Origin of the sequence: Polaribacter sargassicola, from assembly GCF_021991835.1 — a bacterium.
Taxonomy (GTDB): domain Bacteria; phylum Bacteroidota; class Bacteroidia; order Flavobacteriales; family Flavobacteriaceae; genus Polaribacter; species Polaribacter sargassicola.
This window is the reverse complement of sequence record NZ_JAHDAU010000001.1, coordinates 576,713-692,055: the sequence shown is the minus strand read 5'-3', so window position 1 is coordinate 692,055 and position 115,343 is coordinate 576,713. Positions and strand designations below refer to the sequence as shown.

The following is a 115,343-nucleotide window of genomic DNA, read 5'->3' as shown; positions in this document are numbered from 1 at the left end:
GCTATTTTGGTTATAATTGGTATGTATATTCTTGTACCTAATTTCTCTTTAGAGAACACTTATTTAAAAGGCATTTTATTCGGAGTTTTATCGGCATTTTTTTACGCCCTTAGAAATCTTACCATTAAACAACACGTAAAAGATTATAATGCAAGTATGTTAATGTATTATCAAATGGTTATTATTGCAACCCTATTAATACCTACATTATTTTTTAGCGATTTTTCTAACCTTAAAAGCCAAATACCTCTTTTACTGTTAGTTGCTCTTCTTACAACTTCTGTAGGACATACAATGATGGTAAATGCTCTAAAACATTTTTCTGCATCTACTGCAAGTATTATTAGTAGTGTTCAACCAATATTCGGAATTATTATTGCCTACTTTTTTGTAAACGAAATTCCTTCTTTTAATACTTTTATTGGCGGAAGCTTAATTTTATCAACAGTTATTATTGAGAGTATCAGAAGTAAAAAATAGCTTATTATTTCCTTTTTCACTCAATAAAAACATTTTCTCACCTCCTTTTAAACAAAAACAAAACAACGCTCAATACAGAATAATTAATAATATCAACTATTTTCTTAATTATTATTAATTAGATTAATTATAAATTATTGTTAATTCATTAAAAAAGTTTAAAAATAATAATTCTTCAAATCGTTTATACTTATTTAGATTAATTACAAATAAAGTTATATTTGTCAAAAATAATAACTCATGCTTTTTGTAAGAATATTTATATTTTTCTTTTTATCCTCTTCTGTATTTGCTCAAACTGGCGATTTTTTTGGAAAAGTTAAACTTAGTAACAACGAACCCGCAATGGATGTATTTGTTATTGTAAAAGGAGACCACTTTTACAAAGAAGTAATTACAGACTTTAATGGAGAATTTTACATAAAATCTATTCCTTTTAATACATATAAAATTCAATTTCATTCATTAAATACTATAAAGAAAGAAATTACAGTTACATTAAATACTAAAAAGAAAGAAATAAACACTTCTCTAGAACTAACTAAAAATCAATTAGATGAAGTTAAAATCACTTCTAAAACAGCCGAAACAAAAAAGGAAACTGAAGGTTTTGCTGTAAATATTATAAAAACAAAAGAAGCAAGTATAAGAAACGTACAAACTAACGAATTATTAAACTCTACAGTTGGTGTAAAGCTAAGACAAAACGGAGGATTAGGCTCTAATGTAGAATATTCTTTAAATGGTTTATCTGGTAGATCTATTAGTATTTTTATAGATGGTATTCCTATTTCTGTATATGGATCTTCATTTAGTTTAAACAGTATTCCACCATCTATGATTGAAAACATAGAAGTCTATAAAGGTGTTGTACCAGGACATTTAGCAGATGATGCTTTAGGTGGCGCTATTAATATTGTTATGAAAAAGGGAGTAAAAACAAATTTAAATGCATCTGTTTCTTACGGTTCTTTCAACACTTTTCAGGCAAGTACTAACGGATTGTATCGTTATAAAAACTCAGGTTTTACAATTAAAGCTTCTGGTTTTTACAATTATTCTGATAACGATTACAAAATTAGCGGTAAAACAATTGTAGATAAAGGTTTAGGTGGAGTACAAACACTTATTACTGCCAGAAGGTTTAATGATGCTTATAGATCTACAGGTGGTATGCTACAATTTGGATACACAGATGTAAAATGGGCCGATCAATTTTTAGTTGGTATTACAGGTTCTGATGATTATAAAGAAGTACAACACGGTGCTTTTGTAAACACAACACCATACAAAGGCAGGTTTTTAGAATCTGATGCTTTGCTTACTAATTTAACTTATCTTAAAAAAGATTTCTTAGTTAAAGGCTTAGATATAAACGTAAATGGTTTATACGGAAAAAGAAATCGAGTTGTAAATGATACTACAGCTATTGCTTATAGTTGGACAGGAGAAAGAGCTATAGATTATAAAGGTGATGAGTTTGAATACATATGGGGTTCTCAAAGTGAAAATGGTCCTACTTTATTAAACATAGATAGAAAAGTAGCATCTATAAGATCTGGTATTTCTTATAATTTTAACAAACAACATAAACTATTATTAAATCATATTTATAGTGGTGTAGATAGAGAAGATACAGATGAAATGGTATCTCTATTAGAAAACACGTTTCAGCAAACAAGCGATTTATATAAAAATATTTTTTCTTTAAGTTATGAACTTAATGCGTTTAATAATAAACTTAAAGCAAATATTTTTGGTAAACACTACCGCCAAAAAGTATTAAATACATCACCAGAATGGAATGAATCTGAAACAGAAGTAATTGAAGCTATTTACGAAAGCAACAAAAACTACAACGGATATGGATTGGCTACATCTTATGCTATTTTACCAAATTTAACGGTTTTAGCTTCTACAGAAAAAGCGGTAAGACTACCAAGTGAAACAGAAGTTTTTGGAGATTTAGGAGATAACACAATTGCAAACCTAACCATAAAACCAGAAATAAGCCACAATTATAATTTAGGGGTTCGTTTTGGTAGATTTAATTTTAAAAAACATGGTTTAGTTATTTCTACCAATCTTTTTTCTAGAAACATAAAAGATTTAATTGGTTTTGATATAGATGGATGGGAAAATGATGAATTGGTACAATACGCTAATTTTGATAAAAAAAGTACCTCTAAAGGCTTAGAGGCTCAAATAGATTATACTTACAACAATAATTTAGGATTTAATTTCAACTTTTCTAAATTAAGTTTAGAGACTAAAAACACAGCAGGTATTACAGTAGATGTACCAAATACACCATTATTTACTTTAAATACCTCTTTACGTTATTCTATTAAAAATATCCTTCAAAAAAATAGTCGATTAAACTTATTTTACAACGCTTATTTTACAGATGAGTTCTCTTATATAGTACCACAAGGTACTAATACAGTGGGCCAAGAAAAGTTTTTAATACCTCAACAATTTATACAAGATTTTGGTTGTAGTTATACATTTCCTAAGAAAAAATTTGTTTTAAGTTTTGATGTCAAAAATATTTTTGACGAATCCGCTTATGATAATTTATCTGTACAAAAACCAGGACGTGCGTTTTACATAAAACTTAATTACTCAATCAATAAATTTTAACCTTAACCTTTAAATATTTAATAAAATGAAACAAACTATTCTAAACTATAAAGCATTAGCTTTTGTACTAGCATTTGGTTTACTAAACGCTTGTAGTGATGATGTTAATGATGATACTATTGATCCAGAAACACCTGTAGAAGACTCTAGATGGATAACTATTGCTGGTGCCAAAATGGGAGACGAACCTGGAGATGGTAATGGTGGTACGTTAATTTACGCTGTTACAAGTGAAGATGCAAAAGACCCAACTATATCTATAAATCCTTTTGAAAACGGATTTGTAGCCCCATCAAATAGAACAGCAAGATTACAAGCATCAGAAGATGGTAGTACTATCTTTAATATTAGTTATGCTGGAGATACTGGAGGAATCTATACAAAGTATACTGTAGAAGGTGGACAAACATTTACACAAACTGGTACAGAAGTTAGTATATCTGAATACGTAGGTACTGCACCTAGATGGATTAAATTATTTGACGGAGACCAAACTGGTTCTGCTGTTTATGTATCTACAGAACATCAAATTGATGACAACGACACACCAGATGACGCTACAGATGATACTTATTTACGTACTAGTGCTACAATAGGTATTGTTACTTTAGACTTGGTAAATTCGTCAATTAAAAACTTTCAAAGTTATGAAGTACCATTAAGTGATGAGGAAGAAGCGAATGGTTATTACATTTCTAGAATAGATATGCCTACTTTAAATGCTGCAGGAGATAAATTATATATTGGTGCACGTTTAAGTAAAGTAGACCCTGCAACGGTAGAAAGCGATAGCGATTATGAAATTTTAGGTTCTAAAACAATTGTTGTAGATTATCCTTCTTTATTAAATGCAACAGTAATTACATCTAGCGTAGGTCACGGAAACACTAATGGATACCGTAGTATTAATGCTTTTGAATATAACGGAAGTGTTTACCAAGCAAACCAAAGTGACCCAGAAGGTTCTTATATTTTAAAGATTGATGCAGACAACCAATATGATGATTCTTATGACTTTAATTTAGATGATGCTTTAGGTGTTACAGGTGCTTATATCTTAGCTTGGAGACCTGCTGCTAACGGAAAAGGAGTATTAGCTTACCGTCATGATGGTTCTCAAGAAGGTCTTGCTGGTAGAGGAGAAAGCTTTTTTGCCTTAGTAGATTTAAACGCTAAGACAGCTACAAAAATAGAAGAAATCCCTTATGATGTAGACATGGAAATGTTTCAATACCAAGGATTTGCTGTAGATGGTAACGAAATTTATTTCACTGCTGCTTCTGTAGGACAAAATGGAAACATTTATGTTATAGATACAGAAACTGGTGTAGTTACTAAGGGTGCAGAATTAGAAAATGCAGAAGGAAGCCACTTTATTGGTGCTTGGTAAGCCTAATAAACATTTAATAAAAAAGAGGTATAAGATTAATTCTTATACCTCTTTTTATTTATATAAAATTTTCATTAACAAAATTTTAACTTTGGCATCTTCTTTGATTTTAGAATCGTAAAGCTAATATTATGAAATCAAAATTTAAGATTACAATTCCTAAACCTTGTCATCAAGATTGGAATAAAATGACACAAAAAGAAAAAGGAAGGTTTTGCAGTTCTTGCTCTAAAACAGTAATTGATTTCACAAAAAAATCTGCCATAGAAATTACTGATTACTTAACTAAAAATAAAGATACCAGAGTTTGTGGTCATTTTTATAAAAAACAATTAGACAGTATTATAATTGAAATTCCTCAAGTTACTTTTAAACAAGAATTATCTTTTGAAAAGTTATTTATTTTAGCTTTATTTTTTGTGATGGGAACAACACTTTTTAGTTGCCAATATGCTGATGGAAAAAAGCAGAAAATACAAGAGGTTATTATTGTTGATACTATCAATAAAATAGAAAAAGAAATTGACTCTCTAAAAGAAGACATTAAACAAGATTCTATTATTGTACCTAAACTAAGAACTGTTCCACCGCCGCCTTCTACAGTAGGTTTGACAATTTGTAATACAAATAAAGAAGAATCTAGAGAAACTATTATTACAACTGGTCTTGTTGAAGAACTACAAACCGATGGAGAAATTGAACTTATTGAAATTGAAGAAGAAGAAATTATAATGGGACTTATTATTGAAGAACCTCCAAAATTTAAAGAGGCCAAAGAAAATACTCAAAAAGATTTCTCTGAAAATATTAAAGAGTTTTTTGCAGAAAATTTTAACAGTGAACTTGTAGAAAAGTTAGACCTAAAAGAAGGTAAACACAAAATTTATACTGAATTCTCAATAGATAAAAATGGATATATAACTGACATTAAAATTAGAACTCCGTACTCTATAATAAAAGAAGAAGTTCTTAAAACATTTAAAAAATTACCGCAATTTATCCCTGGTAAACAGGCTGGTAAAATTGTAAAAACAAAGTATAATTTACCAATTACTTTAATTATTGAATAACTTTATTATAAAAAAATTAGACGGCAAACAAGCTTAGCCCTGATTGAAACGACATCCTTTTTTTTATTTTCGAAAAAAAGATATAGTGGAAAGCAGGAAATAGCTTCTAAAACAAATCTTTATTACGAATATCTAAATAGTTTCGTTTTACAAAAGACAAAATGGTTTCTAATATTTCGCCCATATTATTACAGTCTTTAAATTTAACGTCTCCCACATATTTTATTAAATGCTTTTTTAAAAGCGCTACGTTTTCTGGATAAGAAATGGTATCGTTTTTCATGCATTTAATTAACCATTCTGTTCTTCTTGGCGTTGTAATCATACGTTTTGCCATAAAAGAACGTTCTTCTATTTTGTATTGATTAATAGAACTATTTTGTAATTTTTTACTTACCATTTCTACCATTTTAAAGTTTTCCTTCATAAATTGTAGGTTGTAAACTTTTAAATTTCCCTCAAAAGATTGCTGATCAAAATCGATAGCTCTTATCTTATAAATAATATGGTAAAAATCGTGTGTTGGTGTTACTACGTAATTATAAGAACGCATATCTCCTAGTAAACGAACCAAACAACGCTCTTTAAATTTTACAAATTCTTTGGCTATTTGAGATTTTTCTGATTCGGTACATTTTGGTAAAAAATTTTTAATGAAATCGTCTCCCGGAATACCGACAATATGCTCTTCTATTAACGTGTCTTTATAGACTAAAAAGTTAATGTTATGCGGAGATAATATGTGCTCTAACTCTAAACCGTAAACACGAGAAGCATCTGCTTTTTTCACATAGAAATAGGTGTAATTGTCGTTTAATATATTTCTTACTTTTATTCTAAATGGTTTAGAGTTACCAAAAGTGCAATAATCTATAGCATCTACATTTAAAAATGGTAAAGTTTCGTCACTTCCATCAGAAAGTAACATCATATATATTTTTTTTAAACTTTTATCTATTTCAATTCTATCCCACTCAGAATAATAAGTACGTATCCAAAGTGTATCTTCATCATTTTTATCGTAAACAGTTACAGAACCCTGAAAACGAAGTAAATCATCATAAAAAATAGGAATTTTTACATTCCTTTTATATTTTTTTAAATACTCACTCAACATTTCATTAACAGGAAATGATGGTTTCTTTTTGGACATTAATTTTTTATCTGACTTCATCATATTTTCAAAAATAAGAATTATTAAGCAAGCTCAAACATCTTTCCTGCTAAAGGTTTTAAAACACCTTTTAATTCCATTTGTAATAATATTGATGGTAATTGATAAATAGGTATGTTACATTCTAAAGAAATAACATCTAAAACTTGCTTACCTTTTAAATGAAGGTAATCGTTTATTTTTTGTTCTTCTTCATTTAATTCTACAAATAACTGTTTTTGTATTTGTACTTGCGGTTTTTCTTTTAAATCCCAATTTAACATTTTTACAATGTCTGATGCACTAGTTAATAAATGTGCTTTATTATTTTTAATTAAATTATTACAACCTTTACTGTATAAATCTACGGTTCTACCCGGAACAGCAAAAACATCTTTATTGTAAGAGTTTGCAATATCTGCAGTTACCAAAGAACCACCTTTTGCTGCAGATTCTATAATAATTGTAGCATTAGAAATACCAGCAACAATTCTATTTCTTTTTAAAAAGTTTTCTCTTAAGGGCTGTTCTTCACTCCAAAATTCAGTTAAAAACCCTCCATTTTCATTTACTTGATTAATATATTTTTTATGAACCTTCGGATAAATCTGTTCAAAACCATGTGCCAAAACTGCAATCGTTTGTAAATTATGTTCTATCGCAGCTTTGTGCGCACAAATGTCTACTCCGTAAGCAAAACCACTTACAATTATAGGGTTGTATTCTGCTAACTCTTTTATTATATTATTACAAAAATCTCTACCATAAGAACTCATATTTCTTGTACCTACAATAGAAATTATTTTTTTGTTGTTAAAGTTAAGATTGCCATCTTTAAAAAGTAGGATAGGAGAATCTATACAATTTTGAAGATTTAAAGGGTAATCTTTATCTAAAAAATAAGAATATGAAATGTTATTTTTTTTGATGTAAGCCAACTCTCTTTCTGCCAATTTGATGTTTTCTGTATCAAAAAGCGTTTTTAAAACATGAGCACCAATACCATTTATTTTTGATAAAATAGTAGGTTTTTCTTTAAAAACCTGCTCTATATCTCCCACATTTACAATAAGTTTCTTTGCTAAAATATCTCCAACTGCCCTACATTTTTGCATTCTTAAGATTGCAAGTAATTTTTCTTCTTTCAAATTGATAACTTTTTGAATACCAATATATAAAATAATTGTTGATAAAATTGTTAAGAAATTGTTTTACAAAACACCATAATATTTATATTTGCTACAATGAATTTAGCGACATACATAAACGATTTATTATACAGATACGATTGCGTAATTATACCTGATTTTGGTGGTTTTGTAACTACAAGAATTGGAGCTAAGATGGATAGAGATATGCAAACTTTTTATCCGCCTACAAAACAAATTACGTTTAACAGTCATTTAAAACATAATGATGGTTTATTAGCTAATTATATTGCTTCTGCAGAAAACACATCTTTTGATAAAGCTTCTTCTGCAATTTCTTTGTCTGTAATTAAATGGCAAAATCAATTACAATCTAAAGCGATAGAGATAGATAATTTGGGTGTTTTAATGCTAAATGAAAACAAACAAATTATTTTTGAACCAAATACTAACGTTAATTACTTAACAGAATCGTTTGGTTTAAGCACTGTTAAATCTACTGCAATTCCAAGATTAAAAGAACAGAATGTTGTAGTAAAACCATTAACACCTGTTACATCATCTACAAATGATGATAAAAAAGTAATACCTGCTTTTATAAAATATGCAGCATCTGCAGCAATTTTGTTAACTTTAGGTTTTGCTGGTTATAATGGTTATCAAAATAATCAACAGAAAGAAGTTTTAGCTAAAAAAGAAATAGCAATACAAAAGAAAATACAAGCTGCTACATTTGTAATTTCTAATCCTTTACCAACAATAGATTTAAATGTTGTTAAAGAAGTTTATAAACCTTACCATATAGTTGCTGGTGCATTTCAAGCTATAGAAAATGCAGAAACAAAAGTAAATCAACTAAAAGAAAAAGGTTTTAATGCTTCTATAATTGGTACCAATAAATGGGGATTAATACAAGTTGTGTTTAATAGCTATGTTAACCGTAACGATGCTATTAATAACCTTTACAAGATTCAAAAAACAATCTCTAAAGACGCTTGGTTATTAGATGAAACTTTAAATTAAATAAGTTTCTTTAACAGTTAAAGGTTTTCTTTAAATAAGCTATTCTTATATTTGCCAAAAATATTATATTATTTATGGAAGCAAAAACTCCACTAGAATCATTAACAGTACTTACAGATTTAGTTTTACCAGGTGAAACTAATTATTTAGATAATCTATTTGGTGGTGAGTTACTTGCTAGAATGGATAGAGCTTGTAGTATTGCAGCCAGAAGACACTCTAGAAGACTTGTTGTTACAGCATCTGTAAACCATGTTGCCTTTAGTAAAGCAATACCCGTTGCAAGTGTAGTAACTTTAGAAGCAAAAGTTTCTAGAGCTTTTAAATCTTCTATGGAAGTATATGTTGATGTTTGGATAGAAGATAGACAATCTGGCCAAAGAACTAAAGTTAACGAAGGTATTTATACTTTTGTTGCTGTAGATGAAACAGGAAAACCTGTACAAGTACCACAACTTATACCAGAAACAGAAATAGAGAAAACCCGCTTTGAAGACGCTTTAAGACGTAAAGAATTGAGTTTAGTGTTAGCAGGAAGATTAGACCCAAAAGAAGCAGGTGCACTAAAAAAAGTTTTTCTTTAAAATAAACCTTAGCTATGGAATTAGACAACTATAAAATAATAACATCTGTAACTATTTTTATAGTTGCTTTTTTTTTAAGAATATTAATTACCAATTCTCTTAAAAATATTCAAATAAAATTTGGATTTCAAGAAGCTAGAATTTTAGTTACCAACAAAATAATTAGTATACTTATTTATATAACAGTAATTGTTTTTATATCTTTTCTTTGGGGTGTAGATGAAAAACAGCTGCTTATATACGTTTCTTCTTTTTTAACCATTTTAGGGATTGCTTTTTTTGCTCAATGGTCTATACTTTCTAACATTACAGCTGGTATAATTTTATATATTAATTACCCTGTTAAAATAGGAGATTATATTACTGTTCTAGAAAAAGACAATAATATTACCGGAGAAATAAGAGATATTGGTGCTTTTTTTATCACCTTAAAAACACCAGAAAAAGATTTAATTACATTACCAAACTCTATTATACTTCAAAAAAATATTAGATATTATTCTGAATAAGGTTTTATCTTCTCAGAATCCAAGAAGCAGGGTTTAATCTTGTTGTATTTTTAAATAACACAAATATTAAAGTTGTTTTATTAGAAACTTTATCTGTAAAAATCTGACCAATTTTTTGCCCTGTACCTACTCTATCTCCTTTTTTCACATAAACAGATTCTAAATTATTATAAGAAGAAATATAGTTACCATGTTGTATTAAAACGTTTTTTCTACCTTCTTTACTTACCAATACATTTAAAACAGTTCCTTTAAAAATTGCATTAGCTGTGCTACCAGATGCGGTTACAATATGTAAACCTGTACCATTTATTGTAATTCCAGGAAAAGAAGGATGAGGCTGTGTACCAAATCTTCTTACAACAATACCTTCTCTTACTGGCCAAGGTAATTTTCCCTTATTCTGTTCAAAACTTGCAGCTAAGGCTTTTGCTTCTGGTGTTAAAACAAACTCGTTTTTCTTAACCGTTTTTGGCGTGGTTTTTAACTTTGTTTTTGTAACCTTATTAGCCTTTGCAATTTCATCTCTTATTAATTTATCTATACTTGCAGTAACTTTTTTCTCTTCTGCAACTTTTTTCTGCAAATCTCGCTTATACTTACTTCCTTTCTTTTTTATTAAAGAAATTAACCTTTCTTGATTTTTTTTATCATCTTCAATTTCTTGTTTTTGATTTTTCTGAAAAAGTATTAAAGTATCTTTTACTTGTTTTTGATAGAGTAAAGAGTCATTTAATTTCTCAACAACTTTTGCTTGCTTAGCAATACCTTCTCCTTGTTTTTTTCTATAAGAAGTATACTGTTTCATATACTCTAATCTTTTGTAAGCTTGATAAAAATCTTGAGAAGAAAGTAAAAACATTATTCTACTTTGTTGAGATTTACTTTTGTATGACTTTAAAATCATACTTGCATAATCTTCTTTTAACTTTTTAAGTTCTTTTTTTAATTTTTCTAATTCATTTTCATTTACTCTAATCTCTTTAGAAAGTGCATTAGCTTCTAAATTTATAGTAGCAATTAAACGTTCTCTTACCTCAATTTTTTTATTTAAATCTTTTAATTCTTCAAGAGCATTTTTTTCTTTTTTTTGCTCTTTAAACAACAAAGAATTTACTTGTTTAATTTCTTTATTTAATTTTATACGCTGTGCTTCTAGCTGTTTTCTTGTTTGGCTTTTAACAGAAAAAAAACTAAATAAAATTATTAAAATTGATATGTATAACTTTTTATTTATCACTACAATTTAATTTGTTTATACCCTTTTGGTATAGAAAAAGAAACATCAACATCTGTATTAAATTCTACAGATTTTAAAACAAAATCTATATTTGTAACCTTTTTTGGTTCTTTGGCAATTATTTTAATCTCTGAAGGAAAATATACATTATCTATAAAATTATACGAAGAATATAAAATATCTAATCGTTGTTCTTTTAAAGAATTTACTACAGATTGTTTATCTAACTTAAAATGAGAAGGGTTTATAAAAAAGAAAATATCAAATAATTGTTGTTGATTTTCTGGAGACAAAACATACGAATTATTTTCTATATCTATGTTTTGTTTATCTTCTTTTAAATTGATTAAAGACTGACCTAAAAATAAATTTTGTAGTTGATTAAAATTAATATCTACACCTAACAAATCTTTTAAAAGTTCAAAATTACCATCAAAATAAACCTTTGCAATTGGTGAATAAAATTTTACCGAAGTTGGTGTTATTTTAGCTTTAAATACATTTATAAACTTGGTACCCTTTAACCAAATTACCTCGTCTTTTATCATTTTTAAATTTACAGAAATATTTTGCTTTATTTTTCCGTCATTAAAATTTGCTTTCAATTTTGCGTCTACAGATTCTTTATCAAAATCTGAAGATATGTGTTTTCTTATTACTTTTTTTGCCGACATTTCTTTGGCTATATTATCTGTATCCATTAAATTCTTGTTTGATTTACAAGAAGTAAATATGATTAAAAACAGCGCAAAATACTTTAGACTTTTCATCTTTAACTTTTAATTTTTTTTATTTTTTCGGCTAACTTTTCTTCTTCTCTTGCGTTACCTAAACCTTTATAAGATTTTATCATTTCTTTATAAAACTCTACTTCTACATCATCTTCTATAACAAAATCAATACCATTCTGTAAAGTAGTTAACGCAACATTATATTCTTTCTTATAATTTAAAGCTTTTCCTTTCATTAAATACACAAAAGGTTGAGCGGGAAAAAGAGCGACTCCTTTACTACTATACTCAAGAATTTCAGAATTATCTTTAGACGTTTCTATAATTTTCTTTAAAATATCGTAAGATTTATTTGCTTTAAACTGCTCTTTTAAAGAAAGGTTCTGATTTGATTTGCTCTCTGAAATCACCTTTTTATTCGGTTTTTCTAGATTTAATTTTAACTTTTTTAAACTAGGAGAAAGCACTTTCTCTTTTTCCATCGTATTTAATAAAGCCAATGCTTTTGCAACTTCATTATTTTGTAAATATAACTTTACCAATAAATCTCTCTCATTAGAATTTAAAGCAACTACTTTTTCTTGAGTTAAAATACTTGCAGAAAAATCTTTTTCTTTTATTTTTATTTTAACCAAATGTTTTAGCATCCAAATGTTATTTGGATCTTTAATTAAAGCCCTGTTTATATACTCTTTTGCTAATAAAGTATTATTAAGTAAAAAATAATTTTTAGAAAACTCAAAAAATACAGCAACATTATTGGCTGTAATTTGATTACAGTTTTCTAAATTTTCAATAGCCTTTTTATAGTTTCCTATTGATTTTTCTGATAAAGCTTTAAAGAAAAACTTCTGAAATTCTAAATCCTTTTCTTCTGTTAAGTCTTTAGCAATTGGTATACTATCTTGTGACACAATATTTATAGAAAAAAGAATAAAAAATAAAGAAAAGAGAATTGATTTATAGGTATAAATATTCCTCTTCTCTTTTAATTTTTTTATTTTAATTCTATTCCTTAACATTTATATCAACTCGGTATAATCACCAATACTTATAGATGTAAATTTACCATTATATTTTGCATAATTACCAATCATTGCATTATCTAAATTTGCATTAGATATTTCTACATTCTCTTGTATAAGAGAATTTATAATAGTAGAATCATTAACCAAGCTATTTGCCCCAATAGAAACGTATGGGCCAATTTTAGTGTTTTTAAGAACTACATTTTTACCCACAAAACAAGGCTGAATAATTTCTGAATTTTCTAAAACTACATCATCCGAAACTAAATTATTACCTGCTTTGTGTTCAAAACCTAAAGTTTCTTTATTTGTATCTACGGTTGGGTCTTTTTTACCACAATCCATCCACGCATTTACAGTACCAGGAACAAATTTAGCGCCTTGTTCTTTTAAAGATTCTAAGACATTTGTAAGTTGATATTCGTTATTCTCTTTTAAATCGTTATCTATTAAATATTGAATTTCTTCTAGTAACTTATCACCATCTTTAAAATAGTAAATTCCAATAATTGCTAAATTAGAAACAAACTCTTTTGGTTTTTCTATAAAATCTGTAATAACACCATCATTTAATTTAACTACACCAAAAGCACTCGGGTTTGCTACTTTACTTACCCAAATTGCACCGTCTGCATTTACATCTAAAGTAAAATCTGCCTTAAACAATGTATCTGCATAAGCCACAACACATGGTCCACTTAAAGATTGCTTTGCACAGTAAATTGCATGTGCAGTACCTAAAGCTTCTTCTTGTACATACACAGAGCCTTTTGCCCCTAACTCTTTAGCTATTTTTAATAATTTTTCTTCTGTATTAGAAGGAAATCCTTTTGTTCTAGGCCCTATTACAAAAGCAATTTCTTCAATTTTTTCATCAATAACAGAAGCAATATCTTCTACTAAACGTTGTACTATTGGTTTACCTGCAATTACTGTTAAAGGTTTTGGTACTGTTAAAGTATGAGGTCTTAAACGAGAACCAATCCCCGCCATTGGTACGATTATTTTCATCTTTGTTTTTTTCTATTAAACAGTGCAAGATACCATTTATTAAGAGATTCTATAATATTTTTGAATTTAAAAAATTAATATCATTCTATATTCTCAACTCTTTTTAAGACAAAAAATGTTATAAATAAAACCTTAAAATTTACCTACTTGTAAGTAGTTATAAATACTACAAATTACAGTATATTTATACAATATATTTATATATCACTTCCCTCAAAATTCATTTTTTACAAATGTGCTTAAAAACTCAAGTTAATTCTTGGGTTTTTTTGTTTCTTTGCCAAACCTAAATATAACTTTGTGAATTATTTATCAGTTGAAAATATCTCTAAATCTTATGGAGAACGTATCTTATTTGAAGACATCTCTTTTGGAATTAACAAAGATCAAAAAGTTGCTTTTGTAGCTAAAAATGGTAGTGGTAAAACTTCTATCTTAAATATTATTGCTGGTTTAGATGTACCAGATTCTGGACAAGTAGTTAGTAGAAAAGGAATTTCTATTGCTTATTTGGCACAAAAAGATGATATAGACCCTAACTTAACTATAGAAGAAACTATTTTTGCAACTGATAACAAAATACTTTCTATTGTTAATCAGTATGAAAAAGCATTAAAAAACCCAGAAGATGCAGAAGCATATCAAACTGCATTTGATTTAATGGACCAATACAATGCTTGGGATTTTGAAACTCAATACAGACAAATTTTATCTAAATTAAAATTAGAAGATTTAACCTTAAAAGTTGGTGCTCTTTCTGGTGGACAAAGAAAACGTTTATCTTTAGCAATTGTTTTAATTAATAAACCCGATTTACTAATTCTTGATGAGCCTACAAATCATTTAGATTTAGAAATGATTGAGTGGCTAGAAGCTTTTTTTGCTAAAGAGAAAATTACTCTTTTTATGGTAACACACGATCGTTACTTTTTAGAACGTGTATGTAATGAGATTTTAGAGCTTGATGAAGGTAAAATATACAAATACAAAGGTAACTACTCTTACTATTTACAAAATAAAGAAGAACGCTTAGCGTTAGAAGCAACCAACTTAAGCAAAGCTAAAAGTTTATTTAAAAAAGAACTAGATTGGATGCGTAAGCAACCTAAAGCAAGAACTACAAAATCGAAATCTAGAACCGATGATTTTTATAAAATTAAAGAAAAAGCACATCAACGCAGAAAAGATCATCAAGTACAACTAGAAATAAATATGGAGCGTTTAGGAAGTAAAATTCTAGAACTGCATAAAATTTCTAAAGCTTTTGGCGATAAGAAGATTTTAGACAAATTTGATTATGTTTTTAAACGCGGAGAACGTGTTGGTATTATTGGTAAAAATGGTACTGGAAAATCTTCTTTTTTAAATGTAATTACAGAAACAATGCCCGTAGATTCTGGTAAAGTTATTTTGGGAGAAACTGTAAAATTTGGCTATTATACACAATCTGGTATTAAAATAAAAGAAGGCCAAAAAGTAATTGAAGTTATTAAAGAATTTGGAGAAGAAATTCCTTTAACAAAAGGACGAAGAATTTCTGCATCGCAATTACTAGAACGTTTTTTGTTTGATAAAAAGAAACAATACGATTTTGTAGAAAAGCTTTCTGGAGGAGAACAAAAACGTTTGTATTTATGTGCTGTTTTAATTCAGAATCCTAATTTTTTAATTCTTGATGAACCTACTAATGATTTAGATGTTGTTACTTTAAATGTATTAGAAAGCTTCTTATTAGATTATCCTGGTAACCTTTTAGTAGTTTCTCACGACCGTTATTTTATGGATAAAATTGTAGATGCTCTTTTTGTTTTTAGAGGAGAAGGTATTGTAGAAAATTTCCCTGGTAATTACTCAGATTTTAGAGCTTACGACAACTCTGAAACCAAAGAAGTAGTAGAAAAGAAAGTTGAAGTTAAAAAGGTAGAAAAAAAGAACACTAAAAATACTTTAAGCTTTAATGAAAAAAGAGAATTTGGTGCTTTAGAGGTAGAAATAGAAAGGCTACAAAAGAAAAAAACTACTATAGAAACTCAATTTTTAAATGTAGAAATTGCACCTGATGATATTGCTAAAAAGTCTGAAGAATTACAAGAAATTATTAATACTTTAGAAGAAAAAGAAGAACGTTGGTTAGAGCTTTCTATGAAATTAGAAGACTAAACTCTTATAATACTATCTTCTTTTAATAAGTTTTCGTTATTAAAACGAAGCAATATTTGTGCAATAGCAACGGTATCTTTTTCGCAATAAGTTACAATTCTTTGTATATTTTTTTCTTTGTAATATACATCTGCAACTTCGCTACCATCAATATCGTCTTTTGGTGACGGAACACCTAAAATTGAGGTTAATAATTTGAGTGATGTATAATGTTTATAGTCACCAAATTTCCAAAGCTCTAAAGTATCTATATGCGGAACTTCCCATGGTTTTTTGCCAAATAAATTCAATTTTTTAGGCAATTCTATTTGATGTACAATCATTCTTCTAGCAATAAACGGAAAATCGAATTCTTTACCATTATGAGCGCATAAAACATTCTCTTTTTTAGCAAAGTGTTTATCTAGTAAAACTTTAAAATCAGTTAAAACCTTATGCTCATCATCACCAAAAAAGGAAGTAACTCTTAATTGTCTGTCTTCTTTATTATCAACAAAATAAGCTACAGAAATACAAATTATTTTCCCGAATTCTGCCCAAATTCCTGCTCTATTATAAAACTCTTCTGTTGTAATATCTTCTTTTCTTTGATATTTTGTTTTTTTCTCAAATAATTCTTGCATCGTTTTAGAAACCGAACTCCAACTTTTTTCTTGTGGCACCGTTTCTATATCTAAAAACAAAATATTATTTAATTTGTAATTAAGATTCATAGCTATATTTTTTCTTTTCAAGCTAAATATACAAATAAAAAAAGCTCTAAAAATTAATTTAGAGCTTTATAAGTAAGAAACAATTTTATTATAAAATTGTTTTATTTAATTACCAATTTCTTAGTAGCTAATTTACTTCCTTCTGTTACTTTTAAAATGTAAACACCAGAGCTTAAATTAGAAACATCTAAATTTTTATTTAAACCAGAAAAAGAAGTAGAAAACACTTTTTTACCGATAACACTAAAAATAGCTACTTCTTTAACATCTGTACTGTTACTAGATACTGTAAAGCTTTTATTTGTAATTGGGTTAGGGTAAGTTTTAAAACCTTCTATTGTGTTATTAGCTAAAGAAGCTGTAGAATTTTTATAAGTTCCTATAGGAAAAGGAGTAGTAGCAGTTGCATTACTTGTACCACCTTCTAATCCATTTTCACCACTGTATGTCCAATTATCTATAGTAAAAGTTGTTCCTTCTGGCCCTGTATTAGATTTTCTATAAGCCCAACCATCTAAATAACCCCAAGTTATATCAGAATTATTATCAACCTCACCAAAAACATCTATAATTTGTCCTTTTTCATATAATTCTATAGAATCGTCTCCATTTATTGAAACAAAATTAGATTCATAAGTTGCTTCTTCTCCAAAAAATTCTAAAAACTCTTCAATGTGTGTTGTAACATAAATATATGTTCCTTCTGACACAGATACTTCTGGAAAAACAAATTCTATTTCACCTGCTGTAGAACCACCTCCATTTGAAACAGAACTAATACCGTATGAAGATAAATCTTCTATGTCATTTAAAACATATAATTCAACTCCTTTTGGTCTTCCACCAGTTAAAGGACCATCGTAAACCCCTGTTATTAACATACTCTTTGTTGTTTCTCCAAAAACATTTCCAATTACAGAAATTGTTTTACTTTCTAATCCAGCAGAAGCTAAAGTAATGTCTCCGCCATAACTATCTTCTTCTAAACCAGCTTTTAGCCTAACATAAATAGTTGTAGACTCTATTGCACCAGAAGAAGGTGTTATTGTAAGAGAACTATCAAACCCAGCTTCTGTTGTTAATGAAACTTCAAAACCTGTTGGTGTAGTAATTATAAGGTCATCATTTAAAAATAAACCTTCTACAGTAAAAGTATCTTCTACAGAAGGACCTCCATCAGCTAATAAGTAAGAAAAATCATCTAAATCTCCTGTAAAAGAAAATTGAGGATCTGCAGGGCTAATTTCTCCTGACAATGCAATAAGCACATCATCTAATCCTGTATAACTTACAGTTAAATCTTCAGAATAAGAACCTACTCCTAAATCTGCTTTTAATCTAACATATATTATTGTAGAACCAATAATTCCATCTGTTGGTGTAAGTACAATACTATTAGTAAATGTTCCTCCAGAAGTTAAAGATATTTCAAAGTTTGTTGGCGCTGCTACACTAATATCTGTAGTTAAATTTAATCCTCCTACAGTAAAAACACCTTCCATAGACGGACCGTATCCTTCAAAATAATCTAAACCAGTAATAGGGGCTCCAACAGATATTATAGGATCTGTAGAAGTACCTATCCAAGCACCAGGATCAAAAACACCGGCATCTGCATCTATTGGTCCATCTCCTCCTCCAGAATCGTTATCTATATTCCATTCGTTTGCATCCCATGTTGGGTTTCCTTGAGTAACAGTTGCTTTTCTTTCTGCTCTACCATCTTCAAATTCATGTGCAGTACCAGTACCATCTTCTCCTGGAACACCAAATTGATCAATTAGAACATTAGAAGAGTCATAAACCTCTAAATTATCATCTCCGTTTGAACCTGCAACATTATTTCCTCCTGTATCCCATTGGTTTGGTGAAAATCCCCAAATATCAAAAAACTCTGTATCTTCTGGCCCTGTTGCTATAATAAAAAACCCTTTAGATTCAATTAAACCTGTTAATGTAATTGATTGAGAAACTGTTTCACTAGCATTTGTATACTTATCAATTCTCCAACCCTCTAAATCAACAGAAGAATCTCCAGCATTGTACAATTCAATGTACCTAGCAGCTGAGTTATCATTGGGGTCTGCAAGTTCTGTAATAAATACTTGACCTAAAGAAGTTAGACCAAAACATAGAGTTAATAGTAAGGTTAAAAAGTAATTTTTTTTCATGTGTTATAAATTATTAATTATTAAATGTAAAAGTAAAAATTATTTAATAAAACTAACCTAATAGCAAATTAATTTACAGTTAATTTAAAGAATATTTAAAAATTGAGTTTTTTTATCAATTTCTTATGTTACATAAATGTTAATAGAAATACAACAGATTAAATGATTGTTAAGTAACACTTATTGTAATATAATTATTACTATTTTTGAGCTTGAATAAGTACTTTAGTTAGTTATATGAATAAAAACGATATTAAAATTTTATTAGTAGATGATGAACCTGATATTTTAGAAATTGTTGGTTACAATTTAAAAAATGAAGGTTATCAGGTTTTTACAGCTACAAATGGACAAGAAGCCATAAAATCTGCAAAAAAAAATATTCCTCATTTAATTTTATTAGATATAATGATGCCAGAAATGGACGGAATAGAAGCTTGTGAAAAAATTAGAAAAATAAAGTCTTTAGAAAATATTATTATTTCTTTCTTAACAGCAAGAGGAGAAGACTACTCTCAAGTTGCTGGTTTTGAAGCAGGTGCAGACGACTACATTACAAAACCTATAAAACCAAAAGTATTAATAAGTAAGGTAAAATCGCTTTTACGCAGACTTAAAAGTGAAAAAACTAACGAAGAAGTTTTTACTATTGGTGATATTATTATTGATAGGGATGAATATGTTGTTTATAAAGCTGGCAAAAAAATAGCACTTCCTAGAAAAGAGTTCGAACTTTTCTCTTTATTAACATCTAAACCTGGTAAAGTATTTAAAAGAGAGGTTATTTTAGATACCGTTTGGGGTAACGAAGTTGTTGTAGGAGGTAGAACAATTGATGTTCATATTAGAAAATTAAGAGAAAAAATTGGAGATAACCATTTTAAAACCGTAAAAGGTGTTGGTTATAAATTTGTTTTAGAAGGAGCCGATAAATAAATTTGCTCTTATGAAATTTAAAAAAACATACTCATACGCCCTTTGGTCGGCAATTTATTTAACTATAATATCTGTTGTTTTAGCTACAATAACATATTATTTTATAATAAATCACCTGGGTATTGGTGCTCTTATTTTTTCTATTATTTTACTTTTTTTACTCTCTTTCTTTATCATACAATACAGAGCAGAACATTTTATATATAGAAGACTAAAAAAAATATACCAAGATGTTTCTATTTTAGATGAAAAAGATTTAAGAAGAGATTCTGTTACAACAGACATAGACAAACTTTCTAAAAGAATGCAAAAATTTGTAGAAGGTAAAAGTCTAGAAATAAAAAGCTTAACAAAAAGAGATTCTTTTAGAAGAGACTTTTTAGGTAATGTTGCACACGAACTTAAAACACCTTTATTTACCGTACAAGGTTATATTTTAACCTTATTAGAAGGTGGTGCAATAGACGACAAACAAATTAGAACTAAATATCTAGAAAGAGCAAATAAAGGTGTAGAAAGATTGGTTGCTGTTATTAAAGACCTAGATATGATTGCCAAATTAGAAAATGACGGCATGAAGATAGATATGAAAGTCTTTAATATTTTAGAATTGATTCAAAATGTTTTTGATCTTTTTGAAATGAAAGCTAAAAAAAGAAACGTAACCTTAAAGTTTGACAAAATATACGAATTTCCAATTTTTGTAAAAGGTGATCTAGAAAAAATAGAGCAAGTTTTAATAAACTTAGTAGTAAACTCTATTAAGTATGGTAAACCAAATGGAATTACTACAGTTTCTGTTGATAGTTACAATCAAAAAAAGTTTATTATTAAGGTTAATGATAATGGTGAGGGAATAAAACAAGAACATCTTTCTCGTCTTTTTGAAAGATTTTACAGAGTAGACCAAAGTAGATCTAGAGAACAAGGTGGTAGTGGTTTAGGGCTATCTATTGTAAAACATATTATAGAAGCGCATAATGAAACTATTCTTCTAAAAAGTACTTACGGAGAAGGCTCTGAGTTTTCTTTTACTTTGCAAAAAGCGAACTAAATAAAGGTAAATTAACCTCTTTTCCTTTTATATCTAATCCTTTATAATTTTCTAACTTAGATAAATCTTCTTTACAAAAGTCTTTTAAACTAGAAAAAGGAGCATATTTTTTTTCTTCTAAAAACTGAGCTAAATATTCTTGTTCTGGTTGATTTTCTGTAGGAATAAAAAACACCTTTTTATCTAAAATAGCCAAATCCATAATAGAAGAGTAACCAGACCTACAAACAACTATTTTACTAGAATTAATTAAATCTTGAAGCTGATTAGATAGTAAGTAATTGTAAAATGTAGTATTTTCTGATGTCCATTTTTTAGGTTGATTTTCTAATTTACCCAACACAAAAACAATAGTTCTTTTATCGTTTTTAAACTCAGAAATTAATTTATTTTCTAAAAACGTTCTGTTAGGTTCTGGACCAGAAATAATTACTAAAACATCTATATTTTTAGCTAATTCTTCTTTTTTAAATCGGCTTAAAACGCCAATAAATTTTAAATTAATGTCTTTTTTTGTTGATGATAATTTTCCTGAAAACTCTGAATTATCGTTATCAGGAACCCAACATTCATCAAATTTTTTAATAATTTTTTGATGAAAATAAGACGTTAAAAAAGTAGTTTTACCAGACAACACGTTTATTTGATGTGTTAGGTAAATAGAGTGTACTAAATTACTTCTTACACCAAACCTATTATCAGAAATTACGCCAACAATTTCTTTGTTTTTAAGCAAAAAATTATTGATAATTTTGCGCTCTTCTTTAATAGCTTTAAAAACTCTCGGTACTTGAAAAAGTAATTTTATTTTTAAATTTTTTCCGTAAGAAATATTGTAAGATGGCAACTCTAAACTTTCTAAAGCAGGAAATTCTTGCTTTAAAAAAGACAAAGCAACTCCGTCTGATGCTATTATTGGTGTAAAATTATTTTTTAATAATGCATTGATTATTGGCACACAACGAGAGGCATGACCTAAACCCCAATTAAGTGGCGCAATAATTATTTTTTTTTGAATGGCATTCATTTTTACATCAACTTAAAGCTACAATTTTTATAAAAAAGCAGTTAAAAATTTAGACTTAAATTAGATTGCAAACAAGTGCGTTAAGGATTGTAATGGCATCCTTTTTTTTCTTTTTCTGAAAAAAAAGATAGAATGGAAAGCCTGTTAAAACGCCCAAAAAAATTATTTACACTAAATCGAAACCGATATCTTTTCTGTAATTTATTTTATCAAAATAAATTTTATCGATGCTTTTGTAACTTTTTTCTAAAGCTTCTTCAATGGTATTACCAAAAGAAGTTACCGCAATAACTCTACCTCCGCTTGTTACAACTTTATTTTCTTTAATTGTTGTACCTGCATGAAAAACGATAGATTCTTTTACAGTATCGAAACCTGTAATTTCTTTACCTTTTTCGTAAGCTTCTGGGTATCCGCCAGAAACCAACATAACAGTTGTTGCTGTTTTATTGGTTACAGAAAAAGATTTTGTATTTAAGTTTTGGTTGGCAACACCTTCAAACAAATCAAATAAATCTGACTCTATTCTTGGTAAAACAACTTCTGTTTCTGGGTCTCCCATTCTTACATTATACTCTACTACAGAAGGGTTTCCGTTATCATTCATTAAACCAATAAAAATAAAACCTCTATAATCTATTCCGTCTTTTTGCAATCCGTTAATTGTAGGTTTTACAACTAATTCTTCTACTTTATTTAAAAAAGCGTCGTCTGCAAAAGGTACAGGAGAAATTGCTCCCATTCCGCCAGTATTTAAACCTGTATCTCCTTCGCCAATTCTTTTATAGTCTTTTGCTGATGGTAAAATTTTATAATTTTTACCGTCTGTTAATACAAAAACAGATAATTCTATTCCTTTTAAAAACTCTTCTATTACTACTGTTGATGAAGCTTCGCCAAACTTTTGATTAGAAACCATTTCTTCTAATTCTGCTTTAGCTTCTTCTAAAGAGTTTAAAATTAAAACTCCTTTACCTGCTGCTAAACCATCTGCTTTTAAAACAAAAGGTGGTGCTAAGGTTTCTAAAAAAGCAAAGCCTTCTTGTAAATTATCTTTTGTAAAAGATTGGTAACGCGCTGTAGGAACACCGTGTTTTTGCATAAATTGTTTAGAAAAATCTTTAGATCCTTCTAATAATGCACCGTCTTTTTTTGGCCCAATTACCGGAATGTTTTTTAAATCATTATCTGCTAAAAAGAAATCGTGCACACCTGCTACCAATGGTGCTTCTGGCCCAACAACTACCATTTTAATATTGTTTTCTAAAACCGTTTTTTTAACAGCTTTAAAATCTGTAGGATTGATATTGATATTTTTTGCTATTTTATCTGTTCCTGCATTTCCTGGTGCTACAAAAAGTTGATTGATTTTTTTGCTTTCTGTTAATTTTAATGCAAAAGCGTGTTCTCTACCTCCAGAACCTAAAATAAGTACATTCATTGTTTGTTGTGTTGTTGTTATTGCAAATATATTTTAATTTATTAGGATATTAGAATCCCCACTTTAAAAAATATTTAATTGCAGATGTTGAATGCCTAAAAAACAATTTTATATTTTTTGATGAACCTTGTTTTAAGACATGTACAATTTCTTCATTAGGAAAATAAATGGTTTTTTTACCAGATTCTTCTATTCTTTTACAAATATCTACATCTTCCATATATAGAAAATAGCGTTCATCAAAACCTTGTAAATTAATAAAATCTTCGGTTTTATATAAATGGAAACATCCTGTTACCCATTCTACAAAAAACGGGCTATTTAAATCTTTGTCTTTGTATTGACCTTTAAGTTTAGTAGATTTAAATAATGGTTGTAAAAATGAAAATCTTCTTACCAAAAGTTCTGAAATTAATGGAAATCTTCTACAAGAATATTGATGTTCTCCATTAGGAAAAAGAACTTTGGGTGCAATCATAGAAACATTATCTTTTTTGTCTAGTGCGGATATTAAATTAGGTATTACTGTTGGTTTAAAACTAACATCTGGGTTTAAAACTAAATGAAATTTAGATGCTTCTTTTATTTTTGATATAACCACATTATGTCCTGGTCCAAATCCTATATTTTTACCTACAGCAATGTACTCTACTACTTTTTCTTTATAAAGATTTTTAAATTTTTTTTCTTCTGTATTATCTATCAAATAAAGTTTTTTCTTTAGCGGAATACTTAAAAAACAATTAATTGTATTTGTTAGCTCTTCTAAATTTTCATTATAAAGAACTATAGATACAGTAATATCTAATTTTTCTATCATATATACTAATAGGCGTTTTCTTCCCCTTGAGAAACGTTTAAAACAGTTTTTAAAATGATTTTAATATCTAAGAAAAATGACCAGTTTTCTATATAAAATATATCTAAACGAACTCTATTTTTAATATCTGCTCTCTTTTTTATTTCGCCTCTGTAACCACTTACTTGAGCCAACCCTGTAATACCTGGTTTTACAATATGTCTTTTTAAATAATCGTCTACTTCTTTTTGATATTCTAAAGACAAGCTACCTAAATGAGGTCTTGGCCCAACAACACTCATATTACCTATTAAAACATTAAAAAATTGAGGTAATTCATCTAAACTAGTTCTTCTTAAAAATGCACCAATCTTAGTAATTCTACTGTCATTTTTTGTAGCATGTACTTTATCTGCCTTACTATTAATTTTCATAGATCTAAATTTGTAACAAACAAACTCACTACCTTTAATCCCTTCTCTTTTTTGTTTAAAAATTAAAGGCCCTTTAGATTCTAATTTTATTAAAACCCACAGAATGGGCATAAGCCAAGACAAGATAAATATGCAAACGCATAACGAAAATAAAATATCAAAAATTCTCTTTATATAGAAATTTTCTGCAAATTCAAAAGGTAACTTGTTTACATTTAAAACCATTAATGTATCATCGTAATACTGTACACTTTGATTTTTACTATAAAGTTCTGTTGAGTTTGGAATCAATTTTAATATAATATCTTTTTCGATTGCAAATTTGTTTATTTTTTTAATCTCGTTACTAGATAACGTGGTTAGAGAGCAATATACCTCATCTACATCATTTAGTTTATTATAATTATAAAAATTTTCTAGCTTACCTAAATACTCTTCGTTTTTATATACTTTATTAGAAAAAAAGCCCAAATATTTATATCCTAAATTAGATTTACTTTTAAATAGTTTTATAACATTTCTAGAAGAATCATCAAAACCAATAACAACGGTTTTTCTTAAATTATTACCTAAATATCTATATCTTTTTAGAAGAAAAAACCACAAAAGTTTAAAAAAAGAAACACTTGAAAAAATATAGCATAACGCTAAAAACCTATCCGCAATTACAATTTCATTTTTAAAAATCCCAAAATATGCAAAATAGCCTAAAAAGAAAACCAAAAATTGTTTTACTAATAAAGTAAACAGTCTTAAAACTCTTGTATATCTATATACTCTATAAAATCCTAAAAAGTATGATATAATTATCCAGAAAAATGAAAGATATAATAAAAAAGAAAAATTTATATGTTCTTGTTTGTATACTAATAAAATTATAAAATTTATAAGTACAAGGTCTATAACAACCTGAATAGGTCTAATAAAATAAGAGTATCTTTTTTTCAATCTGGGGAACTATTTTAGAACAAATATATTGTTTTAACGAAAAACTTTAAGAATCATTTTGTCTATTGTAAACATATTTTTTGCTACCTGTTTTTGATGTTCTACATCAATCGATTTTTTAACCAATAATTGTAATTTTTTAATTAACAAATCAATGTTCCAACTAGTAGCAATCATATCTAAATTATTGTCTGTAAAGAATTGTTCTATTTCACTTTTAGAATCTGTAATAACTAAAACTTTACAACCAGATGCCAATAAATTTGGTAATTTAGAAGGCAAAGATCCTTTAGATGTATTTTCTTTTTGAGGTATTATTTGCACACTACTTCTACCATACAACTCTTCTAAATTTTCTTTATCTACTAAATTATGAAAATGTATTTTTTTATTATTATTTAATTTTTTTAATTTTTTTATTGTTTCTCCTTCCGAAAAGAAATAAAATTCGGCATTAGAAATTTTACTAGATGCTTTATTAAAAAAATCATATAATATATTTGGATTTTGTTTTTCGCCTAAAGCTCCCGAATATATAATGTTTATTTTATTCTCATCTAATAATTCTCCTAAATCGTTAGTAATATTATCGGTTAAAGTTATAAAAGGATATTGTACTTCTAACTTTTTATCAATTAAATTATACAATTTTTTAGCCTCATTTTTCATTTCATTAGAAAGAAACACAAGTTTATCACAATTTTGATAACATTTTTTTTCTATATGATGAATAAAAAAACGAATTACTTTATTAATGAAACCTGATTTACCATTTGAATAAACCTCTTGCAAATCATGTACCATACCTACTTTTTGTATATTTCTATTAAAAAAAGGAAGACTAAAATAAAATGCAAAACTTGGTGGAAAAATAGGCATAATTATGTCTTTACCTTTTTGGTGTTTACGTAGTTTTCTTAACACAAAAAAAGCAAATCCAAATTCTAAAATTAATCTTCTAAAAATGGTTTTATTTGTATAGAATAAGTTTTTTCCGCCTCTTACTATTTCTACTCCTTCTAATTCTTTTGTACTTTTTTTTACTTTCCAACTCGGGTAAAATGGATGGAAACACAAAACAGTTACATTGTGTCCTTTTTTTACCAAACCTGTTACAAAGTCTGTATTAAATTTACCAGTAGAAATTGGTTCTGGATAAAAAAACGGGGATAATACTAAAATTTTTTTTTTACTTAACACTTACTCTGTCTCTAATTATTTTGGCTGGATTACCTTTACAAACTTTATTGCCAGGTAAATCTTTATACACACTACTCCTTGCTCCAACTACAGTACCTTGTTCTATTGTAACTCCTGGTCCTACAAAAACATCTGTTGCCAACCAACATTGATCTTTAATTGTTACTTTCTTAGAGAAAATATTAAAAGTTGACTTTTCGTAATCATGAGAAGCTGCACAAATATAGCTTTTTTGAGAGATAACCGTATTGTTTCCTATTTCTATTTCTCCTAATGAATATAGAACTACATCATCTCCAATTTGACAGTAATCACCTATAGAAACTCTCCAAGGATAAGTAACCCTTACCGTAGGCCTTATAATAACATTACTACCTATTTTGGCTCCAAAAGACCTCAATAAAAAGTTACGGAAACCATACATAAACTGAGGAGAATTTCTAAAAAAAACACCTTGAATAATCCACCATAACTGAACAATAAAAGCATTTCTACCTCTAAAATTTTTAGGTAATTTATATGTATCAAGTTTTTGTATTATCATTTATAATTTTTAAAAATTCGAATTGAAATATATCAGCAGTAAAGTTATTAATAAAATAAGTTTTATTGTACCTACTAATTTCTTCAATTATAGATTTATTTTTATCTAGAAAAGTAAACACTTCAATTAATTTATCTGTATTTTTAGGTTCAATCAAATAACCATTTTTTTTGTCTTCAATTATATCTGAAATACCTGCATGATTGGTAGAAATAATAACATTACTTGTAGCTAGAGCTTCTAAAATTGAAATTGGCTGACCTTCCATTTTGTAAAAAGTAGGTAATACAAAAACATTACTCCAATTAAGTAATGCTTTCTTATCATCATTATAAACAACACCAACATAGGTTGTATTTTTTAATTTTGAAATCTTTTTTAAAATACCTTCTTTTAAATTTGCATCTATATTACCTGCTATTCTAGCCTGATAATTTATCTTTTTATTTTCTAAATCTTTTAATGATTCTAAGAGTAAAAAAATTCCTTTTTCTTCCATTAGATTACTCAAATAAGAAATTTTTAAAATACTACAGTCTATCACTTCTTCTTTCTCTAAAAGATAATTTTGAGCAAAATTAAATAATACATAGATATTTTCTTCTTTTAAAAAAGGGGTTAGGTTTGGTTTTAACGAAGCAGATAAAACTATTCCTTTTGTAAATTTAGAAATTAGATAGTAAAAAACACGCTTTTTAATTCCGCTTAATTCTTTATACTGAGTTCCTAAATAATTACCGTGAACATGTATAATTAATTCTTTATTTAAAATAGAAGAAAATAGAATAAATAGCGCATATTTTGTAATACCAAAAAAGGTTTGACCAGGAGTTATGTAAATAATATCATTTTTAAAAACTTTAAAAACACCTAAATTTATTTTTAAAAAGAAAAAAAACTTCTTAAACGAAAAACTACCAACTGCATCTTCAAATACTACGTATGATGTATTTATAGAATCTACAATAAAATCATTAGAATTATCTAAAACTTCTTTTACCACTTTGTTAGCTAAAGAAACTCCAGAAATAGGTTTAGGAAACGGACCAACAATAAGAACAGATTTTTCTTTTTTTGAGTAACTCTTTAATCCAAAAAAGTTTAAGAAAAATGAAAAAAAGATAACCCCATTTTCCCTTTCTAAAATATTTTCAAAACACATCATAACTCCATAAAAAACTAAAATTAAAGTTAATATTATATTATTAGAATTTATAGATAACCGAATGTTTTTATAAAACATAAGAATAACAAACAACAATAAAACAAAGCCGCCTATTAAAACAAAACTGATATATTGATTATGAGAATTATAACCATTATTGAATAAAAATACTGCATTTTTACTATATGTATCATTAAGTTTATCATAATAATCTCCTATTCCATATCCAAATAATGGTTCTTTTTTAATTAATTGAAAAGAATTATTGTAGATAGTATAACGAATGTTGGTCGAACTCTGATTTGTTTCTACTGCATTTTCTACATTAAGTAATTCTATAAATCGATTTCTAGTTTTCGGAATTAAAACTAACAAACCTATTAAAGCCACAATAAATAAAATGTTGTATTTTAAATAAGCTTTATTTTTTAAAAAAGCCCAAATAATTAATACAATTATTAGTGCTATAATGGGACCTTTTCTTAAATAAATGATAAGAAAAGTAACTAAAGAACAAATTACCAATACTAATAGAAATTTACTGATTTTTGCTTTGTATTCCCTAAATAGATATACAGAAAAAATAATAGCAATAGCAGTATGCATAGATATATATATAGGATGTATACTATATTTACCAAAATCTATAATAATAACATAAGGATAATGTTTTGTTATTTCTTGTAATGTATCCTGTGTAATTAAATACCAACTGAAAGGTACAATATTGAAAAGACTAACAGCTACTACATATAATACTAAATATTTTTTTATTTGTTTAAAGAATCTATCTATGTCTTTTTGATTAAAAAAAGACATGATAAGTGGAAAAACAAGTAGAGACAACATAGTAGACAATTTATTAAATCCGTAGGATAAATTATCTGAATAAATTATCGTAAAAAAAAGAAGAAAAAACAATAAGCTATTATTTAAAAATAGATTACTATTAAACTTATTTTTAGATTTAAAAAAGAAAATCATAGTAAAAACTAACAAAAATATAATAGCAATTGATTTAACTACAGAAGGTAACAAAACCAAACTAAACATTAAACCAATTAGTAATTGAATTAATAAAAAGCTATTTATTTTAAGATTTTTAATCATCTTTTACTAAATTGAATTAAACCTATTATTGTTTTTTCTATAATTTTAGGTAAATATATTATAGCTAATAAAGGCCCTATAAAATATGCATAACCATTTGTAAAATCTCCACGAAGTAAAAACAAAAGATGCATTGCAAAATAAAATGCCATTATTTTTTTTAAATAATCATCAGAATGCAACCACTTAATCATAATATTAAGCAAATAAGCAAGTACAATTGCCATTATAAAAACACCTAAAATTCCAAAATTTAAAAACCCTTCTGAAATTAATGGGTTTGATAAATTAGAAAATCCAAAACCGTAATTATTAATTAAATGTTCTCCTACTAATTGCCCTGAAGATACAGGTTTAGACACCCAAAAACTTCTAGGAATAAAAAAAAACAACGCACCTAATAATTGGTAACCAAACGAAAAGCCATATTTATATACAAGATCTACAGATGCCATCATATTAGCAAAAGCATCGTAATTAAGAGTATTTAAAGCATTAGTAACACCCCCTCCTTTCATTTGTTCAATTAAGATTAAAGGATTTTTGTACATTTCTGCAAGGGTAGCATCTGAATGTGTAATAATTGCCATCAATGGGAAAACTATTATCATAGAAAAAAATAAAAATGATAACGTTTTAAGGTTTGTATTTAATACTTTGGGTAAAAACAAAAAAAGTAAAGACAAATAGATGGGGCCTAAAGCATTTCTTTTTTCTGTTAGCGGATTTTTAAACCAGAATAACAGAAAAATAAAAAGAAAAAAGAAGAAAATTATATTTATATAATTTGATCTTTTTTTATTTATTTTTTTGAAATATTTAAAACATAAAATAATTCCTGAGAATGGAATCATAAATAAAAATTTCTTCCAAATTAGTACAGAAGATTTAGAAGTGCTATCTGATTTTAACCAATTAGGATTAAAAAACTCTTCTTTAATAAAAGAATAACTACCCATAAAAACAAACATACTAATTACAAGTAAAATTAAAATAACTAAAGGTAAATATTTCTGGTCACTATTATCCTTTGTCAAATTAACCAATGGATTAATTCTTTTTTTTATCTGAATATATGAACAAATAAATATAATATTAAATAATATTATTAGTATATTAACATATAGTATTAAATTTTCTTTATATGGAAAAAAATTAACAAACTTAGCGTTAGTAACATCCTCTAAAGAATTAATTTGAGTTATTGGCGCTGCTAAGAAAAATAAAAATGTAAAGACTATGTAAGAAGATAAAAAAGGAGAAAATTTCTTTTCGTAAAACAAATGATAAATAGTAATCGAAAATAAAACTATAGCATTAAAAAAAAAAGATATCCAAACCTTTATAGAAGCATTAAATGTAACAAACATTAATGCTGTTAATGCTATATAGACCATCATAAAAAAGCTTCTATAACTAATCATTTTTTATTATTTTTTTTTCTGCATAAACATATAAAAACATACATTTTAAGAAGTATAACATTACAAGTAACCAAATTAAATTTTTAATATTAAAATAAACACTTATTATCATTAAAATTAACCAAAATGAATGTGAAATTATATTAATTAAATTAAGTGTACCAAACTTATCATGTGCAAGGTAAAATGGATGTACAACATAATAAAAAGAACTAAAAACAAACAATAATAGTGTATAAGGAATTACAGAAAAAACAGCATCCACCTTATTATAATCATTTAAAATTTCTAAATTATCTATAGCAAGATATAGTAAAAAACAAATAACAGCTATAAGCAAATAAATAAACAAAGTTGTACTCTTTGCTTTTTGAGCTTTTAGCATATCATTTTTTAAAACATATTTTTTTATTAATGGATGATAAACAGCATTAATACCTGTACTAATTAACAAAAAAATATTCCATAGATTTAGAGTATAACCAATATTTATAAGGTTTTCTGGGGATGCATATATTTTTGCTAAATTCATAAAACCCAAACCAGATAACCACCCCAAGACTCCAACCGAAAAAAGATTACCAATTTTTTTGATTTCATTTAAAGTTAAAATCTTAAATTTAAATTTAGTAAGATTAAAGTTTAAAAATTTAATAATAATAAACCCTAAAAACAAACCAATAGCTTTGCCTAAAAAAAAAGCCAAAACTTTATTTTTTATAAAAAAAATACAAATTGCGATTGATATAAAAGAAATAAAAAATAAAAACTGAACTTTTAGAGCTCTATTGTGTTTTTCTATAAGTTTATAATAATTAGTTAAATGTACCAAATAAGCATTTATAATAACGCTAATAGCAATACTTAAAAAAATAAAAATATTACTAACACCAAAATATTTATAAATACTATTATAAAATACAAAAAAAACAAATATATAAAACAGCATTAATAATAATGATGACGTTATTAACTTGTTTGTTATTAACCCATAATCTAGTATTTTTTTAGAATATATTATACTAGAATTATTTAAGGGTAACGATAAACTTAATATTTGCTCTAAAGAAAGTAATAAAAGAATTGTAACATATTGTTCTGAATAAATACCTATTGCAAAATAAAGTAAGATTAAATAATTAAACCCTTTAGAAGCTCCAGAAACGACAATATACTTTAAAGAGTTTAAAAAAAGACCTTTTTTTATCATTCTAGATATATTTTAAAACATTATCAACTATCCTTTTTGTAGATTTACCATCTACTCTACCTATAGATTTTAAAAGATATTTTTCTGTTGCTTCAATATCTGTAACAGTATTAAAAAAAGTTTTTTCAAAATCTTTTTTAGAATAATAATAATGTACTATTTCAGATGGATATTTCTCTTCTAATCCTTTAGATATAGACCATCTTGGAGATTTCACTTTTTTATTTAACAATAAAGCATAAACAATTACAGATGAAAAATGACTTACAACAAATTTAGAGTGTTTAATAAAGTTTTTAAAATCTACATCTAAAACATATTTAATATTATGTTGATTAAAAAAAGAAATACAATCAGTTATATCTCTTCTTGGATGCAATTTTACTATGAGCTGACACTCTTTCTCTACAACAATACCATTTAAGTCTTCTAAAAACTCCATCCATTTGTTAGAATCCCAACCATGCACTATACTTAGACCATCATCAAAATAGGCAACATAATCTATTTTTTTAACACCTAAATCATTTAAAAAAGTTGTTTTTTCTTTAATCTTAGAATTGAAAAACATGTCTAGCTCTGGGTTACCAACAACTACAACTTTATCTTTAGGAAAACCAAATTCCTCTACCATTACTTTATAATCTGAAGGATAAAAAACAAATGATTTTTCAACTTCTAATTCTGATGTATATTTTGGAAAAAGAGTATATTCTGTATGATTTTTTATTGCTTTTAAAAAGAAATTAAAAACTTTAGACAAACTATTTATTTCTATTAAATAGTTATACAGTGCGTATCTATTTTTTTTGTTAATTTTTTTTACAATATTCTTCTTGCTAGTTTCTTTTATAGTTTCTTTTACATCAACTATACTTTCTACCGGAATTAACATACCGTGAGATAAATGAAATAACTTAATTTTTAATTCTTTACAAATTTTCACAATTGCTCTATCTATCATAAAAGATAAATTGAGCATTATAATTGCTGAAGGTTTTTCTTTTTTTATAATTTTTTTAAGACGTATTGTTTTATAATAAGAAAAATCTCTAAACTTTAAACCATCAATTTCTTTTTCAACTGTTACATTTTCTTCTACTAATGAAGAAGTGTGAAGTAAGAATGTTTCATAGCCTTTTTCTTTAAATAATAAATCTATCCTTAAAAAATTACGATATCCTTTATCCCAATTATCGTAATAGATAATTTTTTTCATACAATAAGATGATTATTTGTCGTTTAAAATTACCTCTACAAAATCTCTAAAAACACCTTCACCTCCTTTTTTTTCCAAACAAATTATATCAGGTATGTTTTTAATCTTTGTTAAAGCATTTTTGGGACAAGCAGCTATTCCTACAGCACTTAAAAGTTCATAACAATTAATATCATCTCCAACATAAGCCACCTCTTCTAATTTTATCTTTTCTTTTTTACAAATATCTAACACAGCCTCTAACTTACCTCCGTGAATTTTGCCTTGATAAAGGTAATCTGCTTTTAATTTTTTTGCCCTATTTGATACAATATTTGTATTTTCTGAAGTTACAATTCCTGTTTTTATACCTTTTTCTCTTAGAAGTTTAAAAGCCATCCCGTCATGAGTATTAAACTTTTTCAATTCATCTCCATTTTCAGAATAATACATTCCCGCATCTGTTAACACTCCATCTACATCTGTAACCACTAACTTTATTGGTTTCTTTACTTTATTAGAAGATTTATTTAAAATAAATCTCTTCATAAGAGATTCTGCTACTATCCAATCTTCTTCTTCATCTATTTCAACAGCAGTATATTCTGCCATTTTTGATATAGCAATTTTACCAGAAATTCTATTCTTACTTTTTAATATTGATTCTACAGAGCTTATATAAAAAGCACCATTCTCAATTAAAAACCCATTAAAATCTTGTCTTCTTGGCCTATTCTTATAATCGTAATTTAAAGATTCGCCTTCTTTAGACCATATAAATCTTTTACGTTCTACACAAGATAAAACAGAATCATTCTTTGTAAATAATTGCAAACCTTTATCTAAATCTGTACTTATTAATAGAGGAGAAGTTGCTTGTATTAATATAAAAGTATCAGAGATGATAGGCTTTGCTTTTTTAATATACTCTAAGATTACACTCTCTGTCGAGGAAGTATCTTCTGCATTTTCTTTATTTCTTCTATAGACACTAACTTTATCAAAAGAAAAAGAGTTTACAATATTTTCAATTTCAAAACTATCAGTCGCAACAACTACATCAGTTATTTTATTTGTTTCTACAGCTGCTTTTATAGTCCAATACACCAAGGGTTTACCACAAAATTGTTTAATATTTTTATAAGGAATCGACTTACTCCCTCCACGAACTGGTATAAATGCTATTGTTTTCATATTTTTCTATACTTGAGTTTATCTCTTTGAACTTGCTCAATTTCTAAAATTTCAGAATCTTTATAACTTAAAGATTCATACGTAGCTTTTAAATCTCTACATAACTTTTTTAACCCAGTAGGTTCTAAAGATGCTGCATGGTCTGTTCCTTTCCAAGTTCTATCTTTAGTAAAGTGTCTTTCTACCCAAGTAGCTCCTAATGCAAAAGCTGCATTATCTATGGCTATTCCTAAATGATGACCAGAAAAACCAATATCTTTAACTCTTTCTTTGTATTCAATTTTTAATCTTTCAATTTCTAGTAAGCAAACATTATTAAATGGTACTGGATAACCAGAAGTACAAGAATAGATAACCAATCTATCTTTTGCTTGATTTGTTTCTTCAAAAAAAGTTATAATTTTTTTTTCCTCTTCTTTAGTTGTCATTCCAAAAGATAAATGAACCTCTCCTTCAAATTCGTCTCTTAAAACTTTTAACATTTCAAAATGATTATTACATGCTGAAGGCACTTTTAATAAAGAAGGTTTAAAAGTTATCATTTCTTTTGCTGATGTAACATCCCATACTGAAGTAGAATACTCTAAACCAATAGAATCACAATATTCTCTTAACTCCTTATGTTGTTCTACAGAAAATTCTAAAAATTCTCTATGAGCCCCATAAGTATCTCCATAAGAATTAGCCTGATTAGGGTGAGGAGCATTATATTGTTCTTCTGTTAATAATTCTTTATTATTTCTTTTTTGAAACTTAGCAACATCTGCACCGCATTCTTTAGCTAACTTTAATAATTCTAATGCAATATTGAAATCACCTTTGTGATTACAACCTATTTCTGCTATTACTCGAGGCTTTTTGTAATTCATTTTTTATATTTATAATCAAAAATTAACGAAATTTAATTCTACAAAACTTATTATATAACTTGTAAAAATTCCGTAAAAGTGTTTAATTTTTTATCCTTTTCTGAAAGTGTTACTTTATCTAAATCAATTTTCCAATCTACATCTAATTCTTTATCATTATAAATAACTCCTGCTTCAGCATTTGGATTGTAATAATTATCGCATTTATAAGAAAATATAGTATTGTCTTCTAAAGTAGCAAAACCATGTAAAAAACCTCTCGGCACAAAAAGTTGCTTATTATTTTCGCCTGTCAGTTCTATTGAAAAATGTTTGCCAAATGTTGGTGAACCTTTTCTAACATCTACAGCTACATCTAATACTTTTCCTTTAATTACACGCACTAACTTTGCTTGTGCAAATTCTCCTGTTTGCAAATGTAATCCTCTTAGCACTCCTCTTTGTGAAATAGATTGATTATCTTGGACAAAATCTACCTTTAAACCTGTTTTTTCTGTAAATATTTTTTGATTAAAAACTTCAAAAAAACTACCTCTACTATCTCCAAAAACTTTAGGTTCTATTACAAAGCAACCTTTTAATCCTGTTTCTTTTACTAACATTATATCTTTAATAAATTGCTTCCATAACCACTTTTTAATAGTGGTTTTACTAACTCTAACATTTCTTCTTTAGAAATAAATCCGGCTCTAAAGGCAGCCTCTTCTATAGAACCAATTTTTAAGCCTTGTCTTTCTTCTATTACTTGTACAAACTGACCTGCTTGCATTAAAGAATCAAACGCACCAGTATCTAACCATGCTGTGCCTCTGTCTAAAATTTCTATAGAAAGTTTACCTTGTTTTAAATACGCATTATTAACCTCTGTTATTTCTAACTCACCTCTTTTACTTGGTTTTATATTTTTAGCAATTTCAACAACATTATTATCATAAAAATAAATACCAGGAACTGCGTAATTAGACTTTGGCTCTAATGGTTTTTCTTCTATAGATATTGCTTTTAAATTATCATCAAACTCTACCACTCCGTAACGTTCTGGATCATTAACATGATATGCATATACAATACCTCCGTTTGGATCATTATTTGCTTTTAATAAAGTTGATAATCCTGTCCCGTAAAAAATATTATCACCTAAAATTAAAGCAACTTTGTCTTTACCTATAAAATTTTCTCCAATAATAAAAGCCTCTGCTAAACCGTTAGGATTTTCCTGAACTTCATATTCAAAATTACACCCTATTTTACTACCATCTCCTAAAAGTTTTTTAAATAATGGTAAATCTTGTGGTGTAGAAATGATTAATATTTCTCTAATTCCTGCAGAAATTAATGTAGAAATTGGGTAATATATCATCGGTTTATCATACACTGGCATTAGTTGCTTACTAACTGCCAGCGTTAATGGGTGTAGTCTTGTACCAGAGCCTCCCGCTAAAACAATTCCTTTCATATTATTGATACTTTTTTAAATACCACTGTATGGTTTTTTGTATTCCGGATTCAAAATTTTCTTGCGCATTCCAACCTAGTTCTTTTTCAAGTTTACTTGCATCAATAGCATATCTAAAATCATGACCAGGTCTATCTGTTACAAACTTAATTTGTGCTTTGTAAGATTTACTTTTAGGTTTTTCTTTATCTAATATTTTGCAAATTGTATTTGCTATATATAAATTATCTCTTTCGTTTTTACCGCCAATATTATAAGTATCACCAATAACTCCTTCTTTAAAAACAATGTCAATTCCGTTACAATGATCTAATACAAATAACCAATCTCTAATATTTTTTCCATCACCATAAATAGGAATATTTTCTCCAGATATTGCTTTTCTAATAATTGTTGGTATTAACTTTTCATTATGTTGTTTTGGTCCATAATTATTAGAACAATTTGTAGTAACTACATTCATTCCGTAGGTATGAAAATAACTTCTTACCATAAAATCTGATGATGCTTTTGACGCACTATAAGGGCTATTAGGTGCGTAAGGTGTTGTTTCTTTAAACAAACCTGTTTCGCCTAAAGTTCCATAAACCTCATCTGTAGAAATGTGCAAAAACCTTGCTTGCTCATAACCTTGTTTAAATACATTTGGCTTTTCCATCCAATACTCTTTTGCTACATCTAATAAATTAAAAGTTCCAAAAACATTTGTTCTAACAAAAGCATCTGGGTTTTTTATAGAATTATCTACATGAGATTCTGCTGCAAAATGAATAACGCCTGTAAAATTGTGTTCTTTAAAAAGGTGTTCTACTAAATTTCTATCACAAATATCTCCTTTAACAAATGTATATCTATCGTTATTTTCTACTTCAGACAGGTTAGAAATATTGCCTGCATAAGTTAGTAAATCTAAATTTACAACTTTATAATTTTTGTTTTTTTCTAAGAAAAAAGGAATAAAATTAGACCCAATAAAACCTGCACCTCCTGTTATTAAAATAGTTCTCATTTTATTTTTTATAGTTATCTAAATATTTATTCATCTGTAATAACAAAAGAACTAAAATCATTAAAATAGCTCCAGCAACGGCTAGTAAAAAGCCTAAATTCTTAGTAACACCTTTAATTTTGTATCCTGTTGATTGAAAATTAGAGATCACATTAATTATTTCGTATTTCTCTGATTTTTGATTGGCGATGTATCTTAAATCTGAATTTATTTTTCTATTAGTTTCAAAAAGTTCTAATTCTTTGGTAGTTCTTTTTTCGCCTCCTAAATCTATACTTGTACCAGTAGTTTGCTTTTTTGCTTCTTCTACCATAACTTGCATATAAACTTTTCTTAAAGAATCTATTTGAGCTAAATTTTCTCTGTAAATAGAATCTGTTCTATTTAAATCTTCATTTGTTAATTCTTTTAACCTATTAAAGTATTTATTTTTAGAAATAGAAGAAATAATTACATCATTTAAATTATCAAAAACATTATTCTTTTCAGCTATTACGGTAATTTTATGAATATCGTAATCGTAATCTGTAAAAGACTTTTTAAACTCTTCAAACGTGTAACTTTTTATAGTTGTGGTATCAACCTGTAAAACAAAATTGTTATAAGAGTTTATAATATCATTATCTTTTTTTATGGGTTCAATACTAAATTCCTTAAGGGATGCAGCCGTTTTTTTATCTAGTTTAAATATTTCTGCTAAACCTAAAGTATCTTTTTGCTTCACTAAATCATTATAATAATTAACATTATTATACAATTGTCTAGTACTATTAAAATTTGGTTTTACTAATAAATCAGAACCATATAAATCGTGCTTTTTAACTTCTAAAAAAGTACCAACAACACCACCAATTATAGCTGCAATAATTATTTTAAGAACATTCTTTTTAAAGAAAATAAGAATTGTAATTATTAAATGAAAAATACTTTTAAAAAAACTACCTATAAAACTAAATAAATTAGAAAAACCCTTACCGATAATTACAAATAAGGATCCTAAATCTACCTCTTCTTCACTATTTTTTTTGTTTGTTGACATTTTTTTGCTTGGTTAAAATAAGTCTTTAATTAAAAAATTTGTTCTAATATTTTTTGAGTAATTGCGTATGTTGGTGTAACTCCTGTCATACCTAAACCTCCTGATGCTAATGTAGCTCCGGTTTCTAACGGATTATCAGAGGCATAATATGCATATCTTACTTTAACATTCTTAGAAATATTACCTCTGATTTTAGACGCAGATTGTATTGCTTTTTGGTAATGTGCTCCTTCCATTTCTAATCCTATAACGTTCCAAGTAGAATCATGAAAAAACTTTAAAAGGTCTTTATTTTGTAAAGAAGTTCCTAAAACAGAAATCATAGAACCATCAAATACCTTTACACCAAAACCTTCTAAATCTTCTTTTGTTAATTGATTTTTAAATGGATAATTATCTGCAGTTCCTTCAAAAATATGTGCAGAAGGAATCATTATATCTCCTTTTCCCCCTTCTAAAATACCTGCTTTACCCATTATAGATATAGATTTTACATCTAAATGATTTTTTTTCTTGCTATTTTTATAAGGCTTTAAAAGTTCATCCATTGTCTCATAAGCCTGTTCTCCAAAAGCATAATCCATTACAATAATAACTGGCCTTTTGTTAACAGAATTTACTTTTTTAAAGGGAGAGTTATCGTAATCAATCTTATCAGTATCTATTACTTGTACATTAATATTTGTGCCCGATGTGTCTTTAATATAAATTAAACCATTTTCTGAAGCATATTGTTTAACGGCTGTTTGCAATGGTTTACTATTAGCATTACTTAGTAATTGGTATAACTCGAATCCTTTATACTCTTCTGCTTCTTTTGGCAAGGCTCCTTTTGCATAAATAGAATTTAATACACTATGCATATTTGCACTAATAATGTGTATTGGTCTTTTTAAAAGTTTATTTTCTTTTAATATTTTTTTGATATTATTTGCCCAAACATCACCATAAATATGGTGCCCTATTTCTTCTATTAAAACAGAACTAAAAGTTACTTTTCTTTTCTTATTATCTAAAACTTCGTTGATAGCTAACTTTCCTAACCAATAAATTAAATGAAAAAATCTATCTTCATTTCTTTCAGTTTTAAAAGTTTTATGAATCCCTTGTACCTCATCAAAAGTTCTTCCTAAAATATTGCTTAAATGCGCTAACGCAACCTCTCTTTCTTGAGCTGTAATTTGCTTATTATAAATAACAATATCTTCTAAATACTTCCATTCTCTTATAAAATCGGCACCTTCATTAATTGTAACTCTTTTTTGAATCTTATGAGATTCTATAAATAAGAAAGTTAAATGTGTAAGAATATCATAAATTTCAGACCTCCCTCTAGTAATCTCAATATTCATTTGATCTCTATCAATTCTGTAACAATTTCTTCTCCTTTTTGGTGGTATTATTGTTTTAAAATGAGAATCTCTATAACCCTCATCTGCAGTTAAATTGATAAACTGGCATTCTTCTATACCTTCTGGTAATCTTTCTATTACGTAGGTTAATCCATTTAACTCTATTCTTTCTTCTGCTATAGAACCATAAATTTCTGGTCTTAAGGAAAGTAAAGATTTTCTTAATGCTTCACCAGAAATACCCATTGGTTTGTAAAAACCTCTGGTAAATAAATGGCGCATAGATATATATAATTTTTCTATTGCATTTGTAGATTCTTGTGCTCTTGTTCTATTTATTTTAATTGCTTTTGTCATTATTAATTGTAAAATTCAAAGATAAAATTATTTAGCCGATAATATTTGACTATAATCATCTTGGTTATTTAGTAAACTAACAGCTTCTTTTATTACTAGGTCATTTTTTAAATTATGTTTAAAAACTCCTTCTTTGTAATAATATCTATTTAATATTTCTTCTGTAAGAATTACTTTTAAAATGTCTTTATTTTTTGTTATTTCTTCAACTTTATTTTTGAATATTTCTTCTTGAATTTTATTATACTCATTAGAAATATTTTTTAATGTTGATGCTTTATATGCTTCTTTAAACAATTGTTCTTGTTTGGTAACAAATGTTGTGTCTGATTTTAAGTAATTTTTAAAATTCTCAAAATCTTGTTCTTTAAGTTTAAAATCAATCTCTTTTTCTATTTCTGAATTCTCATAAAAATAATTTACAGAATAATTAAAAATAGCTCTAGAGCTTAAAAGTTTTTCTGTTGTTTCTGTTTTTTCTGATGTATTAATTAAAACATCTGGTAAAATTCCTCCTCCATCATAAACCGTTCTTCCATTAGCTGTTTTAAATTCATTTATTCCTTTATCAGAAAATTTAGGAACATTACCATTTTTATCTCTATTTGTATAATCTAACTCTTGTATACATCTACCGCTTGGTGTATAATATTTAGAAATGGTTAATTTTAACTGTGTACCATAAGTTAACTCTCTGTAACGTTGCACCAATCCTTTACCAAAAGAGCGCTGCCCCATAATTACTGCTCTGTCATAATCTTGTAAAGAACCACTTACAATTTCTGATGCAGAAGCAGATCGTTCATTTATTAAAACCACAACAGGTATTTCTAAATCTAATGGTTCTTTTGTGGTCTTATAAGTGTTGCTCCATTTTTTAATTTTTGCTTTGGTAGCAACAATTGTTTTTCCTTTAGGTAAAAAGAAATTAGAAATATTGATAGATTCTAACAAAGATCCGCCTGGGTTTCCTCTTAAATCGAAAACCAATTTTTTCATTCCAGCTTTCTTTAACTTGGTAAAGGCTTTTTTAACTTCGTAAGAAGCCTTGTCATTAAAACGGGTTAATACAATATAACCTGTTTCTTCATTTATCATTTCTGCAAAAGGCACAGGATTTATAATTACTTTATCTCTAATTATTTCTTTTTTAATTATTTTTCCTTGTCTTTCTATTTCTGCAACAAAACTACTATTGGGTGTTCCTTTTAAAAACATAGAAAGCTGCTCTCCTTCCATTTTTTTAAGTGATTGTCCATCAACAGAAATAATAATATCACCAGAATTTAAACCAGCTTTATCTGCAGAATATCCCTTAAAAATTTCGTTAACTTGAATTCCTTTTTCTGTATAAAATACAGAAACACCAATTCCGCCATATTCTCCTTCTCTACTAATTCTTGCATCTTCTACTTCTTGCTCGTTATAAAAATTAGTATATGGGTCTAAATCTTTTAACGTATTTTTAATTGCTTTATTTGTTAATTCGGCAGGATTAATTTCATCTACATAATACATATTTAATTCTTTAAACAAAGTATTGTAGATTTCTATTTGTTTTGCTACTTCAAAAAACTTTGACTTAAACGAAAAAGATAAAAAAATTGTAACAGTAATTAGAATTACAATTGCGTAAGATTTTCTTTTAAAATTCTTCATTAGATTTTTTTTTAACGTCTTCTATAAATAAATTTAATAATTTATTCATTTTAGAAAAAAGTTCTTCGTAGGGTTTTGCTTCTCTGCCAATATACGAAATCATAAAAACATGAGGCTTTTCTAAATTATCGTACACAATTTCTTTTTGCAAACGATACGTTTCTCTCATTAATCTTTTTAATCTATTTCTATCTGGCGCTCTTTTAAAGTTTCTTTTAGAAACAGAAACACCAACCTGTGCAGGAAAATCTGATGTATGTTCTGTTTGCAAATATACCATTCTAAACGGAAAAGCTTTTACCGAATTTCCTTCTGTATAAAGCCTGCTAATTAACTTTCTGCTCTTTAAACGCTCTTGTTTTCCTAAAGTATACTTCATCACTACAAAGCTAATAGAAAACAACTAATTTTTTACCTTTTAGCATCATCATCTTTATATTTTTTTTACCAAAAATTACAGTTTAGTTAATAACAGAAATATTAATTTTAAAAGAAAAAAAACAACACTTATTTTAAATGATATCTAATCTGTTTTTTATGCAATTGCTAAATCGTATTCGTAAATATTTAATCAGAACATGATATTTGACAGTTTTTTTTTTTGACTCGTTATCTAAATTTGTTTCATAAAATAAGTCTAATTAAATCAAGATAAACACCATGCAAGAAACTAGAAAGGATATTGTTCAATTTATTAATTTACAATTAGCTACCATTGGGCAACCTATATATAAAGATGATGAAGGTAGTAAAGAACAATTATGTGATCCTGATTTTGAAAAAACAACAAGACCTTTAATAATGAGTCTTAGAGAAAAATCTAGACTTTTATCGCATCATCTTTCTCCTGCAGACTCAAGAATTCAAGAATTTTTAGATGACTATTTAAAAGATGTTAGCATAGATAAATTAGTTAAATTACCAAATAACACTTTAATTTTATCTAAAAAAGGACAAGCTAGAGAAGCTAGTTTGCCACCTAACGGAAACTCTTTTGTTAGTGATTTAGTAACATCTAAAAGACTTAAACAAGGAATTTTAAATAATCCTTTACATGATAAAAGAACAACCAAAGGTACTTTTCATATTGTAGAAGGTAACTTACCAGTACCTTTAGATAAATTTGAAGTGCCAAAAATTGTTTTTGCTCACTTTTTAAATGCTGCTTTTAAACCAAGTGATGATTTAAATGTTTTACCTTTTACATCTACACAAAAAGAAAAAGCGAAAACAATGGTTTCTATGCTACTAAGACCAGTTGTTTGCCCAGAAGTAAAAGGTGTTATTTCAGAAAAATCTTTAGAAGTTCGTTTTTATGCTCCGGGTAGTTTAGTAAGTAATTTAGATTTTGTAGAATCTATTTTTGGAAACGCCGGAGACCCTAGCTTAGCTCATAATGATGCTGCTCTTGATCCTGAACATTGGACAGGTCACACAGGTTGTATTGTATTGGCTCCTCAATTATTAAAACTTAAAAAGAAAGAAGTTGGTTTACCTCATTTTGATGACGCTACAGATCGTCAAAAAAGAGATGGAATGTGCTGGAAAGACGAAAATGAACTTTATAATAATGGTGGTGCATTTAAAATTACTTGTAGAGATGATAGAGGTGTTGTAGTAACACTTATAGCAGACAATTACTACGGTTATTCTAAAAAAGAAATTAAAACACAAATTAGTTACTCTGCCAACCTTTTTGGTTTAGCAGAAGAAGAACATGCAGGTGGTGCTATTGCTTATGCTAGACGTGTAATGGGAGACACTGTAAACTGTTCTGATTATCAAAAATATTATGGTTTAGATCAAACTTTCGAAGATGTAAAAACACTTCTTGCCGATAGAATTGAGGTAAAACCAGAAAATTATGCAGTAGATAAAAATTACCCAAATATTATTTACATACCAGAAGCTTCTTATTTTGATACTAATAAAAACTGTATAAGTTGGACATATAAAGGCAAGGAACAAAAATTAACATTGTCTCCTTTTAAAACATACATACATCCATCAGGAAATAAACTTCGTTTAGAAAAACATAAGTCTATTAATTTATGGCGAATGGTAGAAACCTACCCAGAAGGTGTATTTTGCCATAAACCATGTACAGTTTCTGGTGGTGGAAAATCAGAAATATCTAAATCTATGCAAAATGCCATTACTTATGGTAGTTTTAATATACACAATATAGAAGAAGATTTTAAAAAAGCAGATGAAATTATAGAGTTTGATTACTCTACTAGATGGAAAGTTAAAGACCCAAACAGACCAAAATCTAGATCTTTATTAAGTGAAAAAAGAACTTTAGGTTCTGTTGTAAAACTACTTACACCTAATGAAGAAAACTCAGACGAATTCAACGAGTTTTTAACCAATATTCCTGTACACGTTCGTACTTTAGTATTGTTTGTAAAACGTTTATTTAGACAAGCACATGGTGCTAAACTAAATTGGAAAGACATGATGTCTGTAGAGATTATTAATGGTGTTAAAGGAACCTCTTTAATTTACAATAACACACCTGTTGTTGGTAGCTATGTGCGTATTGGTTTTAACCAAGAAGGCAATTGGATGCTTAACAAACTACGTTCAGATTTTGCTGCTTGCGAAAAAATTCAAACAGAAGATGATATTACAGCATCTATTACATTACCAAAAAATCAGTTTAAAAATCTAAACCAAGAGTACACAAATAAAAGTGTTAAAGTAATTGCAAACTGCGAAGCTCATTTGTTTCAAAGACCAGATGAAGCTATTGTAAGAGGTTATGATAAATTAGCAGAATTTGATATTATTTCTGATGGTAGATTTTTAACCAATTATGAAATGTTAACAAAAGAAGATGCTATTGCAATTTATGAAGACACTTTAAATTACGATAAATATACAGAACCTGTTAAAAATTTTATTAAAGAAATTATTGATAGCAAAGAAGACAATGTACAATTTGTTTTACCTTCTCATCCAAGAATTGTAGATAGAGAACCAACTAAAAACCCACGTTATTTAGAGCCTAACAAGTTTTATAATGAAACTGAAGCTTCTTACATTTCTGATGTTGGTGTACGTTTAAAAAGAAAAATTAAACAACAAGACCCAGTAATACATGTTGTAAATGCAGTTTTACCTGGTAGAAGAAATAATCCTGCAGATAGAGAAGCTGGTATTAGACCTTTAGCGGTTTACAACCCAATTCATTACCAAGAAACTCCAGAATTATTTATGGACTTTATTTGTAGTTTAACAGGTAAATCTCCATCAACTACTGGTGCTGGTTCAGAAGGTGCATTAACAAAAGCTCCGTTTAATATGTTAACACCAACAACAGATTTAAACAATGCTTTATTATCACATATTTTAACAGAATCTAACGGTTTTAGTACTGCGGCTGGTTATGTTGGTGCAGAAAATAAAATTGACCATGATGTTAGTTTATTGATTCCAGAAATTTGGGCAAGAATGGCGCCACAAGACAGAGATCCTAATTACTTAATTAAAAATGGTGCTTTAGAAAAATTAGAAGATTTTGAACACAATGGCGAAACAATTTTAGCCAGTAGATTAGGTTACAGAATTACTAAAAAATTCGCTTTACTTTGCTTAAATAGATTATTTGATGAGCCTACGGCTGTATTTAACAAGCAAATGCTTAAACCAGAATTACAAAATTTAGAAGATTTTGTAGACGGAATTAAAAACATATGCGAAGCTCAACAAAAAGTTGCCTTAAACTATTTTGAAGATGGTAGTATAGAAGCTGCAATACCGCCATTAAAAATTCTTTTAAATATTATGGCTTACGGACATTATGATGGCAAAGATATTAGTGATGTTGAATTAAGAAAATATTTTAATAGAGACTACGTAGTAAATAGCGATTGGTACAAAGAAAGATTAGTATTAAAACAACAAAGTGAAATTAAGTATTTAACAAATGAAATTAAATATTTACAAGATTTTATTAGTGATGATAGAAATGATAAACTTGTAGAAGAAATGGATATTATGGCTCGTTTAGAAAAAACTGAACAGCAATTAAATAAAGTAAAATCTGATGATTATTTAATACAATTAAATGGAACTATTGGTTTAGATCCGTTATGTAGAAAATAGTTTTAAGAAGCTTTTAGCAAAATATTAGGGCATCGCTTACAGTTGATGCCCTTTTTTTTGTATTTGTTACAGCATCTACTTTTTGGTTTTATACAATTTGTAGAACATACACTATTACATGCAAGAGATTCTACAACCGATCTAAAAGGTTTATTTTCAGTATAAAAAACAATCATTTTTCAAAAAATATTTTGCAAATATAATTATTTATTTAGAATAAATAAAAATAATATACATATCTAAAATTACTTTAAAACATAAAGTTCTGTTAAAGAAGAGTAAGTATTAGATTAATAGTTAAATATTTGCAAAAATTCCAAACCAAAAATGAAAAAAAAACTAATCTTAATTTGTATTTTTCTAAGCACAATTGCTTATTCTCAAACTAAAAAATTTTCTATCTCTGGTATTATTAAATCACAAGAAGACTCAGAGTTATTAGAATCTGCAACAGTACATGCAGAAAGATTAAAAGATAGCAGTATTGTTTCTTATACAATTTCCGAAGCAAATGGATCTTTTAACCTTGTAGGAGAAACAGGAGACTCTAAAGTAAAATTAGTAGTATCTTTTATAGGATTTCAACCTTATTCTAAGATAATAGATGTAAAAAATCAAAATCTAGGCGATTTACTATTACAAACAGAAAACTCTCTAGACGCCGTTGTTATTAGATCTAGCGCACCAATAACCATAAAAAAAGATACATTAGAATTTAATGTAAAATCTTTTAAAACAAAGGCAGATGCTAATGTAGAAGATTTATTAAAAAAATTACCTGGTGTAGAAGTTGATAATGAAGGTGCAATTACAGTAAACGGAAAATCTGTTGATAAAATTTTAGTAAATGGAAAACCTTTTTTTGGTAACGATCCTACCATAACTACAAGAAACTTAACCAAAGATATTATAGAAAAAATTCAAATATCTGACACAAAAAATAATGCGCAGGCTTTTTCTGGTGAAGATTCTGACGGAGAAAACAAAACAATTAATCTTACTATTAAAAAAGAAAACAACAAAGGATACTTTGGTAAAGTTGCCACAGGTGCTGGTACAGATAAAAGATATGAATACGCCGGTATGGGTACTCGCTTTCAAGGCACAGAAAGAATTGGTCTTTTAGCTGGTGGTAATAATATAAACTCGCCTGGTTTTAGTTTTGGTAACCAACGTTTACAATTTGGCGGTAATAATAGAAGTTTTGGTGGTGGACAAGGTATTGTAACCTCTAACAATTATGGATTAAACTACATTAATTCTTTTGGAAAAATATTTGAATTTTCTGGTGATTATTTTTACAAAAACAGTGAATCTGACAATAAATCTGCAATAAATAGAGAAACATATTTATCTGATGGTACAAGTTATTTTAGCAATTCAGAAAGTACTTCTTTAAATAACAGCGATAGCCACGAAGCTAGTATAGATTTTGAAATAGAAATAGATAGTACTTTTAGAGTAGATATTGAAAGTGATTTTAATAAAGATTTAAATACCAACAGATATAATAGTGCATCAGAAACTTTTGATAATAGTAGATCTCTTACAAACGACTCCGAAACTTATTCTGTTGCAGATTCTGATAAAACATCTTTTAATAACGAACTTAATTTTACAAAAAGATTTGGTAGTAGAGGCGCTTTTTTAAGATTAGAATTAACAGGTAATCTTAATAAAACAGAAAGTGAAGATTTAGTAAAATCTGAAACCAATATTTATGGTTCTGATGCAGAAGAAATTATTAGAGATCAGTTTTCTGATGGTGATGTAGACATAAAAGAACTTGCTAGTAAATTAACCTATCGATTACCTTTAATTAGTAGAAAATTCTTTTTAGATGTTGCTTTTTCTACAAGTAACACAAAAACTAAAAACATTAGAAGTACTTATGATTTTGATGAAACTACAAATGATTACACAAACTTTAGTGATTTACTAAGTACAGATTTTGAATATTCTGATAAAGTAAACAAACCAATTTTAAAATTAGAATTTAAAAACGAAAAATGGTCTGCATCTACACAACTTGCTTTAAATAACAGAACATTAGAAAATTCTGATTTTTTAAGACCAGAAACAAATCTAGAAAGAGAATTTAACAATTTAGAATATGCTTTAAATGTTCGTTTTAGAAAAAACAGAACAAGTAGATATAGAGTTAGATATAATTATAGAAATGACATACCAAGTTTATCTCAATTACAACCCTTTAGAGACGAATCTAATCCGTTAAATATAGTAACAGGTAACCCATTATTATCACCTTCTAAAACACACAGCATAAGGTTAGGTGCTTCTAATTTTAATTGGCAAAAAAGAACAGGGTTTTGGTCTTTTGCAAACATAACTTTAACAGATGATAGAGTTGTTGCTAAAACAATTATAGATACAAGTACATTAATTAGAGAAACAACTTACGCAAATGTAGATGGATATGTATCTGTAAATTTTGGAAGTAGTTATAGCGCAACTAAAAAATGGGAAGATTTTGGAAGCTTAAAAACAGATTTTACTCTTTTTGGTAGTTATAATAAAAACATCAACTTTAATAATGGAGTACAATACTCAAGTGAAATAACTTCAATTTCACCTAAAGTTGGTTTCGATTTTTCTTGGGATGAAGTTTTACAATTAAGACCAGAATACACAATTTCTCTAAGTCAAAATAGATATGATATAGATAGTTTTACTAATAACGATTTTATTAGCCATAATGTTAACATTACTACTTCTACAAATTTTTTAAAGAAATTTGAATGGTTAAATGATGTAAACTATAATTACAACCCTAATATTGCAGATGGATTTCAAAAAAGTGCTTGGTTTTGGAATACAACATTACGTTACTCTATATTAAAAGATCAAGGTGCTATTAGTCTAAAAATCTATGATATTTTAGACCAAAATACAAACGCTCGTAGAGTTGCAACAGAAGATTATATTCAAGATTCATCTAGTACGGTATTAAATCAATACGCAATGCTAAGCTTTACCTGGAAATTTAATAGTTTAGGAAGTGCTGGTAAAAAGTTTGAACCTAAAGAAAGAAGAGGTTATAGAGGGTAAATTAAAAAACCCATCTCATTACAAATAAACATTTTAACATAGCTAATTTACAGAATAAAAATTTATTCTGTAAATTAGCTATATATGACTGGTAAAGAAGATAAGCTAACAAATAAAAAATTTAAATTAAAACACTTACCCCAATTATTAGTTACAAGTGCTAAATCTTGGTTTAATGATGCTCCTTTTAATAAAGCTGCAATTATAGCTTATTATGCCATATTATCATTACCTGCTCTTCTAATTATAATTTTTAATTTAGTTGGATCTATTTGGGGAAAAGAAATAGTAGAAGGACAAATTTTAGACGAAATATCTAAAGCAATTGGTGCTGAAACAGCAGGTACTATTAAACAAATGATGATAAATGATGGAGATCAAAAAACTTCATTTTTCACAACAATTATTGGTATTGCAACTTTAGTTTATGGTTCTTCTGGTGTGTTTTTTCAAATACAAAATATCTTAGATAGTATTTGGGATGCTAAACCAAGATTTAAAAACGGAATTTTAGAAACTGTTTTTGTAAGATTAAAAAGCTTTAGTTTTATTCTAATTATTGTTTTTTTATTATTGATAAGTTTAGTTTTAACATCTTTACTAAGTACTTTTGAGCAAAATTTAAAACAAATTCTATCTAACGATTTAATAAACTCAATTTTCACCTTAGATATTTTTATTTCTCTAGCATCAATCTATTTTGTTTTTGCAGCAATGTTTAAGGTTTTACCAAATGCCAATGTGCCTTGGAGAGCTGTTAGAATAGGAGCTTTTTTAACATCTCTTCTTTTTGTTGCCGGTAAATATTTATTAGCAATATATTTTAGCGAGTTAGAACCAGGCTCTACTTATGGTGCCGCTGGCTCTATAATTTTAATAATGTTATGGGTTTCTTATACTAGTTTAATTTTATTTTACGGAGCACATTTTACAAGAGCATATTCAAAAAAATATCTTTTAGAACAACCTAAAAAGATTGTGGAATAATTTTTATGATTATACAACAACTTTAACATTAAAATATCTTAATAGTTTACACCAACAAACTACCTTTTTAAAATAAAAAAGCATCCATAATTTATGGATGCTTTAAATAAATATATTGAATTAAAATTATTTTTTTACAACTCTGTAAACACCTAATTCTTTTCCAACTTTAACCTTAACAATATACACACCTGTTAGTAAGTTTGACATATCTACTTCTGTACTTAAAACATTTGGTTGAACTTTTAATACCTCTTGACCTAATAAGTTATATACAGTTAATTCATCAATATTATTATCTTGTGATTTAAAGTATAATTCTTCATTTACTGGATTAGGATACATTTTAAGTCCTTCAATTACATTATCTTTAAGAGAAAGTGTACTACTTGTAGTAATTTGAAAGTTATCAACAAAAAAATCATAGCTTTCACCATCATTTACTAAGCCATCTGTTGCCCATATTGCAAACTTAACAGTAGATGCTTTACTTGTATAATCAGAAACATCTATTTCAACGGCTTCTTGTTCTGGGTTTTTTGGTAGATTTTCTGCATCCCATTTTTTAAGACTCACCCAAGTATTACTGCCTGCAGGTAAAATTAACACATGTACCTCATCATCAGAACCCATAGAGGTTGGATCTGATCCAAAAGAAGGTACTAAAGCAACATCTAGATTTAAGAAATATGTTGTACCCTGTGTTAAATCAAAATCAGGACTAATTAACCAGTCTTCAGAGTTTTTATAATGTAACTTTACTTTTGCTGAAGATCCATTTTCTGAGTTTGGATCACCTGCAAAATAACTAGTTCTACTCCAACTCCCAGACGTACCAGAAGGTCCTTCTTCAATTGAACCATTACCAGCTTCTGACCATAAATTTCCAGGGAAATCACTAAAGTCATGTAAATATGGTGGCGTAATAGAAGGAATATCTTCTGTTGTAAAACGATGTTCACTACATCCTTGTGACAATGAACCTCCATTAACTGCAACTACACCCCAATAATAAGTTGTTGCATAATCAAGATAAGAAATAGTATAAGTTGTGTTAGTTGTTGTACCTATTGATTGTAAATATCCACTATTTGTTCCAAAGTACACTTCATAACTATCAAATGGTTCTCCTCCAGAAGGCATATCCCAAGAAACTGTAACAGAATTATTAACAAGTTCTACGTCTGTAGAAAAATTAATCGGTATTAGATTTTCTGCACAATCTGGTGCTTCAGGAAAAGTATACTCTGCTAAACAAAAACTAATATCTGAATAATCATCTACATAAGCTGGGTCATTTGTTGGGTTTCCGTAATCATAAACTTGAATTACTAACTCATCTCCTATTTCCCAACCACTTAAGATAGTGTCATCAGGAGCAAATGAAGATTCACATGTAACAAGAGATGTACCTGCAGAATTCCATATTGCTATACCCGGTTCACCTAAACCATCATTCCATAATAAAGCTTCAGATGTTGCTGTCCAAGAATAAAATCTATCTCTTCCAATACTTAATCCTCCACAAGTATCGTACATACCACTTTCTGTAGTTCCATCAGCTGTAAAACCAAAATTAAATGTTGAACAGCCTGCTCCTTCAGCAGAAGGTACGATTGGTATAGCTCCTGAAAAAAGATCATTTGGTGCTGGAGGTATTGGATCTTCTGTTCTAAAACTAAATTCGGTAGCACATTCTGTAGATATACCTCCTGCATTGGCAGGAACAATGCTCCAATAATAAGTAGTAGAATATTCTATTCCTGAAACGATCATACTTGTTTCTGAGGTAGATCCTAAATTAGTTAATTCTCCAGAAGTTGTTCCAAAGAAAACATAATATGAGGTTGGTGCATCTCCTGTAGAAGGCGCATCCCAAGTTAAAGTAATCTCTTCATCAGTAAATTCAATATCAGTTTCATTATCTGCTGGCAGTAAATTTTCTGTACATGATGGTGTAGAAACTGGAGAAACAAGTCCACCAAAAACAATATTAGGAACCCAATTTCTTACAAAAAGTGCGTATGGAGGACTTGTAGGATCTGGATTATTAACATTATTAATATAAGTAAGACTTCTATCTGTTTCTGTTACAAAACAATTAAAATCGTCTCCACTGGTATCTTTTTCTTCATTATTTTCATCTATAGCAATTATTAAATTATCAACATTGTTGTAGGCAAAATCAGTAATATCAACAACAACTTTATTGTTTTCATCTAATGTAACATTACCTGAAAAAACCTGAGTTAAAGTAGAAACATCTACCCAATCATTTCCAGCTTCAAAACTTGTTTTAGATGTATGTCCAATATAGATAGTCCAATCGTTAGAGTTATCTATAGAAGTACCTGTAAAATCCCAAGTTAAAGTTGTAATATCCCCTGCTTCTACTGCTAAAATTTCTGATTGCAAGTAAATTGTCTGCGAATATGTATATTTATAAGACGGTTCTATTGGAATACCTTTTCCAGTAGATGTACCAAAACCTACACTGACTTGAGCTTTCAAATCTATAGAAATGGTAGTTAAAATTAAAAAGAGTAATAACGTAATTTTTTTCATTTATAATAAGTTTTAATAATTGAAACACGAAAGTATAAATTCTTTAATTTTTTAGTAATAAAAAAAATGCATTAATAAATGCTATTTTTATTATATTAATAATTTTTTTCGCTATATTTTATTAAATCACAATCTAATATGTTTTTAACATTTACTTTATTATAAATTACACATTTTAAATTATCAAAAACGCATTAACGAAAAACCACTTAATAAACTTAAAATCAACCACGTATTACAGCATAAAAAACCTTTAAATAGGCTTTTTATATTGATAGTACTACAAAAAAAGTATATCATAAAAAAAGCAACACATAATAAATCTAGATTAAAAAACTAGTGTGGATAACATCTTTAGCTCTTAACTGTAAATTTTAATTAACCATTATTTTTTAACTCCCAATTTCATCAAAATAACTTCTAACAAACACCATTTTGTAAATGCAGATTGTATCATATTTACACCAATAAATACACCAAACCACAACCAATTAACGCTTATATAGTAAGTTAAAAAAACAGTTAATAACACCATAAACCCTACTATCACTCTAAAATATTTATTTAACATTTTTTCTCTTTTTTAAATTTATATAAATCTTTCTATGGGTAAAACAATCGCTTTTAACGGATTGTTTGTTTTTAAATGTTGATTAAATTCTTCAATTAAATTGAATAAATTATCAATCTTTTGTTCTTCTGTAAAAGAGAAAAACAGTGTAGATTCATTTCCACTTTTTTCAGCAGCAAACCAACTAGAGGCTTTTAATATAGTAGGAACATTTTTATATCCATCAATATCTGAACTACTAAAATTTTCAATATTTGCTTTTTTAAATATTTCTAAAACATCTTTTTGATATTCTTCTACGGCTGTAACTAATACTAATTTCATAATTTTTTATTTTTATGCCCGTTCGAACGCAGTCGAGAACTAATTAAATTTTTAGGTTTCTCTTTGATCTCGACTGCGCTCGATCTGACAATTTTATTTATAATTTTTCTTTTCAATCATATAATACACTAAAGGAACCACCAACAATGTAAATACTGTTGATACAATAGTACCTCCCATTAGTGAGATTGCCAGTCCTTGAAAAATTGGGTCGAATAAAATTACAAACGCTCCAATAACCACAGTACCTGCAGTTAATAAAATTGGTGTTGTTCTTACTGCTCCTGCTTCTATAGCCGCTTGTTTAATAGGAATTCCTTCTGCTATTCTTAAATTGATAAAATCGATTAATAAAACTGAGTTTCTAACCATAATTCCTGCTAACGCAATCATTCCAATAAAAGATGTTGCAGTAAAGAAAGCTCCCATCATCCAGTGTCCTAAAATAATACCGATCAACGATAATGGTATAGCAACCATCATTACAACTGGTGCTTTAAAGTTTTGAAACCAACCAACAATTAAAATATAAATTAAGATAATGGCTCCTAAAAATGCGATTCCTAAATCTCTAAAAACTTCTAAAGTAATTTGCCATTCTCCATCCCATTTTACAGTATAATCATCTTCAAAATCTGGCTGACCTAAATACATTTCGTTTAATTTGTATCCTTTTGGTAGTTCAATTCTATTCAACTTTTCTTCCATTCCTAAAATTGCGTATGCAGGACTTTCTAACTCTCCTGCCATATCTGCCATTACATAAACCACTCTTTTTTGGTTTTTTCTATAAATACTTTTTGCGGCAATGGTTTCTTTAATTTCTACTAAATCTGCAATTGGAATCATCATTCCTTGTTTAGATTTTACTTTTAATTGGGAAATATCTGAAATGGTAGATTTTTCTTTTTCATCTAAACTTAACACCAAACCTACTTGATCTACAGCTGTTTCATCATACAACGTTGTAATTGCTCTGTTAGATAAAGCCATGTTCATGGTATATGCAATTTGTTGTGGAGCAACTCCGTACAACATTGCTTTTTCTTTGTTAATTTCAAATTGATATTCTTTTTGATCTGCTTCAACCATCCAATCAATATCAACAACATCGTCTGTGTTTTTTAAAATTTCTTGAACGCTATTCGCAATTTCGATTTGTTTATCATAATCTGGCCCGTAAACTTCAGCAACAATTGTAGATAAAACTGGTGGTCCAGGTGGAACTTCAACCAATTTTACATTAGCATTGTATTTTGCTGCAATTTTCTGAATTTCGGCTCTTAATAATTTTGCAATTCCATGGCTTTGAATAGAACGCTCTTCTTTATCAACCAAATTCACTTGAATATCTGCCATATTAGAGCCACCACGTAAATCGTAATGACGAACTAATCCGTTAAAAGTTATGGGAGCAGAAGTACCTACATAATTTTGATAATTTACCACTTCTGGTCTTGTAGATAAATACTGGGCAATTTCTTGAGTAACCACACCTGTTCTTTCTAAAGTGGTTCCTTCTGGCATATCAATTACCACCTGAAACTCATTTTTATTATCAAATGGTAACATTTTTACAGCAACAGAATTGGTAACAAATAATCCCATAGTTGCCATTAATAACAAAAATGTTCCTCCTAAAAACAACCATCTTTTTGTTCCGTTTTCTAATAAAGGTCTTTCTAATTTATTATAAATTCTATAAATTAAAGTGTCTTCTAAAGGCTTTTCTTTTTTCTCCTCAGCTCCTTTTTTATCTTTTTCTCTTAAGAAAATATATCCTAAATAAGGTGTAATTGTTAAGGCTACAAATAATGATAAAATCATTGCAATTGATGCTCCAATTGGCATTGGTGCCATATAAGGCCCCATTAAACCAGATACAAAAGCCATTGGAAAAACAGAAGCAATTACTGTAAATGTTGCTAAAATTGTTGGGTTACCAACTTCATTTATTGCATACAATGCAGCTTGTTTAAAAGGCAAACGTTTCATCTTAAAATGCCTGTGCATATTTTCGGCTATAATAATGGAATCATCAACCACAATACCTGTAACAAAAACCAACGCAAAAAGCGTAATTCTGTTTAAAGTATAATCTAACATATAGTAGCTTAACAAGGTTAAAGCAAACGTAATTGGCACAGATAAAAATACTACCAATCCTCCACGCCAACCCATTGCTAACATTACTACTAAAGTTACTGCAATGATAGAACCAATAAGGTGTAATAATAATTCAGACACTTTATGAGATGCAGTTTCACCATAATTTCTAGTTACTTCAACGTGCACATCATCAGGAATTAAAGTAGTTCTTAAATGATCTACTTTATCTAAAATAACTTCTGCAATTTTCATTGCATCTGCTCCTTTTCTTTTTGCTACAGAAATAGTTACAGCAGGATATTCTGATTTATAATCAGCAGATTTCTCACTCGCTTTTCCAAAACCTAAAGACACATAATTTTGAGGAATTTCTGGCCCATCTAAAATAGTTGCAATTTGTTTTAAATAAATTGGTTGGTTCTGTTGCACACCAACTACCAAGTTTTCTACATCTGTTACAGAAGTTAAAAACTTACCTGTATTTACTAAAAATTCCGTATCATTTTTATCAAAACTACCCGATGTTAATTGTGTATTATTGGCCTTTATCATTTCAGAAACCGACAAGAAATCTAATCCACTTGCAGCTAATTTGTCTTTGTCTAAAACAACTCTTAACTGACGGTTTCTTCCTCCAATTTTATGAGTTATAGAAACATCATTTACTTTTTTAATTTCTGTTTCTAATTCTTGAGCCATTTGGCTCAACTGAAAATCATCATAATTTTCACTCCACAAGGTTAAACCTAACATAGGTACATCATCAATAGCACGCGTTTTAACTAACGGAAACGTAACACCTTGTGGCATTTTATCCATATGTTTGTTAATCTCATTGTATAATTTTACAAACGAACGCTCAATATCTTCGCCCACATAAAACTGCACAATTACCATGGCTTTTTCGTTCATTGCAGTAGCATACACATACTCTACACCTTTAATATTCGAAATTAATTTCTCTAAAGGTTTTACCACTCTATTTTCTACTTCTGTAGGACTCGCACCTGGATATCCAACAAAAATATCTGCCATTGGCACATCAATTTGTGGCTCTTCTTCTCTAGGAATCAAAAACGAACTGTACACTCCAATCACCATAAAAACGATCATTAGCAACACTGTTAATTTTGATCCTATAAAGACTTTTGCAATTTTACCAGCTAAACCTTCTTTCATATCTCTTCTATTTTTGGGCGTTTTAACAGGCTTTCCGTTTCAATCTTTTTTTGCCATAAATGGCAGCAAAAAAAGGATTTCCACTTCAATCCTTAACGCAACTAATTAGTTATTGAATTGTAATTTTAGCACCATTATATAATTTTCCTTCAGCAGAAAGTATATAAGATTCTGAGGCAGATAAACCAGATAAAACCTCAACTTGATTACCATATGTTCTTCCTAAACGCAACCACCTTAATAAAGCTGTATTGCTTTGACTTACTGTATAAACACCAGATAATTGTCCGTTTTTAACAATAGCTTCTGCAGGAATTAAAACCATAGATGAAGAAGCAGATTTTTCTACAGGAAATTGTACAGTAGAAAACATTCCAGACAAAATAGAAGCGTTTGTTTTTGCTAAATCTATTTTTACTAAAAACTGTCCACCCGTATTTTTAGCAGAACTACTTACTTCACTTACTTTACCTTTTATTGTTTTGTTAATCGATTTTACCAATACATTAACTTCAGTTCCGTTTTTAATTTTAGAAATTTCAGATTCTGGCACCATTGCAATTACTTCAAAATTATTTGATGTTTCTAAACTAATTAAAGGCATTCCAGGATTTGCCATATCTCCATTATCAATATTTTTACTTGTAATTACACCGCTAAAAGGTGCTGTAATATTACTGTATGTAAATTGTGCATTGATTTCGTTTTTCATTTGTTTTGCAGTTTCTAAACCAGCTTTTGCCATTTCAAAATTTACAGTCATATCTTCCATTTCTTTTTGAGAAATACTATTACTTGCCATTAAATTTTTAAAACGATTGTAATTTTTTTCTGCATTATTATAAGCAGTTTGCGCTTGTGCAATTCCTGCATTAACTTGTGCTTTTTTTGCTTCTAAATCACTATTATTTATAGAAATTAATAATTGACCTTTTTTAACTTTATCACCAACATTTACATGAACTTTGGTTACAAAACCCATCATTCTTGTGCTTAAATCTGCACTATTAGAAGCTTGTATTTTTCCACTAACAGACAAAAATGGATTGTTACTATTTTCTGTAATGTTACTAACTGTAACTTTAATTGCTGGCGAGTTATCTTTAACTGCTTTTTTGTCTTTACTACCACAACTTGTTATAAATATTGAAGCTGATAATAAAGTAATTATGTAGATGTATTTTTTCATTTTAATTCGTTTTATTTTTAGGTTTCGATTGTGCTTAACTAGATAAAATTATGTCTCCTCGAGCGCAGTCGAGAGGTGTTATTCTTTAGTTAAAAACTCTAAATAGGTTTGTGTAAAATTGTACTCAAAAATTGTTTGATTGTATTCTAATTGTTTTTGTAAAAACAGGGTTTCTGCTTGTAATAAATCGGATATTTTTTCTAAACCTTCTTTAAATCTATTTTTTCTTATTCTTAAAGATTCTTTAGATTGCTCTACAGCTAAACTTGTTAACTCTAATTTGTTTTTTGCATCAATTAACTGACGTTTCACTTTGTTTAATTCTAAATTACTTTTAGATATATATTGATTGTATTCTAACTTCGATTTCTCTAATTCAGCTTTACTTTTTTGTGCTTTTCCAAAACGTTTTGAGCCTTGAAAAATATCCCAACTTAGTTGTGCACCAATAATGTATCCGTTTGCATCACCAGAAAAAACTTCATCATCATACATTTCATAACTTCCAAAAGCATTTAATCTTGGTAAAAAAGCCATTTTATCTGCTTTATTCATTTGTTCAAATCCTTTTAAAGCAAGTTCCATTGCTTTGATATCAGACCTGTTTTCTGAAATACTTTTATCATCAATATTTAGTGTAGAAATTGTTAATTTTTCTGAAGGTTTGTAAACCACAAATTCTTTATCATTCATTAAAAAAGACAAATAATTCGATGCATTTTGCACATTACTTTTAGCTGCAAATAGTTGGTTTTTAACTTCAGTAACTCTCACCTCAATATTTAAAATATCTGCTCTTTGTAAATACCCTTGTTTAAAACTATTGTTGGCCATTTCTTGATTGGCATTTGCCGTTTCTAATGCTTTTTCTAAAACTTCTACAGCTTTATAAGCCAATTGCAATTGCATGTATGCTTTTTCTACTTCAAAAACCAAATAATCTTGAGTTCTTTTTGTCTTTAAAGACATCGCTTCCATTTTAGATTTTGCTGCTTTTCTTTGATAAAAACCATCTAAATTGATAAGTGGTTGCTGAACTTCTATTTTTGTAGCAAAATTTCTTGTCGTTGTTGGGTCGTTTAACAAAGTTGGATTAAAATCGTTCTGAGTTAAAATTTCTTGATTTAATTTAGACCCAAAAGCCATTAACGGATTTGTTGTAGAAATACCTGTATGACTTGCAGTTATATTTGGTAAAAAAACTGCATTTGTTAGTCTGTAATCTGCCTTTGCTGCATTAAATTCTTCTTTAGAAATTTTAATACTTACGTTGTTTTCTTTTACCTTGGTTAATACATCAATTTTAGAAATTGGTTTTATTTCTTGCGATTGCAAAAACAAAGTTCCTAGGAATAAAGAAAGTATAAATAGTATATTTTTCATGTATCATTTATTTATCTGATACAAAAGTAAGTTGAGGAAAAACTTCTATTTGTAACCTAAGTTACATGCATAAAAAAAGAGTGCAAAATGCACTCTTTTTAGATAATATTAATATTTAGATAATTAAAAAATACTGTTTTTATTAGTAAATAAAACTTTTAAATACTTTGTTTAATTATTTAGTTTTGTTCCCTATTTTTTTCCACAAAATCCATATAACTTCTTTGTGCATTTGCACTATTAGGATAATTTTTACTGTTTTTTAGCAACAACTCTTCTGCTTGTTTATATAAGTCTTGTCTTATACACACTTTAGCTAATTGATCAACCAAAGCTTCATCTGGCACGACATTATAGCCTAATCTTTTTGATATCTGATTATAATGAGAATCTAAAAGTTCTGGAGATTTCATCGCTTTTTTTACTGGCATTTGATATCCTTTAAACACAAATCTAAAAGCATCATATTCTGCAGGTATAACCACAGAACCGTGATCTTCATTATCAAAAAATGTATAATCCCAAATAAAGTTAGCGCTGCTTTTTAAATCATTTAATTTTTTATGCAAAGCAAATAATGCGTTATGATGTTCTTCTCCAGATCCTGGATCATTAGCTTTAGCTACAAATAAAATTTTTCCTTCATGGTTTTTAGTCATCCAATTACCATCCATCGTTTTTAAAATACTTGTATTATTCCACCACATACTTGGGTCTATAGCAATATAAGCATCGTATAAATTAGGTGTATTAACAAAACAATTTATGGTTGCCAATCCACCGAAAGAATGTCCGCTTAAAATTTCGAAACCATTGGTTCTGTAATTTTTATCAACCATTGGTTTTACCTCATTCTCTATAAAACTCATAAACTTCCCATTTCCTCCAGATGTAGAAAAATTGGCACGTTTCCATTCTTTAGGAGTTTCCATTTTTGAAGGTGTTAACTCTTTTGTTCTATCTTTTTGCACAATACCTACCAAAATAATTTCTGGCATTGTAGCGTACAAATTTCTAGTTAACCAATTACGTTGTGCAACTAAATTTTCGAAATGAGAATCGCCATCAAAAAAATAAAGTACCGGATATTTTTTTTGATCATAAATAGTATCTCCGTAACTTTTAGGTAAAGAAATGTATAGTTCTCTAGTATCATCTAATATTGTTGAAGTGATATTTATCTTCTCTCCAATATTAATTTTTTCTTGTGCAAAGGTTTTACTGTTTAAAAAGATACTACAAAGTAATAGCAAGGCTTTACTATATATTTTTGTTTTGTGCATTTGTAATGTACTATTTAGGTATAAAATTATTAGATAAATTAATGAGCTTTTAAGCTACTTGGCAAGAAATTATATTTTCTTTTAAACGCATCTGTAAAATGCTGAGGGTTTTTATAACCAATTTCATAAGCAGCCTCGCTAACCGTGTTACCTTGTTCTACAATTAATTGAATAGCTTTCTCCATTCTTAAACTTGTGGTATAAGAAAATATTGGCCTGCGATAAACTTGTTTAAAATATTGTTTTAATTTGTATTGATTTAAACCTATTAAAATTGATAATTCTGGTATAGTTGGCGGGTTTTTTAAGTTTTCTCTTAATATAGATTCTGCTTTTATAATTTTTAAATAATCAATTTCTACAATTTCTTTTTCAGTAGATTTTTTGGTTTTTATATCATTTAATAAAATGGTTAGCATTTCTATAACCTTAGATTCTAAATATATTTTTTTAATACATCCCTCAAAATTACAGTTAATAATCTCTTGAATAATTATTAACAAATTAGAAGGTATCGGCTTGCTTTTATCCCACATTAAAAAAGGAGTATTGTTTTTTAAAGCTTTACCATAAGCAGAACTGGCTTCCATTAAAGAGTCTCCAAAAACTCTTTTTAAAAACCTTTTATTAAAATTAATTTCTAATGTTTTTCTTTTTGGGCTGTCGTATGTTAAAGTACCTTTTACCTTTGGTAAAAAAAAGAAATTGTAATGACCACTTGGTATGTCTACAGCTAAACTTTTGGCATTTTTAGGAGTGTATTTACTGCTACCTTCCATTTCAAAATGCATTTTCATAAAAGGAAAATCGTGCTCAACATCCATTACAAAAGGTGGAGACAGTTCTTCATTTCTAATAAAGATATGTACACCATCTAACATTATCTTCTTTATGTTAATATTTATCGAAGAACTTTCATAATGTACATCTTCTTCAATTAGATTTCCATTATGATCGCCGTCATCATAGTTTTTCACTATTTTTTTCTCTGTAAACTGATTGCTCTGAAATATAGATCTCATAGTTATTCTTTTTACGTCTTTTTTAATCCAATTTACGTTGGTATTATTCTTCTTAGTTAAAATACATTTGCCTTTATTTAAACTAATTCTAAATTACAAATGTAACATATTTAATTACTTCTTATGCAAGTATCACTTAATAATTTATGTTGATTAACATAGGTTTAACAGCTCTTTTAAAGACAATTATAGTTTTTCTTACATAAATAATTAAAGTAATTATCTAAATAAGTATTTGTAAAACAGATATAGTAAAGTATTAAAAAATACAAGTTTTTAGTTTTAGTCAACTGAATTTAAATTTATGAAATTATATACATTTTTTATTTTTTACCTACTAACAATTACGTTATGTTATGGCCAACAAACTAAAGTATCTGGCGTAGTAATTGATGTAAACGGAAACCCTTTAGCCAATGCTAGCGTTTTTATTAAAAACTCTCCAAACGTAACTTACACAGACTATAATGGTAAATATTCTATTCTTATAGAAAACAAAGAAGCTACTTTAGTTTGTAACTTCTTAGGTTTTTTACAGAAAGAGAAAAAAATTGAAAACAAAACAGGAAATATAGTTATCAATTTTAAACTTGAAAAAGATGCTTCTTTTGATTTAGAAGAAGTGGTTATAGTAGGTAAATCTAGTGTTCGTACTGTTAAAGAATCTGGTTTTAATGCTGTTGCAATAGATGCTACTCCTTTTCATAATGCATCTGTAGATTTGTCTGAAGTATTGCAACGTGCTCCTGGAGTTAAAATACAACAAGAAGGTGGTGTAGGATCTCGTACAAACGTAACCATTAACGGACTTAGCGGTAGACATGTTCGTTTTTTTATTGATGGTATGCCAATGGATGCTATGAGTTCTTCTTTTCAAATTAATAATTTACCTGTAAACCTTGCAGATAGAATTGAAGTTTACAAAGGTGTTGTACCTGTAAATTTTGGGTCTGATGCTTTGGGTGGCGCTGTTAATATTGTTACAAAAAAATCTGCAGGAAGCTATATTGATGCTTCTACTTCTTACGGAAGTTTTAATACTGTAAAAACATTTGTAAACGCAGGTTATACTTCTAAAAGTGGTTTTACAGCTCAAATTAGCGCATTTCAAAATTATTCTGATAATGATTATTTTGTAGATGTTACTATTAAAGATTTCGAAACTAATTTATTATCTCAAGAAACACAAAGAGTAAGACGTTTTCATGATGTTTACCATAACGAAGCTATAATTGCCAAGTTAGGTTTGGTTAACAAGTCTTTTGCAGACCAATTATTATTTGGTTTTACCTTAGGTAAAGAGTACGATGAAATACAACATCCTGCATATTTAAACTTAGCTTTTGGTGAAAAATATCAAATATCTAATACAATTATGCCTTCTTTCTTATATAGCAAGAAAGACTTAATTACAGACGGACTAGATGCTAGTTTTAGTGCCAATTATAATTTTGGTAGCGGGCATAATTACGACCTTTCTGACAGAGAATATAATTGGTTAGGAGATTGGGTTACCTCTAATTCTTTAGGTGAAAGTCAATATTCAGATTACGAATATAAAGACAATAACGGAACTATAAATGCCAACCTTAATTATCAAATAAATGACAAGCATCGTTTAACCATAAACAATGTAGCCAACTTTTTCTCTAGAAAAGGTGATGAAAAAACGCAAGTAGATGATTACATAAATGATCGTCCTAGAGTAAATAATAGAAACATTTTAGGTGCTAGTTTTAATAGCGATATCAACTCTAAATTAAGTACTTCTGTTTTTGGAAAAATGTATTCTTACCACGCAGAAGCATACTTAGATCTTTCTAATTTAAATGGAGTAGAAGATTTTCAAATGGTTACAAAAGAAGAAACCAAGTTTGGTTTTGGTTTAACTTCTACCTATTTCTTAAATGATAATTTACAATTAAAAGCCAATTACGAATCTACACGTAGACTACCTGTTAGCTCAGAATTATTTGGAGAAGTATTTGGTTTTTACGTAGCAAATTTTGATTTAAAACCAGAAGCTAGTAAAAACATCAACCTTGGTTTCAATTATAGTTTAGACATTAATAAAGACAATATTTTTAATATGGATGTAAATCTATTTCATAGAAGAACTACAGATTATATCCGCTTAAATATTAACTATTCTCAAGGAGAAGGAACTTATGAAAATACAGAACTTGTTAAAACATCGGGTATAGATGCAGAAATGAGGTATTCTTATAAAAATCGTTTTACAGCCAATGCAAGTTTTTCTTATTTAGAACCTAAAAACTACACAGAAGGTTCTACGTATTACGATTCTACTTTACCAAATCAACCTACATTATTTGGGCAATTTGGCGCTTCTTATTTTTTAAATGATATCTGGAAAGTTAAAAACCGTTTTGGTATAACATACAACCTTAGTTATGTAGATGAATTTTTATATGATTATGATGTATACCAAGCTTCTAACAGAGCTTTAGTGCCTTCTCAATTATCACACGATGCTAACATGACTTACTCTTGGAAAGAAGGAAAATACAACCTGTCTTTAGATTGTAAAAACCTATTAGATGAAAAATTATACGACAACTTTAGTCTACAAAAACCAGGAAGAAGTTTTTCTGTAAAATTCAGATACTTTTTTGATAAAATATAAATACAATTAAATATTAAATACCATTATAAAAACGAAAATTAATAAATATTATGAAGTCTAAAAATCAAATTTTAAGCTTATTAGCTGTTTCAGCATTACTTTTTTTTACAGCTTGTTCAGATGACAATTCAACTGAAATAGATGACATCGATGATGTAGATGATACTGTTGAAGTATCTAAATATGTTATAGCTGCCTCTTCTGGTGAAAACGATTATCTTGTTTATTCAGACAATATAGATGCAGGAACCACTTTAGATGCTACTGCCGCAGATGCAATACAATCTCCAGGAACAAGAGTTTGGGCTAATTTTGGAGAAGAAGTTTTATACGGTTTTCTTTATAACGGAGCAGATGCTTCTACCTCTGCTTCTTATATTATGAATGAAGATGGAACTATTTCTAAAAGAAATGAGTTAGCTTTAGATGTATCTATTCATACAAGAGGTGTTGTAAATGATGATATTATACTTGTAACTTCAGATAGATTAAGAGATACAACAGTTGCTCAACAAGCCTATTTTTATAAGGTAGATTCACAAACAGATGCATCAACAGAATATACTTTAGTTACAGACGATCTTTTAGAAGATGGAGAAATTGCATATTTTACAGATGTAGCAGAGTATGAAGATCAAATTATATTAGGTGCACGTAGTATTAATTCTAGCTCTTTTTCTTCAGACTATTTTAATAGTACTTATGTTGTTGTTTTAAATGATGACTTTACAGTAAACCAAGTAATAAAAGATTCTGGTAGAACAGGTTCTGTTGCAAGTCAAAAATACTCTCAAGGAGATACAGGTCTAGAGGTTGTAGAAAATGGAGATTTATACGTTTTTTCTGCAGCTCAAACAGATTATGCTACTGCAGCAACTAGTGATGTTCCTTCTGGTATTTTAAAAATTAACCAAGGTACTTATGAGTTTGATGAAGATTATTTCTTTAACATTACAGAAGCTTCTGGTGGTTATAACTTATTTAGATCTTACTATACAGGAGGAACTACTTTTATTTTAGCAATGTATCCAGGAACTGGTGATAATGCAACTTTTGGAATTGATGCAGATCGTTTTGCTGTAGTAGATGTTGCTACAAAATCATTTACTTGGGTTACAGGTTTCCCTGCAGATGCATTAGTTGGTTGGGAATATAGAGTACCTTATTTAGATTCAGAAAACGGACGTTTAATTTTAACAGCAAGTCCATCTGAAACTGAAAATTATCTTTATTCAATAGATCCAGATACTGCAACAGCAACTCAACTTGCAGAAATTATTGGAGAAAGTGCAAAAGCGGTTAGCAAACTTACTTACAAAGCAGAATAAACCTATATTTTTAATATTAAACAACCAATAGAGTCTCGATTAATTATAATATCGAGGCTCTTTCATTGGTTTATATTACATTTAAAAATTATACTTGTTAATACACCTAAACCTACTCTTCTTTGAGAATTTTAACGCTTCTTATTGCACTTGTTTTTTTATCTATACTCTCTCTATTTATTGGAGTTAAAGAAATATCTATAGTTGATATTTTTTCTTGGACAGATAAAGAGTGGTTAATAATGACCATTAGCAGATTACCACGCACGTTAGCTTTAATATTAACAGGAATTGGTATTAGCATTTGCGGACTTATTATGCAGCAAATGACACAAAATAAATTTGTGTCTCCAACAACAGCTGGTACTTTAGAAGCTGCCAAGTTAGGAATCTTAGCAACCTTGATATTTATACCGCAATCTGCATCTATTTATAAGTTAATTTTTGCTTTTGCTATTACTTTTCTAGCAAGTATTATTTTTTTAAAAATAGCAGATAGTATCAAACATAAAAGCATCATTTTTATTCCTGTTGTTGGTCTTCTATTTGGTGGTGTTATTAACTCTATTACTACATTTTTTGCTTTTCAGTTTAACATTGTACAAGATGTAGGCACATGGTTAATTGGTGATTTTTCTGGTATCTTACAAGGTAATTACGAGGTAATTTATATCTGTCTACCAATTGTTGTTCTTACTTATTTTTACGCCAATAAATTTACCGTTATAGGTATGGGAGAAAATTTTTCTAAAAACCTAGGACTAAATTACAGATCTATATTACACCTTGGCTTATTATGTGTTTCTTTATCTATAAGTGCAATTGCTGTAACTATAGGTACAATTCCTTTTTTAGGATTAATTATCCCCAATATAATTAGTCTTTTATATGGTGATAATTTACGACAAACATTACCCTACACAGCTATTTCTGGAGCCATTTTTTTATTGATTTGCGACATTGTAGGGCGTTTAATAATTTTCCCTTTTGAAGTACCTATTGGTATGACAGTTGGTTTAATAGGTGGTATTGTTTTTCTAATTCTTTTATTACGAAAAAAATGAAAATACACATAAAAAAAATAATACTTTTAGTATTAGTAGCCATAGCATTATGTGCACTTTTTTTATCTTACGACCTTCCCTCTAATTGGGGATATTCTTTTGAACGAAGAAGTTACAAAGTATTAGCAATAATTATTGTTTCTTGTTCTGTAGGTTACGCTTCTATTGTTTTTCAAACACTTACACATAATAGAATTTTAACACCTTCTATTATGGGGTTCGAAGCCGTTTACTTACTCTTTCAAACAATTATTGTTTTTTTATATGGCGATAAAACTTTTACAGTAATTAATGACAAAGAAAATTTCTTTCTTTCCATTATATTTATGTTAGGTTTTGCTTTTATCCTTTTTAAATTCATCTTTAAAAAAGAAAAGAATAATCTTTACTTACTCTTATTAATAGGCTTAGTTTTAGGAACCTTGTTTCATACAATAACATCTTTTTTACAACTAATTATAGACCCCAACGATTTTTTAATCTTACAAGGTTCTATATATGCTAGCTTTAATAAAATAAACTACCATTTACTTTGGTATGCTCTTACAGTAATAATAATTTGTTTTGCTGTAGGATTTAGACAGTTTAAATATTTAGATGTGATAAGCTTAGGGAAAGAACATGCCATTAATTTAGGTATAAATTATTTTAAAAAAGTACGTTTTTATCTATTTATTATTGGTGCTTTGGTAGCAGTTTCAACAGCATTAGTTGGTCCTATTATTTTCTTAGGTATTTTAGTTACAAACTTAACTTACGAAATTTTTAAAAGCTATAAACACGCAATACTAATACCTGCTTGCTGTCTAATTTGTATCATTTCTATTGTGGGAGCACAATTTTTAGTAGAACACGTTTTTAGCTTTAACATTGTTATTAGCATCATTATTAATTTTATTGGAGGCCTTTATTTTATGTACCTACTTTTAAAAACTAAAAAAGTATGATTAAAACAACAAACATATCAAAACAATATGGTGATAAAATTGTAGTAGATAATGTTACTATAGAAATTCCTAAAGGTAAAATAACATCTTTAATAGGTAGTAACGGAGCAGGTAAAAGTACTCTTTTAGGTACTATTGCAAGAATAATTAATGCAAACCATGGAGAAATAATTATCAATGAAAAAAATATTACTGACTACAAAAACAGAATATTAGCGCAAGAGTTATCTATCTTAAAACAAATGAATCATTTAGACCTTAAGCTTACCGTTAAAGAATTAGTAAGTTTCGGTAGATTTCCATACTCGCAAGGTAGATTAACAGAGGTAGATCACTTAAAAATTAAAGAGGCAATTGCTTTTTTAAACTTAACAGAATTAGAAAACAATTATTTAGAAGAATTAAGCGGAGGGCAACAACAACGCGCTTTTTTAGCAATGGTAGTAGCGCAAGATACAGATTATATATTGTTAGATGAGCCGCTTAATAATTTAGATATGCGTCATTCTGTTCAGATTATGAAAACACTAAAAGACCTTAGTGTTACAAAAAACAAAACCATTGTTATGGTAATTCATGATATAAATTTTGCTTCCTATTATTCTGATTATATCGCCGCAATGAAACAAGGAAAATTAATTCATTTTAATACCACTAAAAATATAATTAACCCTAAAATTTTAAAAGAAATCTATGATATCGATTTTGAAATTATAGAATCTAACAACAAACTAATTTGCAATTATTACAACTAAATTTTATAAAAATGAAAAAAAGAATTTTATTTTCTGCAACTATATTAATGTTGGCTTTAAGCGCCTGCAAAAACAACCAAAAGAAAACAGATGCAGATACTACACAAGAAACAATTTCAATTACTCATGAATTGGGAACAGTTAAAATAATTAAAAACCCTAAAAAAATAGTCGCCTTAGATTATGCTTCTTTAGAGAACCTAAAGGAATTAGGTAAATCTGTTGTTGGAATCCCAAAAAGCCATGTACCACAATATTTATCAGACTATAAAAATGATGAAAAAGTGGCAGATTTAGGAACGATGTTCGAAGTAGATTACGAAGAATTAAGTGCTTTAGAACCTGATGTTGTTTTTATTTCTGCTAGAATGAGAGCTAATTATGAAGAGCTTTCTAAAATTGCACCAACCGTTTTTTTACAAACAGACACTAATAACAACTTAGAATCTTTAAAGAAAAACCTATTAGTTTTTGGAGAAATTTTTGATAAAAAAGAAGCTGCAAATACTATTATGACGAATCTTCAAAAAAGAGTAGACACTCTTTATAAAAAAGTAAATAATACAGATAAAACAGCTTTAATGATTATGCATAATAACGGAAAATTTAGCGCTTTTGGTAAAGATTCTCGTTTTGGTGTAATTTATAAATTATTTGGTTTTAAAGAAGCGGTAAATAACATAGATGCTGCTCGTCATGGTCAAGCAATTTCTAATGAATTTATACAAAAAGCAAACCCAGATTATTTATTTATTTTAGATAGAAGTGCTGTAGTTAATAAACAAGCAACTAATAAAGAAGAAATAGAAAACAAATTAGTGCAAAACACAAAAGCATATCAAAATAAAAAAGTAATATACTTAGACCCAGAAGCTTGGTATATTTCTGGAGATGGAGTTACATCTTTCAACAAAAAAATAGAAGCAATAGAAGATAATTTGTAAATATTAAATTTATGAAAAATTCCAAGCCACCAATTGTACAAGGAGAATTTACTGTAAAACACAAGCAATACCTTACTCCTCATTTTATAAGAGTAGTTTTAACGGGTGATGTAAGTATTTTTAAAGATGCTGTTTTAGGAGATAATAACAAAGTTTTTATTCCGCCTAAAGGGGTTTCTAAATTGCACATGCGTTATTTTGATTCCGATAAAAATGAATGGATACTACCACCAAAAGAAGTACTACCAATCATGCGTACTTATACGCATAGAAATATAGATTTAGATAAAAAAGAGCTAACTATAGACTTTGTAAATCATGGAAAAAGCGGACCTGCTTCTGCTTGGGCTATAGATGCTAAACCTGGTTTTGAAATTGGTGTTGCTATGAAATTAAATAAAAAGAAACTTATACCTGATGCTAATTGGTATTTGTTGGTAGGTGATGCAACTGCCATACCTGTACTTAGCGTTATATTAGAATCTTTACCTAGTTCTGCAAAAGGAATTTGTATGATTGAAGTACATGGCAAAGAAGATGAACAGGTATTAAAAACAAAGGCAGATATAGAGTTTAAATGGTTCTATAACCCAAATCCAGAAAAAGGTAACTTTTTAATTGATAAAGTACAAAGTATTAATATTCCTGAAACAGAAAAATTTGGATATGTAGCATGTGAATTTTCATCAGTAAAAGAGATTAGAAATTATCTTCGTAAAGACTTAAATTGGTCTAGTAACGAGTTATATGCTTATTCTTATTGGAAAAGTGGTATCTCTGAAAATGAGTCTGCAAACGAACGTTTAAAAGAAAAAGAATAACGTTTAATAAAAAAGGCTATCTAAAAATTAATTTCTAGATAGCCTTTTTTTTAAGCTTTAAAATTTAACATCCAATGGATATTGTATTTATCGGTACATCTTCCATAAATAGCATTCCAAGAGGTTTCTTGTAACGGTGTATGCACAATACCAGAATCACTTAATTGATTAAAAACTTCGTTTAACTCTTGTTCAGAATCAAAATCTATTGCTAGGTGAATATTGTTTCCATTTGTAAGAGGCGTGTCTGGAGATGCATCATACATCATAATATGAAAGTTTTTAGATTTAATTTCTAAATGTTGAATTTTTTCTAAATAATTATCAGGAATATCAATTTTAGCTTCTTTATAAGTTGTTTTTTCTACAATTTCACCTCCAAAAATAGAAGTATAAAAGTTTGCTGCCTGTTGGCAATTTCCGTCAAATGATAAATATGGTCTAATTCTCATAATTCTTTTTTTAATTATTATCTACCAAATTTAACATTGTTATAAAATTTGTCTTAGCTCTTATAATTTAAAATTTAACTTATATCATTTAAGGTAAAATATTCGAACTTTTCACTAATAAAAAGAAAATATTAAACACAAAAAAGCAGCTAATTAGCTGCTTTTTTATTCATTTTATTATAAATATTTTTCACAAAAAAGAGTCCTAAAACTCCACCTAAAATAGAAACCAAACAATTGATTATAAATAACCAAACATAAAAAGTTTCGTTTTGCATTATAGACCAAGGATCAAAACCCAATCTGCCAAAAAGTTTGATTAAAAAGATAGACCCAAAAACACCAATTAATGTGTTTCCTGTAAAACCAAAAGAATATCTTTTTTTAAAATATCCGAAGGTATTTGCCGCAATAATCCCTATAAAAATACTAATTAAAGAAATTAAAGTACCTGTCATAACACATTATTTTACTTAATGTTCTCCGTAACCAACATCGTCCATTTTACCTTTAAAAACTTTGTATTGTATTACCATATAAACAGTTACCAAAACTGCTGCAATTACAAACCAATACACACCTACAGACAAACCGTACTCATCTGCAGCAACATTATACAAAGTTAAATCTGGATTTATATTATTTGTTGATGGCAATACTTTTGGGAAAATTGATGCTACTGTTGATGTTAATCCGCCAAATAAAAATAATGATGAAAACAAAAAGCCAAGTCCGTGTTTTTTAAATGATTTTACCTTAAACAAACCAAACAAGCCTGTAAAACAAATTATCGGAAAAATAATTAACCAAGGTTTTTCTATAAAATTACGAAATGGTTCTGGATCTATAATATGCCAAATAAATAACGAAATAATTACCAAACCTAACAAAACAAAATTCAAGTTAAAAACTACTTTTTTTAGTTTTTCATTGATATCAGAATTGGTTTTAAAAATAATCCAATTAGCTCCATGAATTGTTAAAGTAACTACACCAATAATACCTAATAATAACGTAAACCAATCTATAATACCTAATTGTTCTGCTTGCGGACTAAAAGTAGGATTCCAAAGTGGTAAAAAGAAATAATGTGCTTCTTGCGTAGAAACTCCGTTAACCACATTTCCTAAATTTACACCTCTTACTACGTTTCCTAAAGCAACACCAAAAAACAAGGCTAATAATAAGCTCGATATTCCAAAAGCTTTATCCCAAATGGCTTCCCACATTTTATTATGAATTTGACCTCTTAATTCTAAACCAATTGCTCTAAAAATCAGCAACCATAAAATCATCATTAAAGGCAAATAAAAACCACTAAAAGAAGATGCGTATAAAGTAGGAAAAGCAAAAAATAACACACCACCAGAAGCAATTAACCAAACCTCGTTAGCATCCCAAAAAGGACCAATTGCATTTGTTATTGCTTTTTTATCTTTTTCTTTTTTAGCAAAAAATAAATGAATAATTCCTGCGCCAAAATCATAACCGTCTAAAATTACATAAACAGCCAACATTGTCATTAAAACGATATACCAAAATAATTCCATAATTCTTAGTGTGTTTCTGGCTCTGGACCTTTGTTAATAATTTTACCTGCTAACATTAAAAATAACATTCCTAAAAGAAGATATAAACCAATAAAACCTAATAAAGTAAATAATGTATTCCCTGATGAAACTGTTGGAGATGCGCCTTCTGTTGTTCTTAACAAATCGAAAACCAACCAAGGTTGTCTACCCAATTCTGCTGTGTACCAACCTGTAGTATTTGCAATATACGGAAAAGGTAACATAAACATAATAGCCCATAAAATCCATTTTGTCTTGTATAGTTTTTTACGAAACAATTGTACTGCTGCAAGTAACATTAAACCTATAAAAATAGTACCTAAACCTACCATAATATGATAAGAATAATACAAACCAGGTACATTTGTTGGGTGTACACTTTTATCAAACTCATTTAAACCTTTAATTTCTGCATTCCAATCTTGGTAGGTTAAAAAACTTAATATGTTTGGTACAGCAATTTTGTTATCTAATTTCTTTTCTAACATATTTGGTTGCCCAATTAAAACAATTTCAGAACCTCCCTTTTCAGTTTCAAAAATTCCTTCCATTGCGGCAAAAGTTGCTGGTTGATATTTTACTACGTTTTTTGCTACCAAATCTCCCGTAGGAAAAGCCACTAATAAGCTAGAAATTAACCCAAAGACAACACCTGTTTTTACAAATATTTTTCCGAATTCATTGTGTTTATTATTCAATAAATAAAAAGCACCAATAGCAGCAACTACAAAAGATGATGTAACTAAAGAAGCAGCTTGATTGTGTAAATAAGAAGGCAATAACCAAGGATTAGAAAATAATGCGCCAAAATTATTTAAAACAAATTTTCCGTTTTCTATAATTTCATAACCTACAGGATGCTGCATCCAAGAATGTGTGGCAATGATTAAATAACCACTTGCCCAAGAACCTAAAAAAACGAGAAAACCGGTAAGAAAATGGAGTTTATGCCCTAACAACTTTTCACCAAAAAGAAAAAGCCCTAAAAAGGACGATTCTAAAAAGAACGAAAACATTCCTTCCATTGCCAATGTTTGTCCGATAATTCCACCAGTTAATTCAGAAAACTTTGCCCAGTTTGTACCAAATTGAAATTCCATAGGAATACCAGTTACAACTCCCATAGCAAAATTAAGTGCAAAAATTTTCATCCAAAATTTTGCAGCATCATTATATTTAACAATTTCTGTTCTTAAAAGCTTCCATTTAAAATACACAATCATCAATGATAAACCCATTGTTAATTGCGGAAATAAATAGTGAAATGTGATAGTAAATGCAAACTGCATTCTATCATAGAATAGCATATCTTCCATACCCTTATTTTGAAATATAAAAATACAAAAACAGCATCATTTCTCTGTAACATTTATTACAAAAAAAGAACTAAAATTAAGGTAATTTCATCAATTTAACAAACAACTCCATTTCTTGTCTATTATGATAAGAATTGTAACATTTCTCCATAATTTCTATAGAAAAATAAGATTTAAAATAAGAAAGATATTCTTCTTTTTTACCACCAAAAGGTGGATGATCTTCGTTTAATTTTGCATCAAAAAGCAATCCAACCAATTTTCCTTTCTTATTTAACAAGCTGTTCATTTTGTTGGCATATTTTTGCCTTAATTCTGGATTTATTGCACAAAAAAAGGTTTGCTCAACAATCAAATCAAAATCACCTTCTAAATCAAAAAAATCAGCATGAATTAATTGATGTTCTGGAAAATTAGAAACCCTCTTTTTAATATTATCTAAAGCACTTTTAGCCAAATCAACTACAAAAACATTTTTAAACCCGTTGTTAAAAAGGTATTCGGCTTCGTAAGAATTACCTCCACCAGGAATTAATATTTTTAGATTTTTATTGGTTAATTGATTAAAATATGTTTTTAATGGAGGTGAAATTATTCCTAAATCCCAACCAATTTTATTCTTTTGATATTTGTTTTCCCAAAAATCTTCCGATAAATTCAACATTTCTTACTTTATAGTTATAATTTAATAGAAAAATAACATTCATTTTCCTACCAACAAAATAGAGTTTATATTTGTACTGTGTTTCAAAATAGAACATTTTTATGGAAACTTTAATTACTGCAAAGAAAAATTTAAATACAAAAGGATTTTTAGATATTGAAACTCCTGATGTTAATTATGTAGAGGAAATTTTAAGGCTGAAAAAAGAAAAGAATGCAGTTCTTTTAGCACATTATTATCAAATTGATGAAATACAAGAAATTGCAGATTTTGTTGGTGATAGTTTAGCATTAGCACAACAAGCAGCCAAAACAGATGCAGATGTTATTGTTTTTGCTGGTGTGCATTTTATGGCAGAAACGGCAAAAATTTTAAACCCAACAAAAAAGGTTTTATTACCAGATTTATTAGCGGGTTGCTCTTTGGCAGACTCTTGTCCGCCAGAAGAATTTTCTGCATTTAAAAAACAACATCCAAATCATAAAGTAGTTACTTACATTAACTGTTCTGCAGAAATAAAGGCTTTAAGTGATATTGTTTGTACCTCATCTAATGCAAGAAAAATAATTGATTCTTTTCCAGAAGACCAACCAATAATTTTTGCTCCAGATAGAAATTTAGGTGATTATTTAAATAAAGAAACAGGTAGAGAAATGTTACTTTGGGATGGTGCTTGTATGGTACATGAAGCTTTTTCAATGGAAAAGTTAATTGACTTATACAAAGAACATCCAGATGCAGAATTAATTGCACACCCAGAATCTGAAGCTCACATGCTTAAAGTTGCCAAATATATTGGCTCTACATCTGGTCTTTTAAACCATGTAAAAAATAGCAATAAACAAAAATTTATTGTAGCTACAGAAGCTGGTATTTTGTATGAAATGATGCAAGAAAACCCTGATAAAATTATTATTCCTGCGCCAGCAAAAGAAGACAACACTTGTGCATGTAGCGAATGTGCGTACATGAAAATGAATACAATGAAAAAATTGTATTTATGTTTAAAACACGAATTACCTAATATTGAAGTTGAAAGTGAATTAGCAAAAAAAGCTATTTTACCTATTAACAGAATGTTAGAACTATCAAAATAATAAAATGACAGATAACAATAAGGTAATTACCTCAGATTTTTTAGTGATTGGATCTGGAGTTTCTGGGCTAACTTTTGCACTTAAAATAGCCACAAAACACAAAGATGCTAAAGTAATTATTGTTACAAAAGATTCGCAAAGTGAATCTAACACCAAATATGCTCAAGGAGGTATTGCCACAGTTTTTAATAAAAATGTTGATAGTTTTGAACAACATGTGCAAGACACTTTAATTGCCGGTGATGGTTTGTGTGATGAAGAAGTAGTTAGAATGGTTGTTGAAGATGCACCAAAAAGACTGCAAGAATTAATAGCCTGGGGCACACAATTTGATAAGAATGAAAATGGATATTATGATTTAGGTAGAGAAGGTGGCCATTCTCAAAACAGAATTTTACATCATACAGATATTACAGGTGCAGAAATTGAACGCGCTTTATTAACAAAAGTTAATGCCTTGCCTAATATTGAATTTTTAACGCATCATTATGCAATTGATTTAATTACCGAACATCAAGTTAAAAAGAAAAAAACAAAAAGAAACAGCAAAATTTCTTGCTATGGAGCTTATGTTTTAGACATTAAAAAATCTAAAGTTATTACTTTTATAAGTAAGTTTACCATTTTAGCTTCTGGCGGAAATGGTCAAGTTTACGAAACTACTACAAACCCAACAGTTGCTACTGGAGATGGTATTGGAATAGCATATAGAGCTAAAGCAGAAATTTCTGACATGGAATTTATTCAGTTTCATCCAACAGCTTTATACAATCCCGGCGAATATCCTGCCTTTTTAATTTCTGAAGCCGTTAGAGGTTTTGGTGCTAAATTAAGAGATTTTAATGGTAATTTATTTATGCATAACTATGATGAAAGAGAAGAATTAGCTTCTAGAGATATTGTAGCGAGAGCCATAGATAACGAATTAAAAAAGAGTGGTAAGCCACATGTATATCTTGATTGTACGCAATTAGATATGGAGAAATTTAAAGATCACTTTCCTAATATAACAGAAAAATGTGCTTCTTTAAATATTGATGTTTCTAAAGACTATATACCTGTTGTACCTGCATCACACTACATTTGTGGTGGTGTAAACGTAAATAAAAACGCAAAAACATCTATTAAAAAACTATATGCTTGTGGAGAAGTTACTAGAACAGGTCTTCATGGCGGTAACAGACTAGCTTCAAACTCTTTATTAGAAGGTTTAGTTTATGCACACAATGCTTTTGAAAACATTTCTAAAAAGTATAAAAAAGCAAAATTACCTGAAAATGTGCCTCAATGGAACGACGTTGGTGTTGTAAAAAACATGGAACAAATTTTAATTTCTCATGATAAAAACGAAGTTAAAACTATAATGACCAATTATGTTGGTATTGTAAGGTCTAACGAACGTTTAAAGCGTGCTGAAAAAAAATTACGTGTTTTATACGAAGATAATAAACGTTTGTATGATAACTCTGAACTATCAGTAGAGTTATGTGAGCTAAGAAACTTAATTACAACAGCTTATTTAATTACACAATTTTCTAAAAAAAGGACTAAAAACTGTGGAGGTTTTTACAGCCTAGATTGTATTTAATTATTCTGTAAACTTTTTTACCAGCATAATTAAATCGTTTTTTTGTACAACGCCAGATTGACGCCAAACTTGTTTACCTGACTTGTATAAAACTAAAGTAGGCACACCTTTTACTTGGTATTTTGCTGCAATAGCCTGGTTTTTATCTACATCTATTTTAATGATAGATATTTTTTCTCCTAAAGATTGTTTTACATCTTTTAAGATAGGACTCATCATTTTGCAGGGTCCACACCAAACAGCAAAAAAATCTACTAAAACAAGCTTATTTTGATTTATTATATCAGAAAAACTACTCATATTAAAAAAAATATCAACGTTAATTATAATTCTAAGACTTTAATACTGTTTCTAAAAAGTTTTATTTTATGTTCATTTTCTAACTTTTTTAATAGTCTAGAAATAACAACTCTAGAGGTGTGTAAATCTTCAGAAATTTGTTTGTGGGTAACTTGTAAAACATCATTATGTGTAACCATAGCTTTGTCTTTTAAATACTTAAAAAGACGTTCATCCATTTTTAAAAATGCAATTGTATCTACAGCTTCTAGCAACTCTTCCATTCTATTATGATAGCTCTGTAAAATATAATTTTGCCATGTTTTATATGTACCTAACCAAGTTGCCATGTTTTCTTTTGGCAACATAATTAATTCTACATCAGTTTCTGCAACCGCTCTTATTTTACTTTTAGATTGCCCCATACAACAAGAAAGTGTCATAGCGCAAGTATCTCCTTTTTCTAAATAATACAAAACCAATTCATCACCATTTTCATCTTCTCTTAAAATCTTTATTGCGCCAGAAATTAATAGCGGCATCGATTTTATATAATCACCAATTTCTATAATTATAGTATCTTGTTTAAAGCTTTTTTTAACACCAATTCTACCTATTTCATTAATTAGTTCTTCCTCAAAAAGGTAATCAAAACTCTCTTTAAAACTAGTATTCATTAAATTATTATTTGTAATGATTAAAGTTAAGTAAATTTTTAAAAGTAAAACTATTCATTATACTTTATTTAAACAAAAAGTCCGAGTTTAAAACTCGGACTTTTATAACTAAACACTACAAATAACCATTTCTTAAGTTTCTTATTTAATATTTATAAAAAAAGAAATACAGCAACAACTAGGTATACAACAACCAATGCAAAAAACCAATTAAGATCTTACCAAGCGTCTAAAAAACTATAAGTATGATTAAAAATTCACTTTCAATAAAACTATGGTTCAAAATTACAGAGAAACTTTAATTAGGTTTATGACAAAAATCAGTTTACTTAAAAATTAACATTTAAGATATCTCCACTTAGTTGTAATAATTGTAACTCTATTAATTTTGCATCAAATTTTGCATTATTTAAAGCTGTTTTTGCATTAATTAAATTAATTTGAGCTTGTCTAAACTCTATAGATGTAATTTGCCCTAATTTGTAACGCTCTTCTGTTCTGTCAAAATTATTTTGTGTAGTGGCTACATTTGTTTCTTGAGCACCAATTATAAATAATTGGTTTTTATAATTATCCCAAGTATTTTTTAAATTATTTTTAATGGTAATTTTTTGTTGCTCTAATAATATCTGTTGGTTTTCTAATGCAATTTTAGCATTTGCTATATTGGTTTTTGTACTTCCTCCATCAAATAAATTCCAAGACAAACTTAAACCTGCATTTAATCCGTTAGACGATGTTGCTTTTGGTTGAAAAACGTTTGCTATGTTTTCATTTTCGTTTTTATTCCACCCATAAGAAGTGGTTAAACCTAAAGTTGGTAAATAATTTGCTTTATTTATTTTAATATTAAACTCGCTAATTGCAATGTTCTTTTTATTTTGATTCAATAAAGAATTATTGGCTAAAGTTTTAGTTTCTAAATCAGCAAAATTTAACATTTCTGCAAAATCTACCTCTGTCTCTACCACATAATTCACTTCTTTTTCTATCCCTAAAATAATGTTTAAACCACGTTTTTCATTACTTAATTGTTGTTCTGCAGAAATTAAAGCAATACTATCATTATTAACATCAACCTCTGCATTTAACAACTCTAACCTAGTAGATTGACCGTAATCATATTGATATTTTGCACGAGATAATCTTTGTTTAGAAATGGTTAAAGCTTCAGACAGATTATCTTTATTTTCTGATAAACGCGCTATTTGAAAATACGAAGTAAACAACTGTAAATAGGTGTTTTCTATAGTTTCTTTAGCTTCTAATTCGGTTAAATTATATGTTTCTTTTAATTGCTGATAATTGTACTTTCTACCCAATCCATCAAAGAGGGTATAATCTAAACCAACAGAAGTACTATAAGACTTTGTAACGGCTCCAATTGTACTTGTTTCATCTCCTTGTTGTGGAATATTTGTTTGATTATTTCTACTATAATTTGCACCAGAAGAAACCGAAACCGTTGGCAAAAAACCTGTATTGTAAATACTTTTATTATTCTTTGCTACTTCTATATTATTATTTGCAATTTTTACTCCAAAATTATTTTCTAAAGTAATAACTAATGCTTCTTTTTTTGTTAAAATCTCTTGTGATATTCCTTGTATAGCCGATAAAAAAACGACCAATAATATTGTATTTTTAATGATCTTCATCTTCGTCAAATTTAGATTCTATAATAGCACTTTCTACTTCTTCTTTGGTTACATTATCGCCTGTTTTTAACCACTTAATTCCTACTTTTATAGAATTAGATACAGACAATAGTAATGGCAACATTACCAATGTTAAAATGGTTGCAATGGCAATACCATAAGAAATAGAAATTGCCATAGGAATTAAAAATTGTGCTTGTCTACTTTTTTCTAACATTAATGGGGCTAAACCTGCAATTGTTGTTAGAGATGTTAAAAATATTGCTCTAAAACGAGACTGCCCTGCAGCTACCAAAGCATCATCAAACAACATACCTTCTTTAAGGTAACTGTTAAATTTACCTATTAAAACCAATCCATCATTTACCATAATACCTACCAATGCAATAATACCCAACCAAGATAAAATGTTAATTGGAAAATCATGAAAATAATGCCCTAAAACAACACCAATCATACTAAAAGGAATCATTAAAAGTAATAAAATAGGTTGACTGTAAGAACGGAACGTAAATGCAATTACAATGTAGATTAACGCTAAAATTATCCATTTTAAATATTTTAAAGAATCTAAAGTTTTGTTTGCCTCTCTATTTTGCCCTTCGTATAATGGAGAAACAGAGTGATATTTAGAAGTAATTAGCGGCATAATATTTGTCTTAATGTCTTCTAAAATTTCTGTAGCACTTTCTTTAGGATCTTTTAAATCTGCAGAAACCTGTATTTCTCTTTTACCACTTAAATGGTTTATTGCAATATCTCCTCTTTTAATTTGATAATTTCCTATTTCAGAAAAAGGAATTCTTGTTCCGTTTGGAGCAACAATACGCATATCATCTAAGTTTTTAATAGATGCTCTATCTTCTCTATTATAACGCACCCAAACTTTAATTTCATCTTGTCCTCTTTGAAAACGTTGAGCTTGAAAACCGAAGAAACCGTTACGAATTTGCGCCATTACAGATTGCAAATTTAGTCCTAATAAATACGCATTATCTTTTAAAGTAATATTTACTTCTTTAATCCCAGCAGGATCATTATCAGAAATATCTTTTAATAAAGGATTGTTTTCTAGTTGTACTTTTAATTCTTCTTTTGCTGCTTTTAACTCTTCTATATTATTACCCAACAAAGAAACTGCAATTGGGTTTCCTCCAAAATTACCTCCAGAACCAAAGATTAAACTTTCTACTCCGTAGACTTTTCCTACTTTTTCTCTTAATGTATTGGTAATTTCTGGTGATGAAAACTCTCTGCTTTCTCCTGGCAATAAATTAATTGTTAATGTAGCATTTGCACTACCAGGACCAACTCTTTTTATAATATTTTGAACAACCTCTTCTTTACCAGATTGTTTATCTGTATATTCTTTACCAACAAGCCAAGCTTTTTCTTCTATTATAGAAATAATAGAATCTGTTATTCTTTCATTGGTTCCTTGTGGCATTTTTAGTGTTACTTGTATTTTATCACTTGCAATAGAAGGGAAAAATGAAGTTCTTACAATACCACCATTTAAAGATGCTATACTAAGTACCAATAAGGCAATAGGTATAGAAAAGGCAAATATTTTGTTTTGTAAAGAAAATTTTAAAAATGGCACATAAAATTTCTCATTTATTTTAGTTAAACCACCATCTGCAAACTTATTTATTTTATTAAAAAAGCCATCAAGTCCGTTGGCTTTAACTTCTTTACCATTTTCTAACTTTTTTCTGTTTAAAGCTTTAGAATGCGCAATGTGTGCTGGTAAAATAACTAAGGCTTCTATTAAAGAAACACTTAATGTTAATAGTACAATTGTAGATACTTCACTAAAGAAATTACCAATTCTTCCATCCACAAAAAACAACGTAGAAAAAGCGATAATTGTTGTTAAAATTGCAGAAATAATTGGCGGAATTACCTCTATTGTTCCGTCTATTGCTGCTTGTATTTTACTTTTTCCTAAATCGTAATAATGATGGTAAATATTTTCTCCAATTACAATTCCATCATCTACTAGAATACCAATTACAATAATCATCCCGAAAAGGGATAAAATATTAATAGTTACATCAAACTGAGATGCAAAAATAAACATTCCTAAAAATGCTACAGGCAAACCAAAAGCTACCCAAATTGCCAAACGTAAGTTTAAAAATAAAGCTAAAAAGAACAAAACAAGTAAAATACCAACAATACCGTTTTCTACCAAAAGCCAAGTTCTACCTTGTAAAGTTTCACTTCTATCATCAGTAATATCTAAATATACTTTTTGGTTTTCTTGATTAAATTTTTCTATGTACTCTTTAATCTTTTCTGCTGACGACAGTAAATCTTCATTATTGGTGTTACTAATAGAAATATCTATAGCTAAATTACCATTATAGTATAGCCTGTCTGGTGTTTCTGACCATGTATCTTTAACTTCTGCTATGTCTTTTAAACGAATTATGTTTCCGTTTGGTTCTGTTCTTACAATTAAGTTTTGCAGTTCTACACCGTAATAAGAACGATTACTTGCTCTAATTAAATAGTCTTCTTCTGGTGTTTTTATATTACCACCAGTTATTAAAAGGTTAGAGTTTTGTACAGCCGTTGCTACTTCTGCAAAAGATAAATTATAAGCACGTAAATCGTTTTCTTTAACTGCAATTTCTATTTCTTCATCTGGAAAACCAGAAAGAGAAACTTGCGAAATTCCTTCGATACCTCTTATATCATTTTCTATATCTCTTGCATATTGTTTTAAAGATTTTAGGTCGATATTTTCTCCACTTACAGTAAAACTAATTGTAGATCTTATATTTTCTACTTTTGCAATAACTGCTGGCTCCATACCAGAAGGAAAAGAAGGAACTCTGTCTACGGCATTTTTAACATCCGATAAAACAACATCTATATCTTTACCCTTTTCTACCTCTATACTTACTGTTGCAGAATTTTCGCTAGAAACCGATGTTACACGCTCTACACCAACAATTCCTTTTAAGTTATCTTCAATTTTTAAAACAACACCTTCTTCCATTTCTTGAGGTGATGCCCCAGGATACGCTAAAGAAATGCTTATTAACTCTGACTCTGTTAATGGAAAAAAAGACGATTTCATTGTAAAAGCGCCTACCAAACCAAATGCTACAAATGCAATAATAAATACATTAACAGCAACAGGATATTTTATAAAATAAGTAATTATTTTTTTCATGTAATTACTTTTTATTAATTTTTACAATCATACCATCAAAAGCACCAGGTAAAACTTGTGATAATATTTTTTGATTATTTTCTAAACCTTTTATCACCACATTTTCATCACCAAAATAAACAGGGTCTACATTTACCAGTGTTAAAATACTATCGTTTTTAACGGTATAAACTGCTTTATTGTTTACTAATAATTTTCTAGAAATTTCTATTGCATCTTTTTCTGATTTACCCACCAAGTTTGCCTCTAAAAACATACCTTCTTTTAAATCGTTATCAGAAATCTCTACATAAGCCTTTATAGTTTGTGATGTTTGATCTACTTTTCCGTTTACACGCACAACTTTACCTGTATAATTTTTTGTTTTTTCTAAATTAGTTAAAGCAACAGAGTTACCCACTTTTAATAAATCTGCAAATGCCGCATTTATAGAAACTTCCATTTCATAAACACCAGGTTTTATATATTCTCCTAATTTTTGCCCTGTTCTTACTAAAGTTCCTGGGCTTACTAATGCTTCTGTTAAAACACCTGTAAATGGTGCTCTTATTTGGTGTTTAGTTAAGCGTACTTCTAAATTTTTAACATTGTAATATGCTGTTAAAATACCTCTACCAGTAATAAAGTATTTTTCTTTATCCGAAGTAAAACTTGGTAATTTTGGAGTAGTTTTTTCTAAATCGAAACTCTGTAGATAGCTTTCCCATTTTTTAAATTCTGATGGATAATCTAAACGTAAATCTGGTAAAGTAGAAGTTATTAAATTATATAAATTACTTTTTTGAGATTGAATGCTTGCATAAAACTCATCACTATTTAAACTTAATAAAACCTCTCCTCTATTATAATTAGAACCCGCTTTAAATGGCTTATTAGATGTTTTTAAAAGACCTTGTACTTCAGAAAAAATTTCTATTTTATCTTTAGCAACCAAACTACCACTTGCTGTTAAAACAATATCAACTTCTTTATTATCAACCTCTTTAACAAATACAGATTTAATTTCTCTTGAAAATTTTGGTTTTGGTTTTGTATTATTATCAATTAAGAATTTTCCTAAAAATATAGCACCAATAGCAAGTGCTACCCCTAAGACAGATAGTATTGTTTTCCTCATAATTAGTTAGTTGTACTTTATAATTTAAGCTCTATAAAGCATTATAGTTTTGCAAATATAGTTTTAAGACATCTAGAATGGTAAATAGTTTACAAATAAGAATGTTAAAGAAACGTTATAATTACCCTATAAACCTTAAAGTTTAATGCCTTTTTAACAATAAACTTTAATAAATCTTTGTTTTAAATTCATTATTTAGATTTATTATAAATAATTTGCATTTATCATCTTTGTAAAATACATTTGTCGAAATTTTATTTATAATAAATCTAAATAAACACAAATGAAATATCAATTATTAACTTTATTATTTTTAACCTCTTTATTTACATTTGGTCAAAAATCTACAATAACAGGTGTTATAAAAGACAATTCTAAACAACCAATACCTGGGGTAAATATTTTAATAAAAAACACAGAATACGGAACACAAACCAATGAAAATGGAGAATTTAAGATAGAGAATATTAATTCTGGAAACTATGTATTATCAATTTCTTATCTGGGTTTTAAAACTAAAGAAATTAAAATCGCTACTATTAAGGGAGAAACAAAAAGCTTAGGTACAATTGTTCTTTTTGAAGGAAATGAAATTTTAGGAGAAGTAATTATAGAATCTAATAGAAAAAATAAATTCTCTAGAAAACAAAGTGCTTACGTAGCAAAAATGCCATTAAAAGACATAGAAAATTCGCAAGTTTATAATACGGTTACCAATCAATTAATTGTATCTCAATCTGTAAACACGCTAGATGATGCTTTAAAAAATGTAACAGGTGTTTCTAAACTATGGTCTTCTACAGGTAGATCTAATGATGGAGCTGCGTTTTTTAGTAGTCGTGGTTTTTCTGTACAACCTCAACTTGTAAATGGTGTGGCTGGTATTACCAATAGTTTTATAAACACCTCTAATATAGAGCGTTTAGAAGTTATAAAAGGGCCTTCTGGTACTTTATTTGGTAGCGCTGTAACCTCTTACGGAGGTTTAATAAATATAGTTACTAAAAAACCTTACAATGGTACTGGTGGTAACATTTCTGCTAGTTATGGTTCTTTTGGATTTAACAGAGTAAATGCAGATATAAATGTAACAGATAAAAGCGAAAAACTTTCTTTTAGATTAAATACTGGTTATCAAAACGAAGATAGTTTTCAGGATGCTGGTTTAAAAAAATCACTTTTTATTGCACCTGCACTTTCTTATAAAGTAAATAACAATTTAACATTTAACTTATCTTACGAGGCAAACTCTACAGAACAAACTAACGGTGTTTCGTTATTTTTAAACAGATCTGCACCACTTTATTTTACTGATATTGCCTCTTTAAACTACGATACCAACTTATCTTTTACAGATAATAGCGTAACAATTGAAAGTCCTACTCAAAATTATCGTGCAGAAGCTGCTTGGAAAATTTCTGATAATTGGTCTTCTCAAACAATTATTGCTGGTAGTACTGCAAAATCTACTGGTTTTTATACTTATTTATGGGATGCTGCAGATTGGACAGATCCTTCAAATCCTGTTGGTACACCATATTTTGCACTTTATGCTCAAGATTTAGATACTAAAACAAAAGCTTTTAATGCACAACAAAACTTTGTAGGTGATTTTAAAGTAGGTGAATTAAGAAATAAATTACTAGTTGGTGTAGATTATTTTTCTAAAAACATTGTTGATAAAAGCTCTAACTGGGGATACTTACACACGATAACTCTTGATGGAAATTTACCTTTTGGAGAACCTGAAGTTAATGAAGATAATTTAAATACAGCATTATCTAATTCTGGAAATTTAAATAGTGATGTAGATCAAAATATTTTTGGTGCTTATGTTTCTGATGTAATTAATATTTTACCAGAATTATCTGTTATGGCAAGTGTACGTTATGATAGATTTCAATACGAAGGAGACAAAAACACCAGCGATGATGATGAAACAGAGTACACAAAATCTACATTTTCGCCAAAATTTGGTATTGTTTATCAACCTGTATTAGACAAAGTTTCTATTTTTACAAACTATCAAAATGGATTTTCTTACATCAATCCTCAATATATAACAGATTACTCTACAGGTACGGCAGTTACAACATTACAATCTTTTGATGTAGAAGAGGCTAATCAGTTTGAATTTGGAGTAAAGACAAATATGTTTAATAATAAATTAGAAACTACTTTAAGCTATTATAACATTAATGTACAAAACAAATACTTATTTTACTCTCAAACTCAAGACGCAAAAGTTAACAGCCAAGGTTTTGAATTAGATTTAAATACCAACCCAATAAACGGTTTAAATATACATACTGGTTTTAGTTATAATGATTCTGAAGTAAAAGAATCTCCTTCTGCAACTTATTTAGAAGGTTTACGCTACCAGGAAGCAGGACCAGATGTAACTTACAACTTTTGGGCAGATTACAAATTTAACCAAGGTATTGTTAAAAACTTAGGTATTGGTGCTGGTTTTAATGGAGCTAGTGAATATGATACAATGGTAGGTTATAAATTTGCAACTGGTAGTTTTTATTTACCAGCATACACTATATTTAATGCAGCTATATATTACGAAACAGATAAATTTAGAGCAAGTATTAAAGCAAACAACTTTACAGATAAAGAATATTACACAGGTTGGAGTACAGTAACACCAGAACAACCTAGATCTTTTCTAGCTACTTTAACTTATAAATTTTAATTAAAAACATATTTTTGCAAGGGCAATCCTAACAGGTTGCCCTTTTTATATTTTAAATAATGAGCTTTAAAAAAAACATACTTACGCTTCATAAAATTCTAGGTCTACTTACCGGAGTTGTTGTTTTTATTCTTTCTATAACTGGTTGTTGTTGGGCTTTTAAAGATGAAATAGAAAGTTTATATGAAGATTATAAATATGTTAAACCACAAAACAGCTCTGTTTTAACAGCAACAGAAGCCAAAGAAATTGCTCAAACTGTTTTTCCTGATAAAGAAATACACGGTGCATTATTTAAAAATTCTAATAACGAAGCTATAGAGGTTATTTTTTACGAACTAGAACCAGAGTTTTATAGAAGCGTTTTTTTAAACCCGTATTCTGGTAAAATATTACATACAAAAGACCACCTTTCTGGTTTTTTTGCTTTTGTTTTAAAAGGGCATGTTCGTTTATGGTTGCCCGCAGAAATAGGTGAAGAAATAGTTGGTATTTCTGTACTGCTTTTTATACTAATTATAATTTCTGGTTTTATACTTTGGATGCCCAAAAAGCGAAAAAACCTAAAACAACGTTTAAAGTTTGATTGGAAAAAATCAACTCGTTGGAAAAGAAAAAACTTCGATTTACACAGTATTATCGGTTTTTACGTATCTTTTTTAGTATTAATTATTTCTTTTACTGGTGTTGTAATGTCTTATGAATGGTTAAGTGCAACTTATTACAAAAGTATTGGGGGCGATAAAACTGCCTACTTTATAATGCATGAAAACACAAAAAAAATTGATACACTTACTAAGTTTGTATCTCCAATAGACAAGTTAATTCCTAAATTAAAGAAAGAAAATCCAAAAGCAAAAAGTTTCGAAATTCATTATCCTCACACCAAAGAAACTAGCATTTTATTAGAAGTAGCAAATAGCGATGGCTTGCATTATGATATGGATTATCGTTTTTTTAACCAAAGTGATTTATCAGAAATAGAAACACAAAGTGTTTACGGTAAATATAATAACGCCACAATATCAGACAAAATTTTGTTAATGAATTATGATATTCATATTGGTGCAATTGGTGGTTTGGCTGGTAAAATATTAGTTTTTTTAATAAGTTTACTAACGGCAACTTTGCCAATAACAGGTGTTTTATTGTGGTACGGAAGAAACTACAAAAAGAAAAAAACACGCGCATAAAGTATACTTTAATTAATCACTTTTTTTCAGCATCTTTATATTTTCATAAAAAGAATAAAGATGTCTTCTAATTTCAGATTAACTCGTGCTTATAAAAATGCCAAAAGAATTTGCTTTAATGAAAATTCTAAATTTGTATTTTTTAGTGACTCTCATAGAGGCGACAATAGTTTTGCAGACGATTTTGCTCGTAATAGAAACATGTTTAAATATGCTTTAGAGTATTATTATAAAAATAATTTTACCTACATAGAACTTGGTGACGGTGATGAACTTTGGGAAAACAGAAATTTTACAAGAATTTTTAAAGCAAACAAACACATCTATTTATGGCTAAAAAAATTTCATGATAATAACAGGTTACATTTTATCTGGGGTAATCATGACATGAAATATAAAAATAAAGAAACGGTACGTAAGAATTTATATCATTTTTACGACACAGTAACAGATACAACTAAAGATTTATTAGTGGGTGCTTCTTTTTATGAAGCAATTGTTTTAGAAGATGAAAAAACAGGAAAAGGAATTTTTCTTTTACATGGCCATCAAGCAGATTGGTTTAATTATGTGTTCTGGAGATTGAGTAGTTTTTTGGTAAAAGTACTATGGAAACCTTTACAAATTTTAGGTTTTTCAGACCCTACAAGTCCGGCTCAAAATTTTAAAGAACGTATAAAAGTAGAAAAAAGATTAGAAAAATGGATTAAAGCAAACAATAACCAAATGATGATTACTGGGCACACACACAGACCTCGTTTTCCTGATAAAAATGAAATCCCTTTATTTAATGATGGTTCTTGCGTACACCCAAGATCTATAACAGGTATAGAAATAGAAAACCATAAAATTACTCTAATTAAATGGCATATTATTACCAACAATAGTGGTATTATACAAATTAAAAGAACCATTTTAGAAGGCCCGGAAAACTTAAATAATTACATGAAATAATTTGATTTGCTGTTCTAATACAAATACCGCATTATTTTTTTCTTCTATTGATGAAATTCCTACACAAATTTGGGCGGAATTAAACTGTACAAAAAACATTTATTTTCATCCAGATTACTTAAAATCATTAGAAAAAAATCATTCAGAAATCACCTTTTCATATATTGTTTTGGTTGATAAAAATAATCTTCCAATTGCTTTTGCAAGTATAAAAATTGTTGATTTTCATTTAAACTCAATAAAAAAAGAGTTTGAGTTTTTAAAAAACATTGGCAGAAAACTACATGTTTTTTCAGATAAAAAAATTCTAAAATTATTAATCTGTGGTAACGTTTTTGTTAGCGGAGAACACGGTGTTTTTATTAAAGACAATCAAGATAAAAAAGCCATTATAAAAGAACTCGCAAAAAACATTCAACATTTTGTAAATGCCGATAAAAACTTTAAAAATAAAATTGATGCATTTTTAATAAAAGATTTTGCAAACGAATCTCTGTTAATTACAGATGAGTTAAAAGATTTTAATTATCATCCGTTTTCTGTAGAACCAAACATGAAACTTAAAATTGATAAAAATTGGCAAACTTTTGATGACTATTTAGCCTCAATGAAAACCAAATTTAGAGTAAAGGCAAAAAAAGCTTTTAAACAAAGTATAAATATTACATTTAAAGAAGTTACCCTTAAAAACATAGATAAAGAGCTTCCTAAAATGACAGATCTATACCAAAAGGTTACTACAAATGCCAATTTTAATTTAGCTAACTTTAATCTAGAAACTTATAAAAGTTTAAAGAAACAATTTGGCGACAATTACATTTTAAAAACCTATTGGATTAATAATAAAATTGTGGGCTTTATCTCCGGAATCGTAAATAACAATTCTTTAGACGCACACTTTGTTGGCATAGATTATCATTTAAATAGAGAACACGCCATATACCAAAGAATGTTATACAATTACATAGAAATTGGTATCGAAAAAAAATTAAGAACTATTAATTTTGGCAGAACTGCTAGCGAAATAAAAAGTTCTGTTGGTGCAGAACCAGAAGATTTAACCATGTATCTTCGTCACAAAAAAAGCATTACAAACAAAATTTTAAAGCTATTTTTGCAAAGAGTACAACCTACTCCATTTCAACAAAAATTTCCGTTTAAAACTGTAAACTAATTTTATGAAAGATAATAAAGAACTCATAGATTTATTAAATTTAAAAGAAATTAAAAAAGATACTTATTCTGGAGAAAGTGTTACAATTGGTAACTCTATTGTATTTGGCGGACAAGTTTTAGCACAGGCTATAAATGCTGCATACAGAACAATACCAGAAGGTCGTTTTTTACACTCTTTACATTCTTACTTTTTAGAAGCCGGAGATTTAACCTTACCTATTACGTACAAAGTTGCAGAAATTAGAGACGGTGGTAGTTTTTCTACAAGAAGAATTACAGCATCACAAAACGATAAAACTATTTTTATTTTAGCTGCTTCTTTTCACAAAAAAGAAGAAGGTTTTGAGCATCAATCAACAATGAATATGGATGTAAAACAACCAGAAGAATTATTAAGTTGGGATGAAATGTTAGATCAATTTGGCGATTTTTTACCAAAATCAATTAAATCATTTTTAAGTATTAAGCGCCCAATTAGCTTTAAACCTGTACGTGTTCCTAATCCTTTAGAACCAGAAAATTTACCTGCAAAAGAAGAAATTTGGTTTAAATTAAAAGGAGATATTCCTAAAATGAATTTGGCATTAAAACACCAGATTTTAACTTATATATCCGACTATAACATACTAAATGTTGCATTTAATCCAAATGCAAAAGATTACAACTTTTACAACACACAAACAGCTAGTTTAGATCATTCTATGTGGTTTTTTAGAGATTTTGACTTTGATGATTGGTTATTATTTTCTACCGAATCTCCTAATGCTTTTGGAGCAAGAGGCTTATCTAGAGGTAATATTTATACAAGAGATGGTAAATTAGTAGCCTCTGTTGCACAAGAAGGTTTGTTAAGACCTATTAAAAAATAAAAATTATGAATGAAGCTTTATTATACGTACTTACCACAAACGGATTACTGTTTTTAATTAGTATTATATTCTGGAAATTTCCGCCTAAAAAAATAAATAGTATTTACGGTTACAAAACACCAAAGGCAATGCTTAACCAACAAATTTGGGATTTTGCAAATACTATTTTTAATAAAAGTTTGTTAATTTACGCAGGACTTTCTTTTCTTGCTGGTTTAGCATTTGCTACCATACTTAATGCAGAATTAACTTGGCAACCAATGGCATTTGTTTTTTTATCTATAATTGTAAGTATCTTAAAAACTGAGAAAGCTTTAACAGATAATTTTACAGAAGAAGGCAAAAAGAAGAAAAAGTAATAAGTTTTATTAACTAAAAACTGTTTCTAAAATTTGTAATGATTTTGGTTTTCTAAAACCATCTAAATGTAATTCTAAATATTTAATAATGGTTTTTAAAACTATTTGTCTTTCTTGTTTACTAAAAGACACGTTTTCTATATCATCAAAATTAATCTCTAATAATTTTTTAAATTGATATAATTCGTTACCAGAAATAATGTTTTTCTGAGAAATTAAGTCAGAGAAAAAACCTTCGCCTAAGTCGAAACCAAATTTTTCTCTATCAGACAAGTCTGGATAAAACCCTAAAAAACGAGTTAAATTCAAGAGAAACAATAAGTGGAAGTTTGCTATTTTATCGTGTAAATCTAACCAAATAAGCCCAGATTCTAAATATTCATAAAGTGCTTTATTTTCTTCTTCTTCTCTTATAGAATAAGACAGTACTTCTGATAAGAATAATACAACAGATTGTTTAACTATATTTTTATAAATAGTTTGGTAAGGGTTAAAAATTTGTACATCTTTAATAGCATTTAAATTGCCTTTATTATTATGTTTAGCAACAATGTTTAATTGTGTTAATGGCTGAAAATAAGCTGCTTTTAATCCTCCTTTTTTTGCTTTTAAAATCCCTCTAATTAAATAAGATTTTACACCTTCTTCTTCTGTAAAACATTTTACAATTAAACTAGTGTCTCCATATTTTAAAGAACTTAAAACTATTGCTTTTGTAGTTACAACAGACATTTAATTTACAATTGCAATTTTAGTTACACTTGTTTCTGTTGCATCATCATTAGATAATAAAACTATGTAAACACCAGAAGCTACTTTATTACCTGCTAAGTTTTTTTTATCCCAAACTACTTTTCCTCCCTGTAGTTGTTGCCCTTCTACAACATTTGTTTCGTACACTAAATTACCGGCTACATCTAAAATTTTAACATTTGTTCCGTTAGGTAAATGTGTTCCGTTTCTACCATCTATAGTAACTATTTCATGATTTTTTAAAGCAGGATTTGGGTACGCATAAACCTCTCCTAAAACATCTCCGAAAGGAGCAACCTGACTATTATAAGCTACCAAACCTTTATTAGTTGCAAAGTAAACTTTACCATTGCTAGAGTCTACTGCTATTTTAGCTATTTTGTTAGATGGCAATGGTGAGTTTTCTGTACTAAAAGTAGCTAATGTTGTTTGTCCACTAGGGTTTGTATAAATAACACCACCGTTATCTGTGCCAAACCATTTATTTTGCGCTCCGTCTATTGCAATAGAATTAACCGTTTGGTCTCCTAATAATCTATCTCCAAAACCATCTTCATTGGCATTAATAACAACCGGATTGGCATTAGGCGTACTATCATCAAAAACACCAGCTGCATTACTATAAACTACCAAACCAGCTGCTGTCCCTATCCATGCTCTATTATCATCATCTACCACAACTGTTCTTACATTAAGATCTGGTAAATTACCTAAATTAGCGGTTGCAATTAGTGCTTTTTTTCTACCTCCATTTTCATTATAAACATAAACTCCATTACGTCTAGATCCGTACCAAATACTATTATTTTTATCAACAAAAGGATCATTTAAACCAAATGCAACGTTTGTTTCTACAGACCTCATATCTACACTAGACCATTGACCCGAAGTTGATAATTTTTTTAATTCTTCTCCTAAACCAATATTTGCAACCCACAAATTACCAAAAGAATCAAAAGCGGTACCTCCTACTCTTATTGTTACATAATTAGGATTTGCTGCTTCTATATCTTCTAAAGGACTGTTTAAATGGTTGTAAAAAGTTTTTATTTCATCATCTTCTACCACCAATATTCCTCCTGTAGCAACACTGTTAACGTTTGTTGTTCCTCCAAAAGAACTAATGTAAACTCTATTTTCTACACTTGGATCTATTGATATATGTGATAAATCTGTAACAGGAAAATCTGCATTATACTTAGTGTTTATCCAATTTTCTCCATTATAATGACTAAATCCTTTTCTGTTAAAAATTGGACTATAAATCGCATCATAACCTCCATAAACTACCCAAAGATTGTTGTTTTCTGACGATATTGAAAAAATATCATTAAACAAAGGGCCTTCAGGATGAATCTCTAAATAATCTGCTAATTGGCTTGAGTTTGTGTTTAAAATTCCGAATTCATTTGTTGCTAAATAAATAGCATCATCATTAAAAAAAGAATTGTTTAAAGTATAATCAAAATCGGTAGTAGCACTAAATTCGTAAACAATATTTAAAGATGTATCTAAAATTTGTGATTGTTTATTTAATGTTACTGATAAGTATAAATTAGAACTTTTAATGGCGACTATAGTTTCGTTAAAATCTTTTATCTCTGTTAAACTTGCGCTTTTAATTTCATATAATTTTCTACCAGATATTGTATAAATAGCATTATTAAAACTTAGTATTTCATTAAAATTTGTACCTAAAAATTGTTGTTGCCAATTATTAGAATCTATTAAAAAATTACTTGCTATATCAGCAGAAAAAATTCCGTTCTCTGTAGCTGCATAAATAATATTGTTGGCTACAATAGTTTGATTTACTTTTACAGAAGTAGAAGCAGCGCCAATAAAATAAGTGTCTCCAAACTCTAAATTATCAATATCATAAACAACAATACCAAAGGGTGTAGACAAATATAATTTATCATTATACTCTGAAATATCATTAATACTTTTTTCTCCAGATTGACTAAAATTAACAATATCTGATGAAATTGTGATAAAACCATGCTTATCTACAACCTCTACCAAACCATTTTCGTAACCAATTATAAGGCTCTCAAAAGCACTGCTATAATGTATAGCACTTGTTGTTTCGCCAGATAAACCTTGTACTGATGATAATTTTTCTATCTCTTTACTTGCAACATCATAAGTAAAAACTGCATTATCTGCCAAAGCATAAATTACACCATCAACCTCAATAAAATCTTTAACATTATTGTATGAGTAAAAATCTTCCCAAGAATCACTATAATCTGTTTGTGCAAAAAATAGTACCGAAAAGAATAAAAGGTAGATTGAAAAAAGTTTTTTCATTATTTTTATTTGATTCTCAAAGATATTTATTTATTTTTTTATAGAACGTAAATGTGCCTATATTAGTACAAGTAAAAATAGTTTCATTTAAAAATACATTTAAATAAGTATTTTTGTAATCATTGGTATAATTAAAAAGGTTAGACACCTATTTTAAACAAATTTTTTAACTAGAAAACTGGTGTTTACAAGAAAATTAATCAGATTTTATTTTTGGAATCTATAAAAACAAAAAACTTTAATGAGTTTAGAAATAGAAAGAAAATTTTTGGTGATAAATGACGATTTTAAATCTGAAGCTTATCAAAAAAACACAATAAAACAAGGCTATTTAAATTCTGATAAAAACAGAACTGTTAGAGTTAGAGTTGCTGATGAAAAAGCCTTTTTAACCATAAAAGGGAAAACAAATTCTTCAGGAACAACTCGTTTTGAGTGGGAAAAAGAAATTGACACTCAAGAAGCAGAAGAACTACTTCTATTATGCGAACCTTCTATCATTGAAAAAACTCGTTTTCTAGTAAAAAGCGATCATCATACATTTGAAATCGATGAATTTTATGGAGACAATAAAGGATTAATTGTTGCAGAAATTGAACTAAATTCTGAAAATGAAACGTTTAAAAAACCGCTTTGGTTGGGTAGAGAAGTTACAGGAAATATAGAATACTACAACTCTAGTATTAGTAAAAATCCATTTAAGAATTGGTAATTACAAGTTATAAATTGCTAAAAAATGACTTAAACTACCTAACAAAACAAATACATGAAAAATTGCATGATTATATGGTAATTTTCTAATAGAATACAAAACGGCACCAATTGTATAAAAAACACCTCCAGCAATTAATAATTTTAAATTGTAACTAGATAAAGCACTTATTAATGGTTTTATAAAAAACATTATTTGCCAACCCATTAATAAATACATGGCTGTAGATATTTTATCAAACCTACCAGTAAAAAAAAGTTTTAAAATAACACCCGTTAATGCAAAAAGCCAAACAGCTATAAACATATACCAACCTAAATTAGAGTTTAAAGCAACCAAACAAAAAGGAGTGTAACTACCTGCAATTAGCACATAAATTGCAGCATGATCAAAAATATTTAGTTTTCGTCTTTTTTTAGGTTCTTTTGCTGCATGATAAAAAGTAGAAGCTACATATAAAATTATTAAGCTAAAACCATAAATTATAAAGCTGGTTATTTGCCAAAAACCCAAATATGAAAATGCTTTTAAAAGCAAAAAAGGAAATACAATAATACTTGCCACTAAACCTAAAGCATGAGACCAAATATTTAAATTTTCTTCTTTTTTACTATAATGGTGATTTAAATTCTCGCTCATTATTTGGTCTATTTGTGTCTTTCATATATTTTTTATCACTTAATAAATCATCATAAATTATATTAAATGTTTTATCTCTTAAATCAATTACATTTTCTATAGTTAAACTTTTGGTAGATATAAATTTGTGCTGGTGTACTCTAAAAACACCTATACCTCCTTTTAAAAAATCCCAAGAAAACAAACGCTTACAATCGTAGTAAACTTGTGGCACAATAGGTATTTTAAACTCTATAGCTAAACTAAATGCCCCTTTTTTAAATGGTGATAAAACTACATCTTCTGTAGGCACTAATCCTTCAGGAAAAATAGCCATACTTACTCCATTTTGCAATCTTCTTTTAGCCTCTTTAAAAACTCTCTTTCTACTTTCTGCACTACTTCTATCTACAACTATAACTGCTTTTTTATAAAAAAAACCAAAAACAGGTATTTTAGCTAATTCTTTTTTACCCACAAAAACAATTGGATTTTTGCTTAAAGCAATAAGTAAAAAAGGGTCTATTAATGAGGCGTGATTAGGACAAAACATGTAACTTTTATCGGGCTCAATTTCTTCATCAAATTGTTTTTTAATACGAAAACCCATTCCGTAAATTAAAACTTTAGACATAAACCTAATTACTTTCCATAGCAAATGGTAATATTCTTCTTTTAACGTAAAAACAAATAATAAAAGCGACATTAAAACAATTAATACCATCATTAAAACATAAAACCAAAGACGCCAAATTAAGAGAAAGGGTATTTTAATATATTTCAAACCACAGATAAACGTTAAGTCAAAAAAAATAGTAGAAGTACTAAATTTTAATTTAAGTCTACAAAAATACTAATATTCTTTTGTTTGATTGGTTTTCTTAAACAAAACCTTATTTTTGTACCTACAACGAGAGCTTTAAAACGTCTCAAATAAAAAGATAAAAACAAATTAATGTCTAGAATTTTAACCGGAGTCCAAAGTACAGGAACACCACATTTAGGAAATTTATTAGGAGCCATTTTACCAGCAATAAAAATGGCAAATAGCCCAGAAAATGAGTCTTTTATATTTATTGCAGATATGCATTCTTTAACTCAGATTAAAGATGGAGATTTATTAAGAGAAAACACTTACAGTGTTGCTGCTACTTGGCTTGCTTGTGGTTTAGATATTAATAGAACTATATTTTATAGACAGAGTGATATACCACAAGTTACCGAATTAACTTGGTACTTAAGCTGCTTTTTTCCTTATCAAAGATTAACTTTAGCACACGGATTTAAAGATAAAGCAGATAGATTAAGCGATGTAAATACAGGTTTGTTTACTTACCCAATGTTAATGGCTGCTGATATTTTATTATATGATGCAGAAGTTGTACCTGTAGGAAAAGATCAACTACAGCATTTAGAAATGACGCGTGATGTTGCTAATAGGTTTAACAATATTGTTGGAGAAACTTTAGTTCCGCCACAAGCAGGAATACAAGAAAACACCAAATTAGTTCCTGGAACTGATGGTGAAAAAATGAGTAAATCTAGAAACAACCTTATTAATATTTTCTTACCAGATAAAAAGTTAAGAAAACAAATAATGTCTATTAAAACGGATAGCAAAGGTTTAGAAGAACCTAAAAACCCAGATACTGATAACATTTTTGCTTTGTATAAATTATTAGCTTCTGATGAACAAGTTGCAGAAATGAGAGCTAATTACGAAGGTGGAAATTACGGTTACGGACATGCTAAACAAGCCTTATATGAGTTGGTACTTGAGCAGTTTTCTCCTATAAGAGATCGTTACAATCACTTTATGGAAAACAAACACGAAATTGATGCAGCATTAGAAATAGGTGCAGAAAAAGCAACTGCAGTTGCCAACGATGTTCTAAAAAGAGTTAGAGCTAAAATTGGTTACTAAAACTAATTTTAACCATAAATAAAAAAACCGAAAGTAATTACTTTCGGTTTTTTTATATCAATTTATATTTTTTAATTAATCTTTAACGATTTGGCAATCGCCTCTAATTCAAACAAAAAAGCTCTTTTATTTACAGAAGGTGCGTAAGTAAATCCTTCAAAAACAATTAATCGGTTGTTCTTTTTATCAACTATAGTATAATTTAAAAATGGTCCTGCCATAAAATCATTTTTAACTTCCCATTTTCCACGAGTTTCGTAAGCTTGTTTACCATCAATTTTTGCATCAAAAGTAAAAGGAGTATATGCTTCTTCTGTAATCATATACATAGTTTCTGCATCTGAACCAGGAATATGTTCTTTTCCTATTTTATTTCTAATAGCCACAATACTATCAGAAACTTGAATACCTTCTTCTAAAGGTACAGAATAAACTAAAATATTATTGCTTCCTGTTTTTGCTATTCCGCTTGATAAATGTTGACGTAACCATAAAAAATTTCCTGTATCATCTACATAATTAAATTTATCGTGTATTGTTAATGAAATTCCTAAGTTTTGTATTGTTTTAAATTGATTTTCGTCTATTTTACTTTTTGAAAAAAGGTTTTGTAAATATTTAATATCAGAATCTAAAAACGTTTTAATAATTTCTTTTTCATGCTTTTTAAATAAAGCTACAACTCCTGCATCATCTTTTGCATAAACATAAACAATTGTTTGCGGACTAGCATAAACATCTTTTTTTATGTAAAACTCTTCTTTATCAGAAACACCAATTATCATAATATTTCTACTAACTTTCATCATTGTTCCAAAACCATTTGGTGCAACTTGAGACACAGACAAGGTAGATTCTGGCTGAGGCAAACCAACCATAAGTTCTCCGAAAGAGTTTCTTATTTCTTTACCTATATCACCATCCCAATCACTAGATTTGGTAACTACCATTACCTTATTTATTTTACCTACAGAGCTTCGTAAAACGTATTTATCTGATGATTCTTTACAAGAAACTAATAAGATTGTAAATAATATTAGTGTAAATATTTTTTTCATAAGATTAACTTTTAAATACTTTTTGAGTTTGATTATTGATTCTATGACAACAAATACTGTTCCATTTTTAAATATTATCTAAAGAAACGTTTTATTTTTTTATATAATTACCATAATCAATATTTATTATTTAAAAAAAGTAAAATTATACTTTATTTTTTTACAAACTCAATCAATTATATACCTATTCTTCTTGGATAAACAGACAACCTTTGTCCAACCTTTATTCTGCTAGTTTTTAGACCGTTCCATCTTTTTAGCTCACTAACACGCACACCAAACTTATTGGCAATCTTACCTAAATAATCTCCACTTTGCACCTTATATCTAATACGTTGGTCCATTTCAAAATATTTAGGTAAAGGTTTTTCTCTTTGTGCATCATCAGAATCTGCTAAAGCATAAATTTCTTGTTCTTTATCTAAAAAAGATACAATCTTATTACTTGGCAACCTTAATGCATAATTTCTATCTTTAATATAAGGTATAATATCTAACTTATAAGATGGATTTAGCTCTGTTAAAACCTCTTCATCTACATCTATTTTTTCAGAAATTTGATCAAAACCAATAGTTCTTTTAATTCTAATTGTATCTGTTTGAAAATTAAAAAACTTTGGCAATTCAGAATATATTTTGTGCTCATTTGCGTATTCAAAAATATACATTGTAGCATAAAAGGCAGGTACATAACTAGCTGTTTCTCTTGGCAAATAAGGTCTAATATTCCAATAATTCTTATATCCGCCAGAGCGTTTTATTGCTTTTCTAACGTTTCCTGGGCCAGAATTATAAGCAGCTAAAGCCAAATCCCAGTCACCAAAAATGGTAAATAATTGGCTTAAATATTTACAAGCTGCAATTGTAGATTTTACAGGATCTTGACGTTCATCTACATAAGAACTTACTTTTAAATCGAACTCTATACCTGTACCGTACATAAATTGCCATAAACCTGTGGCACCAACTCCAGATTTTATTTTAGGTCTTAAAGCAGACTCTACAATAGCTAAATATTTCATTTCTAAAGGAATATCATATTGATCTAGATATTGCTCAAACATTGGAAAATAATATTTTGCTTTGGCCATTAAAGCCGGGTAATATTTTTTTCTTCGTAATAAATAGCTATTAATTACTTTTTCTAAAGCAGGGTTAAACTCTAAATCAAAAGGAGTTTTACTATTTAAACTCGCTAGTCTGTCTTTTAATAAACTTGTAGTTAGCACTTTATTTGTAGTACTACCAATAATATCTATATCATCGATTACATACTCTAAAGTGTCTACTAACGATGAATTAAATTTTTGATTAACCAACAAACTATCAATTATATCTAACTCTCTATCAGAAAAATAGTTTTCTTTAGCTGGTTTAATTATAGAATCATTTTCAATTAATAAAGTGTCTGTATCTGTATTTTTACTATTATTTTCTTGTTGACTAAAAACAGAAATACTAAAAAAAAATAGTACTAAAAATTTGTTCATAAAATATTAAATATCTAATTCTAGGGCTATTGGACAATGATCTGAATGTTTGGCTTCTGGCAAAATATAAGCTCTTGCTATTTTGTCTTTTAATGGTTTAGAAACCATTGCGTAATCTAAACGCCAACCTTTATTATTTGCTCTAGAATTTGCTCTATAACTCCACCAAGAATACTCTTGTCTTTCTGGATTTAAATAACGAAAACTATCTATAAAACCGCTATCGATAAAACTACCTAACCAAGTTCTTTCTTCTGGTAAAAACCCCGAAACGCCTTTCATTTTTGGGTTATGAATGTCTATTGCATTATGACAAATATTATAGTCTCCGCAAATAACTAAATTAGGTATTTCTTGTTTTAAATTATTGATGTATTCTTGAAATTCATCCATATAATTAAACTTAAAACCCAACCTTTCTGCATTAGTACCAGAAGGCAAATACAAACTCATTATAGAAACATCATCAAAATCTACACGAAGGTTTCTACCCTCAAAATCCATAGTTTCAATTCCTGTACCGTAAGCTACATGATTTGGTTTTTCTTTGCAAAAAATGGCTACAGAAGAGTATCCTTTTTTTTGTGCAGAAAACCAATAATGATAAGGATAACCTGCATTTTCAAAATCGATTACATTTAATTGATCTTTATGTGCTTTAGTTTCTTGAATACAAATTACATCTGGATTTGCGGCTTCTAACCAATCTAAAAAGCCTTTTTTTAATGCGGCTCTAATGCCATTTACGTTGTATGATATTATCTTCATTTATATTTTTTAATTCTCTAAAAAGAGAAAGTGTGCCTGATTTATATTATTTATCTAATACTAATGGTTTCTTTAGAAAAAACCAAGTAATTTGAGTTTTATCTCCGGATTGCGTATTAATTATTTTCTTTCTTGGAGACAAAAAAGCTGCCATAGGTGCTGCTATAAGTATTCTAACAATTGAATTATCAATTTTAAAGCCAAAGTCTAAAATTCCAACAAAAATTATTGTTAATAAAAAAATTACCAAACCTGGTTTTTTAGCAAGATATTCCATGGCAATATTTAATTTATCTATTCAAAAAAAGCATTTTTAATCTAAACTAATTGGTTTCTTTAGAAAAAGCCAATTTATTTGTTTTGTTTTTCCTGTTTGTGTTAAAATTATTTTTTTTCTTGGTGATAAAATAAAAGCAACAACACTACAAATTGCTATTTTTAAAGGGAAACTATCTGTTGTATAAACAAAATCGAAAATCCACATAAAAACAATAATTAATATTGGGTAGATTAACCAATATACTTTTTTAAATAATTCCATTTTAAAGTTCTTTATTAATTACTTTTTTGAAAAAAAGCCATTTTATTTGTTCTTCTTCTCCGTTTTGTTTGTCAATCATTACCACTCTAGGAGATAAAATAAAAGATAATGTAACTGCGATAGAGGTACTTAAAACTGTATTTTCAACATTAAATACCTTTTCGCTTATCAATATAAATACAACAATTAAAAGAGGGTAAATTAACCAATATACTTTTTTAAATAGTTCCATTTTAAATATTCATTTCTGGTATTTCTCCATTTACAATTAAAGTTCCTTCTGTAGCTTCTTGTATTTCTTTTACAGAAATTCCAGGAGCTCTTTCTAATAAGTGAAACTGATTATCTTTTACTTCTAAAACAGCTAAATTGGTTACTATTTTTGTTACACAACCTACACCTGTTAAAGGCAAAGAACATTTTTTTAAAATTTTAGAAGCACCTCTTTTATTAGTGTGCATCATAGCAACAATAATATTTTCTGCAGAAGCTACCAAATCCATTGCACCACCCATACCTTTTACCATTTTTCCTGGAATTTTCCAATTGGCAATATCTCCATTTTGTGCTACTTCCATTGCACCTAAAATAGTTAAATCTACATGTTTACCACGAATCATAGAAAAACTAAGCGCAGAATCAAAAAAACTTGCGCCAGGCATAGTAGTTATTGTTTGTTTGCCTGCATTAATAATATCTGCGTCTTCTTCTCCATCAAAAGGAAAAGGGCCCATTCCTAAAACACCATTTTCGCTCTGAAATTCTACTTCTATATCTTCTCTTACATAATTAGCTACCAAAGTAGGTATGCCAATACCTAAGTTTACGTAGAAATCATTTTGAACCTCTTGTGCAATTCTTTTTGCTATTCCGTTTTTATCTAACATAACTAGCTTTTTTGTATTACAGTTCGTTGCTCTATTCTTTTCTCGTAATTTTTTCCTTCAAAAATTCTTTGTACAAATATTCCTGGAATGTGAATATTATTAGGATCTAACTCTCCAACAGGCACTAATTCTTCTACCTCTACAACAGTAATTGTTGCAGCACCACACATATTAGGATTAAAATTTCTTGCAGTTCCTTTAAAAACTAAATTACCCGCAGCATCACCTTTCCAAGCTTTTATAAAAGCAAAATCTGCTTTAAAAGCTGTCTCTAAAACATACATTTTACCGTCAAACTCTCTAGTTTCTTTTCCTTTTGCTACTTCTGTTCCGTATCCCGCAGGAGTGTAAAACGCAGGAAAACCTGCTTGTGCGGCTCTACATTTTTCGGCTAAAGTTCCTTGTGGTGTTAATTCTACTTCTAATTCTCCTGATAACATTTGGCGCTCAAACTCTTCATTTTCGCCAACATAAGAAGAAATCATTTTTTTTATTTGTTTGTTTTTAAGTAGTAAACCCAAACCAAAATCATCTACACCAGCATTATTAGAAATACAAGTAACATTTCTAACATCAAGTTTAACCAATTCTGCAATTGCTTTTTCTGGTATACCACACAAACCAAAACCACCTAACATAAAAGTCATCCCGTCTTTAACGCCTTTTAAAGCATCTCTAACATTATTTACTTTCTTGTTAATCATTGTCTAAATAGTTCTGTTTTGCTTAAATATAGTAAAATAATATCAATTTTAAAAATCGATATCTTCATCTGGTTCTACTATTTTTTCTTCATCTTCATCTACATTACTACCACTACAATCTATATTAATCGTTAAGTTTTCTGGCTTTTCAAAATCTTCTTTACTAATATTTAACGCTTTATCTGCATAACATTTTTTCATAAACAAAGCCCAAGTAGGCAAAGACATTGTTGCTCCTTGTCCTTTTGCTATTCCTGCAAAATGCGTTGATCTATCTTCTCCTCCTGTCCAAACACCAGTTGCTAAATTAGGTACAATTCCCATAAACCAACCATCTGATTGATTTTGTGTTGTACCTGTTTTACCAGCTATCGGATTTGTAAAATTATATGGATATCCTGTTACATAACCTGGTTTTTGCCAAGGTAATCTTAAACGAACTCCAGAACCAGATTGCGTTACACCTTTTAATAAATCTAAAACAACATAAGCAGACTCTTCACTTAAAACCTCTTTAGTTTCTGGTATAAATTCTTCTAAAACAGTTCCGTTTTTATCTTCTATTCTGGTTACAATCATTGGCGATACTCTTAAACCTTTGTTTGCGAAAGTAGAGTAAGCACTTACCATTTCATATAAAGATAAATCTACCGCACCTAATGCAATTGATGGATTTGCATTAATATTACTTTTTATACCTGCAGATTTAGCCAAACGAACCACATTTTCTGGAGAAACCATATCTATTAATCTAGCAGACATTGTGTTTACAGAACCTGCTAAACCATCTTTTAGAGTTAACATTTCTCCATATTCATCATCAGAGTTTTTTGGAGTCCAATCTTCTAATATACCATATTTACCTTGCGGAATTGTGTATGGTATATTTGGATATTCATCACAAGGAGATAATTTTAATTGATTGATAGCTGTAGCATAAACAAAAGGTTTAAAAGTAGAACCTACTTGTCTTTTTTGTTGTGCAACTGCATCATATTTAAAGTGTTTATTATTTATACCACCAACCCAAGCTTTTATATGGCCAGATTGTGGTTCTATAGATAACAAACCAGATCTTAAAAAGTATTTATAATATCTTACAGAATCTATCGGAGACATAACAGTATCTATATCTCCTTTCCAAGAAAATACTCTCATTTCTGTTTTAGTATTAAAAATTTTATTTATTTCTTTTTCAGACTTTCCTGCAATTTTTAATCTTTTGTATCTATCAGAGTTTTTCTTTCCTCTTTCTAAAATTACTTTAATTTCTGATGGTTCTAAATCGTAAAAAGGAGCATTCTTATTTCTTTTTTGTTCTGCAAAAAAGTAAGATTGTAAATTAGAGATATGTTCTTTTACAGCTTCTTCTGCATATTGTTGCATTCTAGAATCTATGGTTACATAAATTTTTAATCCATCTGTGTAAATATTATATTTTTCTCCGTTTGGTTTAGGATTTTCTCTTACCCATTTATGCATCATTTTTTGTAAATATGCTCTAAAATAAGTTGCAGAACCTTCATCGTGACTTTCTGGTGTAAAATTAATCTTTAAAGGCAATTTTTGTAAAGAATCTTTTTCTTGTTCTGATATAAATCCATTTTTATGCATTTGATAAAAAACCACATTTCTTCTTGATAAAGACTTCTTTTTAGAGATTTCTCTATGCGGATTATATTGTCTTGGGTTTTTTAACATTGCAACAATTATTGCAGATTCTTGTATATCTAAATCTTTAGCTTCTTTACCAAAATAAATACGAGCTGCAGAACGAATACCAGAGGCATTAAACAAAAAACCTTGTGTATTTAAATACATTGCAATAATTTCTTGTTTTGTATACTGACGCTCTAATTTTGTAGCAACAATCCATTCTTTCATTTTTTGCAAAAGTCTTTCTGCTTTATTACTAGAACCTCCGTTGTTAAATAAATTTTTAGCCAATTGTTGTGTAATAGTACTTGCACCTCCGCCAGCACCTAATTTAGATATAGCTCTTGCTAAACCTCTAAAATCAATACCAGAATGTTCAAAAAAACGTTCATCTTCTGTTGCTACTAAAGCTTTAACCAAATTATCTGGTAAATCTTTAAACTTTATTGGCGTTCTGTTTTCTGTTGCATATTTACCAATTGTTTTACCATCAGAAGAAATTACTTCTGTTGCTAAATTAGTTTGTGGGTTTTCTAATTCTTCAAAAGTTGGTAATGCTCCAAAAACACCTAATGAAGCTAAGAAAAACATTAGAAGAATTACAGAAAATCCGCCTAAAATAATTCCCCAGAACCATTTTATATATTTTTTAAAATTTGTTGTTTCTTTTTTTGCCATTTTAATCTATTTTTTCAATACTAAAACCAACTTCTTGAATGCCTTGTAAAAATTCAATTGGTTTAACATCTCCACTTTTACGCATTGCGTGACGTACATTAAACTGATATTCTCCTGATATAGGAAAGACTTTTTTTTCTTTATAGAATAATTTATTTTCTTTTATTTCTGAAAAACCAGTACCTAAAAAATTCCCTGCTGCATCTGTCATTTCATATTGAAGAGTATCTACAACAATTGTTCCGTTAGGAAAATTAAGTTCTGTAATTAAATACAAATTACTAAACTGATAATCGTTATTATTTCTAAGATTGATAAACAAATTTTTAGGTGAAATAGTATCTTTTACATCAATTTTAAATAATATTTTTTCATTTGCTTTCCATCCTTGTTTGTTTATCGATTTATATTGATTAAAATCAGTATTATCTTTACAAGAAAGCATTAAAAAAAGAGACAGTAAAAAAATAAAAAAACTATTTCTTTTCAGAATTGTTGTCATTTTTAGGCTTATTTTTACGGTTTCTATTATTTCTTCTTGGTTTATTTACCTTTTTAACTTCTCCCTCTGGTTTATTTGTATTATTATTTCCTTGAGGATTTTGTTTAGTATTTCTTTGAGCGTTATGTTTTGGTTTTTGTTGAGGTCTTGGCCTAGGTCTTGGTTTCGGCTTTTGATTTCCTTCTGGTTTTTGTTGTTGATTTGGTTGCTGATTCTGATTAACCTGTTTTTTAGCTAAAGGTTTTCTTTTCTGATTAGAATTTGGCCTTTGTCTAGGATTTGGTTTTGGATTATTTTTATTAGTAGCAACAGCTGCAACAGTTTTTTTACGGTTTCTATTATTTCTTTTACGTTTACTTGTTTTAGGTACATCAAAACGAGTTAAACTATCTTGACCTACAGCATCTTCAAAATCTACTTTTTCCGGAATTATTACATCTGCTTCATACTCTTCTAACGAAATAGATTTTTCGTTATTTTTATTCAAGTCTATAATTTCTAAAACTTGATCTAGAGTTAATCTAAACCACTTAAAACGCTCTTCTTTATATGTATACCACAAATGTTGTTTAAAAATATCCATCTTAACAAAAACAGCTTCTCCTTTTTCTGTTTTTAAGACAACATCTTGTTTAGGAAAAGCTTTTAAAGCATCTAAATAAGTATCTAACTCAAAATTTAAACAGCATTTTAACTTACCACATTGCCCAGCTAATTTTAACGGATTTAAAGATAATTGTTGATAACGTGCTGCAGAAGTTGTAACTTTTCTAAAATCTGTTAACCAAGTAGAACAACATAACTCTCTACCACAAGAACCTACACCACCTAATCTGGCTGCTTCTTGTCTTGCACCTACTTGTTTCATTTCTACACGAATAGAAAAAGCACTTGCCAAATCTCTAATTAGCTGTCTAAAATCTACCCTTGCATCTGCTGTATAATAAAAAGTTGCTTTGTTTCCATCTCCCTGAAATTCAACGTCAGAAAGTTTCATTTGCAAACCTAATTTACCTAAAATCTCTCTTCCTCTTCTTTGTGTTTCTTCTTCTCTATCTCTAGCTTTTTGCCAAATATCTATATCTTTTTGTGTAGCTTTTCTATAAATTTTCTTAACATCTTCATGATCTTCTGTAATTTTGCGCTTTTTCATTTGCACTTTTACCAATTCTCCAGCTAAAGAAATTGTACCAATATCGTGCCCAGGATTTCCTTCTACAGCAATAATATCACCCATTGTTAAGGGTAAATTATCTACATTTTTATAAAAATGTTTTCTTCCGTTTTTAAAACGAACTTCAAAAATGTTAAATCTTTTTTGGCCACTTGGCAACGTCATGTTAGACAACCAATCAAAAACTGCTAATTTTTGACTACCACTACCACAACTACCAGACCCACAATTACCATTACTTTTACAACCTCTAGGTACACCATTTTCTGTTGTACCACAACTACCACATGCCATGTAAAATTATATATTATTATCGTTTTTTTATTTTGAAAAATATTTTTAGGCTTTAATTATCTAAAAACACATACTAAAACTCAAAAAACGTTAGATTCATAAATTGATTATCAGACCAATACAAAAAAAAGACCTGATTTTACTAATTCGTAAATATACGCATTCTTAAAGAATGAAAAAATAGGTAAACGAAAGTTAACATAACTACTTTTTATTTGATTATTCTTCAAATATAATTTGAGTTTATAGTTAATTTTTAAGCTAATTAGAATTCGTAGCAGTTAAATTAGAATCTGAATAAAAATATTATAGAGCACAAAAAAAGACCCCAATATGAGGTCTTCTTATACTGATATTCATTTATTTTTAAACCTGTTTAACTTCTATTATTTTAACAGGACATGCTTTTTTAGCCTCTAAAGAACAATCAAAAATAGATTCATCAAAAGATTTTATAGTAAAAAACCCTTTTTTTTCTGTTGAATGCAATAAAACAGATTTGCCATCTTTTTTAGACATTTGAAACTGTTCTGGCGCAACCTCTACACAATAATTACAACCAATACATTTGTTTCTTTGTAAAGTAATTACAACCATTAGTTTTTAGCGAATTCTGTTTTTACAATTTTGTACAACTTATCAGATCTTCTAATTTTAAAATCTAATTTCATGGTTACTTCATCTCCTTTTGTTGCTTTTTCCGATGGTTTATCATTTACAAACATTTGCTTCAATTCCATTTCTTGTGCACCTGTTGTTGGCCCAGTAATCAGAATTGTATCACCAATATTTACATCATAAGCATCAATTTTAAACTGACCAATTTTGGCTTTGTCAAAATAATGTTCTCCTTTACCTAAATAAACTTTCTTTTGCGTTGCGTTAGAACCAGAATCTTTACTCCACTCGCCTAATTTTTGGCCTAAATAATATCCGTTCCAAAAACCACGATTGTACACTTTTTCTAATTCTTGCATCCAAGAAATTACTTTTTCTTTATCGTAAGTTCCTGCAGCTAAACTATCAATAGCATCTCTGTAACATTTAATTACTTTAGCAACATATTCTGGCGCTCTACCTCTACCTTCTATCTTTAAAACTTTGATTCCGGCATCTGCAACTTGATCTAAAAAATCAATTGTACACAAATCTTTTGGAGACATAATATATTCATTATCCAACTCCATTTCAAAACCAGTTTCTTGATCTATAACCGTATATTTTTTTCTACAATTTTGTTTGCAAGCACCTCTGTTTGCTGATGAATTTGCAGAATGTAAACTCATGTAACATTTACCAGAAACTGCCATACACAAAGCTCCATGACCAAAGATTTCTATTTCAATTAATCTACCAGAAGGTCCTTTTATTTGCTCTTTTTCTATTTGTTCTGTAATCTTTTTTACTTGACGTAAACTCAACTCTCTACTTAGTACAATAGTATCTGCAAATAGTGCATAAAACTTTACAGTTTCTATATTTGTAATATTGATTTGTGTAGAAATATGAACCTCCATTTGATGTTCTCTAGCCATAGAAATAACCGCCTGATCCATGGCAATGACAGCCGTAATATTTGCTTCTTTTGCCCTTTTTATCAATGTTTTTACAATTGATAAATCATGATCATAAACAATGGTATTTAACGTTAAATAGCTTCTAACATTTTTTTCTGAGCATCTTTTAGCAATTTCTTCTAAATCATCTAAAGTAAAATTGATAGATGCTCTTGCTCTCATATTTAGTTGTTCTACTCCAAAATAAATAGAATCACAACCATTATCTAGCGCAGCTTGCAAAGATTCAAAATTACCAGCAGGCGCCATTAATTCGATTTTTTGCATGCCTTTACTTTTTAAACTTTAAAACTTCAGAACGTCCTTTTTTAAAGATTTTATTGCTATTTGCTTTTCCTTTTCTTAACTCCTTTTGTTCTTCATATGGCAAATGAATAATTTCTTGGCAATCTGCAGAACAAGTGTTTTCTGTTCTTTCTGCACATTCATCACATTGTATAAATAATAAATGGCAAGCTTCGTTGGCACAATTGGTATGCGTATCGCAAGGTTTACCACATTGATGGCAATTGGCAATTACATCATCAGAAATTTTTTCTGCTCTTCTATGATCAAACACAAAATTTTTACCAATAAATTTATTTTCGATTCCTTCTTCTTTTACTTGACGCGTGTATTCTATAATTCCGCCTTCTAACTGAAAAACATTTTTAAATCCTTTGTGTTTATAATAGGCAGATGCTTTTTCACAACGAATTCCGCCAGTACAATACATCAATAAATTTTTATCTTCTTTATTGTCTTTTAAATCTTCTTCTATAATATCTAAAGAATCTCTAAACGTATCTACATCTGGAGTTACAGCACCATCAAAATGACCAATTTCACTTTCGTAATGATTACGCATATCTACACAAACCGTATCCGGATTTGCCAACATTTCATTAAATTCTTTGGCATTTAAATGCACACCTTTGTTAGTTACATCAAAAGTTTCATCATTTAAACCATCAGCAACAATTTTATTTCTAACTTTTACTTTTAGCTTTAAAAACGACTTATTATCTTGCTCTATAGCAACATTTAAACGAATGTCTTTTAAGAAAGAAATACTATCTAACTGATCTTTTAATGCGTAAAAATTTTCTGATGGCACAGACAATTGTGCATTTATGCCCTCGTAAGAAACATAAATTCTACCTAAAACATCTAAAGCATTCCATTCTAAGAATAATTTATCTCTAAATAATTGTGGATTTTCTATCTTATGATATTGATAAAAAGAAATTGTAAGACGGTCTTTACCTGCCTCATCTATTAATGCAGCGCGCTCTTTTGCGCTTAACTTATTGTACAGTTGCATGCTATACTAATTTGGTTAAACTAAATATTTTTTGCAAATATAGCTAATTTTTAAAGTTGAGTAACCCAAAACACCAAAGACTTTATCTAATTGATATTCAACATAAAAACACTACAACGTTTTCTTAAATAATTGCAAAACCTAACTTTTATCATGTTTTATTTTTTAGTCATATTTTAAATTTGATGTACATAAAACAGTAAAACTTAAAGAGATGGAATTAGATGAATTACTTTTAGAAGAGCCAAAAAATATAGAATTTAAAAAAGGTGTTTGGAACACATCTATTAATGTTAGAGATTTTGTTATACAAAACATTGTTTCTTACTATGGCGATGACCAATTTTTAGTTGGTGCTAGCAAAAAGACCCAAAAGCTTTGGGAAGTATGTAAAGAAGGAATGAAGCAAGAAAGACAGAACAACGGTGTACATTCTGTTGATACAGAAACCATTTCTGGTGTTGCTAGTTTTGGTGCAGGTTATATAGATAAAGAAAACGAAGTAATTGTTGGTTTACAAACTGATGGATTGCTAAAAAGAGCAATGAAACCTTTTGGAGGTTACAAAGTTGTTCAAAAAGCATTACAAGAACATGGTTTAAAACCTAGCGAAGAAATAAACGAATTATTTACAAAATATGTAAAAACACATAATGATGGGGTTTTTGATGCTTATAATGCAGAAATTAGAAAATTCCGTTCTTTAGGTTTTTTAACTGGCTTACCAGATAATTATGCTCGTGGTAGAATAATTGGTGATTATAGACGTGTTGCTTTATATGGTATTGATAAATTAATTGAAATAAAAAAAGCTGATTTAGCAAATATTGAGGGGCCGATGACAGATGCTGTTATTCGTTTAAGAGAAGAAGTTTCTGAACAAATAAGAGCTTTAAAAGATATGATTGTAATGGGTAACCATTATAATTTAGAATTAAACAGACCTGCAGAAAATGCACAAGAAGCTGTACAATGGACGTACATGGCATACCTAGCCGCTGTAAAAGAACAAGATGGCGCTGCAATGTCTTTAGGTAATGTTTCTACATTTTTAGATATCTTTATTGAAAGAGATTTACAAAACGGAACTATTACAGAAGTAGAAGCACAAGAATACATAGATCAATTTGTGATGAAACTAAGAATGGTACGTCACCTACGTATGGCTGCTTATGATGAAATTTTTGCTGGAGATCCAACTTGGGTAACAGAAGCAATTGGTGGTATGTTAAACGACGGTAGAACTAAAGTAACTAAAACTGCTTATCGTTTCTTACATACTTTATACAACTTAGGCCCATCACCAGAACCAAATATTACGGTTTTATGGTCTCCTTTATTACCACAAAATTTTAAAAGCTTCTGTGCAAAAGTTGCTATTGATACATCATCTATACAATTTGAAAATGATGATTTAATGCGAAACTTAAGAGGTTCTGATGATTACGGAATTGCTTGTTGTGTTTCTTACCAAGAAATTGGTAAACAAATACAGTTTTTTGGTGCAAGAACTAACTTAGCCAAAACATTATTGCTAGCTATTAACGGTGGTAGATGCGAAATTACAGGTACCAAAATGGTTGATGGTATTGAAATTGATAATAGCGAATATTTAGACTTTGATAAAGTAATGGCTAATTATAAAATTGCCATGAAACACGTAGCAAAAGTTTATAATGATGCCATGAATATTATCCATTACATGCATGATAAATATTACTACGAAAAAGCTCAAATGGCTTTAATTGATACAAATCCACAAATTAATATTGCTTACGGTATTGCGGGTTTATCAATTTTAGCAGATTCTTTATCAGCAATTAAATATGCAAAAGTTAAACCTATTAGAAACGAAGAAGGATTAACTGTAGATTTTAAAATTGAAGGAGATTTCCCTAAATATGGAAATGATGATGACAGAGTAGATATTTTTGCTCACAATGGTGTAGAAGACTTTAATAACGAATTAAAAAAATTAAAAGTTTACAAAGATGCAGACCCTACAATGTCTGTACTAACCATAACATCTAACGTTGTTTACGGTAAAAAAACCGGTGCAACACCAGATGGTAGAGCTAAAGGAGTACCTTTTGCACCTGGCGCAAACCCAATGCATGGTAGAGATACAAACGGAGCAATTGCATCTTTAAATTCTGTAGCAAAAATAGATTATAAAGATTCTCAAGACGGAATTTCTAATACATTTTCTATTGTACCTAAATCTTTAGGATCTACACAAGAAGATAGAATAGACAATTTAGTTGCAACTTTAAATGGTTACTTTGAGCACGGTGCGCAACACTTAAATGTAAACGTGCTAGACAAAGAAACTTTATTAGATGCAATGGAGCACCCAGAAAATCATCCTCAATTAACAATTAGAGTTTCTGGTTACGCTGTTAATTTTATCAGATTAACTAAAGAACAACAAATGGAAGTAATTTCTCGTTCTTTCCACAAATCTATGTAGCCTTTTATGTATTTATATGGGGTTCAGAAAAAAATTAGAAATCAAATTACAACTATTAAAGCACTTCTACTATTTTTTTGAACCCCTTTTTTATTCACTTAAATGTTAACAATATTAGAACTTCAGAAAACATATTAAACGTACACTCTATAGAATCTTTTGGTACTCATGACGGACCAGGAATTAGATTGGTTATTTTTTTACAAGGTTGTAAATTAAAATGTCAATACTGCCATAATCCAGATACTATTGATACTCATGGTGGCAAAGAATACCATATAGAAGACTTGGTACAAAGAGCCATCAAAATGAAATCTTATTTTGGTGAAAAAGGAGGAGTTACAGTTTCTGGCGGAGAACCTCTTTTACAAGCACACAACCTTATTGCTCTTTTTAAAAGATTAAAAGAAGAAGGTATACATACCAATTTAGATACTAATGGACGCATGTTAAATCATCCAACCATAGAGCTACTAGACAATTATGCAGATTTAGTAATGCTAGACATCAAACATATGAGAGAAGAAGGTTTTCAAAGAATAACGGGTAAACGTAACAAAGAAACCACTTTCAATTTTGCAAAACACAGAGAAGCATCTGGCAAAAAAATGTGGTTACGTTATGTTTTAATTCCTGGTATTACAAATACTCCAGAATTATTACATGAATTAGGAAATTATTTTAAAGAGTATAAAACTATAGAACAAATAGAGTTGCAACCTTACCATAAATTAGGCATCCATAAATGGGATGCTTTAGGTTGGGAATACGAATTAAAAGATGCTAGAGAAAACACCAAAGAAGAGTTAACATTAGCATCAGAAATTTTAAGTAACTATTTTAAAAAGGTAAAAATCAATTAGATTTTAATTGATTTTTAGCAGTGAATTACATAACTAATGAACACACCAAAAGAAGTTATAAATAACATAAATCAAATTGCCTTAAGTAAAGGAAAATATAAAAAAAGTAAAACTCTAATTCTTGCCATTTTAGCTGGTGCATATGTTGCCTTTGGTGCTTTACTTGCAATAATTGTTGCAGGTGGCTCTCCAGGTATTACAGAAAATAACCCAGGATTGGCTAAATTTATATTTGGTGCAACTTTTCCAATAGGACTTATTTTGGTAGTAATTGTTGGCGCAGAACTCTTTACCGGAAACAACGCATACTTTATCCCCAATTTATTACGTAGAAGACAACCTATTTACCACATGTTTAGAAACTGGATAATTGTATATAGTGGTAATTTTATAGGAGCTCTTTTTCTTGCTTATGTAATTACACATTTAACACACGTTGTGCATAGTGAACCATATATTAACTCTGTTTATAGCATTGCAGAAGGCAAAACCAGCCATACTTTTTTGGTTACTTTTATAAAAGGAATTGGTGCAAACTGGTTAGTTTGTTTAGCTATTTGGCAAGGTGTTGCATCAGAAAATACTGCTGGTAAAATTATTGCAATTTGGCTTCCTGTAATGGCTTTTGTTGCCATTGGTTTTGAACACAGTATTGCTAATATGTATTTTATTCCGCTTGCTATTTTTGAAGGTGCAAATATTACTTGGACAACTTTTTTCATTAAAAATTTAATACCCGCAACTTTAGGAAATATTGTTGGTGGTGTTTTATTTGTAGGTTTACCATACGGTCATTTATTTAACAAAAAAATGCAACCAAAAAACCAATAGATTTAAATCTTTTTACACTTAAAATATAAAATTCAGCGCATTAAATAAAAATTATATCAAATTGTTTAAAAATAAACAACACAAATTATTTTGGTAAATATTTATCAAAAAAATGGTGGAAATATAATTTGTTAGCATATTTGCAGTATAAATAATATCATTAAATAAAATACTGATGAAAATAGCTGTAGTTGGAGCAACTGGAATGGTTGGAACAGTAATGTTACAAGTTTTAGAAGAACGTAATTTACCGATAACGGAATTAATTCCGGTAGCGTCAGAAAGATCTGCTGGTAAAAAATTATCATATAAAGGAAAGGAATACACCATTGTAACCTTAGCAGATGCTGTAGCATTAAAACCAGATGTAGCCTTATTTTCTGCAGGTGGAGACACTTCTTTAGAATGGGCACCAAAATTTGCAGAAGTTGGTACAACCGTTATTGATAACTCTTCTGCTTGGAGAATGGATCCTACAAAGAAATTAGTAGTACCAGAAATTAATGGTGATGTTTTAACTGCTGATGATAAAATTATTGCAAACCCAAACTGTTCTACAATTCAGTTAGTAATGGCTTTAGCGCCTTTACACG

General features: G+C 28.5%; 97 protein-coding genes (2 of these 97 running past the window's edge). 34 read left to right on the top strand and 63 right to left on the bottom strand.

The features are described from left to right. The 4 genes from KI686_RS03045 to KI686_RS03030 form a co-directional block, all read left to right on the top strand. Window positions 1-480, top strand: the 3' portion of a protein-coding gene (locus KI686_RS03045; RefSeq protein ID WP_237587781.1) for a DMT family transporter. It extends 378 nt beyond the left edge of the window; the window shows 480 of its 858 coding nt (coding positions 379-858); its start codon lies beyond the left edge, outside the window; the stop codon is at window positions 478-480. Between the two features lie 240 nt (window positions 481-720). Continuing rightward, window positions 721-3,123, top strand: a complete 2,403-nt coding sequence (locus KI686_RS03040; RefSeq protein WP_237587780.1) for a TonB-dependent receptor — start codon at window positions 721-723, stop codon at window positions 3,121-3,123. A 25-nt stretch (window positions 3,124-3,148) separates the two neighbouring features. Beyond that, window positions 3,149-4,513, top strand: a complete 1,365-nt coding sequence (locus KI686_RS03035) for a DUF4374 domain-containing protein (RefSeq protein ID WP_237587779.1) — start codon at window positions 3,149-3,151, stop codon at window positions 4,511-4,513. 131 nt (window positions 4,514-4,644) lie between these two features. Then, window positions 4,645-5,583: an energy transducer TonB gene (locus tag KI686_RS03030; protein WP_237587778.1), complete on the top strand. Its 939-nt coding sequence runs from the start codon at window positions 4,645-4,647 to the stop codon at window positions 5,581-5,583. Window positions 5,584-5,689: 106 nt separating this feature from the next. On the opposite strand, the gene KI686_RS03025 is transcribed toward KI686_RS03030, so the two are convergent. Beyond that, the gene (locus tag KI686_RS03025) at window positions 5,690-6,757 is read right to left on the bottom strand and encodes a hypothetical protein (RefSeq protein WP_237587848.1); all 1,068 of its coding nucleotides are present in this window, start codon (window positions 6,755-6,757) and stop codon (window positions 5,690-5,692) included. 23 nt (window positions 6,758-6,780) lie between these two features. Further along, a complete protein-coding gene (gene dprA, locus KI686_RS03020; RefSeq protein WP_237587777.1) occupies window positions 6,781-7,884 on the bottom strand; it encodes a DNA-processing protein DprA in 1,104 nt (367 codons plus the stop codon). A gap of 96 nt (window positions 7,885-7,980) precedes the next feature. Between dprA and KI686_RS03015 the strand changes: the two genes are divergently transcribed. The 3 genes from KI686_RS03015 (at window position 7,981) to KI686_RS03005 (ending at window position 10,000) form a co-directional block, all read left to right on the top strand. Continuing rightward, the gene (locus KI686_RS03015) at window positions 7,981-8,907 is read left to right on the top strand and encodes an HU domain-containing protein (protein WP_237587776.1); all 927 of its coding nucleotides are present in this window, start codon (window positions 7,981-7,983) and stop codon (window positions 8,905-8,907) included. Between the two features lie 74 nt (window positions 8,908-8,981). Continuing rightward, window positions 8,982-9,491 carry an acyl-CoA thioesterase gene (locus KI686_RS03010; RefSeq protein ID WP_237587775.1) on the top strand — a complete coding sequence of 170 codons (510 nt, stop codon included), beginning with the start codon at window positions 8,982-8,984 and terminating at the stop codon, window positions 9,489-9,491. A gap of 14 nt (window positions 9,492-9,505) precedes the next feature. Continuing rightward, a complete protein-coding gene (locus tag KI686_RS03005) occupies window positions 9,506-10,000 on the top strand; it encodes a mechanosensitive ion channel family protein (RefSeq protein ID WP_237587774.1) in 495 nt (164 codons plus the stop codon). Between the two features lie 4 nt (window positions 10,001-10,004). Here KI686_RS03005 and KI686_RS03000 read toward each other — a convergent pair whose 3' ends face one another. The 4 genes from KI686_RS03000 to KI686_RS02985 all read right to left on the bottom strand — a co-directional run bounded on the left by KI686_RS03000 (window position 10,005) and on the right by KI686_RS02985 (window position 14,010). Beyond that, window positions 10,005-11,240, bottom strand: coding sequence for a murein hydrolase activator EnvC family protein (locus KI686_RS03000; protein ID WP_237587773.1), 1,236 nt, complete (start codon window positions 11,238-11,240; stop codon window positions 10,005-10,007). After that, the gene (gene lolB1, locus KI686_RS02995) at window positions 11,240-12,010 is read right to left on the bottom strand and encodes a lipoprotein insertase outer membrane protein LolB1 (protein ID WP_497801186.1); all 771 of its coding nucleotides are present in this window, start codon (window positions 12,008-12,010) and stop codon (window positions 11,240-11,242) included. Before lolB1 ends, KI686_RS03000 begins: the two co-directional genes overlap by 1 nt. Window positions 12,011-12,012: 2 nt before the next feature. After that, entirely contained in the window at window positions 12,013-12,885 is an 873-nt protein-coding gene (locus tag KI686_RS02990; protein ID WP_237587771.1) for a tetratricopeptide repeat protein, read from the bottom strand. A 108-nt stretch (window positions 12,886-12,993) separates the two neighbouring features. After that, entirely contained in the window at window positions 12,994-14,010 is a 1,017-nt protein-coding gene (locus tag KI686_RS02985; protein WP_237587770.1) for a sugar nucleotidyltransferase, read from the bottom strand. Window positions 14,011-14,310: 300 nt separating this feature from the next. Between KI686_RS02985 and KI686_RS02980 the strand changes: the two genes are divergently transcribed. Continuing rightward, on the top strand, window positions 14,311-16,170 hold the full coding sequence (locus KI686_RS02980) for an ABC-F family ATP-binding cassette domain-containing protein (RefSeq protein WP_237587769.1): 1,860 nt from the start codon (window positions 14,311-14,313) through the stop codon (window positions 16,168-16,170). Here the strand turns inward: KI686_RS02980 and KI686_RS02975 are convergent. Together KI686_RS02975 and KI686_RS02970 are read right to left on the bottom strand one after the other, a co-directional pair. Beyond that, on the bottom strand, window positions 16,167-16,883 hold the full coding sequence (locus tag KI686_RS02975; RefSeq protein ID WP_237587768.1) for a 3'-5' exonuclease: 717 nt from the start codon (window positions 16,881-16,883) through the stop codon (window positions 16,167-16,169). The genes KI686_RS02980 and KI686_RS02975 overlap by 4 nt on opposite strands. Window positions 16,884-16,984: 101 nt before the next feature. Then, on the bottom strand, window positions 16,985-19,054 hold the full coding sequence (locus tag KI686_RS02970; RefSeq protein WP_237587767.1) for a lamin tail domain-containing protein: 2,070 nt from the start codon (window positions 19,052-19,054) through the stop codon (window positions 16,985-16,987). Between the two features lie 237 nt (window positions 19,055-19,291). Between KI686_RS02970 and KI686_RS02965 the strand changes: the two genes are divergently transcribed. Then, the gene (locus KI686_RS02965; RefSeq protein WP_237587766.1) at window positions 19,292-19,990 is read left to right on the top strand and encodes a response regulator transcription factor; all 699 of its coding nucleotides are present in this window, start codon (window positions 19,292-19,294) and stop codon (window positions 19,988-19,990) included. A gap of 10 nt (window positions 19,991-20,000) precedes the next feature. After that, window positions 20,001-21,044, top strand: coding sequence for a sensor histidine kinase (locus KI686_RS02960; RefSeq protein ID WP_237587765.1), 1,044 nt, complete (start codon window positions 20,001-20,003; stop codon window positions 21,042-21,044). Here the strand turns inward: KI686_RS02960 and KI686_RS02955 are convergent. The 19 genes from KI686_RS02955 to rnpA form a co-directional block, all read right to left on the bottom strand. Beyond that, window positions 21,022-22,071, bottom strand: coding sequence for a glycosyltransferase (locus KI686_RS02955; protein WP_237587764.1), 1,050 nt, complete (start codon window positions 22,069-22,071; stop codon window positions 21,022-21,024). The two genes, KI686_RS02960 and KI686_RS02955, sit on opposite strands and share 23 nt — an antisense overlap. A 166-nt stretch (window positions 22,072-22,237) precedes the next feature. Next, the gene (purD, locus tag KI686_RS02950; RefSeq protein WP_237587763.1) at window positions 22,238-23,512 is read right to left on the bottom strand and encodes a phosphoribosylamine--glycine ligase; all 1,275 of its coding nucleotides are present in this window, start codon (window positions 23,510-23,512) and stop codon (window positions 22,238-22,240) included. A 49-nt stretch (window positions 23,513-23,561) separates the two neighbouring features. Then, entirely contained in the window at window positions 23,562-24,332 is a 771-nt protein-coding gene (locus KI686_RS02945; RefSeq protein ID WP_237587762.1) for a glycosyltransferase, read from the bottom strand. A 5-nt stretch (window positions 24,333-24,337) separates the two neighbouring features. Continuing rightward, the gene (locus KI686_RS02940; protein ID WP_237587761.1) at window positions 24,338-25,693 is read right to left on the bottom strand and encodes an exopolysaccharide biosynthesis polyprenyl glycosylphosphotransferase; all 1,356 of its coding nucleotides are present in this window, start codon (window positions 25,691-25,693) and stop codon (window positions 24,338-24,340) included. A 33-nt stretch (window positions 25,694-25,726) separates the two neighbouring features. Then, window positions 25,727-26,893, bottom strand: coding sequence for a glycosyltransferase (locus KI686_RS02935; protein WP_237587760.1), 1,167 nt, complete (start codon window positions 26,891-26,893; stop codon window positions 25,727-25,729). Further along, the gene (locus tag KI686_RS02930; RefSeq protein WP_262913957.1) at window positions 26,883-27,437 is read right to left on the bottom strand and encodes a putative colanic acid biosynthesis acetyltransferase; all 555 of its coding nucleotides are present in this window, start codon (window positions 27,435-27,437) and stop codon (window positions 26,883-26,885) included. The genes KI686_RS02935 and KI686_RS02930 overlap by 11 nt, the downstream gene beginning before the upstream one ends. After that, window positions 27,418-29,712 (bottom strand): glycosyltransferase, encoded by a 2,295-nt coding sequence (locus KI686_RS02925; RefSeq protein ID WP_237587759.1) that lies wholly within the window; start codon window positions 29,710-29,712, stop codon window positions 27,418-27,420. Before KI686_RS02925 ends, KI686_RS02930 begins: the two co-directional genes overlap by 20 nt. Beyond that, window positions 29,709-30,302, bottom strand: a complete 594-nt coding sequence (wzy, locus tag KI686_RS17290; RefSeq protein ID WP_438617000.1) for an O-antigen polysaccharide polymerase Wzy — start codon at window positions 30,300-30,302, stop codon at window positions 29,709-29,711. Before wzy ends, KI686_RS02925 begins: the two co-directional genes overlap by 4 nt. An 826-nt stretch (window positions 30,303-31,128) precedes the next feature. Continuing rightward, entirely contained in the window at window positions 31,129-32,346 is a 1,218-nt protein-coding gene (locus KI686_RS02915) for a hypothetical protein (RefSeq protein ID WP_237587758.1), read from the bottom strand. A 1-nt stretch (window position 32,347) separates the two neighbouring features. Continuing rightward, entirely contained in the window at window positions 32,348-33,565 is a 1,218-nt protein-coding gene (locus tag KI686_RS02910) for a CDP-glycerol glycerophosphotransferase family protein (protein ID WP_237587757.1), read from the bottom strand. Between the two features lie 12 nt (window positions 33,566-33,577). Continuing rightward, the gene (locus tag KI686_RS02905) at window positions 33,578-34,738 is read right to left on the bottom strand and encodes an acylneuraminate cytidylyltransferase (protein ID WP_237587756.1); all 1,161 of its coding nucleotides are present in this window, start codon (window positions 34,736-34,738) and stop codon (window positions 33,578-33,580) included. After that, window positions 34,735-35,607 (bottom strand): N-acetylneuraminate synthase family protein, encoded by an 873-nt coding sequence (locus KI686_RS02900; protein ID WP_237587755.1) that lies wholly within the window; start codon window positions 35,605-35,607, stop codon window positions 34,735-34,737. The genes KI686_RS02905 and KI686_RS02900 overlap by 4 nt, the downstream gene beginning before the upstream one ends. A gap of 50 nt (window positions 35,608-35,657) precedes the next feature. Beyond that, window positions 35,658-36,209, bottom strand: coding sequence for a dTDP-4-dehydrorhamnose 3,5-epimerase (gene rfbC / locus KI686_RS02895; RefSeq protein ID WP_237587754.1), 552 nt, complete (start codon window positions 36,207-36,209; stop codon window positions 35,658-35,660). Further along, a complete protein-coding gene (gene rfbA, locus KI686_RS02890; protein ID WP_237587753.1) occupies window positions 36,209-37,063 on the bottom strand; it encodes a glucose-1-phosphate thymidylyltransferase RfbA in 855 nt (284 codons plus the stop codon). The genes rfbC and rfbA overlap by 1 nt, the downstream gene beginning before the upstream one ends. Window position 37,064: 1 nt before the next feature. Next, window positions 37,065-38,072, bottom strand: a complete 1,008-nt coding sequence (gene rfbB, locus KI686_RS02885; RefSeq protein ID WP_237587752.1) for a dTDP-glucose 4,6-dehydratase — start codon at window positions 38,070-38,072, stop codon at window positions 37,065-37,067. Between the two features lies 1 nt (window position 38,073). Next, window positions 38,074-39,111 (bottom strand): hypothetical protein, encoded by a 1,038-nt coding sequence (locus KI686_RS02880; RefSeq protein WP_237587751.1) that lies wholly within the window; start codon window positions 39,109-39,111, stop codon window positions 38,074-38,076. Window positions 39,112-39,140: 29 nt separating this feature from the next. Further along, complete coding sequence (locus tag KI686_RS02875) at window positions 39,141-40,820, bottom strand: DUF6909 family protein (protein ID WP_237587750.1); 1,680 nt, start codon at window positions 40,818-40,820, stop codon at window positions 39,141-39,143. A gap of 27 nt (window positions 40,821-40,847) precedes the next feature. Beyond that, complete coding sequence (locus KI686_RS02870; RefSeq protein WP_237587749.1) at window positions 40,848-42,479, bottom strand: S41 family peptidase; 1,632 nt, start codon at window positions 42,477-42,479, stop codon at window positions 40,848-40,850. After that, window positions 42,466-42,858, bottom strand: coding sequence for a ribonuclease P protein component (gene rnpA / locus KI686_RS02865; RefSeq protein ID WP_237587748.1), 393 nt, complete (start codon window positions 42,856-42,858; stop codon window positions 42,466-42,468). The genes KI686_RS02870 and rnpA overlap by 14 nt, the downstream gene beginning before the upstream one ends. A gap of 281 nt (window positions 42,859-43,139) precedes the next feature. Here rnpA and KI686_RS02860 point away from each other — a divergent pair, with 281 nt between their 5' ends. The 3 genes from KI686_RS02860 to KI686_RS02850 all read left to right on the top strand — a co-directional run bounded on the left by KI686_RS02860 (window position 43,140) and on the right by KI686_RS02850 (window position 50,645). Continuing rightward, a complete protein-coding gene (locus tag KI686_RS02860; RefSeq protein ID WP_237587747.1) occupies window positions 43,140-46,589 on the top strand; it encodes a PPi-type phosphoenolpyruvate carboxykinase family protein in 3,450 nt (1,149 codons plus the stop codon). Window positions 46,590-46,916: 327 nt separating this feature from the next. Further along, window positions 46,917-49,658, top strand: coding sequence for an outer membrane beta-barrel protein (locus KI686_RS02855; RefSeq protein WP_237587746.1), 2,742 nt, complete (start codon window positions 46,917-46,919; stop codon window positions 49,656-49,658). 84 nt (window positions 49,659-49,742) lie between these two features. Then, a complete protein-coding gene (locus KI686_RS02850; protein ID WP_237587745.1) occupies window positions 49,743-50,645 on the top strand; it encodes a YihY/virulence factor BrkB family protein in 903 nt (300 codons plus the stop codon). Between the two features lie 126 nt (window positions 50,646-50,771). Here KI686_RS02850 and KI686_RS02845 read toward each other — a convergent pair whose 3' ends face one another. From KI686_RS02845 to KI686_RS02810, 8 genes are all read right to left on the bottom strand, one after another. Continuing rightward, window positions 50,772-53,210: a fibronectin type III domain-containing protein gene (locus tag KI686_RS02845; RefSeq protein ID WP_237587744.1), complete on the bottom strand. Its 2,439-nt coding sequence runs from the start codon at window positions 53,208-53,210 to the stop codon at window positions 50,772-50,774. 385 nt (window positions 53,211-53,595) lie between these two features. Continuing rightward, window positions 53,596-53,781: a YgaP family membrane protein gene (locus tag KI686_RS02840; protein ID WP_237587743.1), complete on the bottom strand. Its 186-nt coding sequence runs from the start codon at window positions 53,779-53,781 to the stop codon at window positions 53,596-53,598. A gap of 18 nt (window positions 53,782-53,799) precedes the next feature. Continuing rightward, window positions 53,800-54,105: a hypothetical protein gene (locus KI686_RS02835; protein WP_237587742.1), complete on the bottom strand. Its 306-nt coding sequence runs from the start codon at window positions 54,103-54,105 to the stop codon at window positions 53,800-53,802. A gap of 93 nt (window positions 54,106-54,198) precedes the next feature. Then, window positions 54,199-57,393 carry an efflux RND transporter permease subunit gene (locus KI686_RS02830; protein WP_237587741.1) on the bottom strand — a complete coding sequence of 1,065 codons (3,195 nt, stop codon included), beginning with the start codon at window positions 57,391-57,393 and terminating at the stop codon, window positions 54,199-54,201. Window positions 57,394-57,502: 109 nt separating this feature from the next. Then, entirely contained in the window at window positions 57,503-58,582 is a 1,080-nt protein-coding gene (locus tag KI686_RS02825) for an efflux RND transporter periplasmic adaptor subunit (RefSeq protein WP_237587740.1), read from the bottom strand. Window positions 58,583-58,660: 78 nt separating this feature from the next. Further along, complete coding sequence (locus tag KI686_RS02820) at window positions 58,661-59,965, bottom strand: TolC family protein (protein ID WP_237587739.1); 1,305 nt, start codon at window positions 59,963-59,965, stop codon at window positions 58,661-58,663. 179 nt (window positions 59,966-60,144) lie between these two features. Beyond that, on the bottom strand, window positions 60,145-61,248 hold the full coding sequence (locus KI686_RS02815; RefSeq protein WP_237587738.1) for an alpha/beta hydrolase: 1,104 nt from the start codon (window positions 61,246-61,248) through the stop codon (window positions 60,145-60,147). 38 nt (window positions 61,249-61,286) lie between these two features. Next, window positions 61,287-62,270 carry a helix-turn-helix domain-containing protein gene (locus tag KI686_RS02810; protein WP_237587737.1) on the bottom strand — a complete coding sequence of 328 codons (984 nt, stop codon included), beginning with the start codon at window positions 62,268-62,270 and terminating at the stop codon, window positions 61,287-61,289. Window positions 62,271-62,574: 304 nt separating this feature from the next. Between KI686_RS02810 and KI686_RS02805 the strand changes: the two genes are divergently transcribed. The 7 genes from KI686_RS02805 (at window position 62,575) to KI686_RS02775 (ending at window position 70,776) form a co-directional block, all read left to right on the top strand. Then, window positions 62,575-64,917, top strand: coding sequence for a TonB-dependent receptor (locus tag KI686_RS02805; RefSeq protein ID WP_237587736.1), 2,343 nt, complete (start codon window positions 62,575-62,577; stop codon window positions 64,915-64,917). A gap of 50 nt (window positions 64,918-64,967) precedes the next feature. Continuing rightward, window positions 64,968-66,245, top strand: a complete 1,278-nt coding sequence (locus KI686_RS02800) for a DUF4374 domain-containing protein (RefSeq protein WP_237587735.1) — start codon at window positions 64,968-64,970, stop codon at window positions 66,243-66,245. Window positions 66,246-66,367: 122 nt separating this feature from the next. Then, window positions 66,368-67,309 (top strand): ABC transporter permease, encoded by a 942-nt coding sequence (locus KI686_RS02795; RefSeq protein ID WP_237587734.1) that lies wholly within the window; start codon window positions 66,368-66,370, stop codon window positions 67,307-67,309. Further along, the gene (locus KI686_RS02790) at window positions 67,306-68,256 is read left to right on the top strand and encodes an iron chelate uptake ABC transporter family permease subunit (protein ID WP_237587733.1); all 951 of its coding nucleotides are present in this window, start codon (window positions 67,306-67,308) and stop codon (window positions 68,254-68,256) included. Before KI686_RS02795 ends, KI686_RS02790 begins: the two co-directional genes overlap by 4 nt. After that, complete coding sequence (locus KI686_RS02785; RefSeq protein ID WP_237587732.1) at window positions 68,253-69,011, top strand: iron ABC transporter ATP-binding protein; 759 nt, start codon at window positions 68,253-68,255, stop codon at window positions 69,009-69,011. The genes KI686_RS02790 and KI686_RS02785 overlap by 4 nt, the downstream gene beginning before the upstream one ends. Before the next feature lie 11 nt (window positions 69,012-69,022). Then, entirely contained in the window at window positions 69,023-69,955 is a 933-nt protein-coding gene (locus tag KI686_RS02780) for a siderophore ABC transporter substrate-binding protein (protein ID WP_237587731.1), read from the top strand. Between the two features lie 11 nt (window positions 69,956-69,966). Beyond that, window positions 69,967-70,776, top strand: coding sequence for a siderophore-interacting protein (locus KI686_RS02775; RefSeq protein ID WP_237587730.1), 810 nt, complete (start codon window positions 69,967-69,969; stop codon window positions 70,774-70,776). 50 nt (window positions 70,777-70,826) lie between these two features. Here KI686_RS02775 and KI686_RS02770 read toward each other — a convergent pair whose 3' ends face one another. The 5 genes from KI686_RS02770 to KI686_RS02750 all read right to left on the bottom strand — a co-directional run bounded on the left by KI686_RS02770 (window position 70,827) and on the right by KI686_RS02750 (window position 74,776). Further along, complete coding sequence (locus KI686_RS02770) at window positions 70,827-71,228, bottom strand: VOC family protein (RefSeq protein WP_237587729.1); 402 nt, start codon at window positions 71,226-71,228, stop codon at window positions 70,827-70,829. A gap of 149 nt (window positions 71,229-71,377) precedes the next feature. Then, entirely contained in the window at window positions 71,378-71,686 is a 309-nt protein-coding gene (locus KI686_RS02765) for a hypothetical protein (RefSeq protein ID WP_237587728.1), read from the bottom strand. A gap of 15 nt (window positions 71,687-71,701) precedes the next feature. Continuing rightward, window positions 71,702-72,778: a cytochrome d ubiquinol oxidase subunit II gene (gene cydB / locus KI686_RS02760; RefSeq protein ID WP_237587727.1), complete on the bottom strand. Its 1,077-nt coding sequence runs from the start codon at window positions 72,776-72,778 to the stop codon at window positions 71,702-71,704. Between the two features lie 5 nt (window positions 72,779-72,783). Beyond that, window positions 72,784-74,115 (bottom strand): cytochrome ubiquinol oxidase subunit I, encoded by a 1,332-nt coding sequence (locus KI686_RS02755; protein ID WP_237587726.1) that lies wholly within the window; start codon window positions 74,113-74,115, stop codon window positions 72,784-72,786. Window positions 74,116-74,191: 76 nt separating this feature from the next. Beyond that, window positions 74,192-74,776, bottom strand: a complete 585-nt coding sequence (locus KI686_RS02750) for a methyltransferase domain-containing protein (protein WP_237587845.1) — start codon at window positions 74,774-74,776, stop codon at window positions 74,192-74,194. Window positions 74,777-74,880: 104 nt separating this feature from the next. Between KI686_RS02750 and nadA the strand changes: the two genes are divergently transcribed. After that, window positions 74,881-75,876: a quinolinate synthase NadA gene (nadA, locus tag KI686_RS02745; protein WP_237587725.1), complete on the top strand. Its 996-nt coding sequence runs from the start codon at window positions 74,881-74,883 to the stop codon at window positions 75,874-75,876. Window positions 75,877-75,880: 4 nt separating this feature from the next. Then, complete coding sequence (nadB, locus tag KI686_RS02740; protein ID WP_237587724.1) at window positions 75,881-77,464, top strand: L-aspartate oxidase; 1,584 nt, start codon at window positions 75,881-75,883, stop codon at window positions 77,462-77,464. Here the strand turns inward: nadB and trxA are convergent, their stop codons facing one another. From trxA to KI686_RS02715, 5 genes are all read right to left on the bottom strand, one after another. Continuing rightward, the gene (trxA, locus tag KI686_RS02735; RefSeq protein WP_237587723.1) at window positions 77,465-77,764 is read right to left on the bottom strand and encodes a thioredoxin; all 300 of its coding nucleotides are present in this window, start codon (window positions 77,762-77,764) and stop codon (window positions 77,465-77,467) included. It abuts the gene before it with no gap. 23 nt (window positions 77,765-77,787) lie between these two features. Further along, window positions 77,788-78,420 (bottom strand): Crp/Fnr family transcriptional regulator, encoded by a 633-nt coding sequence (locus tag KI686_RS02730; RefSeq protein WP_237587722.1) that lies wholly within the window; start codon window positions 78,418-78,420, stop codon window positions 77,788-77,790. 329 nt (window positions 78,421-78,749) lie between these two features. Further along, window positions 78,750-80,078: a TolC family protein gene (locus KI686_RS02725; RefSeq protein ID WP_237587721.1), complete on the bottom strand. Its 1,329-nt coding sequence runs from the start codon at window positions 80,076-80,078 to the stop codon at window positions 78,750-78,752. Then, window positions 80,065-83,265: an efflux RND transporter permease subunit gene (locus tag KI686_RS02720; protein ID WP_237587720.1), complete on the bottom strand. Its 3,201-nt coding sequence runs from the start codon at window positions 83,263-83,265 to the stop codon at window positions 80,065-80,067. The genes KI686_RS02725 and KI686_RS02720 overlap by 14 nt, the downstream gene beginning before the upstream one ends. Window positions 83,266-83,269: 4 nt before the next feature. Next, window positions 83,270-84,382, bottom strand: coding sequence for an efflux RND transporter periplasmic adaptor subunit (locus tag KI686_RS02715; RefSeq protein WP_237587719.1), 1,113 nt, complete (start codon window positions 84,380-84,382; stop codon window positions 83,270-83,272). Window positions 84,383-84,665: 283 nt separating this feature from the next. On the opposite strand from KI686_RS02715, the gene KI686_RS02710 reads away from it, so the two are divergent. The 6 genes from KI686_RS02710 to KI686_RS02685 are packed head-to-tail and all read left to right on the top strand — an operon-like array spanning window position 84,666 to window position 91,634. Beyond that, on the top strand, window positions 84,666-87,083 hold the full coding sequence (locus KI686_RS02710) for a TonB-dependent receptor (RefSeq protein ID WP_237587718.1): 2,418 nt from the start codon (window positions 84,666-84,668) through the stop codon (window positions 87,081-87,083). Between the two features lie 59 nt (window positions 87,084-87,142). Next, complete coding sequence (locus KI686_RS02705) at window positions 87,143-88,276, top strand: PepSY-associated TM helix domain-containing protein (RefSeq protein WP_237587717.1); 1,134 nt, start codon at window positions 87,143-87,145, stop codon at window positions 88,274-88,276. Between the two features lie 60 nt (window positions 88,277-88,336). Beyond that, entirely contained in the window at window positions 88,337-89,230 is an 894-nt protein-coding gene (locus tag KI686_RS02700) for a metallophosphoesterase (RefSeq protein ID WP_237587716.1), read from the top strand. A 1-nt stretch (window position 89,231) separates the two neighbouring features. Beyond that, window positions 89,232-90,404, top strand: coding sequence for a peptidogalycan biosysnthesis protein (locus tag KI686_RS02695; protein WP_237587715.1), 1,173 nt, complete (start codon window positions 89,232-89,234; stop codon window positions 90,402-90,404). A gap of 4 nt (window positions 90,405-90,408) precedes the next feature. Beyond that, window positions 90,409-91,275, top strand: coding sequence for an acyl-CoA thioesterase (locus KI686_RS02690; RefSeq protein ID WP_237587714.1), 867 nt, complete (start codon window positions 90,409-90,411; stop codon window positions 91,273-91,275). A gap of 5 nt (window positions 91,276-91,280) precedes the next feature. Then, window positions 91,281-91,634, top strand: coding sequence for an SdpI family protein (locus tag KI686_RS02685; protein ID WP_237587713.1), 354 nt, complete (start codon window positions 91,281-91,283; stop codon window positions 91,632-91,634). A 9-nt stretch (window positions 91,635-91,643) separates the two neighbouring features. On the opposite strand, the gene recO is transcribed toward KI686_RS02685, so the two are convergent. Beyond that, window positions 91,644-92,366 (bottom strand): DNA repair protein RecO, encoded by a 723-nt coding sequence (recO, locus tag KI686_RS02680; RefSeq protein WP_237587712.1) that lies wholly within the window; start codon window positions 92,364-92,366, stop codon window positions 91,644-91,646. Further along, a complete protein-coding gene (porZ, locus tag KI686_RS02675; protein ID WP_237587711.1) occupies window positions 92,367-94,700 on the bottom strand; it encodes a type IX secretion system anionic LPS delivery protein PorZ in 2,334 nt (777 codons plus the stop codon). A gap of 241 nt (window positions 94,701-94,941) precedes the next feature. Between porZ and KI686_RS02670 the strand changes: the two genes are divergently transcribed. Then, window positions 94,942-95,412 carry a CYTH domain-containing protein gene (locus KI686_RS02670; RefSeq protein ID WP_237587710.1) on the top strand — a complete coding sequence of 157 codons (471 nt, stop codon included), beginning with the start codon at window positions 94,942-94,944 and terminating at the stop codon, window positions 95,410-95,412. Here the strand turns inward: KI686_RS02670 and trhA are convergent, their stop codons facing one another. Both trhA and KI686_RS02660 read right to left on the bottom strand, forming a co-directional pair. After that, window positions 95,413-96,051: a PAQR family membrane homeostasis protein TrhA gene (gene trhA, locus KI686_RS02665; protein ID WP_237587709.1), complete on the bottom strand. Its 639-nt coding sequence runs from the start codon at window positions 96,049-96,051 to the stop codon at window positions 95,413-95,415. It abuts the gene before it with no gap. Beyond that, entirely contained in the window at window positions 96,023-96,736 is a 714-nt protein-coding gene (locus tag KI686_RS02660; RefSeq protein ID WP_237587708.1) for a lysophospholipid acyltransferase family protein, read from the bottom strand. The genes trhA and KI686_RS02660 overlap by 29 nt, the downstream gene beginning before the upstream one ends. A gap of 249 nt (window positions 96,737-96,985) precedes the next feature. Between KI686_RS02660 and trpS the strand changes: the two genes are divergently transcribed. Next, entirely contained in the window at window positions 96,986-97,954 is a 969-nt protein-coding gene (gene trpS / locus KI686_RS02655) for a tryptophan--tRNA ligase (RefSeq protein WP_237587707.1), read from the top strand. A 71-nt stretch (window positions 97,955-98,025) separates the two neighbouring features. Here the strand turns inward: trpS and KI686_RS02650 are convergent, their stop codons facing one another. The 14 genes from KI686_RS02650 to trhO form a co-directional block, all read right to left on the bottom strand. Continuing rightward, entirely contained in the window at window positions 98,026-99,012 is a 987-nt protein-coding gene (locus KI686_RS02650; protein ID WP_237587706.1) for a DUF4837 family protein, read from the bottom strand. 176 nt (window positions 99,013-99,188) lie between these two features. Further along, window positions 99,189-100,502, bottom strand: coding sequence for a lytic transglycosylase domain-containing protein (locus KI686_RS02645; protein WP_237587705.1), 1,314 nt, complete (start codon window positions 100,500-100,502; stop codon window positions 99,189-99,191). 6 nt (window positions 100,503-100,508) lie between these two features. Then, entirely contained in the window at window positions 100,509-101,270 is a 762-nt protein-coding gene (locus tag KI686_RS02640; RefSeq protein WP_237587704.1) for an exodeoxyribonuclease III, read from the bottom strand. 46 nt (window positions 101,271-101,316) lie between these two features. Beyond that, a complete protein-coding gene (locus KI686_RS02635) occupies window positions 101,317-101,547 on the bottom strand; it encodes a hypothetical protein (RefSeq protein WP_237587703.1) in 231 nt (76 codons plus the stop codon). A 36-nt stretch (window positions 101,548-101,583) separates the two neighbouring features. Then, window positions 101,584-101,811: a hypothetical protein gene (locus tag KI686_RS02630; protein WP_237587702.1), complete on the bottom strand. Its 228-nt coding sequence runs from the start codon at window positions 101,809-101,811 to the stop codon at window positions 101,584-101,586. Window position 101,812: 1 nt separating this feature from the next. Further along, window positions 101,813-102,043, bottom strand: a complete 231-nt coding sequence (locus KI686_RS02625; RefSeq protein ID WP_237587701.1) for a hypothetical protein — start codon at window positions 102,041-102,043, stop codon at window positions 101,813-101,815. A gap of 1 nt (window position 102,044) precedes the next feature. Next, window positions 102,045-102,698, bottom strand: a complete 654-nt coding sequence (locus tag KI686_RS02620; RefSeq protein WP_237587700.1) for a 3-oxoacid CoA-transferase subunit B — start codon at window positions 102,696-102,698, stop codon at window positions 102,045-102,047. 2 nt (window positions 102,699-102,700) lie between these two features. Further along, entirely contained in the window at window positions 102,701-103,402 is a 702-nt protein-coding gene (locus KI686_RS02615; protein ID WP_237587699.1) for a CoA transferase subunit A, read from the bottom strand. 48 nt (window positions 103,403-103,450) lie between these two features. Beyond that, window positions 103,451-105,736 (bottom strand): penicillin-binding protein 1A, encoded by a 2,286-nt coding sequence (locus KI686_RS02610; RefSeq protein ID WP_237587698.1) that lies wholly within the window; start codon window positions 105,734-105,736, stop codon window positions 103,451-103,453. Window position 105,737: 1 nt separating this feature from the next. Further along, window positions 105,738-106,238 carry a gliding motility lipoprotein GldH gene (locus tag KI686_RS02605; RefSeq protein ID WP_237587697.1) on the bottom strand — a complete coding sequence of 167 codons (501 nt, stop codon included), beginning with the start codon at window positions 106,236-106,238 and terminating at the stop codon, window positions 105,738-105,740. Beyond that, window positions 106,213-107,706, bottom strand: coding sequence for a PSP1 domain-containing protein (locus KI686_RS02600; RefSeq protein WP_237587696.1), 1,494 nt, complete (start codon window positions 107,704-107,706; stop codon window positions 106,213-106,215). The genes KI686_RS02605 and KI686_RS02600 overlap by 26 nt, the downstream gene beginning before the upstream one ends. 366 nt (window positions 107,707-108,072) lie before the next feature. Next, the gene (locus tag KI686_RS02595; RefSeq protein ID WP_237587695.1) at window positions 108,073-108,303 is read right to left on the bottom strand and encodes a ferredoxin; all 231 of its coding nucleotides are present in this window, start codon (window positions 108,301-108,303) and stop codon (window positions 108,073-108,075) included. Beyond that, window positions 108,303-109,550, bottom strand: a complete 1,248-nt coding sequence (locus tag KI686_RS02590; RefSeq protein ID WP_237587694.1) for a peptidase U32 family protein — start codon at window positions 109,548-109,550, stop codon at window positions 108,303-108,305. Before KI686_RS02590 ends, KI686_RS02595 begins: the two co-directional genes overlap by 1 nt. Window positions 109,551-109,554: 4 nt before the next feature. Beyond that, window positions 109,555-110,586 carry an oxygen-dependent tRNA uridine(34) hydroxylase TrhO gene (gene trhO / locus KI686_RS02585; RefSeq protein WP_237587693.1) on the bottom strand — a complete coding sequence of 344 codons (1,032 nt, stop codon included), beginning with the start codon at window positions 110,584-110,586 and terminating at the stop codon, window positions 109,555-109,557. A 214-nt stretch (window positions 110,587-110,800) separates the two neighbouring features. Here trhO and pflB point away from each other — a divergent pair, with 214 nt between their 5' ends. From pflB to KI686_RS02565, 4 genes are all read left to right on the top strand, one after another. Further along, entirely contained in the window at window positions 110,801-113,056 is a 2,256-nt protein-coding gene (gene pflB, locus KI686_RS02580; RefSeq protein ID WP_237587692.1) for a formate C-acetyltransferase, read from the top strand. A gap of 77 nt (window positions 113,057-113,133) precedes the next feature. Further along, a complete protein-coding gene (gene pflA, locus KI686_RS02575; RefSeq protein WP_237587691.1) occupies window positions 113,134-113,919 on the top strand; it encodes a pyruvate formate-lyase-activating protein in 786 nt (261 codons plus the stop codon). A 36-nt stretch (window positions 113,920-113,955) separates the two neighbouring features. After that, window positions 113,956-114,750 carry a formate/nitrite transporter family protein gene (locus tag KI686_RS02570; protein ID WP_237587690.1) on the top strand — a complete coding sequence of 265 codons (795 nt, stop codon included), beginning with the start codon at window positions 113,956-113,958 and terminating at the stop codon, window positions 114,748-114,750. A gap of 175 nt (window positions 114,751-114,925) precedes the next feature. Continuing rightward, window positions 114,926-115,343, top strand: partial view of an aspartate-semialdehyde dehydrogenase gene (locus tag KI686_RS02565; RefSeq protein WP_237587689.1) — the beginning only. It continues 572 nt past the right edge of the window; the window shows 418 of its 990 coding nt (coding positions 1-418); the start codon lies at window positions 114,926-114,928; its stop codon lies beyond the right edge, outside the window.

Bases quoted from the DNA above. Each gene is read 5' to 3' on its own strand.
- KI686_RS03040 (WP_237587780.1), top strand. From the start codon at position 721: ATGCTTTTTGTAAGAATATTTATATTTTTCTTTTTATCCTCTTCTGTA.
- KI686_RS03035 (WP_237587779.1), top strand. From the start codon at position 3,149: ATGAAACAAACTATTCTAAACTATAAAGCATTAGCTTTTGTACTAGCA.
- KI686_RS03030 (WP_237587778.1), top strand. From the start codon at position 4,645: ATGAAATCAAAATTTAAGATTACAATTCCTAAACCTTGTCATCAAGAT.
- KI686_RS03025 (WP_237587848.1), bottom strand. From the start codon at position 6,757: ATGAAGTCAGATAAAAAATTAATGTCCAAAAAGAAACCATCATTTCCT.
- KI686_RS03015 (WP_237587776.1), top strand. From the start codon at position 7,981: ATGAATTTAGCGACATACATAAACGATTTATTATACAGATACGATTGC.
- KI686_RS03010 (WP_237587775.1), top strand. From the start codon at position 8,982: ATGGAAGCAAAAACTCCACTAGAATCATTAACAGTACTTACAGATTTA.
- KI686_RS03005 (WP_237587774.1), top strand. From the start codon at position 9,506: ATGGAATTAGACAACTATAAAATAATAACATCTGTAACTATTTTTATA.
- lolB1 (WP_497801186.1), bottom strand. From the start codon at position 12,010: ATGAAAAGTCTAAAGTATTTTGCGCTGTTTTTAATCATATTTACTTCT.
- KI686_RS02985 (WP_237587770.1), bottom strand. From the start codon at position 14,010: ATGAAAATAATCGTACCAATGGCGGGGATTGGTTCTCGTTTAAGACCT.
- KI686_RS02975 (WP_237587768.1), bottom strand. From the start codon at position 16,883: ATGAATCTTAATTACAAATTAAATAATATTTTGTTTTTAGATATAGAA.
- KI686_RS02970 (WP_237587767.1), bottom strand. From the start codon at position 19,054: ATGAAAAAAAATTACTTTTTAACCTTACTATTAACTCTATGTTTTGGT.
- KI686_RS02965 (WP_237587766.1), top strand. From the start codon at position 19,292: ATGAATAAAAACGATATTAAAATTTTATTAGTAGATGATGAACCTGAT.
- KI686_RS02960 (WP_237587765.1), top strand. From the start codon at position 20,001: ATGAAATTTAAAAAAACATACTCATACGCCCTTTGGTCGGCAATTTAT.
- KI686_RS02955 (WP_237587764.1), bottom strand. From the start codon at position 22,071: ATGAATGCCATTCAAAAAAAAATAATTATTGCGCCACTTAATTGGGGT.
- purD (WP_237587763.1), bottom strand. From the start codon at position 23,512: ATGAATGTACTTATTTTAGGTTCTGGAGGTAGAGAACACGCTTTTGCA.
- KI686_RS02945 (WP_237587762.1), bottom strand. From the start codon at position 24,332: ATGATAGAAAAATTAGATATTACTGTATCTATAGTTCTTTATAATGAA.
- KI686_RS02930 (WP_262913957.1), bottom strand. From the start codon at position 27,437: ATGATAATACAAAAACTTGATACATATAAATTACCTAAAAATTTTAGA.
- KI686_RS02925 (WP_237587759.1), bottom strand. From the start codon at position 29,712: ATGATTAAAAATCTTAAAATAAATAGCTTTTTATTAATTCAATTACTA.
- wzy (WP_438617000.1), bottom strand. From the start codon at position 30,302: ATGGCAATTATTACACATTCAGATGCTACCCTTGCAGAAATGTACAAA.
- KI686_RS02915 (WP_237587758.1), bottom strand. From the start codon at position 32,346: ATGATAAAAAAAGGTCTTTTTTTAAACTCTTTAAAGTATATTGTCGTT.
- KI686_RS02910 (WP_237587757.1), bottom strand. From the start codon at position 33,565: ATGAAAAAAATTATCTATTACGATAATTGGGATAAAGGATATCGTAAT.
- KI686_RS02905 (WP_237587756.1), bottom strand. From the start codon at position 34,738: ATGAAAACAATAGCATTTATACCAGTTCGTGGAGGGAGTAAGTCGATT.
- KI686_RS02900 (WP_237587755.1), bottom strand. From the start codon at position 35,607: ATGAATTACAAAAAGCCTCGAGTAATAGCAGAAATAGGTTGTAATCAC.
- rfbC (WP_237587754.1), bottom strand. From the start codon at position 36,209: ATGTTAGTAAAAGAAACAGGATTAAAAGGTTGCTTTGTAATAGAACCT.
- rfbA (WP_237587753.1), bottom strand. From the start codon at position 37,063: ATGAAAGGAATTGTTTTAGCGGGAGGCTCTGGTACAAGACTACACCCA.
- rfbB (WP_237587752.1), bottom strand. From the start codon at position 38,072: ATGAGAACTATTTTAATAACAGGAGGTGCAGGTTTTATTGGGTCTAAT.
- KI686_RS02880 (WP_237587751.1), bottom strand. From the start codon at position 39,111: ATGTCAACAAACAAAAAAAATAGTGAAGAAGAGGTAGATTTAGGATCC.
- KI686_RS02875 (WP_237587750.1), bottom strand. From the start codon at position 40,820: ATGACAAAAGCAATTAAAATAAATAGAACAAGAGCACAAGAATCTACA.
- KI686_RS02870 (WP_237587749.1), bottom strand. From the start codon at position 42,479: ATGAAGAATTTTAAAAGAAAATCTTACGCAATTGTAATTCTAATTACT.
- rnpA (WP_237587748.1), bottom strand. From the start codon at position 42,858: ATGAAGTATACTTTAGGAAAACAAGAGCGTTTAAAGAGCAGAAAGTTA.
- KI686_RS02860 (WP_237587747.1), top strand. From the start codon at position 43,140: ATGCAAGAAACTAGAAAGGATATTGTTCAATTTATTAATTTACAATTA.
- KI686_RS02855 (WP_237587746.1), top strand. From the start codon at position 46,917: ATGAAAAAAAAACTAATCTTAATTTGTATTTTTCTAAGCACAATTGCT.
- KI686_RS02850 (WP_237587745.1), top strand. From the start codon at position 49,743: ATGACTGGTAAAGAAGATAAGCTAACAAATAAAAAATTTAAATTAAAA.
- KI686_RS02845 (WP_237587744.1), bottom strand. From the start codon at position 53,210: ATGAAAAAAATTACGTTATTACTCTTTTTAATTTTAACTACCATTTCT.
- KI686_RS02840 (WP_237587743.1), bottom strand. From the start codon at position 53,781: ATGTTAAATAAATATTTTAGAGTGATAGTAGGGTTTATGGTGTTATTA.
- KI686_RS02835 (WP_237587742.1), bottom strand. From the start codon at position 54,105: ATGAAATTAGTATTAGTTACAGCCGTAGAAGAATATCAAAAAGATGTT.
- KI686_RS02830 (WP_237587741.1), bottom strand. From the start codon at position 57,393: ATGAAAGAAGGTTTAGCTGGTAAAATTGCAAAAGTCTTTATAGGATCA.
- KI686_RS02825 (WP_237587740.1), bottom strand. From the start codon at position 58,582: ATGAAAAAATACATCTACATAATTACTTTATTATCAGCTTCAATATTT.
- KI686_RS02820 (WP_237587739.1), bottom strand. From the start codon at position 59,965: ATGAAAAATATACTATTTATACTTTCTTTATTCCTAGGAACTTTGTTT.
- KI686_RS02815 (WP_237587738.1), bottom strand. From the start codon at position 61,248: ATGCACAAAACAAAAATATATAGTAAAGCCTTGCTATTACTTTGTAGT.
- KI686_RS02810 (WP_237587737.1), bottom strand. From the start codon at position 62,270: ATGAGATCTATATTTCAGAGCAATCAGTTTACAGAGAAAAAAATAGTG.
- KI686_RS02805 (WP_237587736.1), top strand. From the start codon at position 62,575: ATGAAATTATATACATTTTTTATTTTTTACCTACTAACAATTACGTTA.
- KI686_RS02800 (WP_237587735.1), top strand. From the start codon at position 64,968: ATGAAGTCTAAAAATCAAATTTTAAGCTTATTAGCTGTTTCAGCATTA.
- KI686_RS02790 (WP_237587733.1), top strand. From the start codon at position 67,306: ATGAAAATACACATAAAAAAAATAATACTTTTAGTATTAGTAGCCATA.
- KI686_RS02785 (WP_237587732.1), top strand. From the start codon at position 68,253: ATGATTAAAACAACAAACATATCAAAACAATATGGTGATAAAATTGTA.
- KI686_RS02780 (WP_237587731.1), top strand. From the start codon at position 69,023: ATGAAAAAAAGAATTTTATTTTCTGCAACTATATTAATGTTGGCTTTA.
- KI686_RS02775 (WP_237587730.1), top strand. From the start codon at position 69,967: ATGAAAAATTCCAAGCCACCAATTGTACAAGGAGAATTTACTGTAAAA.
- KI686_RS02770 (WP_237587729.1), bottom strand. From the start codon at position 71,228: ATGAGAATTAGACCATATTTATCATTTGACGGAAATTGCCAACAGGCA.
- KI686_RS02765 (WP_237587728.1), bottom strand. From the start codon at position 71,686: ATGACAGGTACTTTAATTTCTTTAATTAGTATTTTTATAGGGATTATT.
- cydB (WP_237587727.1), bottom strand. From the start codon at position 72,778: ATGGAATTATTTTGGTATATCGTTTTAATGACAATGTTGGCTGTTTAT.
- KI686_RS02755 (WP_237587726.1), bottom strand. From the start codon at position 74,115: ATGGAAGATATGCTATTCTATGATAGAATGCAGTTTGCATTTACTATC.
- nadA (WP_237587725.1), top strand. From the start codon at position 74,881: ATGGAAACTTTAATTACTGCAAAGAAAAATTTAAATACAAAAGGATTT.
- nadB (WP_237587724.1), top strand. From the start codon at position 75,881: ATGACAGATAACAATAAGGTAATTACCTCAGATTTTTTAGTGATTGGA.
- trxA (WP_237587723.1), bottom strand. From the start codon at position 77,764: ATGAGTAGTTTTTCTGATATAATAAATCAAAATAAGCTTGTTTTAGTA.
- KI686_RS02730 (WP_237587722.1), bottom strand. From the start codon at position 78,420: ATGAATACTAGTTTTAAAGAGAGTTTTGATTACCTTTTTGAGGAAGAA.
- KI686_RS02725 (WP_237587721.1), bottom strand. From the start codon at position 80,078: ATGAAGATCATTAAAAATACAATATTATTGGTCGTTTTTTTATCGGCT.
- KI686_RS02720 (WP_237587720.1), bottom strand. From the start codon at position 83,265: ATGAAAAAAATAATTACTTATTTTATAAAATATCCTGTTGCTGTTAAT.
- KI686_RS02715 (WP_237587719.1), bottom strand. From the start codon at position 84,382: ATGAGGAAAACAATACTATCTGTCTTAGGGGTAGCACTTGCTATTGGT.
- KI686_RS02710 (WP_237587718.1), top strand. From the start codon at position 84,666: ATGAAATATCAATTATTAACTTTATTATTTTTAACCTCTTTATTTACA.
- KI686_RS02705 (WP_237587717.1), top strand. From the start codon at position 87,143: ATGAGCTTTAAAAAAAACATACTTACGCTTCATAAAATTCTAGGTCTA.
- KI686_RS02700 (WP_237587716.1), top strand. From the start codon at position 88,337: ATGTCTTCTAATTTCAGATTAACTCGTGCTTATAAAAATGCCAAAAGA.
- KI686_RS02690 (WP_237587714.1), top strand. From the start codon at position 90,409: ATGAAAGATAATAAAGAACTCATAGATTTATTAAATTTAAAAGAAATT.
- KI686_RS02685 (WP_237587713.1), top strand. From the start codon at position 91,281: ATGAATGAAGCTTTATTATACGTACTTACCACAAACGGATTACTGTTT.
- recO (WP_237587712.1), bottom strand. From the start codon at position 92,366: ATGTCTGTTGTAACTACAAAAGCAATAGTTTTAAGTTCTTTAAAATAT.
- porZ (WP_237587711.1), bottom strand. From the start codon at position 94,700: ATGAAAAAACTTTTTTCAATCTACCTTTTATTCTTTTCGGTACTATTT.
- KI686_RS02670 (WP_237587710.1), top strand. From the start codon at position 94,942: ATGAGTTTAGAAATAGAAAGAAAATTTTTGGTGATAAATGACGATTTT.
- trhA (WP_237587709.1), bottom strand. From the start codon at position 96,051: ATGAGCGAGAATTTAAATCACCATTATAGTAAAAAAGAAGAAAATTTA.
- KI686_RS02660 (WP_237587708.1), bottom strand. From the start codon at position 96,736: ATGTCGCTTTTATTATTTGTTTTTACGTTAAAAGAAGAATATTACCAT.
- trpS (WP_237587707.1), top strand. From the start codon at position 96,986: ATGTCTAGAATTTTAACCGGAGTCCAAAGTACAGGAACACCACATTTA.
- KI686_RS02650 (WP_237587706.1), bottom strand. From the start codon at position 99,012: ATGAAAAAAATATTTACACTAATATTATTTACAATCTTATTAGTTTCT.
- KI686_RS02645 (WP_237587705.1), bottom strand. From the start codon at position 100,502: ATGAACAAATTTTTAGTACTATTTTTTTTTAGTATTTCTGTTTTTAGT.
- KI686_RS02640 (WP_237587704.1), bottom strand. From the start codon at position 101,270: ATGAAGATAATATCATACAACGTAAATGGCATTAGAGCCGCATTAAAA.
- KI686_RS02635 (WP_237587703.1), bottom strand. From the start codon at position 101,547: ATGGAATATCTTGCTAAAAAACCAGGTTTGGTAATTTTTTTATTAACA.
- KI686_RS02630 (WP_237587702.1), bottom strand. From the start codon at position 101,811: ATGGAATTATTTAAAAAAGTATATTGGTTAATCTACCCAATATTAATT.
- KI686_RS02625 (WP_237587701.1), bottom strand. From the start codon at position 102,043: ATGGAACTATTTAAAAAAGTATATTGGTTAATTTACCCTCTTTTAATT.
- KI686_RS02620 (WP_237587700.1), bottom strand. From the start codon at position 102,698: ATGTTAGATAAAAACGGAATAGCAAAAAGAATTGCACAAGAGGTTCAA.
- KI686_RS02615 (WP_237587699.1), bottom strand. From the start codon at position 103,402: ATGATTAACAAGAAAGTAAATAATGTTAGAGATGCTTTAAAAGGCGTT.
- KI686_RS02610 (WP_237587698.1), bottom strand. From the start codon at position 105,736: ATGGCAAAAAAAGAAACAACAAATTTTAAAAAATATATAAAATGGTTC.
- KI686_RS02605 (WP_237587697.1), bottom strand. From the start codon at position 106,238: ATGACAACAATTCTGAAAAGAAATAGTTTTTTTATTTTTTTACTGTCT.
- KI686_RS02600 (WP_237587696.1), bottom strand. From the start codon at position 107,706: ATGGCATGTGGTAGTTGTGGTACAACAGAAAATGGTGTACCTAGAGGT.
- KI686_RS02595 (WP_237587695.1), bottom strand. From the start codon at position 108,303: ATGGTTGTAATTACTTTACAAAGAAACAAATGTATTGGTTGTAATTAT.
- KI686_RS02590 (WP_237587694.1), bottom strand. From the start codon at position 109,550: ATGCAAAAAATCGAATTAATGGCGCCTGCTGGTAATTTTGAATCTTTG.
- trhO (WP_237587693.1), bottom strand. From the start codon at position 110,586: ATGCAACTGTACAATAAGTTAAGCGCAAAAGAGCGCGCTGCATTAATA.
- pflB (WP_237587692.1), top strand. From the start codon at position 110,801: ATGGAATTAGATGAATTACTTTTAGAAGAGCCAAAAAATATAGAATTT.
- KI686_RS02570 (WP_237587690.1), top strand. From the start codon at position 113,956: ATGAACACACCAAAAGAAGTTATAAATAACATAAATCAAATTGCCTTA.